Here is a 113865-nt window from a genome sequence, read left to right as displayed (position 1 = left end):
AATGCCGTTTCAGCAGCGCGGCGGTGGTCCGCACGGCTTCGGGGACAAAGCGCAGATACGCGTCGTGGTTCTTCGGGCCGATCCCGTGTTCGGCGCTGAAACTGCCCGCGTAACGGTGCACGGCGAGGTCGTAGACGAGCATGCGCAGCTCGTCGATGCGATCCCGGTCGGCGGCGATCCGTTGCGGCAGCGGAAGAATCAGGTGAATCCCGCCGTCGCCGTAGTGGCCGAGCTCGATGGGGCGGATATCGGGGTACGCCTCGGCGAGCAGGGTGTGGACCTCGGCGCGGAACCGGGTGAGGGCCGAGCGTGGGGTGGCGAGGTCGAGGCTGAGCACCGGATGCATCCGTTCGGTGATTTCCGGGATCGCGTGCCGCACCTCCCACATCCGCTGGGGCGCTCCGATCCGGGCGTCGTGCAGCAGGCCCTGTCCTGCGGCGGCCTCCAGGGCCTCGGTGAGCTGGTCCTCGGCGCGTTCGTCATCGGCGGCGATCTCGGCGAGCACCAGGAAGTGTTCGCCGCGCGGGATCCGGTTGAGCAGGTGCTCGTGCCGTTCGGTGAGCAGGGCGGCCGCCGCGGGGGAGACCACCTCGAACGCGGCGAGGGAATCGGCGCAGTGCCGCTCGACGGTGGTGAGCGCGTCCAGCAGCCCGGATTCCGGCACGGCCAGCCAAGCGGTCGCCCGGGAACGGGGCAGGGGCGCGAGTTCGAAGCTCGCCTCGGTGATCACGCCGAGGGTGCCGCCGGTGCCGATGAACACCTGCTTGAGGTCGAGGCCCTCGTTGCGTTTGCGCAGTGGCCGGGACAGGTCCAGCACGGTGCCCGCGCCATCGGGGACGGCGGCCCGCAGCCCGAGCACCCGATGGCGCACATCGCCGTACTTGATCAGGTGCGAACCCGCGGTATTGGTGCTGAGCATGCCGCCGACGGAGGGACTGGAACCGACCTCGACGGGCAGCTGGAGCCCGTGCGAGGCGAGCCGTTCGTTGATCTCGTCGAGCTGCCAGCCCGCGCTCACGGTCAGCGTCCGGCTCCCGGTGTCGAGCTCGAACCGGTCGCGCAGCCGCTCGCCGGAGAGCACCCCCTGAGTACCGGAGCCGTCCGGGAGCGCGCCGCCGACCAGGCCGGAGTTGGCGCCCTGCGGGATGAGCCGGACCCGTTCCCGGTGTGCCCAGTCGAGCAGCGCGGTCAGCTCGCCTTCCCCGGCGGGCCGGGCGACGAAGGCCGCGGTCCCGGTCAGCAGGTTCGGGGCCCGCTCGTAGCGGCTCAGTTCGGCACCCGGTTCGAGCAGCCCGGCCGGACCGAGCAGGGCGCGTGGTTCGGCGAGGTCGGTCACACTGACTCCGTCATCTTCGGGGCACCGGCGCGGTCGAGTTTGCGCGGCGAGGTCTCCGTCAGCATGCCGAGGGTGACCAGCAGCGAGATGAACGCGATCACCACGATGTAGATGGCGGGCGCGAGTTTGGAACCGGTCTGCCCGATCAGGAAGGTGGCCACGTAGGGCGCGGTGCCGCCGAAGAGCATGAACGCGAGGTTGTAGCCGATCGCGGAGGCGCTGTAGCGCACCCGGGCGGGGAACAGTTCGGCGGTGACCAGGCTGGAGACCAGGCTGGTCGGGCCCGCGACGAGCACGAAGAGCACCTGCCCGCCGAACGCGGCGAGGAAACCGCCCTGGGTGGAGAGCAGGAAAGCGGGCACGGTCAGCACCATCATGCCGATGACCGAGTAGAGCATCATCGCCTTGCGCCCGAAGCGATCGGCCATGGTGCCGAACAGCGGGGCGAGTATCACGAGCACCCCGTAGGCTGCGGCCGAGGACCACAGCGCGGTCACCCGGGGCACACCAGCGTCCTCGGAGAGGAAGTTGGGCCAGTAGGTACCGAGCACGTAGTAGGCCACGGCGTTGATCATGATCAGCCCGAACAGCGTTGCGATCGGTTTGCGCTGGGTGCGCAGCGCGTCCCGGACCGGGGCGTTGTCCACCTGCCTGCGTTCGGAAAGCGCCACGAACTCCGGGGTTTCGGTGACCTTGGTGCGCAGGTAGAGCCCGACCAGTCCGAGCGGGAGCGAGACCGCGAACAGCACCCGCCAGCCCCAGGAGGCCATGGCCTCGGTGCCCGTGGAGGTGGTCAGCAGCGCGGTGAGCGCGACCCCGGCGATCGAGGCCAGGAACGTGGTGACCGACAGCGCGCTGACATAGAAGCCGCGGCGCTCGCGCGGGGCGAACTCGACGACCATGGTGGCCGCGCCCGCGTACTCGCCGCCCGCGGAGAGTCCCTGCACCAGTCGCAGGATCAGTAACAGCACCGGGGCGAGCACACCGACCTGGGCATAACCGGGCAGCGCCCCGCACAGCGCGGTCGCCGAGGACATGGTGATCACCACGATGGACAGCGAGCGCCGCCGCCCGAACCGGTCGCCGATCCGGCCGAAGATGACCGCGCCGAGCGGGCGCACGAAGAACGCGACGCCGAACACCGCGAAGGTGGAGAGCAGCCCGGCGGTGGCGTCCTCGGAGGGGAAGAACTTCGCGGAGATGATCGGCGCGAGGTAGCCGTACACCCCGAAGTCGAACCACTCCACGAAGTTGCCGATCGCACCGGCAGCGACGGCGCGCCGGATCTCTTTCCGGGAGGCGACAGCGGTGTCGGCCACGGCGAGTCCCTTCGGTTGGCAGGATGACTGGGCACGATGAGGTCGTGGACGAAACGCTAATCCTCGAACGATAGTTGTTCATTGCCCGTTTTCGCGGTATCCATGCTGTTATGGGTAACGATCCTACGGTCCAGCAGCTGCGAGTGTTTCGCGTCGTCGCCGAGGAGCTGCACTTCGGCAGGGCGGCGGAGCGGCTGATCATGAGCCAGCCGCCGCTGACCAGGCATATCCAGGGGCTCGAGCAGGCGGTGGGGGCGAAGCTGCTGGAGCGCAGTTCGCGCAAGGTGGCCCTGACCAAGGCGGGCGCGGCCTTTCTCGCCGAGGCGACCGTGGCGCTGGCGCGGCTGGACCGGGCCGGGGAGCTCGCGCGCCGGATCGCCGAGGGGCACGCGGGCCGGATCTCGCTCGGTTACGTCGAACCGCTGGCGATCGAGCTGTTGCCGCGGGTGCTGATGCGGTTCCGCGAATCCTTCCCCGATGTCGACCTGCGGCTGCACGAACTGCACACCCACGAACAGATCGAGGCGCTGCACAGCAACGCGATCGATATCGCCGTGTTGCGCGCACCGGCCAATGTGGATCCGGACCTGGAGTTCGCCCCGCTGTTCGCGGATCCGCTCGTGGCCGCGGTGCCGCCCGGGCATCCGGCGGCGCGCGCGGAGATCGGGCTCGCCGAACTGGCCGGGGAGGACTTCATCGTCTACGCCCGCGAGATCGGCCAGGGCATGATCACCGCGACCCTTTCCGGTTGCGCGGCGGCGGGGTTCAGCCCGCACATCGCGCACCAGGCGCAGAGCACGCCGATGCTGTTGACCCTGGTCGCCGCGGGGGAGGGGGTCGCGCTGGTGTCCAGCCCCATCGCGCAGGTGCCCCGGCCGGGGGTGCACTTCGCCGCGCTCACCGGTTCGCCCGCGCGTTCCGAGCTGATGCTGGCCTGGCGCCGCGGTGAGGACTCGCCCGCGATGCGCAGGCTTTCCCAGCTGCTGCTGGAGCTCGGCCCCGAAAATACCTGATCGGGTATCGGTCTGCCTGGTTTTCGCAACGGATAACTATCGAACGCGGCCTACGGTGATCGGCGAGCCGAGAACTACAGCGAAGGGTGCGTGGCCGATGGATCGCCGGGACGTGACGTGGCGCGGATACTGGAGCGCCTTGCCGACCCCGTTCACCGAGGCCGGGGAACTGGATCTCGCGGCGTTCGAGGAGATCGTCGAGCGCTCCATCGCCGATGGGGTGCACGGGCTGCTGGTCAACGGCAGTACGGGGGAGTGGGCCGCGCAGAGCCTCGAGGAACGGGAACGGCTCACCGAGGCCGCGGTGCGCAGGTCGAACGGCCGGGTGCCCGTGGTGATCGGGGTGACCAGTTCCCGCCCGCACGAGGCGGTCCGGCTGGCCAGGCATGCCGAGCGGGCGGGCGCGGATTCGGTGATGGCCGCCCCGCCACCGGCGACCCGGCCCACACCGGAGGAACTGCGCTGGTATTACGAGACCGTGTTCGGCGCGGTCGCCCTCCCGGCCTGGGTGTACAACTTCCCGCAGGACGCGGCCACGGATATCCGGCCCGAGCGGTTCGCCGAGCTCGCCGATCTGCCGAACGTGGTGGGGGTCAAGCAGAGCACCGCGAGCCTGGACGATCTGCTGGCCACCATCCGCGCGATCGGTGACCGGCTGGTGGTGTTCGGGCATCTGCTCTCCCCGCTCGGATTGTCGCTGCTGCGCGGCGGATTCGGTGGGGACGGGCATTTCGGTTCCGGCATGCTGCTCGGTTCCCGGTATTCGGCCTTTTTCGAGCTGGCCTGGGGCGGGGAGACCGAGGAGCCGCTGCGCATCGCGGAGCGTTCCGATGCCCTGATGCACCGGCTGCGCGGGCCGGGGACCGATGGCTACAACTGGCGCTATGGCGGCATGCAGGCTTCGCTTAAAGCGGCGATGAACCTGCTCGGCCAGCCGGGCGGGTTCCCGAGGAAACCGAAGCTGCCGATCACCGACGCGCGCTCGCTCGCCGAGATCTCCGCGGCGCTCGCGGATGCGGGCCTGGAACCGGCATGAGCCCCGAGCTGGAGAGCCTGCCGCTCGCGGAGATCGAACGGCTCGCCGAACGCGTGGCCGATCCCGCGGCGTGGAACTATCTGGTATCCGGGGCGGGGACCGAGGACGCGCTGCGGGAGAACCTGGCCGCGTTCCGGCGGATCCGTTTCGCCCCAAGGGTTTGCACGGACGTATCCGATGTGGACACCGGGCTTCTGCTGCTCGGTCTGGACCTGCCGCATCCGGTGCTGATCGGCCCGACCGCCTGCCATCGGATGTTCCATCCGGACGGCGAGGAGGCCACCGCCCGTGGTGCGGGGGATGCGGGCGCGGTGTTCTGCCTGAGCGGGTACAGCACCACCGGCATGGCCGCGATCCAGCGCGCGGCGAGTGGTCCCTGGTGGCTGCAGTACAACGCCGCGCCGGACGACGGGTTCACCCGCGAACTGATCGCAGAGGCCACCGAGCGTGGCGCGGCCGGGATCGTGCTGACCGTGGACACCCCGGTCGCCGGGGCGCGGGAACGCCAGGGCTGGGACGGGGTGAGCCTGCCGGACGGGCTTTCCTTCGCGCTGACCGAATCCGCGCCGTATCCGGTGCGCCCGCCGTCCTCGCCGTACGGCATTCACCGGCCCGCCCTGGATGCCTCGTTCACCTGGGAACGCTTGGCCGGGTTGCGGGCGAGCACCCGGATTCCGTTGCTGGTCAAGGGAATCCTGCGGGCCGATGATGCGCTGCGCTGCCTCGATGCCGGTGCGGACGGGATCATCGTGTCCAACCACGGCGCGCGCAACCTCGATTCCGTGCTCAGTACCGCCGAGGCGCTGCCCAGGGTGGCCGAGGCGGTTCGGGGGCGTGCCGCGGTGCTCGTCGATGGGGGACTGCGCCGGGGTGCCGATATTGCGAAAGCGCTTGCCCTCGGCGCGGACGCGGTGTTGCTCGGCCGCCCCGCGCTGCACGGGCTGGTGCTCGCCGGGGCGCAGGGGGTCGGTCATGTCGTGCGCAGGTTGCGCTATGAACTGGCGATGACGATGGCGCTGTGTGGGGCACCCGATCTTGCCGCCCTGGACGTGGATCTCCTGGTGTGATCGGGCGGGGTGAATTCGGCCAGCCCGTGGGCCAGTCGCCTCTCCCTGTCCGACAGTGCTCAGCTCGAGGGCAGAAAGCGCGGTGCGCGCCAGGCGTGCAGGTGGCGTTCGGCGGCCCCGGCGAGGGAGAGCAGCTGCCCGTCCTGCCAGTGTCCGGCCATGAGCAGCATGCCGACCGGGAGTTCGCCGACGGTGCTGGCGGGAACCGAGACAGCGGGGTAACCGGCGACGGCTGCGGGGGTGGAGGACGGGACGATGTCGTTGTCGCCTCGCCGGCAGTCGGTTGTCCACGCGGGCGGGTTGGTAGGCGCGGCGATCGCGTCCAGCCGATGATCGCGCATGGTTTCGTCGATGGAGCGCCGGGAGAGCTCGCGCAGCTCCTCCCGATGGGCGCGGTAGCCGGGGTCCGTGGTCGGCGGCGCGGCGAGTGCCCGCTCGAACAGTTCCTGGCCCGCGAAACAGGTCTGTTCGGCCGGATGTGTTCGGTTGAACTCGATCAGGTCCGCGAGGTCGCGCGGACCGGCCTTCCTGGTCTTCAGGTAGGCGTCGATGTCCCGGTGGAATTCGCTCAACAGCGCGGGAATCTCGAGTTCGGCGATGCGGTCCTGGTAGGGTGGCCCGACCTCGACCACCGTGGCGCCCGCGGCTTCGAGTTTCCCGGCGGCGCGCCGCAGCACGGCGTCCACCTCGGGGCCGAGCTCGGGCAGCCGCCACAGGCCGATTCGCTTGCCGCGCAAGGCATTCGGGTCCAGCAGGGCGGCGTAGTCGCTCGGCTGGCCCGCCGGATAGTCTGCGGTCGCCGGATCGGCGGGATCGCGGCCCTGCAGTACCGAGAGGGTGATCGCCACATCGGCGACGTTGCGCGCCATCGGTCCCGCGGTGTCCTGCTCGGCTGAGATCGGCACCACTCCGGTGCGGCTGACCAGGCCGAGGCTCGGTTTCAGCCCGACGACGCCGTTCATCCCCGCGGGGCACACGATCGATCCGTCCGTTTCGCTGCCGATCGCGACCTGGGCGAGCGAGGCAGCGAGTCCGGCGGCCGAACCCGCGGAGGAACCGCAGGGATTCCGGTCGAGTACATAAGGATTGTTGGTCTGACCGCCGACCGCGGACCAGCCCGAGGTCGGCTTGTCGGCGCGGAAATTGGCCCATTCCGAGAGGTTCGCCTTGCCGAGCAGGATCGCGCCCGCCGCCCGCAGCTTGGCCATCAGCACCGCGTCCTTCGCGGGCGGCTGTCCGGAAAGCGCGAGTGATCCCGCCGTGGTCGGCAGGTCGCGGGTGTCCACATTGTCCTTGACGAGCACCGGGATCCCGTCCAGTGGCCCGATCTCGGCTCCCGCGCGGTGCCGTGCGTCGCTGGCCGCGGCCTGGGCCATCGCGGTGGGATCGAGGCGCAGTACGGCATGCACCTTCGGGTCCACGATTCGGATCCGCTCCAGGTAGGCCGCGGTGAGCGCGGACGAGGTCAGCGAGCCGTGCGCCATCCGCTGCTGCAGCTGCGGGATGGTCACCGTGTCCAGGTGCACGCCGAGCGGTTCGCTGTGCGCCGGGCCGATCGAGGTGAGTGAACCAGCGGCGAGCAGGGCGGCGAGTGCCAGGGCGATGCGCATGGATGTCATCCAACTGTGCGGTCGCCGAGCGGGCAAGACCCGTTCGGTGGTACCGGATCACCCGGACCGTAGCTCCCCGGCCACCTTGCGGCACTGTTCGGTGAACGCGGCCATCCGCCGGTTGGCGGGCACCCCGCCCGCGTACAGCATGCCGATCGAGACCGGTTCGGCGTCGGTGATGTGCACCGCGCGTGACCCTTCCGCGGGCCGGGTGCGCTGGTTGAGGATCGCGAATCCGCCGGTCGAGGCGACGAGCCCGCGCATGGTCTCGAAGTTCGTGGTGCGCACGATCTCCGGAATCGGTACCCCGGCGTGTTCGAGCATGCCGAGGATGAACCGCCCGGTCTCGGGCAGATCGAGCAGCACCATCGGGGTGCGCGCCAGTTCGCGCAGGCTCGCCGAATCCGATCCGGCGGCCGGGTGCCGGGTGGCGACGAGCGCGTAGGGGCGCACCGAGAGCAGATGCCGGAACCGGATGTCCTCGGGCACCTCGAGTCCGTACCCGAGCGCGATATCGCAGCGCGCGGAACGCAGGGCCGCGGCGAGCCCGGCACCGTCCGATTCGAGCACATCCACCCGCAGTTCTGGATGCCGCTCCCGCAGGCCGGTCAGCACCGGCGGAACATAGAACGGGGCAAGGGTGACGAAACAGCCGATCCGCAGTTCACCGTTCACCCCGTGCCGCAGATTCCGCCCGGCATCGGCCAGCTCCGCGGCGTCCCGTAACAGGTTCCGTGCCTTGTCCAGCAGCTGCTCGCCCGCTGAGCTCAGTGTGATCCCGCGCGCGTGATGGCGGATGAACAGCGCGGTGCCCAGCTGTTTCTCCAGGCGCTGGATGGCCGAGGAGAGCGCGGACTGGGACATGTGCAGCTCCCCGGCGGCCGCCGAGATGCTCCCGGTCTCCGCGGCGGCGACGAAGCACTGCCATTGGGCGAGGGTGAATTCGGCCCGCTGGAACACGTTCCGACCTCCTTGTATCGAACGATGCGATACACAGTAGCGAGAAACTTCGATTGTCGGCCGGTTCACCGGTTCGCCAGAATCCTGCAGGCGACGACTTCGACGGCGAGGTATCCGGTGGACACGAGTGAACTGCGAGCCGACTACATCGAGGCGATGGCCTGTACGGCCGCCGCGGTGACCGTGGTGACCACCGCGGGACTGGCGGGCCGGTTCGGGCAGACGGTCAGCGCGGCGACCTCGGTGACCGCCGATCCGCCGACCATGCTCGCCTGCCTCTACCGGCGCACCGCGATCGCGGAGGCCGTGCTGGCCAACGGTTGCTTCGCGGTGAACGTGCTCGCCCCGGAGCAGCGCGCGCTGTCCCGGATCTTCGCGGGCGGCGAACCCATCGGGCGACGGTACGTGTTCGACGATGCGTGGCGGACCCTGTGCACCGGCGCTCCGGTGCGCACGGACGGCGCGGCCGTGTTCGACTGCGCGCTGAGCGATTCGGTGCTCGTGGGGACGCATCTGGTGCTGTTCGGCCGGGTGCGGGCCGCACGGGCGGGCGAGACCGAGGGACTGACCTACCGCGACCGCGGTTACGGGCGACACCACCCGGAGATTGGAAGGCCGGCATGAAACAGTGCTATACCGAACGGCAGCGGGAGTTCGTGGAGCTCGCCGGGCGCCTCGCGGATGTGTTCGCCGAGCGCGCCGCCGAGCACGATGAGCAGAACACCTTCCCGTACGAGAACTACACCGATATGCGCAATGCCGGGCTGCTGCGGCTGACCCTGCCCACCGAACTCGGCGGATCCGGGGCGACCCAGGCGGAACTGATCCCGGTGATCGAGCGGCTGGCGATGGGCGACGGGGCGACCGCGCTCGCGGTGAACATGCATCTTTCCCCACTCGGCCAGTGGTCGTCGATCTGGCGCAGGACAAAGGATCCCCGGCTCGCGGGCTTTCTCACCCAGGCGGCCGAGGACAAACTCGTCTGGGCCGCAGTGACCAGCGAGATCGGCAGCCCGAACCTGATGACCGACGCGCGCACCACCGCGCGCCGCACCGAGGGCGGTTTCCTGGTCAGTGGGCGCAAGAACTTCGGCACCAACACCGCGGTGGCCACGCACTGTTCCACGACGGCCCGGTACGAGGAGGCCGAGGGCGGGCCGCGGCTGCTGCTGATGCGGATCGCGCTGGACGACCCGGCCGTGACCATCCACCAGACCTGGGACATGCTCGGCATGCGCGGCACGCAGAGCAACGACGTCGAGTTCACCGAGCTGTTCGTGCCGGACGAGGCGGTCGTGCACTCGCTTCCGGTCGGGCACCTGGACGCGCGGGTGCTCGAAACCGTGTTCTCCTGGGCGATGCCCGCGTTCGGCGCGGTGTACAACGGGATCGCCGCCGGTGCGCTGGACTGGGCGAAACGGCAGGCGATCCGGCGCGGGATCGCCGGAGCGCCGCTGATCGTGGACACCCTGGCACATACGGAGATCCTGATCGAGCAGTCCCGAGCGGTGCTCTACCGGCACGCCGCGGAGGTCGACTCGCGCGCGCTGCTCACCGAACTGAACGTCCAGGAGGGGATCGCGCGCTGCGCGCTGGTGAAATACGTGTGCACCAACAATGCCGTCGCGGTCATGCAGAAACTCGTGGAAGTGGTCGGCGGCGCCGCGTATGTCCGTAAGCTGCCGTTCCAGCGGATGTGGCGGGATGCGCAGGCGGGCACCTTCATGCCGTTCGCCAACCACGCCGCGCGCGAGATCATCGGTTCGACCACGGTCGGCATCGAACTGGCGCCGACGATCGGTCCCGAGGAAACGGGCCCGGACAGCAAAGCGAAGGAGACGGCACATGACTGAGGACTACCGCTCGGGCGGGCGGGATGCGATCCGCACCCTGTTCTGCATCGGGGTGCGCGATCCGTTCTTCGCGGCCGGGGAGGAGGAACGCGCCGCGGTCATCGAGGAATCCCGGAACGGGTTCGCCGATCTCGCCGGACGGTTCGGGGTCCGGGTGCTCGGCACCATGGACGATGACGAGACCATGGTCGGACCGTCCACCCGATTCCCCTGGACCGCCTACATCCTCGCCGATGTACCCGACTACGAGACGGTCACCCGGATCTGCTCGATCCTGCGCGAGCACCGGGTCGGCGAGGCCCGGCTGTGGAAGTACTTCACCATCGAGGCCCGGCTCGGCAGGGCGCTGTTCTTCGGGAACGAATAGGAGTACCCAGTGGGACAAGAGATCGCGCTGGTGACCGGGGCCGGTCAGGGCATCGGGGCCGCGGTCGCCGAACGCCTGCACGCGGACGGGTTCCGGGTGGCCCTGCTCGATATCGACCCCGCCGCCGCGAGTGAGGTCGCGGCCCGGCTCGATCCGCAGGGGCGGACCGCGATCGGGGTCGCCGCGGATGTGCGCGAACCGGAGGCCGTGCGCGCCGCGCTCGAGCAGGTGCGTGAACGGCTCGGCAGCCCCGATGTGCTCGTCAACAACGCCGGGCGGACCGTGCCGAAATCGGTGTGGGACATCGAACTCGACGAATGGGACGACGTGCTGGCCACCAATCTGCGCAGCGTGCTGCTGCTGACCAGGGAACTGGCCCCGGCCATGGCCGAGCGCGGCTGGGGCCGGGTGGTGAACCTGACCTCGCTCGCCGGGCAGCAGGGCGGGCTCGTCGCGGGGGCGCACTACGCCTCCTCCAAGGCCGGGATCATCGTGCTCACCAAGATATTCGCGCGCGAGCTCGCCGCATCCGGGGTCACCGTGAACGCGGTCGCCCCGGCCGCGGTGCACACCCCCGTCATGGCGGACATGCCGCAGAGTCAGTTGGACAAGGCGGTCGAGTCGATTCCGGTCGGCCGCTTCGGACAGGCCGGGGAGGTGGCCGGGCTCGTCGGTTATCTGTGCGGCCCCGACGCGGGCTATGTCACTGGTGCCACGATGGACATCAACGGCGGGGTGTTCATGCGCTGAGTCACTGAGCCTGGACCTGCGCGGTGACCAGCTCCCGGTACCGGCGGCCCCATTCCTGCAGCCGCGCGGCCGCGGGGCCAGCCGCTGTCCCGCCTCGGTCAGCGAGTACTCCACCCGGGGCGGGTTCTCCCGGTAGTCGGTGCGCAGCACGATGCCGTCCTCCTCGAGCTCGCGCAGCGCCCTGGCCAGTCCGCGCTGGGTGATCCCGGGCAGCCGCCTGCCCAGCTCACCGAACCGGTGTGTTCCCCGTAACAGGTACTCGACGATCACCATCTTCCATTTCCCGCGGAGAACCGACATCGCGGCCTCGATCGCGCAGTACGGGCCCAGTTCGGCGATCGGTTCGCGCGCCATGAGGATCCTTCCGGTGGTGACGGTTCTGTCACCGGTGACAAGATTGACCGTACTTGTATTCCCCGCCGCGGCCCGCGATCTTCGGGACATGTCCACCCGTCATTCCTGGCTGACGCTCGCCGTGCTGTGCGTGACCCTGTTCGTCGGTGCCGTCGACTTCACCGTGCTCAACCTCGCGCTGCCGGCCATCGAGGCGGATCTCGTGGTCACGCCGAGCACGCGCGGCTGGATCCTGGACAGTTATCCGATGACGGTGGCCGCGCTGCTGCTCACCGTCGGCGCTCTCGCCGACCGGGTGGACCGCAAACGCTTGTGGTTGAGCGGTTTGGTGCTGTTCGGGCTCTCTTCGTTGCTCGCCGTGTTCGCCGGTTCCGCCGCGCTGCTCGTGGCGGCCCGGTTCGGCCAGGGGATCGGCGAGGCCTTGCTGCTGGCCTCCACGGTGGCCATTCTGCGCGCGAGCTTTCCCGATCCGGCGAAACGCGGTACCGCGGTCGGGCTGTGGACGGCCAGTTCCAGCCTCGGCGCGGCTTGCGGGCCGGTGCTCGGCGGGGTGCTGATCGAGCAGTTCGGCTGGCGCTCGGCCTTCCTGATCAACGTGCCGATCGTGGCGCTGGCCGCGGTGTTCGGCGCGGTGCTGATCATCCGCGTGCCCCCGGCGGCGCATCGGAGCTGGGATGTGCCCGGTTCGCTGCTGTCCATCGGGGTGCTCGGGCTGCTGCTGTACACGCTCAACCACGTCACCGCGAACCGGTGGCCGCTGACCGCCGCACTGCTGCTGATCGTGCTGCTCGGAATCGCGGCTTTCCTTGTGCGGCAACGGAAAGCGCGAGTTCCGCTGGTGCGGTTGCAGGTGTTCGCCAGTGGCGCGTTCGGTGCGTCGATGTTGTTCATCGTCCTGTCCTTCGGCAGCTACCTGGCCTTTCTCCTCCTTGTCGCGCAACAGTGGCAGCGCGGCGGGATGGATCCGCAGACGGCCGGCTTCGGGCTCGTTCCCGCCGCGCTGGCCAACGCACTCGGTTCCGCGCTCGCCCCGCTTCTCGTCCGGCGCTGGGGACAGCGGACGGTGACCGGATTTGCCCTCGCGCTGCTGGTGTGCGGGCTGCTGCTGTTCGGCCTTGCCGGGGCGGCGGGCAACTATCCGGCGCTGGTGCTGCTCGGATTCGGCGCGGGCACGGTGATGTCGGTGTGCACGGACACCGTGCTCGGGCACGCCGAGCTCGCGCGGTCGGGGGAGATCGGCGCGCTGCAGGAGACCGTGTTCAACCTCGGCTCCGCGGTCTGGCTCGCCGCCGCGAGCGCGCTGCTCACCCGGCCGTTCACCGGGACGGCCTACGCCGCGGCGGTGCTTGTCGCCGTACTCGCCGGAGGCGGATTCCTGTTGTGGCGGGGATCCCGGTGGCGGGCGGTTCAGCGCAGACGCAGCTGCAGCCAGGCGACCAGCCTGGCGTCCGCGTCGTCGAGCCGCAGCCCGAACAGCTGCTCGGCGCGGCGCAGCCGATAGCGCAGGGTGGTCGGATGCACGGCGAGCCGCTCGGCGGCCGTGCCCCCGCGCGGTCCCTCGGCCAGCACGGTGCGCACGGTCTGCGCGTACTGCGTGCCGTATCTGCGGTCGTGCTCGAGCATCGCGGCCACGGCGGGTACCGGTTCGCCGAGCACCTCGCCCGGTTCGGCGGCGAGTTCCTGGAGCACGACCAGATCGGCGACCTCGGCGCGGCCGGCTACCGGGCCCAGCTCCGGGCGGTGGGTGATCGCGCGCAGCGCGCGTTCGGCGTCCCGCCGCGCCCGGGGCAGTTCGGTCCAGGCGCCCGCCTCATAACCGAGCCCGGCGCGCACCAGGGTGCCGAGGGCTGCCGAGGCACTGGCCACGGTGCGCCGGACGAGGCCGGGCAGTTCGCCGCCCGCGACCGGCTCGGCGAGTACGGCGTAGGCGCGGTCCTCCACGACCCCGCAGAGCGCGGGACGGTGGTAGACCTCGAAGTAGCCGCGCACCACCTCGGCGAGCTTGTCCGCGATGACCGGCTGGTCCTGGCCGAACGCGAGGACGACCGCCCTGTCCCGTGGACCGGCGCCGAGCTGGGCGGCGCAGCCCCCGGGGGAGAGGGTGCCGTCGAGCATATCGCCGAGCATCCTGGTCCGCCTGCGTCGTTCGGCGTCCCTGGCCTGTCGGGCGCGCACCATGTGCACCGCGGTGAGGTTCGCCGCGCGCAGCAGGGCGTCCTCGGCCGGGGTGCCGAGCTCGGTGTTCGCGTCGATCGCCCACAGTGAACCGAGCAGTTCGCCCTCGGCGCGCACGGCCACGGCCAATCGGGGCAGCAGGGCCGGTTCGGCCCCGGCGAACCGGACCACCGCCGCGGACTGAAGCAGTCGCTCGTAGGAATTCGGATTGTACGGCAGATCGGGCACCTGCCTGCCCAGGATGGCGGCGCGGCGTACCTCGTCGGTGGGCTGCTCGGCGAGGCTGGAGTAGGCGAGCACCCGTTCGTGCGGATCCTCGATGGTGACCGCGCCACCGACCGTGGCCGCGATCATGTCCGCCAGCGCGAACAGGTCGCCGCCGCCATTGGCCTCCGGGGCTGGTGACCCGGCGAGCACGGCGTGCAACTGCCCGGCCAGTTCGAGCCAGCCGAGCGGTTCGGTGAGCAGGAGCAGCCCGATGCCCTCGGCGGCGAGCCGGGCGGCGAACGCTTCCGCCTCGGCCTCGGGCGCGCGCACGATGGCCGCGCCGACCCCGGCCGCGGCCAGTTCGCCGATCGCCTCCGCACCCGGCAGCGAGCCGGGGACCAGCGCGATCCCACCGGAAGGGGTCCGTCCCGGTTCGTAGACGAACACCGGCTCGGCCACCTCGTGTCCGGTGGTTTCGGTGAGCGGGCGCAGCCGTTCCGGGCCGAGCCGGTGCACCAGCGAAGCGAGGGGCATCACGCGCACCATGCTCGCATACGAGCAATCTGATTCCCGGTCTCGCTCGTTTACGAGCATGCGCTCGCGGTATGGGGTGATGGAGAGTGTCCGGAACGGATCACACTTCGACAGATCGACTTCGACCGAGGGGACCCCAATGTCGCAGGCATCCCCGGAGACGGTCACGCGCGCGGAACCGGAGCTGGTGCCCCTTCGGCACTATGGGCGCTGGGTCTACGGCGTGGTCGCGCTCCTCGTACTCGGCTATATCGTCTGGCTGTTCACCGACAGCGCGATCGACTGGCGCACCGTCGGCTCCTTCCTGACCGTCGGCGTGATGCTCAGCGGTCTCGGCAACACGGTGCTCGTCTCGATCGTGGCGATGCTGCTCGGGATCCTGCTCGGCGTGCTGTTCGCGCTGATGCGGCTCTCGGCCAACCCGGTGACCCGGACCATCGCCTGGCTGTACGTGTGGCTGTTCCGTGGCACCCCGGTCTATCTGCAGCTGCTGATGTGGTTCAACCTGGCGATCGTGCTGCCGACGATCGGCATCCCCGGAATCGGGAGCATGCCGACGATCGAGCTGATCACGCCGTTCGTCGCCGCGGTACTCGGGCTCGGGATCAACGAGGGCGCCTACGTGGCCGAGATCGTGCGCGGCGGGATCGCCTCGGTGGACCGCGGCCAGCGCGAGGCGGCCATGGCGATCGGGATGCGCCCGATGCGGATCATGCGCCGGATCGTGCTGCCGCAGGCGATGCGCGTGGTGGTTCCGCCACTGGGCAACGACTTCGTGAACCTGCTCAAGACCTCGGCGATGGCCAGCGCGATCTCCTACACCGAACTGCTCAACCGGGCCCAGCAGATCTATTTCGTGAACAGCAAGGTGATGGAACTGCTGATCGTGGCCGCGTTCTGGTACCTGGTCGTGGTCTCGGTGTTCAGCATCGGGCAGTACTTCCTGGAACGGCGGTTCAACCGGGGCGACACGGGATCGCGGGCCACGCTGCTCGAGACCCTGTGGGCCACGATGCGCAGCAGCAGGCGCCGCAACCCGATCGGAGGCCGCAATGGCTGAGAATGTGTCCGGGCCGCTGGTTTTCGCCGACGGTGTGCACAAGCGCTTCGGGCATGTCGAGGTGCTGCGCGGGGTCTCGCTCTCGGTCGCGGCCGGTGAGGTGTGCTGCCTGATCGGCCCGTCCGGCTCTGGCAAATCGACCTTCTTGCGCTGTCTCAATCGGCTCGAGGCGATCGACGGCGGGATCCTCGAAGTGGAGGGGGAATTCGTCGGCTACCGCAAACGCGACGGCAAGCTCTACCAGTTGCGCGAACGCGATGTGGCCTCGTTCCGCGCCCGGGTCGGCATGGTGTTCCAGCACTTCAACCTGTTCGGTCACATGAGCGCGCTGGAGAACGTGATGGAGGGCCCGGTCCAGGTGCTCGGCCGCCCCAAGTCCGAGGCCGCGGAGCGCGGGCGCGAACTGCTCGCTCAGGTCGGCCTCGCGGGCAAGGAGCGGAACTATCCCTCGCAACTGTCCGGCGGACAGCAGCAGCGGGTGGCGATCGCGCGGGCCTTGGCCATGGAACCGGCCGTGCTGCTGTTCGACGAGCCGACCTCGGCCCTGGACCCGGAACTGGTCGGCGAGGTACTGGACGTGATGCGCACGCTCGCCGAGCAGCGGATGACGATGATCGTGGTGACCCATGAGATGGGGTTCGCCCGCGAGGTCGCGGACACCGTCGCCTTCATGGACGCCGGGCTCGTCGTCGAATCCGGCGCGCCCGGGGAGGTGCTCGGAAACCCGAAAACCGAGCGCTGCCGAGCGTTCCTGTCGAAGGTGCTGTGATGGGCAAACCCGTGATCCTGGTACTCGCGGCCGCGCTGCTGCTGAGCGGCTGCGCCAGCCCGCGCGATACCGCGGCCCTGCATCCGCCGTCGAACCGGGCGGTGCTCGACACCGTGCGCACCGATCCGAAGCTGCGCGACCTGTTGCCGGAGGACATCCGCGGCCGTGGCGAGCTGGTGCTCGGGCTGAACCCGATCTTCGCACCGATGGAATTCCGCCCGCCCGGTTCGGAGGAGATCCACGGATTCGATCTGGATTTCGCGCGGGCACTGGCGAAAACCTTCGGGGTGCGGCTGCGCATCTCGGTCTCCCCGTTCGACCAGCTGATCAACTCGCTGAGCACGAACCGGGTCGATGTGGTGATCTCCGGGCTCTCGGATTCCAAGACCCGGGAGAAAACCCTGGACATGGTGGACTATTTCCAGTCCGGAGCACAGGTGTTCACCACCGCGCGCAAGGCGGGCACGATCGCGGACCTGCATCAGTTGTGCGGGCACTCCATCGGGCTGAGCAAGGTCACCGACAACTACGAGACCATCAAGAACTACAGCGCAACGGAATGCGGGGCACATCCCATCGAGATCGTCGGCGTGGACTCCTCGGCGAGCGCGCGGTTGCAGCTGCAGCAGGGCCGGGTCGAGGCCTCGGTCCAGGAACCGGAAACCCTCGCCTACGTCATGGCCCAGGCACCGGGCACCTTCGTCCGGCTCGGCAAACCGCTCAACCCCGCGCCGTACGCGATGGCGATCGCGAAGCAGAAAAAGCGCCTGACCGCGGCCGTGCTCGCCGCCGCGCGGAAGCTGTTCGCCGACGGGACCTACCGGAAGCTGCTCACCACCTGGAATCTGCGGGGCTCGGCGCTGCCGCGACCTGAACTGAACCTGAAAGGAAGGCAATGAGCGACCTCAACGTCACGCATGCGAGCGCGCTTGCCCTCGTGCGCGACGAGGGCGGACCGCGGCGCGGCAGGGCGCAGGGCGAGCTGCAAATCCTCGCCGACGGCGCGGTGGCGATCCGGGGCGGGCGCATCACCGCGGTCGGCACCACCGAGCAGGTGCTGCGTGCCGCGGGTGAGGCACCGGAACTCGACGCGCGCGGACGCACCGTGCTGCCTGGGCTGGTGGAATCGCACACCCATCCGCTGTTCGGCGGGCAGCGCCACCAGGAGTACGCGGCCAAGCTCGCGGGTACCGAACCCGAAGGCCCGCAAGGAATCCCGGCCGCGGTACGGCACACCAGGCAGGCGGGCGACGAGGAGCTGCTTGCCGGCCTCGCGGACACCTATCGCGCGCTGCTGCGTGGCGGGGCGAGCACCGTGGAGGTGAAGACGGGCTACGGGCAGTCGGTGGCCGAGGAACTGCGCGCGCTCGAACTGCTGCACCGTTCCCGCGCGGACACCCCGCAGGAACTGGTGCTCACCCTGCTCGGCGCGCATGTGGTCCCGCCGGAGGCTCGGGACGCGCGGGAGTACGCCGAACTCGTGCGCACCGAACTGCTGCCCGCCGCGGTGCGCCAAGGCCATGCGCGGCTGCACGATCTGGTCTGCGAGCGCGGGGTGTTCGAGCCGGAGACCGCGGCCGGGCTGCTCGAAGCGTCCAGGCGGGCCGGGATTCCCGCCCGGGTACACGCCGATGCGAACGCGGCCTCGCGCGGCTGGTCCACCGCGGTGGCCGGGGGCGCGATCGGCGCGGACCACCTCACCTACACCCCGGACGAAGAGATCCGCGCGGTCGGCGGTACCGAGACGGTCGCGGTGCTGCTGCCCGTCGCCGAACAGCTCTATCTCGATGAGCGCAAGGCCAATGCGCGCCTGTTCATCGCGCAGGGGGTGCCGGTGGCACTGGGCACCGACTACTGCTCCGCGCTGCATCCGACATCCACGCTGCTGAGCCTGGCGCTGGGCAGCAGCTGGTTCCGGATGACCCCGGCGGAGGCGATCACCGCCACCACGCTGAACGCCGCCTACGCCTGCGCGCTCGGGCACGATCGCGGTTCGCTGGACCCCGGCAAACGTGGTGACCTGACCATCGTGGACTGCGCGCATCCCAACGAGATCTGCGTGAGCATGGGCACCGCGCGGGTCGGCGAGGTGGTCATCGGCGGGCGAAGGACGCTGGGCTCGTGATCGGGCTGCTCACCATCGGGCAGAGCCCGCGCCCGGACATCGAACCGGGTCTGGCCGCGATCCTCGGTGCGCCCACGGTGTGCGTCGGGGCGCTCGACGGCGTGGACGTGGACGCGGTCACCGGCGAATCGGGCATCGAGACCCGGCTGGCGGACGGTAGCACCGCGCTGGTGCGGCACGACGCGCTCGGCCCGCTGCTGCAGGATGCCGTGGACCGGTTGCCCGCGCGGGTCCGCCTCGCCGCCTATCTGTGCACCGGGAGCATGCCCGCGATCGGCCGGAAAGGACTGCTGTTGCTGGATACCGGCGCGCTGCTGCGCGGCACCGTCGGCGCGCTGGCGGACCGGCGCCGCCTCGGTGTGCTCAGCCTGCCCTCGGATCTGGACACGGCGCGGGAATGCTGGTCGCCGTATGCGGGCGAGGTGCGCTGTGCCGCGGCGGATCCGTACGGCGAGGGCCCGGATGTCAGGCGGGCCGGTGCGGCGCTCGCCGCCGAAGGGGCGGAGCTGTTATTGCTGGACTGCATGGGATTCACCGCGGGGGACCGGGATGCCGCCGCGCGGACCGGGCTGCCGGTCATCTGGCCGACGGGTGTGCTCGGTCATGCCATCGCCGCGCTGTCGGCTACCGAGAAGACAGTGCCGGTCATCGGAGAAGGGGAACGCGTATGAGTCCACTGTGGAGCGGACGGCTGGAAACCGGCCTGGACCCGCGGGTGTTCGAGTTCAGCGTGCTCGTGGACCAGGATCGGCGGCTGCTGCCCTACGATCTGCGGGCCTCGATCGTGCACGTGCGGATGCTCGAACGGCAGGGCCTGCTCGGGGAACCCGATGCCCGGCGGCTGCGGGAGGCGCTGGCCGAGGTGGAGTTCGCGCCGGACGGGGACGAGGACATCCACTCCATGATCGAGCGCATCCTCACCGAACACCTCGGCGAGCTCGGCAAACGGGTGCACGCGGGCCGGTCCCGCAACGACCAGACCGCCATCGCCACCCGGTTGTGGGCCCGGGACGCTGCGACCGCCGCGGCCCGGTCGGTGGCCGAACTGGCCCGGGCACTGGTGGACCGGGCCCGCGTGGACGGGGATCTACTGCTGCCCGGGTACACGCATCTGCAGCGCGCGCAGCCGGTGCCGCTCGGGCACCATCTGGCCGCGCACGCCACGGGCCTGCTGCGGGACGCGGGGCGGTTCACCTCGGCCGGGGAGGCCGCGAACGCGTCCCCGCTCGGGGCGGGCGCGCTCGCGGGGAGCAGCCTCGGCCTCGATCCCGGCTACAGTGCGGCCGAACTCGGCATGGACGCGGCGTTCGAGAACAGCATCGACGCGGTGTCCGACCGGGATTTCCTGCTGGACTTCTGCTATGCGGCCACAGTGACCATGGTGCACCTTTCCCGGATGGCCGAGGAGCTGGTGCTGTGGACCTCGCAGGAGTTCGGTTTCGCGGAACTCTCCGATGCGGTGGCCACCGGATCGAGCATGATGCCGCAGAAGAAGAACCCGGATGTCGCCGAACTGGTTCGCGGCAGGGCCGGTATCGCGATCGGGCGGCTGACCGGGTTGCTCAGCCTGATCAAGGGGATCCCGCTGGCCTACAACCGGGATCTGCAGGACACCCGGCCGCAGACCTACGAGCAGTTCGACGCCGTCACCGAGGCCACCGCGGTCATGGCGCTGGCCTATGCCACGCTCGGATTCGACGCGGAGGCCATGGGGGCGGCCGCCGACGACGGGCGCACCGTGGCCACCGATGTCGCTGAACGGATGGTCACCGAGGGCGCCAGCTTCCGCGACGCGCACCATGCCGTGGCCGCGCGGGTCGCGGCGGGGGAGCGGTTCGAGACACCGAGCGCCGAACAGGCCGTCGCCGCCCGCACCGCCCCGGGCATGCCCGGCACGTACCGTGCACAGCTCGATCGGCTCACCGAACGGATCGAGGCCATACTGGCCACGGAGTGACTCAGCGGATCGGCTCCGGGTGCCGGGGCCAGCCGCCGAGTTCCAGGTCCGCCCCGGTCAGTTCGCCGAGCGGGGCCCGCCCGGAGATCCACGCGGCCAGATCGCGCAGTTCCCCGCGCACCACGTGTTCCGGGGCACCGCTGCGCCAGCTCTGCCCGGTGTCGCTCGCCCGCAGCTCGGTGCCGACGGGGACGCGCTCGAGCAGGAAGTCCACGATGTGCGTGGCGAGCTCGGCGGGCCAGTCCGCGGGGGTGACCCCGAGGCCGGTGTCCACGAGGTGGATCCACACCTCCCGCCAGCGGGTGTACACCGTGAAGCCGAGCCCGCGATTGCGGAACCGCACCGGGAACGCGAGGTCCGCTGCGCTCGCTCGGGAATAGACTTCCTCGAACCGGGCGCATTCGGTGCGTAGCCGTTCGAGCAGTTCGGCGGCGGGTAGCAGCGCGAGTTCCTCGATGATCGCGTTCCGCTCCTGTTGACCGCCCTCGTACAGGTCGACCCGTTCACGGCGCAGCGCGTACTCGGCAAGCCGGGCGAAGGCGCGTGCGTTGTCCATGACGTGCACGATGACGTGTGCGCGGGTCCATCCCGGCAGTTCCGAGGGCTCCCGTAGCCGTGTCTCGTCCAGCCGCGCGCACTCCAGGACGAACCGGCGCTGCGCGGTGCGGACCTCGGACAGGGGCGGCTGGGTTTCCACGGGTTCCATGGAACTCCAGGATAGCCGCTCAGCGCCGGTGCCACTCCTCGGCGAGCAGTTCGTAAGAGCGCACCCGGTCGGCGTGTTCATGGGTGATCGTCGTGATGATCAGCTCGTCGGCCGCGGTGGCCTCCCGTAACAGCTCGAGCTGGTCGGCGACCTGGCCAGGGGTGCCGACGAACTGGGTGTCCACCCGGTCGGCGACCAGCGTCCTGTCCTGCTCGGTCCACCGGTGCGCGGCGGCCTCTTTCGCACTGGGATAGGGAATCGCGCCGCTGCCGTCCCGGATGCCGCGCACCCAGAGCCCGTACCCGGTGGCGAGTTCGCGCGCGGTGTCTTCGTCCTCGGCGACCACCACATCGGCGGAAACGCTGACGTGCGGGCGATCCAGCTCCGCGGACGGACGGAACGCCGCGCGGTAGCCGTGCGCCGCCTCGAGTACCGTCGCCGGGCTGACATGGTAGTTGGCGGCGAACCGCAAACCGTTGCGCCCGGCCACTTCCGCGCTCTGCCCGCCGCTGCTGCCCAGGATCCACAGCTGCACATCCGCGTCCTGCCCGGGGATCGCGTGCGCCGGAGTGCCGTCGGGGCCCCGGTAGGTCCCGGCGAGCAGGGCGAGGATGTCGTCGATCTGCTCGCCGTAGTCCTGCGCTTCGGCACCCGGCTGGCGCAGCAGGGTGCGCTGCACCGCGAACCGGGGTGAGCGCAGCAACGGCCCCGGGTCGAACCGGGGCGGGATGAGCAGCCCGTTCGGTGCGGAATCCGGTGGCCCGTCCCCGGTGGTGCCGCTGGACTGCTTTTCGGATCGGCTGGGCCCGCCGGAACGCCCCAGTCCGAGATCGAACCGGCCCGGATGCAGCGCGTCCAGCAGGCCGAATTCCTCCACCGTGGACAGTGCGGTGCGGTGGCCGAGCTGCACCGCGCCGGAACCGAGCCGGATACTGCTGGTCGCCGAGGCGGTGAGGGCGAGCACCACGGCGGGTGAGGTGCCCGCGACCCCGGGATTGAGGTGGTGCTCGGCGAACCAGTACCGCGTGTAGCCGAGACGTTCGGCGCGTCGGGCGAGGTCGATGCTGTTCCGCAACGCCTGTGCCGCGGTGGCGCCGGAGGGGATCGGCACCAGATCCAGCACCGTCAGTGGACTGTTCACGACCGCACCGCCACCGGGGCGTCGATACCGAGGTGTTCGCGCAGTGTGGTTCCCTGGTACTCGGTGCGGAACACACCGCGTTCCTGCAGCAGGGGCACCACTTTGTCGGCGAACTCGTCCAGCCCGCCGGGGGTGAGGTGCGGGACGAGGATGAAACCGTCGCTGGCATCGGCCTGCACGGAGCGGTCGATCTCGGCGGCCACCGTGCCCGGCGAGCCGATGAAGCTCTGCCGCCCGGTGACCTCGATGATCAGTTCCCGGATCGAGAATCCCTTGGCCTCGGCCAGTTCCCGCCACTGCCGGGCTGTTTCGAGCCGGTCGGTGAACCGCCGCGTGGCCGCGCTGCCCTTGCTGATCTTGGGTTCCCCCGGATCCGGATCGATCGCCGGGAGCGGGCCCTCCGGGTCGTATCCGGAGAGGTCCCGGTTCCACAGCTGTTCCAGGAAGTGGATCGCGGTGGCCCCGCTGACCTGGGCCAGCCGTACCTCGTGGGCGAGCTCGCGCGCCTCGGCGTCGGTGTCCCCGAGCGCGAAGGTGGCCGCGGGCAGGATCAGCAGCTGCTCTGGTCGGCGGCCGTAGTTGGCCAGCCGCGCCTTCACATCGGCGTAGAAGGCCTTGCCCTGCGCGAACTCGCCGTGCCGGGAGAAGATCGCGTCCGCGGTCGCCGCGGCGAATTCCCTGCCCTGTTCGGAATCACCGGCCTGGAAGATCACCGGTCGCCCCTGCGGCCCGCGGGGAACCGGGAACCGGCCGGAGATCTCGAACTGCTCATCGGTGTGCGCGAAGGCGCCCGCATCGGGGCGGCGCAGGAACCGGCCGCTTTCCTTGTCCGCCAGCACATCCCCATCCCGCCAAGAGTCGAACAGTTCCCATGTGGTGCGCAGGAACAGCTCCGCGCGGGCATACCGCTGCTCATAGGGAAGATAACCGCCGCGCCGGAAATTCTCCCCGGTGAACGCGTCCCAGGAGGTGACGACGTTCCACGCGGCCCGGCCCGCGGAGAGGTGGTCGAGCGAGGCGAACTGGCGGGCCACCTCGTAGGGCTCGTTGAACGTGGAGTTGATGGTGCCCGCGAGGCCGAGCCGTTCGGTCACCGCGGCCAGCGCGGCGAGCACGGTGAACGTGTCCGGCCTGCCGACCACGTCGAGGTCGTGGATCCGGCCATGATGCTCGCGCAGCCGCAGTCCCTCGGCGAGGAACAAAAAATCGAACTTGGCCCGTTCCGCCGTTTTCGCGAACCGGGCGAAGGAATCGAACTCGATGTGGCTGCCCGATGCGGGATCGCTCCATACGGTGGTGTTGTTCACGCCGGGGAAATGCGCGGCGAGATGGATCTGTTTCGGCATGCTCGCTCCTTGGTGGGATTCAGGCCGCGTACCGGTTCGCCGGGCGGGGCAGGCCGAGCAGCCCGCGCAGCGTGCTCGCTTCGTAGGCGGAGCGGAACGCCCCGCGCCGCTGTAGTTCCGGGACGAGATCCCGGGTGATCCGGCGCAGATCGTGCGGGATGCTCGCGGGCAGCAGCCGGAAGCCGGACAGTCCGGCGGCGCGCCAGTCGAGCAGCAGCCCGGCCAGTTCGGCCGCGGTTCCGGTGAACGTGGCCGCTTCGGTGCGCGCGGGCCCGGCGAGCGCGTCCAGCCGGGTTCGGCGTTCCCGGGCCGTTTCCGCGTCCTCGTCGAGGAACACCAGCAGATCGGCGAACACATGGGCCGGGCGGTCGGCGCCGAGCTCGGCGATCCGCTGTTCGGCGTCCGAGCGGTCGGCCGGGGTGAGGAAGGCCAGATCCGTTGCCGCGCCGAGGGATCCGGTCCGGCTCACCACGAGGGGCTGCCCCTGTGGCGGGCGCGGGGTGATCGACGGTCCCCGCACGCTGAACCATTCCCCCGCGAAGTCGATGTAGTGCAGCCGGTCCCGGTCGATGAACCGCCCGGTCGCCGCATCCCGGATCTCGGCCCCGTCTTCCCAGGAATCCCACAGCCGGCGTAGTACCTCGACGTAGTCGGCGGCCTCGGCGAACAACCGCGCGTTGTTCTCGGTTCCCGCGCGCCGCCCGAACAGCGCGGCCTCCTGCGCCCCGGCGGAGATCTGCACCTGGATCCCGGCGCGCCCGCCGCTCACGTAGTCGAGTGTGGCGATCGCTTTCGACAGGTGGAACGGTTCGGTGTGGGTCACCACCGCGGTGGGCACGATCCCGATGTTCCGGGTCAGTGGCGCCACCCGGGAGGCGATGAGCACCGCGTCCAGTCTTCCGGTCACCTCGCCGGCGCCGTCCTCGCCGAACGAGTCCTCGATCGTGACCAGATCGAGCAGCCCGCGTTCGGCTTCGGCGAGCTGCCCGGCCCAGTAATCCGGGGAGAATAGTTCCTCCGGCCGGGCGTCCGGTTCCCGCCACGCGGCGGGATGATGGCCGGCCCGATCGAGCGCGATGCCGAGATGCAGTGGTGATTCGGCCATGATGGGTTCCTTTCGGAGAGCCGCTGAAATCACGGTAACCGCGCGCGGGCCGATGCGTTTCCGCCGTCCCAGGAATCGGGAATGCCACGCACCCGGGAATATGTCAGGGTTTCCGAGCTGATCTGGGTCCGAGGTTTTCCGGCTGCGCCGGTCCCCATTCCCAGGGCGGATCGGGAATGTCCCGGCGCAGTGCCGGGGCGATCGCCTCCTGGAAGAGTTCCAATGCCTCGAGTTGCCTGGCTTCCCCGATTCCGCTCGTCTCGGCGGGCAGGTGCAGCACGGTGTGCCCGAGCTGTTCGTGGTAGCGATGCACCTTGTCGAGTATCTGTTCCGGGCTGCCGATCAGTGCCGAACTGCGGGCCGCGAAATCCTCCAGGGTCGGGAAAACCGGTGACACTCCGAGCCGCTGCTGCAACGCGAGGTGCGCGGCGAACGCGGGCCGGTAGTCGGCGATCGCGTCCTGGGAGTTGCGCCGCACATGGAATCCCGCGGTGCCCGCGCCGACCGCGGCCAGCGCCGGATCGTGTCCGTAGGCCGCGAATCGCTCCCGGTAGTGGCGCACCAGCGCGGCGTAGGGCTCGATCGGATTGGTGACGTTCGCCGAGAACAGCGGATCACCGTGGCGCGCGGCCAGATCGGCGGATTTCTCGCTCGTGGCACTGCCGTGCCAGACCCGGACAGGCAGCTGGAACGGCCGGGGCAGCACCTCGGCTTCGTGCAACGCCGGGCGGAACCGCGGGTCTGCGCTGACCCGTTCCTCGCGCCAGAATCGGCGCAGCAGCGCATAGGATTCCGCGTTGCGGTCCCACTGATCCTCGGGTGTCACCTGGAACAGTTCACGTTGTGCGGAACCGTTTCCCTTGCCGATGACCAGTTCCAGGCGGCCTCGGGACAGATTGTCCAGGGTCGCGTAGTCCTCGTAGGCGCGCACCGGATCGAGCAGGCTGAGCGTGGTCACCGTGGTGAACAACCGGATCCGGTTGGTGCGCGCGGCGATATGGCCGAGCACCACCGGGGGAGCGGAGGAGAGGAACGGCCGCTCATGTCGTTCACCGACCCCGAATCCGTCGAAACCGAGCCGCTCGGCAGCTTCGGCGCGCTCGACCACCTGCAGGAACCGGTCCGCGGTTCTGGTCTCGCCGGTGTGCGGGATCAGGGTCATGATGAGGAATCGCACCGGATCAGATTACGACGCGAAAGAGGGAAATCCCCGGTTTCCCAGTGGCCGGGCAAAGCTCGGCGGCCGAGCTTTCGCTTGTCCTAGCCTGGTTTCGTGCTGCTGACTGATTCGGAAACCGCGCGCGATGCCGACCTGCTCGCCGCGCGGCTGAGCCCGCGCAGGCGGCCTGGCCAGTGGGTCGCCGCGGCGGTGATCCTGGTGCTGTTCGCGATGTTCGTGCACACCCTGATCGCGAACCCGCGGTTCCAGTGGGATGTGGTCGCCCGGTATTTCCTGCGGATCGACATCCTCGGCGGGCTCGGGCTGACCCTGTGGCTGACCGCCGCGGTCCTGGTGTGCGGTTACCTGTTGGGGATCGTGCTGGCGGTGCTGCGACTGTCCGGCAACGTGATCCTGCGTTCGCTGAGCTTCGGTTACGTGTGGCTGGTGCGTTCGGTGCCGCCGCTGGTGCAACTGCTGTTCTGGTACGAGCTCGCCTCCCTGTATCCGCGGCTGTCCCTGGGGATCCCGTTCGGGCCGGAATTCCTGAGTTTCAACACCGCGCATCTGTTCAACGGGGTGCTCGCCGCGTTCATCGCGCTCACCATCGATGTGGCCGCGTTCTCCGCTGAGATCGTGCGCGGCGGGATCCTCTCGGTCGATGCGGGGCAGACCGAGGCGGCGAACGCGCTCGGCCTTTCCCGGGCACGGATCCTGCGGCGGATCGTGCTGCCGCAGGCGATGCCCGCGATCATCCCGGCCTCGGGGAACATGCTCATCGGGATGCTGAAGGCGACCTCGATCGTCAGTGTGATCGCCGTGCAGGATCTGCTCTATTCGGTGCAGCTGGTCTACAACCAGAACTATCTGATCATGCCGCTGCTGCTGGTGGCGACCATCTGGTACATCGTGCTCACCACGCTGCTGTCGATCGGCCAGTACTACATCGAGCGTCACTATGTGCGCGGTCGCGGCAGGCGCGCCCGTGGACTGCTGCAGCTCGCCAGGGAGAACCTGCCCCTGTTCGGCCGGTTGCGCACCGATCTCGCGAGGCTGTCATGAGCGGGCCACTGGTGCGGATTCGCAGCCTGCGCAAGGGATTCGGTGCGCGTCCGGTACTCGACGGGATCGATCTGGACGTGGTCGAGGGCGAGGTGGCGGTGCTGCTCGGCCCGTCCGGCGCGGGCAAGTCCACGCTGTTGCGCTGTGTCAACCACCTGGAGAAACCGGACGCCGGGTTCGTGGAGATCGGTGGCGAGTTGATCGGCTACCGGTACCGGCGGGGCGCGCTGCACGAGCTCGGGCCGAAGGCCATCGCGGCGCAGCGGTCCCGGATCGGCATGGTGTTCCAGCAGTTCAACCTGTTCGGACAGTTCACCGTGCTGGAGAACCTGATCGAGGCGCCGATCGCGCACGGTGGCGGGCGGGAACCGGCCGTGGCGCACGCCCGTGAACTGCTCGACCGAGTGGGGCTCGCCGGCCGGGAGAACGCCTATCCACGCGAACTGTCCGGCGGCCAGCAGCAACGGGTCGCCATCGCGCGGGCCATGGCGATGCGGCCCCGGCTGCTGCTGTTCGACGAGCCCACCTCGGCACTCGATCCGGAACTGGTCGGGGAGGTGCTCGCGGTGCTGAAGGATCTCGCCGATTCCGGGATGGCGATGATCGTGGTCACCCACGAGATGGGGTTCGCCAGGGAGGTGGCCGATACCACCGTGTTCCTGGACGCTGGCCGGATCCTGGAGGCCGGCCCGCCCGCCGAGACACTGGCCAATCCACGCCACGAACGGGCGCGCGCCTTTCTCGCCGCGGTCCGCTGAACCGGAGGACCACTGATGCCGCGAAGCCTCGGTCTGCTGGCCGTGCTCCTGCTGCTGGCCGGTTGCGCGGTCACCCCGGACAGCCGGACCGCCGCGGTCCCGGGTGAGGATGTGCTCACCGCGATCCGCACTGTTCCCGCGCTGCACGCGGAACTACCCGCCGGGCTGCGCGCCCGCGGCGCCCTGCTGCTCGGCACCCCGCCGACGCCGGGGACCTCCTCGCTGCCGCACGGCGGGCGGGTGCACGGCCGCGATGTCGGGCTCGACGTGGATCTGCGCGAGGCCGTGGCGAAGGTACTCGGTGTGCGGCTCACCGTCGCCCGTGGCACCTTCGCCACCATCGTGCCCGGGGTGCAGAACGGGAAATACGATGTGGGGCAAGGGAATTTCGCCGTGACCAGGGCGCGGGAACGCGCGGTCGACTTCGCGACCTATCTGCACGACGGCCAGTCTTTCCTGGCCAGCGCCGGGGTCCGGGCCGCGCGGATCCGGGGTCTGCCGGACCTGTGCGGGTACACCGTGGCGACCAGCCCCGGCTCCACCTTCCAGCAGATCCTGGACCGGGGTACGGGAGTCTGCGCGGCGCACGGCAAGGAACCCTATACCGCACAGTACTTTCCGGACACCGGGCCGATCTTTCTCGGTCTGGCCAACGGAAAGGTCGATGTCTACTTCGGGCCGAGCCTGAGCCTGCGTTACGACGCCGCGCACATCCCGGGTACCCGGCTCGCCGGTGAGTACAGTTCCACCCCGGTCGGTTTCGTGACCGCCAAGGGGTCCCCGCTCGCTCTCGCGCTGCGGGACGCGGTGGACCACCTGATCACCACCGGCCAGTACGGGCGGATCCTGCGCAAGTGGGGTGTCGGCGGTGGGGTGCGGGAATCCGAACTGAACCCGCCCGCCGCGCTGTGACGGATCAGCCCGACAGCCGCGCCCAGGACCGTTCGATGTGATCCCCGGGGATCCCGATACCGCGGAAAAGATGCGTGCCCATCGGCATCAGCACGCGTTCGACCGCAAGCTCCCCGTCGAGGTGACCGGCGAGCTCCAGCGAGACGCAGCCGTGCACCAGGCTCCACAACTGAGCCGCGATCTCCGTCGGCTCGTGCTCGCCGGTCTCGCCCAGTTCGAGCAGCCGCTCGGACCCGTTGACGATATGCGCGAACGCGTGCTGCGCGGCGCTGTCCTTGCCGTCCCCGCCGAGCGGGGCGTGCTCCTCGGGGCTGTGCCCGCCCGGCACGGAAAGGCCGAACATCAGATCGTAGAGCCGCGGATTCTCCCTGGCGGATTCCCGGTAGGCCAGGGCCAGCCGGAGAGCATCGGTGACCGGGTCCGGGCCGGGAACGACCTCCGCGAGCTTGCGGTCGAGCCGGTGGAACCCCTCCTCGCTCATCGCGAGGAACAATTGCCGCATGCCACCGAAATAGTGGTAGACCGCCATCGTCGAGGCGCCCACATCCCGTGCCACGGCACGAGCCTGCACCGCCCCGGCCCCGTGTTCGGCGAGCAGGCCCACTGCGGCCGCGATGATCCGGCCGCGCATGCCGCTGTCGTTCTCCCTCGCCGGACTCACCCTTGGCAATCTTCCATAACCGCGTTATATTCGTCAAGATAACATTGTTATACCCGGCTGGTGAGGTGGTGTGGCATGATCCGGAATCCGTATCTCGAAGAGGGGTTCGCCCCGGTCACCGAGGAACAGACGCTGACGGAACTCGAGGTCACCGGGACCATCCCGGAGCACCTCGACGGGCGTTACGTACGCAACGGGCCGAATCCGCTCGGTGAGCTCGACCCGGTCGCCTACAACTGGTTGATGGGCGACGGCATGGTGCACGGTGTGCGGCTGCGGGAGGGGCGCGCCCTGTGGTACCGGAATCGCTGGGTCCGTTCGCCGAAGGTCGCCGCGGCGTTGCGCGAACAACCGCCCGGGGGCCGGGACGGCCGTGCAGGGGTGCCGACACTGGGCGCGAACACGAACGTGCTCGGGCACGCGGGCCGCACGCTGGCCCTGGTCGAAGGCGGGGTCACCAACTGTGAACTGTCCGAGGAGCTGGACACTCTCGGCGGCTGCTCCTTCGACGGTTCACTCCCCGGTGGCTACACCGCCCATCCCAAACACGATCCGGTCACCGGGGAACTGCACGCGGTCTCGTATTTCTTCGGTCTGGGCAACAAGGTCCGGTATTCGGTCATCGACACGAGTGGCCGGGCGCGCCGCGTCGTGGACATCACGGTGACCGGTTCACCGATGATGCACGACTTCTCGCTCACCGACCGGTACGTCGTGCTCTACGACCTCCCGGTGACCTTCGACAGCAGGCAGGTGGTCCAGGCGACGGTGCCTTCCCTGCTGCGCTGGCCCGCGCAACTGATGCTCTCCGCACTCGTCGGCAGGGTGCCGATCCCCGATCCGATCGCGGCCATGGCAGCGCGCCGGATAGATTCCAACGGTGTTCTGCCCTACCGGTGGAATGCGCGCTATCCGGCCAGGATCGGTGTCCTGCCCCGGGACGGCGGGGATGCCGATGTGCGCTGGTTCGAGATCGATCCGTGTTACGTGTTCCATCCGATGAACGCCTATGAGGACGGCACGAACATCGTCCTCGACGTGGTTCGCCATCCGCGCCTGTTCGACACCGAACTGCGCGGTCCCGCCGAGGGGACACCGACGCTTGATCGGTGGACCGTCGATCTGGCGCGCGATTCGGTGCGCACCGAACGACTCGAGGACTGCGCGCTGGAATTTCCGCGGATCGACGAACGCCGCACGGGGCGCAGACACCGTTACGGCTACACGCCGCAGGTCGGGCGCAACCTCAGCCAGGGTGGCGCGCTGCTGAAGCACGACCTCGCGACCGGCTCCGCCACTGTGCGCGAATTCGGCAGTGGGAAAAGCGTCGGCGAATTCGTCTTCGAGCCCACCGCGCCCGATTCCGCCGAGGACGACGGTGTGCTGATGGGTTTCGTGCACGATGCCGCGGAGCGCACGAGCGAACTGCGGATTCTGGACGCCGGAACGCTGGAGACGATCGCTGGCGTGCACCTGCCGGTGCCGATCCCGTTCGGCTTCCACGGCAACTGGATTCCCGCGGCGGCCTAGCAGCGGATCGATGCTCGGTATTCGGGTGGGGTGAAATCCGGTTTTCCGTTGTGGATGCGGACTTTCCACTCTGTGTGGTGGATGAGGGTGTGGTGGTGGGCGCAGAGGAGCACCATGTTGTTTTGGGTGGTGGGTCCGCCGTTGGCGTGGTGGTGGATGTGGTGTGCTTGGGTGAGTGCGGGTGGTTTGTCGCAGTCGGGGTGTGCGCAGCCGTTGTCTCTTGCGGTGAGTCTGCGGCGGAGTTTGGGTGGTGCGGTGCGGTCGCGGCATCCCATGTCGAGCACTTCACCCTCGCTGCCGAGCACGGTAGGAATGATCCCCGCATCACAGGCGATTCTGCGTAGTTGGGTGGCGGGGATGGTGCTGCCGTCCATGGTGGTGGCGGCACCGATGCCATCACGCAACGACTGTTCGGTCATGGTCACCATGATCGTGAACGGTTCCCCGCCTGATTCGGGAAGGTTTTCCGGGTTCGCGGCGAGTTGAATCACGTCGGCAAAGGCGTTGGCGTCGCGTTCGGCTGGGGTTCGGGTGTCGGGGGTTCCGCCGTTTGCTTCGGCACTGCGGGGTTGGCCGAGCGCGTCGAGCACACTGCGGAGTTTCAACCCGGTCTCGTAGTCCAGACGGCCCCGGATTTCCCACTGGTTTGTGTGTTGCCGGAGCCAGATTTCCCGATCCGGGCGTGTTGGTTCGCGATCGGTGGGTTCCTGCCCGTCCGGGTCGAGGCGCGCCCGTAGTTCCCGGATCGGTTGGACGAGTCCGCGCGGGCCGACCTCACCGGCGATCTGGGCAAGGGCTTTCTCCGCGATCGGCCACGCGTCCCTGAGCAGCACCTCCGCCGGAAGCTCGGCGGCAAATGTACGAATCCGATCCACGTGTTCACTACCGACCTCACCACGCGAATACGCTTCGGCGGTATTCGGCAAATCCGGGGACAACAGTTCCCCACTGATCCCCAGCGCACCAAACAACACCCGCGCCCGTTCGGCCATCCTGCGTGCCTCGGCGCGACTGATCCGCAACACATCCTGCGCCAAAGTCGCCGCCGAACCACAGTACCCGAACTCGACCGGAGCACCCTCCTTATCGAGTTCGGCAAGCTGAGACAACAACTCCGCCTCAGCACGCCGCACCACAGCAGCCTGCTCAACAAACCGGTCCAACCGCTCCCGACTCGACAATATCGTCCCTATTTCCCCAGTGCTCATAATATCTATACTACCACAAGGAAGTGCGTTTTCCGAAGCGGCGTGAGCAATCACCGCAATGGACTAGCCGCAGGTTTCAGCAGTGTTGTTGACGAGTGCGATGGTATTGGCCCATTCGTGGCGGGTCGGCACGGCATGCTCCGTCAAGGCCGCTAGGCCGACCAGTGGCCTGGTCCGGTGCGGACCGAGTTCGCGATCGCGAAGCCCGCCAGGCCCTCACGCGGTAACGGGCGACCCACTTGTAGCAACGCTGATGGAACGGCCTAGCTGAGGATGGTCTGCGTCAACGTCAGACAGGACAGCGCGGCGAGCAGCCACAGCACATAGCGGCGAAAGTCGGTGGCACGGGTGCGGCGGAACCACAGGGCACCGAGGCCGACGCCGGCCAGGGAAACCGGGAAGAGCACCGCGACCTGAGTCAGCAGGGGCCACGTCACCAGTCCGCCGACGGCAGCCGAACCGGTCCCCAGCAGGTCGGTGCACAGAAAGAAGGCGATCAGCGAGGCGCGGCCGACGGCCACGTGCTGTGGTGCGGAGAAGTACATCAGGATCGCCGGTGGGCCACCCATCGCGAACGCGCCGTTGAGGGCGCCGGACACCACTCCCGTCGTCGTCGCCCCCACCGGACCGGGCAGGTCCTCGAGGTGCCACCCGCACGCCATGATGATCGCCGTCGCCAGGACGACAATCCCGATCAGTAGCCGCATCGGACGTTCGGCGACCGCGGTCAACGCCCATGTCCCGAGCGGGAGCCCGAGCACGACACCGGCGAGCAGCCAGCGCAGCGCCAGTGCGCGTCCCGCCAGATCCGGGGGAGCAGCTGCAGGCTGGCGAGAACCTCCAGCATCAGCGAGGTGGGAATCGCCGTGGCGGGCGGTAGCACCAGCGACATTCCGACAACCCACACCATGGACGCCCCGAAACCGCCGAAACGCCGGACGAGACCGCCGACGAGGATCGCCGCCACCACTTCGGCCAGCGGCAACCACGACAGTTCCCATACGGTTCCCGGCACGCGGCCCAGGGTACCGATGCGTGGTCCGGTACGGAGGCTCCGGAACCGGACCGAACACTGGTACCAGCAAGCGCCGAACATCGACAAGTTCGGTCTCCGCGCTGTTCTCACCGCCCGGGAGATACTGACACGACCGCGGTCGCACCGCTTAGCTGAGCCCATGGCAGCGGAGACCACCACCATCGTCGGTTCGGCGGCGGATGTCGCGGGCGTGGTGAACCGGCTCGGCGCGAACACCAGGCATGCCAAGATGATCGTGTTCATCGCGCTCGGCGGGGTGTTCTTGGACGCCTACGATCTGACCTCGCTCGCTTACGGGGAAACCGATGTGGCGCGGGAGTTCGGGCTCGGTCCGGCCGGACTGGGGATCGTGGTCGCCTCGATCTCCTTCGGGGTGCTGTTCGGTTCGTTCTTCGGCGGCTGGCTCGCCGACCGGATCGGCCGGTACCGGGTGTTCATGGCGGACATGTTCTTCTTCGTGCTCGCCGCGATCGGCGCCGCCTGCGCGGTGAACGCGGAGATGCTCGTGTTCTTCCGGTTCGTGATGGGGATCGGGGTGGGCATGGATCTCCCGGTCGCGATGGCGTTTCTCGCGGAGTTCTCCCGTTTGCGGGGCAGGCGCGGAAAAAGCGATCGTACGGCGGCCTGGTGTCCTGCCTGGTATGCCGCGACGAGTGCCTGCTATCTGCTCATTCTCGGGCTGTACGCGGTACTTCCGGTCGAGCAGCACGGTCTGCTGTGGCGGTTCGCGGTCGGTTTCGGCGCGCTTCCCGCGCTGCTGATCATCCTGGTCCGCAAGCGCTACATCAGCGAATCGCCTTCCTGGGCGGCGAATCAGGGCGATCTGGAGGGCGCGGCGCGGATTCTGCGGGATACCTACGGGCTCGTCGTCGAAGCCCGGCCGGATGAATCCGCGGGTACTGTGGCACCACCGCGCGGATACCGGGAGCTGTTCCGCGGGGTGTACCGCAGGCGCACCCTGCAGAATCTGGTCGTCTGCGCGGCGCAGAACTTCGGCTACAACTCAGTGGCCTTCGGGCTCCCGGTGATCATCTCGACCTTCCTCGCCCAGGGCAGCCTGACGACGATCATCGCCTCGCTGCTGCTGAACGTGGCCTTCGCGTTCACCGGCGGGCTGTTCGGCATCACGTTCTCCCGGCGGCTCGGCGCCTGGCCGATGACCCTGATCGGGTTCGCCGCGCAGCTGCTGGCTTTCGTCACGCTCGCGCTGATCGGCACCCCGACGAGCACGGTGGCCATCGTCGCGGCGCTGGCCATGCTCGGGCTGTATCTGTTCGCGCAGGGCAGCGGTCCCGGAGCGAACCTGATGACCTTCGCGGCGCTGAGTTACCCGACTTCGCTGCGCGGCACCGGTGTCGGGTTCAGCAGGGGAAGCGATGCGATCGCCACGGCGGTGACGCTGTTCCTGTTCCCGGTGCTGTCCTCGGCATTGTCCACGGGCGTGTTCTGGGTGATCGCGATCGCCCCGGTGCTCGGTGCCGCCGCGTTGCTGATCGGCCGCTGGGAGCCGGTCGGGCATGACGCCGACGCGGAATCCGCCCATCCCGATCCGGTGAGCCAGGAGGTTCGATGACCAAGCAGATTCACCTGAACGCTTTCGACATGAGCTGTTCCGGGCACCAGTCGCCCGGACTGTGGCGGCATCCCGAGGACCAATCGCATCGCTACACCGATCTCGGCTACTGGACCGATCTCGCGCGACTGCTGGAACGCGGCGGGTTCGACAGCCTGTTCATCGCCGATGTGCTCGGGGTCTACGACGTGTACCGGGGCGGCGCGGAACCGGCCATCACCGAAGGCGCCCAGGTTCCGCTCACCGATCCGCTGCCCGCGGTCGCCGCGATGGGCGCGGTGACCGAGCATCTCGGGTTCGGGGTCACCGTGTCCGCGACCTACGAGCAGCCGTATTCCTTCGCGCGCACCATGACCACTCTGGACCACCTGACCAAGGGCCGGGTCGCGTGGAACATCGTGACGTCCTATTTGGACAGTGCGGCGCGCAATCTTGGGCGGGCGGGCCAGATCGGCCACGACAGCCGCTACGAACTCGGCGAGGAGTTCATGGAGGTGGTGTACAAGCTCTGGGAGTACTCCTGGGAACCCGGCGCCGTGCTGCGGGATCCGGTGCGCGGCCTGTACACCGACCCGGCAAAAGTGCATCCCGTGGCGCACAAGGGAGAGCACTTCGAGGTGCCCGGGATCTTCCTCGCCGAACCCTCGCCGCAGCGCACCCCGGTACTGTTCCAGGCGGGTGCCTCACCGCGGGGAAGGGATTTCGCCGCCCGGCACGCCGAGGCCATCTTCATCACGGGGACCCGCCCGGAGGTGCTGGCCCCGCTGGTCGCGGACACCAGGCGGCGCGCCGAGGAGCACGGCCGTGATCCGCGTAGCCTGAAGTTCTTCGCGCTGCTGACGATCATTACCGGGGAGAACGACGAGCACGCGCAGGCGAAATACCGGGATCTGGCGCGGTATGCCAGCTATGACGGCGCGTTGAGCCTCTACGGTGGCTGGAGCGGGCTCGACCTGTCTCGCTACGACCCGGACACCCCGCTGCGCTATGTGGAGACCGAGGCGGTGCGCAGCGCGGTCGAGGCGTTCTCCAGCGCGGACCCGGACCGGGAATGGACCCCGCGGGAAATCGCGGACTGGGTGGGAATCGGCGGGATGGGGCCGGTTCTGGTCGGCGGACCGGACACGGTGGCCGATGAACTCGAGCGTTGGGTGCGGGACTCCGATGTGGACGGTTTCAATCTGGCCTACGCCATCACTCCGGGAACCTTCGCCGACATCGTCGAGTACGTGGTCCCCGAACTGCGCGACAGGGGACTGGTGCGCACCGGTTATCCCGGCAGCACGCTGCGCGAAACTCTCTACGGCGCCGGACAGCGGCAGCTGCGCGCCGACCATCCCGGTGCCGCGTACCGGTACGCAGGAGAAGGAGCCCGAGTATGACCGACTGGATCGAACGCGCCCGCGAGGTCGCCGCGACCCTGGCCCTTGACGCGGTCGAGCGTGACAAGGCCGGGGCCGAACCGCTCGCCGAGGCGGAACTGTTGCGCAAGGCCGAACTCCCGGCCCTGCTCGTGCCTGCCGCACAGGGCGGCGCCGGGCAGGACTGGGGTACCGCGCTCGCCGTGGTGCGCGAGATCGCCGCCGCGGACGGTTCGGTCGCCCAGCTGATCGGCTACCACTACGTGAACCAGTACAACCTCTGGTTCACCGCCCCGGAGGAGGTCGCCGAACGACTCGGCGGGGAAAGTGCGCGGCGGCAGTGGCTCTGGGGCGATGCGGTCAATCCGACCGATCCGGAGCTGCTGCTGACCCCGGACGGCGAGGGGTATCTGCTGGACGGCACCAAGCGGTTCGCCACCGGGGCGAGTTCCGGGGACGTCATCGTCATCGGGGCGAGCCTGACCACCACCGGGGAACCGCTGTTGGCCGCGATTCCCAGTACCGGTGCGGGAATCACCTTCGGCGGGGACTGGGACAACATCGGCCAGCGGCTGTCCGCGAGCGGGAGCGTGACCTTCGAGCGGGCACCGGTCGCGGCCGGGAACGTGCTCGGATCCCTTGCCCCGGAACGGATAACCCCGCGCGCCACCCTGCTCACCCCGGCCATTCAGGCGGTGTTCGGGCACCTGTATCTGGGGATCGCCGAGGGCGCGCTGCGGACCGCGCGGGAGTACACCCGGACCATCTCCCGGCCGTGGATCCACTCCGGACTGGATTCGGCGACCGCGGATCCGTACGTGCTGGCCACCTACGGGGAACTCGCGGCGAAACTGGCCGCGCTCGGCGCACTCGCGGACCGGGCGGCGGTCGCGCTCGTCGCGGTGGACGCGGCCGGTTCCGCGCTCACCTGGGCCGGGCGCGGGGAACTCGCCGAGCGGATCACCGCGCTCAAGATCGTGGCCACCGAAACCGCGCTCGAGGTCACCGAACGGGTCTTCGAGGTGACCGGGGCGCGGGCTACCGCGAGCAAACACGGCTTCGACCGGTTCTGGCGCAACGTGCGCACGCACACCCTGCACGATCCGATCGCCTACAAGCGGCGTGAACTCGGTGCCTACTACCTCACCGGCGCCGTCCCCGAATTCAGCCTCTACACCTGATCGGCAGGGTGCTCGATCGGATGTGAGCTCCCGGTAAAGTGGTTGAGCGTTCAATCATCAGGTACAGTCATGGGCGACATCGACCTCACGAGGGGAGAAACCATGACAAAGACCAGAGATGTAGTGCTGCTCATCGCGAGAATCGGCATCGGCGTGGTGTTCATCGCGCACGGACTGCAGAAGCTGGCCATCGACGGAATGAGCGCGACGGCGACCGGATTCGTGGAGATGGGCGTTCCGCTGCCGACCCTTTCGGCCTGGGTGGCCGCGCTGATCGAACTGCTCGGCGGGGTCTCGCTCATCCTCGGCCTGCTGCTCCCGGTGTTCGGCGTGTTGCTCGCCGCGGACATGGTCGGTGCCGGACTGATCGCGCACATCGGCTCGGGATTCTTCGCCACCGACGGCGGTTTCGAATACGTCCTGGTGCTCGCCCTCGCCTCGCTCGCGCTCGGATTCTGCGGCGGGCGTTTCACCCTCGACCGGAAACTGAATCCGCGCGCTCCGATGCTGCGGGCGGCGACCGCCGGCTGAGGGGAGGCTTCTCCCTACGGAACCGATCCGGTGGTTGTCAGTGCGGCGGTTCTGCACCAGAGTGCTGCGCAGACGTCGAGGGGGCGGAGATCAAGGAGGTTCCGTGCCATGCATCCTGGCTATCCGCGCGGCTGGGCGAAATCCACCGCACTGGCTCTCTCGCTTGTCGTTGCCGGAACACTGCTCGCCGGAACCACGGCGACGGCGGCACCCGATCCCGCGCCCGCTGCCGCGCGGACGGCGGGTGCGGTGCCGCCCTGGCTGCCGGACTACCGGACCTGGATCGGCGACGTGACGAAAGCCACCGCGCCCGCCACGGGCTACCTCGAATCGGTGCCGATCGAACCCGGCGAGAAACCCGCGATCGTGCTCGACATCGACAACACGAGCCTGGAGACGCAGTACCATTTCCGGCTGCCGGACATTCCGGCGATCGAACCGGTCCAGCGGCTGGTCGAAGCCGCGAAAGACCGCGGGTTCGGCGTTTTCTTCATCACCGGACGTCCGGAACCACTGCGCGAGGCCACCCGGAACAACCTGCGCGCGGTGGGCTATCCGGTCGACGGGCTGGTGCTGCATCCCTTGCCGAGCGCGGAATCATTGCAGATGTTCAAACAGCACGCGAGGGAAGACCTGGAACACCGCGGCTATACCATCGTGGCCAATATCGGGAATTCGGCCGGCGATCTGGCCGGTGACCACGCCGAGCGAACGGTCAAACTTCCCGATTACCACGGCTGGCTGGCGTGATCCGGGCCGCTGTGGCGTAATGCTCAGTTCTTCTTCGCGCCGGTATCCGATTCGGTGTGCCGCAGCCGGGCGTACAGGCAGGCGAACAGGAAAGCGATGCCCACGGTGATCACGATGTGGCCGAGCCCGGCGATTCCCGCGATGGCCGCCCCGGAGGCGGAACCGACCACGGTGAGGGTGCCGTGCACGGTCATCAGCGCCACGGTGATCAGCAGCCCGGCGTTGTAGAACCAGAAGAAGTACCGGAACCAGCGGCTGGCGCTCAGCGTGAAGACCTTCTCCAGGGCCAGCACGATCAGGAAAGCCAGCATGCCCAGCGCGAGCAGGTGTGTGTGCAGGGTGCTGAGCTGGGTGTCCCCGGTGAAGTCATAGGCCTTGGTGAGCTCGCGGTAGTAGATGCCGGCGAGCAGGCCGAGAACGGTGTAGGTCAGGGCGGCGAAGAACAGTTTGCGCATGGTGGTCTTTCGTTCGGAACGGTTTTACTGAGCAAGTACTCAGTAAATATGTGGCCAGCATACACAGGGATCACGGGGTGATCGAGGCGGCGAGGGTGTCCGCGATCGAGGCGGTGCTGGGCAGCGCTTCGAGCCGGGTGCCGCCGAGATGGCCCAGCAGTGCCCGCTGGTGCGCGGCGCCGAGCAGCAACAGCGCGGCCGAATCCACGTCGAGCCCGGCGCGCACCCGGCCCCTGGCGCGTTCCTCGCTCAGATAGTCGATCAGCGGGCCGAGCGCGCGCTGCGGCCCGGACTGGCGGCCGGCGAACTCGGCGTGCAGCTGCGGATCGGCCTGGACCGCGGCGAGGATGCCCGAGATCCGGACGTAGAACGCTTCCAGCGCGTCGAGCAGGGCGAGCAGATTGTCCCGCACGGAACGGCTCGCCGCGCTCTCCAGCACCTCGGTGGCCACGGACTGGTACAGCGGCAGGTGTTCGCGCACCACCGCGCCGAGCAGTCCGAGCCGGTCGCCGAAGTGGTAGAAGATGCTGGACTCGGCGACCCCGGCACGGCGCGCCACCTCGCGGGTGGACAGCTTCGCCACGCCCGTCTCGGACAGCACCGCCTCCGCGGCGGCGAGCAGCGCCTGGCGCACCCCGGTGCTCGGACGCCCTCGAGACTTTCCGGTCATGCGCCCATCATGCCCGGTGCGCCCTCACTGTTCGCACGGGTCACCGATATTCGCGATCGTGTTCGCGAACGAGGGGCGCATCAGCATCGCGTAGGCGTAGACGGCCGCGCTGAATCCGGCGATGATCACCGGCCCGCCGACCATGCCGAGCGGTCCCTTGCCGCCGGGCAGCACGGTGTCCGCCGCGGCGCCGAACTCGCCGAAGTAGCTCAGCACGGCCATCCCCGTGATCCAGATCAGGCACCAGGAACCGGCGCGGAAATCCAGCGCGGTGCGGCGGGCGAATTTCCGGTAGCAGGCGAGGAAAACGTAGCCGAGCGCGATCGCGGCGAACAGTTCTCGTTGACCTCCCAGCCGGTCCAGAACACGATCAGGTTCGCGGAGAGGAACGCGAGCCTGCTCGGGGGATCTCGCCCGCAACGGGCTGCCGATGCCCGGTGCCGCGCTGCTGCTCTCGCCGACCGTGGACATCACCGGGAAGGCGGCGTGCGCACGTGATGCCGAACAGCCCGATCCGGTGTACCCGCCCGCGAAGACCGTCAACTGGCTGCTCGAGGCCTACCTGCCCGATGGGCGCACCGATGATCCGCGGCTGTCCCCGCTGGAGGCGGACACCAGCGGCTGGCCACCTGTGCTGGTGCAGACCGGTGGCACCGAGTGCGTGGTCGCCGATGCGGAGCTGCTCGGTGCCGCCCTGTGCGGGCGGCGCTGCGAGGTGCAGATCTGGCCGGGGCAGGTGCACGGGTTCCAGATGCTCGGCGCCGACTCCCTGCCGGAGGCCAAGGCCGCGTGCGAGTACGGGGCCCGGTTCCTCGCGCAGCGCTGGTGACCCCGGTTCAGGGCCGGTAAGGGCCCTCCGCCGCGTTCACCGCGAGCAGCCCGCCGTCCACCCGGTGTTCGGAACCGGTGATGAACGAGGCACGCGGACCGGCGAGAAAGGCGATCAGCTCGGCGACCTCCTCCGGTTCGGCGACCCGCCCGAGCGGGTGTGCCGCGCCGAGTTCGCCGAGCAGTTCGCCGGTGTCCCGCCCGTCCGCGGTGAGCCCGACCGCCCAGCGCAGCATCGGGGTGTGCACCGATCCGGGGCAGACGGCGTTCACCCGAATCCCCTCGTGCGCGTGATCCACGGCCATGGCCTTGGTGAACGCGTTGATCGCGCCCTTGCTCGCGCAGTAGGCGGCCGCGTTCGTCTGGGCCACGAAGGCCTGCACCGAGGAGACGTTCACGATGGCCCCGCCGCCCCGGGCACGCAGGTGCGGGAGTACGGCGCGGCAGGCGTGGAAGATGCCCTTCACGTTCACCCCGAACACCTCGTCCCAGAGCGCGTCCGAGGTGTGTTCCGCGGTGCCATAGCGCTGGATTCCCGCGGAGTTGACCAGAATGTCGATACCGCCGAACCGTTCCGCGCACGCGGTGACCCAGTCCGCGACCGCGGCAGGGTCGGCGACGTCGAGCACGGTTCCGCTCGCCCCGGGAAGTTCGGCGGTCTCGGTCCCGCAGTAGGCGACCTGCGCGCCGCCCTCGAGCAGCCGCCGCACCGCCGCCGCCCCGATCCCCGCGGAGCCGCCGGTCACCAGCGCCACCGATCCGGCGAATTCTCCCTGTGTCATCACGACTCCTTGATCTTCTCGGCGAACTCGAGCTGGAGCTGTTTCTGGAACGTGCCGCCGCCCTCGTGCCCGGGATAGGGCCAGACGACGAGATCCTTCGGGCCCGCGTAGTGATTGTGCACCGCGAACCCGGTGTGCGGCGGGCAGACCTCGTCGCGCAGTGCCACGGAGAACAGCGCGGGAATCCGGGCGCGCACCGCGAACTGCAGACCGTCGAAGTAGTCGAGGGTGGCGAAGGCCCGGGTGGCGTGTTCGGGATGGGTGCGGCAGTAGCGGGCAAGCTCCACGTAGGGGTCGGCCTCGGTGAGCTCGACCGCGTGCCGGATGTCGCTGAGGAACGGCACATCGGCGAGCAGCGCGGCGACCCCGAAACCCCGCCGTGGTGCGAGGATCGAGGCGGCAAGTGCGATCGCGGCGCCCTGGCTGCCGCCGTGCAGCAGTATCCGTTCCGCGTCGATCTCCGGGTGGCCGTGCGCGAACTCGACCGCGCGCACCGCATCCGCGAACACCCTGCGGTAGTAGTGGTGCAGCGGATCGAGCACGCCCCTGGTGAGGAATCCGGAGACCTGGGGCGCGTGATCGCCGACCGGGTCCGGAGTGTCGGTGCCCTGGCCGCGGGTGTCCACGACCAGTTGCGCGTACCCGGCCGCGCTCCACAGCAGGCGGTCGATGGGCAGCCCGCGGCCACCGGTGTAACCGATGTACTCGATCACACACGGCATCCGACCGGGTACGTTCTCCGGGATCTGCAGCCAGGCGCGGATTTCCTGGCCACCGAATCCGCGAAACGTCACATCGAACACCCGGACGGTGCGTAGCGGTCCTGCCACCGGAACGCATTCGGGAGCGAGTGCGAATGCTGCCGTTTCGGTGAGCGTGTGATCCCAGAACGTGTCGAAGTCCCCTGGTTCCTGGCGTGCGGGCCGGTATCCGCGCAGCTCAGCCTCGTCGATGCCGAACAACATGGAAGTCATTAAATCACTTGATGTCTCCCCTTGGCCGGACAGACATCAAGTGATTAGATGAATTTATGCACCAGCACATCCCCAGGGTGGGAGATCTCGCCGCGGATCCCGTACTCGACCGGCTCGACGAGATGGTGAACCCGCCGGGGCTGACCAACTTCCTCGGCGCGGTACAGGCCGAGCACGATCTCACCGGGCTGCGCGGGGTGAACTTCCCGCCGCTCGGACACGGACCGACGAGCACCGCACTGTGTTATGTGGACGGAAGGCTGTTCCGCTCCCTCGGGATCCCGGTCGAGGTGCGCTGGCGCCCGGACCGGGTGGTGCGCACCGCGGTCTTGGGCGACCTCCGGATCACCAGCACCACGGTGTGCGTCCCGGGCACGACCGCCGTGGCCGTGCACATCGAGATGGCCAACCAGGGAATCGCCGCGCGCACGACCACGATCGGGCTGCGGATGTTCTCCACGGCGGTGCGCAACGGGGGCGGGGTGCACTCCACGTTCCCCGGTGGCACGGAGAACTCACTCGCGGTCGACCGCGAACGGTGCGCGGTGCTCGGCAGCAGCGCGGAAGCGGTCGCCGTACAGGGCCTGGACACCGAGCCGAGCCGGATCGACGAGCGCATTGCCGAGGTCGAGCTCACCGTCCAACCGGGACAGTCGCGGGCGTTCGGTTATCTGCACGTGCTCGCGGACAACGAGACGGACGCGCTCGCCGACTACGACCGGCTCAGCGCGGATGTTCCCGGGCTGCTCGAGGCGGCACGCGAGCAGTGGGACGGCGCGCTGGCCGCGGTCTTCGAGCCGGGCAACGACTGGTTCGACGGGCATCTTCCGGTGCTGGAGACCGATTCCCCGGTGCTGCGCAGGCTGTACTGGACCGGCATCCTGGGTGTGCTCTACTTCCGCAGGGACAACCCGCACAGCGTGCTCGGGCGCACCTTCGACACCCTGATGCCGCGCTACTGGCAGTCCGCGACGTTCATCTGGGACTACAGCCTCAGCTCGACCGTGCACGCGCTGCTGGAACCGAACGTGATGCGCCGTCACCTCGAGCACTGGATCACCACCGACATCCACACCCATTACGGCACCGAATGGCTCACCGGGAAACCGTTCGGCTGCTGGTATTCGGTCAACGACTACGCGATGACCCGGCTGACCCGCGACTACGTGCGCTGGAGCGGGGACACCGACTGGCTGTCCAGCACGATCGCCACCGAGCAGGGTGGTGCGCGGCGGGTGGCCGACCACATGACCGAATGGGCGCGCGCCTGGGAGGGCCTGCGCGGAACCGGTGCGCTCGCCGATTACGGCGGCACCGACAATCTGCTCGAATGCGTTTCCAGTTATGTGCACGAGGTAGCCGGGCTGAACGCGGCCAACGTGTGGGCGATGCGCGCGGCCGCCGAGGCGCGCGGGCTGCTCGGCGAACCGGAGGAGGCCGCGCAGCTGCGTGCCACCGCGGCGGAGCTGGTCGACGCGGTGAGCGAGCTCTACGTGGACGGCGGCGGCTATTGGAACACGCGTCAGCCGGACGGAAGCCTGATTCCGGTGCGGCACTGCTACGACTTCAACACCGCGGGCCAGGCGATCGGCGGTGACCTCCCGAGGCGGCGGCGCGCGGAGATGATCGCCTTCTTCGAGCGGGAACTGCGCACTCCGGAATGGATGCGCGCCCTTTCGGCCTATGACGAGGACGCGGCCTACAGCATCCGGCCCGATCATCAGTACAACGGCGCGTACACGGCTTGGCCCGCCGAGGCGGTCGCGGCACTGTGCGCGCTCGGCGGCGCGGACACCGCGATGGAATGGCTGCCCGGGCTCGCCGGGGCCTGCCGCTGGGGACCACTGGCCCAGGGGCACCTCGCCGAGGGAGACCATGCGGTGAAAGGACTTCCGCAGTACCCGTACCTGATGGACTGGGCGTGCTCCTCGGGCGGCAGCTTCGCCGGCATGGTGATCCAGTCGGTGTTCGGCGTGGACGTGGGGCTGGACGGCGAGGTCACCGCGAATCCGCGGCTGGAGCGCTTCGATGAGCACGCGCGGCTGCGCGGACTGCGCATCCAGGGCCGGGTCTACGAGGTGGACCGCGACGGGATCCGGGAGCAGCGATGACCGCGCGCAGCCTGGCCGGGTTCGCGGTCGCGAGCCTGATCGCGACACTGTGCGCCGCGGTTCCCGCACGGGCCGCGGGAACGGGCGACTGCACGCGCCCGGGCTTCGGCACGGGTACCGCGAACACCGAGCTGACCGGGCAGTTCTCCCGGTACGGCGAACAGACCTCGGACCGGAACTGGTCCGGCGGGGACAGCACCTATTCGGTCCGGCTGCCCGATGGCCGGATTGTCTGGCTGTTCTCCGACACCTTCCTCGGCCCGGTGCGCGGGGACGGTACCCGGGCTCCGGATTCCCCGTTCATCCACAACTCCTTCGTCACCCAGCGCGGGACCGAACTGTCCACTGTGTACGGAGAAGGTCCGGATGCGGTGCTGCATCCGCCGAACGCGGACCCGGACACCGACTGGTACTGGGTCGGCGCCGCGGCGGTCACCGGTGGCACCCTCGCCGTGCTGTACCTGCAGTGGCACCTGCCGAAGGGGAGTCAGGACCCCTTGGGAGACCTGGAATTCCGCGGCAACCTCTACGCCAGGTACGCGCTGGACGACCTGCACCTGATCGACACCCATCCGCTGCCTTCCGCGCAGCCCTTGGTGGAGCGGGGTTCCTGGCTGCTGACCGAGGGCGGTTACACCTACCTGTACGGGGTGCGCGATCACGGCGCGGAGAAGAACATGGAATTGGCCAGGGTGCGCGGGACCGACCTGAGCGGGAAATGGGAGTTCCGCACCGCGGACGGCTGGTCGGACAAGGAGGCCGATTCCGCCCCGCTGCTGCGTGGGGTGGCCAATGAGTACAGCGTCAGCAAGCTCGGCGACGCCTATGTGCTCGTCACCCAGGACACCACGAAGCAGTGGAACAACGAGATCGTGGCCTACACCAGTTGCGCCCCGGACGGTCCGTTCACCGGGAAGACCGTGCTGTACCGGACCCCGGAAGGCGCGCCCGGCAGTGTCTACACCGGACCGAACGGACACACCAGCGACAAGGTGTACAGCTACAACGCGCATGTGCATCCGGAGCTGAGCAGCAGTGGAGGACTCACTCTTTCGTACAACGTGAACACCCTGGACATCACGAAACCCGCGCAGGCTAACGATAATTACGCCGACACCTCGATCTACCGGCCCCGGTTCGTGGATGTGCCGGTCACCGAAGGACGGAAACCCTAGGGAGTGGCGATGACCGAGCAGGCCACGACGCACAACACGCTGTCGGCCAACCTCGCAGACTGGACCATCCAGTTGATCAGGGCCGAAGGGCTCGGCCGCGGGGACGCCCTGCCGACCGCGCGGGATCTCGCCCAACGCTTCGGCGTGTCCACCCCGACCATGCGGGAGGCGCTGCGCAGCTTGCAGGCCACCGAGATCGTGGAGATCAAGCACGGCTCGGGAATCTATGTCGGGCCCAATATCGGGCGCACCGTGCTGCCGAACCGCAACGCAGGGGTGCTCTCCCCGGAACGGTTCGACGAACTGCTCGAGGCCCGGCTGCTGGTGGAACCCCGCTTGGCCGAACTCGCCGCGGGCAACCGCACGCCAGAGCAGGTGCACCGCCTGCGGGAGTGTCTGGAGCGGGCGGCCGGTCGGATCGGTGACGACGCCGCCCTGCATACCGAGAACATGGACTTTCACCGGCTGATCGCCGAGGCCGCGGGCAATTCCGTGCTCGCCGAGGTCGTGGACTCGCTGTTGTCGGTACACGGCCCGGAACAGCGCCAGATTCTGCACATCTACAACGATCGGGAGCGCGACCACGCCGAGCACCTGGACATCCTCGCCGCCATCGAGGCGGGAAAGCCCGTGGTGGCCCGCCGGCTGATCACCAAGCACCTCGAGGTGGTGCGGGAGATCGTGGCGGCCAATGTGAGCGAGGAATCGTGAACCGCCCGCGGGTGCTGGCGGTGTTCGCCGTCGTGATCCTCGCGCTCACCGGATGCGCGGGCGGGACCCAGAAACCCGGCACACTCACCCTGTTCAACGACAAGGACGCCTGGAAACCCTATTTCCAGCAGCTCGGATCCCTTGCCGAGAAAAAGATCGGGCTCGACCTCGAACCCTCGGGGTACACCGATGAGCCGACCTATCAGGCCACGATCCGCTCCTCCTTCCAGACCGATGTGAAGCCGGACCTGTTCACCTGGACCACCGGGCCGGAACTGCGCAAGCTCGTCGAGCGCCACCAGGTCGCGGACACCACCGAGATCTGGGACAAGGCGGTCGCGAACGGGGACATCAGCCCGCAGGTCCGCCAGTACTACACGGTCGGCGGGCGGCAGTACTGCATTCCGCTCGCCAACTCCTACTGGGGCATGTTCTACAACAAGCGCCTGTTCGACCGGTACGGGCTGCACCCGCCGAAGACCTGGGACGAGCTGATCCGGATCGCGAAAACCCTGAAGTCGCACGGAATCGCGCCGTTCTACGAGACGACGAAACTGTTCAGCTTCGCCTGGTTCCAGCAGCTGCTCGCCGGTTCCGATCCGGGCCTTTATCAGCGGCTCGCCGAGGGCAAGGCGAAATACACCGATCCCGGCGTGGTCGCGGTCCTGCAACGCTTCCGGGAACTGGCCGAGCAGGGCCTGTTCTCCGATTCGGGAAGCAAGATCGAACCCGAGGCGCAGCTGAAATCCGGGAAGACCGCCATGGCCCCGGCCGGTACCTACCTGAACTCGAAGTTCCTGCTCTCCGGTCAGCGGATTGGGGTGGACTACGATTTTTTCCCGATCCCGAACGTCAATCCGAAGCTGCCCAAGATCTCGGTGCTCTACGAAACCGGGGCACTGTGCGCGCCGTCGGGATCGGACCGGCTCGCCGAAGCCGAGAAGTTCATGTCCTGGTGGCTCGGCGAGACCGCGCAGCGGCCGTGGTCGACCATCCGAGACGAGGTCTCCACCAATCCCAAGGTGACTACCGAGGCGCCGAGCCTCAACGCGGTCGCGAACGCGGCCAACAACGGTGAGTACCGCCTGCTCAACCGGTACTACGACATCACCCCGGAACCGATCCTCACTCCGGCGGTCGACGCGTTCGGGGCGGTCATGGTGCATCCCGACCAGTACCGCGCGCAGCTGGACATCGTGCAACAGGCAGCGGACGACTACTGGAAAACCGAGGCGGAGAAACACGAAACCGACTGAGCACAGTCGCGAGAAAGTGGCAATGATGCAACTTGACTATGGTCGCGCACGCCCGCGCGGGGCCCACCGTGGCTCCGCCGTGCAGCGCTCGACCCGGTGGTGGGCACCGGGTTTCGTGGCGCCTTCGGTGCTTCTGGTCGCGGTGCTGTTGTACCTGCCGTTCCTGTGGTCGGTGATCACCAGCTTCACCGACAGCGACGGTTCGCAGTCCGACTGGGTCGGGCTCGCCAACTACGGGCGGCTGTTCAGCGATCCCGCACTGCTGACCGCGATCCGCAATACGCTGTTCTGGGTGATCGGCACCGTGGTGCTCCCGGTCGGGCTCGGCCTGCTGATCGCGATGCTGACCTACAACATCAAGGGCGGCCAGTACTTCCGCCTCCCGTTCCTGCTTCCCTACGCGCTCTCCGGCACCGGAACGGCGGTGGTGTGGGGATTCGTGCTGATGAACGGCGGCGCGGCGAGCAGCTTCCTCGAGGCACTGCACGCTCCCGGCGCCGATTCGCTGTGGCTGCAGTCCAGCCCGCTGAACACGATCGTGCTCATTCTGGCCAGCACCTGGCAGATGATCGGGGTGAACGTGCTGATCTTCGTGGTCGGTCTGCAGGCGATCCCCACCGAACCGCTCGAAGCGGCCACGTTGGACGGTGCGAACGCCTGGCAGCGGTTCCGGCTGGTGATCTGGCCGCTGCTGCGCCCGCTGACCGCCGTCGCGATCGGGCTCGCGCTCGTGGCCGGGCTCAAGACCTTCGACATCGTGTGGATCGTGACCCAGGGCGGACCGGGGCGCACCTCGGAAACGCTTGCGGTGACGATGTACCGGGATTCCTTCGTCGCAGGGGACTACGGCTACGGGTCCGCGGTCGCGGTCCTGCTCACCCTGGTCACCGGGATCGCCTCGGTGCTGTATCTGCGCCAGCAGCTGAGCCCCAAGCGCGGGTTCGATGTGGACGGAGGCGGCAAATGAAGGCCGTGAAATCACTGCGCTATGTCGTGCTCGCGGTGCTCTCCGCGATCTGGCTCGCCCCGGTGTACCTGCTCATCGTGAACGCCATCCGGCCGGTCGAGGAGTACGACGGGACCGAGAACTGGACCCCGCCGCACGGTTTCGGCCTGTTCACCAACATCGCGCAGGCCTGGGAGCGCGCCGATCTCGGGCCGAGTATCGGCAGCACCGTGCTCTACAGCGTGCTCGGTCCGTTGATCGCGGTCGTGCTCGGCGCGATGGCCGGGTTCGCCATCACGGTACTGCGGCTGCGGCACGGATTCGCCTGGTTCATCGTGGTGTTCGGCGGGACCGTGCTCCCGATGCAGATGCTGCTCGTCCCGCTGTTCCTCGGCTATGCGGGCGGCGGCATCTACGACAGCCAGGTCGGGCTCGTGCTGATCTACACCACGATCAGCGTTCCGCTGGCCGCGCTGATGATGCGGAACTTCTTCTCGGGCATCTCCTATTCGCTGTTCGAGGCGGCCATCATGGACGGTGCCTCGATTCCGCGGGTGTTCGGGCAGATCTATCTGCCCATGGCGCGGCCCGCGCTGATCGCGGTGTTCATCCTGCAGTTCACCTTCACCTGGAACGACCTGCTGCTCGGGCTTTCGCTGTCCCGCAGCGACAACGTGCGCCCGGTGATGACCTCGCTTTCCTCGCTGCAGAGCGCCTACGCCGGGGCGACCGTGCCCGTGGTGCTCGCCGGCGCGCTGATCGTCTCGCTGCCGACCGTGCTGGTTTTCCTGCTCACCCAGCGATTCTTCACCAGGGGACTGACGCTGTCCCAGATCTAGCTTTCGGACGCAACTACGAGGGAGACCATGAAGATCGTCGATGTCCGTGCGACCACTGTCGCCGTTCCGCTCGAGGCACCGCTGCGGCACAGCAACGGTGCGCACTGGGGCCGGTTCATCCGCACCATCGTGGAGATCGAGGCCGACAACGGGCTCATCGGTCTCGGCGAGATGGGCGGGGGTGGGGAGAGCGCGCAACTGGCCTTCGCCGGGCTCGAACCCTATCTGCTCGGCCACGATCCGGCCCAGCTCGAGGCACTGCGGTTCATGCTCGCGAACCCGACCGCTAGCCTGTACAACAACCGCACCCAGCTGCTCGCCGCGGTCGAGTTCGCCTGCCTCGATCTGCTCGGCCAGCAACTCGGCGTCCCGGTGCACGCCCTGCTCGGCGGGGCGTTGCGCGCGGAGGTCGAGTTCGCGAGTTACCTGTTCTTCCGCTACGCCGATCCGCGCACCCGGAACGGGGAGGTGCGCACCCCGGAACAGCTCGTGGAACACGCGCGGGCACTCAAATCCGAACACGGCTTCGGCACCCACAAACTCAAGGGCGGGGTGTTCCCGCCGGGCTACGAACTCGACTGTTACCGGGCGCTCGGCGAAGAATTCCCCGGCGATCTGCTGCGCTACGACCCGAACGGCGCGCTCTCGGTCGCCGAGGCGGTGCGGTTCGGCACGGCGACCGCGGACCTGAACAACGAATACCTCGAAGACCCGAGCTGGGGCCTGCACGGGATGCGCCAGGTCCGGGAGAAACTGACCGTGCCACTGGCCACGAACACCGTCGTGGTGAACTTCGAACAGCTCGCCGCGAACGTGCGCGACCCGGCGGTGGACGTGGTGCTGCTGGACACCACCTTCTGGGGCGGGATCCGGCCGTGTGTCAAGGCGGCCGGGGTGTGCGAGACCTTCCAGCTCGGCGTCGCCGTGCACTCCTCAGGGGAGCTCGGTATCCAGCTGGCCACCATGCTGCACCTCGGCGCGGTGGTGCCCAACCTCGCCTTCGCCGCCGACGCGCACTACCACCACCTGCGCGAGGACATCATCGAGGGCGGGAAATTCCGTTACCGGAACGGGAAGATCGCGGTGCCGGACGAACCCGGACTCGGGGTGCGCCTCGATCGGGAGAAGCTCGCCGAATACGCCGAGTTCTACGAGCGCACCGGAAACTACCCGTACGACCGGGATCCGGGGCGGCCCGGCTGGTACCCCTTGCTGCCCAACGACCGCTGGGCCGATCCGGAGGACGCCACCTGCCCGGAGGTGTACTGAGCCGCGTGAGAAAGAATACGACCGGCACATAGTGGGAAAAGCAACCAAGCGTGTATGGAAGATCACCGCGGGTCAATGCGGTGCAGCGGTGTCCACAGTGGACGTCGAGCACTGAACCACGGCCGGAACTCCGCGCTGATCAGCGCAATCACCGTGGCCCGGTGCTCCGCTCTCGCCCGCACGCGGGTGGTTATTCTAGCCGCCCCGAATCGGTACCCGGCCGGTGGTGTGTTTGGTTCCTGTTTGTTCGCCGCTAGCATCCCATTTCGGAAATCAGGCGGAAAACGAGGAGGAAAACGTGGGTATGCCGCGTTTGGTGGCGATAGCGGCAGTCGCGGTGTGCGTACTCGGATCGGTGCCGCTGGCGTCGGCGGCGACACAAGAGGCACCGCGGCAGGCGAAACCGGCAGCTCCGAGCAAGCAGCACTCTGCCGGAGCGGACAAGAGTTTCGCGGTCTACGTCGGCAAGAATCTGACCGAGAACAAGCACACCTTCCTCGGTGGTTTCGGGCACGAGCCGTCGAGTCACTGGGTGGATATCGTTCCGCACCGCAAACATCCCCCGGGATCCACGATCCAGGTCGGCGCCACCGACAAGGCGGACATGCCGGGCAAGCTCACCCGCATCCCGCAGGCACCGGAGACGGCGCGCTACATAAGCTCCGACTACTCCGAATTCGTCGGCTTCCCGGCCCCGCTCACCAACGGTGGACTCAACGAATACGGGGTTGCCGCGCGGGATGTGTGGTCCGATTCGCGCACCGAACTCGTCGATCAGACCCCGAAGGATCAGACCGGGCCGAATTACAGCGATCTGTCCAGGATCGCGATGGAACGTGCGCACAGTGCCCGTGAGGCGGCACGGATCGTCGGCTCGCAGATCGACAAGTACGGCTACACCACCTATGGCGGGAATTCGCATCTGTTCGCCGATGCCAACGAGGGGTGGGTGCTCATCGAATTCTCCGGCGGAAAAGGGCTCTGGGCGGCGCAACGCCTCGGCCCGGACGATGTGCGGGTCTCCTATCCGGGTTATATCGACCATTTCCCGGCCGACTGGCAGCACGATCCGAACTTCATGGCCTCGCCGAACCTGATCTCCTACGCTCAGGAACGCGGCTGGTGGCAGCCGGGAACGGACTTCGACCCGCAGAAGGTGTACGGCACGCCGTTCCCCGGAAAGCCCGTCGCGGTCGGCAAACCGGCCGACCCCGAGGATCCCTCGCCGTACCGGAACCCGCCGTCCCTGGAGGCCGAGTTCCGCGAGCTCAAACCGGTGCGCCTGCAGGACGTCATGCGGATCGTGCGTGACCCGCGCTGGTCGGACGACCGCTCCGGATACGGCCAGGTCGCCGAACTCGACAACTCGGTGTCGAACAGGGCCGTGCCCGGCAAGGATCTCTCGAAACTGTGGCTGGCGACGACCGCCGCGGTCACCGCACCCTATATCCCCATCTACCTCGGCACCCAGTCGATTCCGCCGGAGTACCGCCAGCACCGGTACCTGACCCACGGCGCCTCGGAGGAATACCTGGACCCGCAGTTCGCCGAGCAGGAGGCCACCGAATCGGCGACCCAGACCTACAAGCGGCTGATGTACGCGACCTGCGCGCGGCCGAAGCGCTACCTGGACGAGGTCACCAAGGCCCTCGAAGGGTACGAGGCCCAGATCCTGCGCGATCAGGGCGATGTCGAACAGCAGGCGCGCGAACAGTTCTCCTCCGGGGACGCGGCAGGCGCCCGGGCCACGCTCACCGAGGCGAGTACCGGCTGGGCCGAGAACGGCCTCGAGCTCGGGGATTACCTGCTGGACAAGGAACTCGCCGGGGACAAGGCCGAGGGCGGGATCCACAAGCCGAAGGTCACCGTTCCCGAGGGGGAGACGATGAACCCGGAGAGCAGCGATATGTCCCTGCGCAGCGAGGAAACCGCGCGCGACCGGATGAACTGCGACCTCGGTGGCGGCTGGGCGGACGGCGGCACACTGGCCAGGAAGGGACACTACGGTGATCCCGCGGATGTCCCGGACTACCGGGGCTCCGAGGGGAACTGGTGGCCGTACGCGCTCACCGGCGCCGGCGGACTGCTCATCGGCGGGATCGCGGTCTGGCTGGTCAGGCGCCGGGTGAGCCGATCTTGACCGGCTCCCGGTCCGCTGCGAAGAATGAGCCGGACGACAGCGTGTGAGGAGTAGATGTGACAGACAGTGTGCGGACCGAATTCGGTGAGGGCATCGCCCTGATCACGATCGACCGTCCAGAGGCGAAGAACGCGGTGAACGCCGAGGTCGCCGAGGGGGTCGCCGCGGCGATCGACGAGTTCGAGTCGCGCACCGACCTGGTGATCGCGATCCTGACCGGTGCGGGCGGGACCTTCTGCGCCGGGATGGACCTCAAGGCGTTCACCAGGGGCGAGTCCCCGGCGGTGGAGAGCCGCGGGTTCGGCGGGCTGACCTCGAAGCCGCCGGAGAAACCGCTCATCGCGGCGGTGGAGGGCTGGGCGCTCGCGGGTGGCTGTGAGCTCGCTCTTGCCGCCGATCTCGTGGTCGCCGCGCGGGACGCCAAGTTCGGCCTTCCCGAGGTCAAGCGCGGACTGATCGCGGCGGCCGGCGGACTGCTGCGGCTGCCCAAGGCGCTGCCCTATCAGCTCGCCATGGAGGTGGCGCTGACCGGTGATCCGATCACCGCGGAGGCCGCGCACGCGCACGGGATCGTGAACCGGCTCACCGATCCGGGCGGCGCGCTGGACGGGGCCCGCGAGCTCGCCGGGCGGATCGCCCGCAACGGGCCGCTCGCGGTGCGCGCGACCAAACGGCTCGTCTCCGGCACCATCCGGTGGACCGACGAGGAGGCGTTCGCCGGCCAGGGCGAGATCATCGGCCCGGTGCTCGCCTCGGCGGACGCCATGGAAGGTGCCAAGGCGTTCGCCGAGAAGCGCGAACCGGTCTGGCGCGGGGAATAGTGCTCAGAGCACCTGGCAGCGCAGTTCCGCCCCGGTGACCCGGATGGTGCCCGTGCTGGTCTCGGTCGCGGTCCAGAAATGCTGTTCGTTCCCGGGATGCGGGGCATACCGGGGGAACGCGGAACCGGCCAGGGTGACCCGCAGACGGTGCCCGGCCCGCATCCGGTACCCGGTCTCGCCGAGGTCCACCCGTGCCCGCGCCGGCCAGGGCGCGGTGGCCTGCGCCGCCCCGTCCAGGATCCGGAAGGCGCGCCCGTCCGGGTACACATCGGTGAGCGTGACCATCAGATGGGTGCTCGGGCCGCTCGCGGAGACCTCGGCCCGCAGTTCCACCGGGCCTGCCAGGTCCAGTGGCGCGTCGAACGGTTCGGTGGTGCAGGAGCGCACATCCGCGCGCTCGTGCACCGCACTCTCCTCGGGCGGCTCCACGAGCGGGACATAGGGATCCACGAGGCTGGGCACCGGATCGGCCGGATCGTGCACCCACTCCAGCCCGGTTCCCGGCCGGTCGCTCAGCGCGCCGGAGGCGTCGGGGAACCAGGAGCGGGGCGCGCTCTCCGGTGGCGGCCAGGTCCCGGCGGTGCGCAGCCCCTCCCCGGACCGGGCCAGCCGCCAGCGCACCGGCGGATGCGGGTACTCGCCGAGGCCACGCAGGTGGTGGTCGAAGAACTCGAGCAGCGGGGCGAGGTAGCCGTCGATTCCGGGGTCCGACCACGGCTCGTCCGGTTCACGCAACGCCGTCCAGCCGTGGTCCACCGCGTCGAGCAGCAGGTACTGCGGGGCCGTGCCCGCCGAACGGGCCGCGCGCCACGTGGCCAGGTGCCCGCGCTGCAGGAAGTCGAAATGCCCGCCGAGATGCAGTGCGGGGATGTCACCGCGCACCGGGTACGCGGCCCCGGTGCGGCCGCCGTGCGTCCACTCCTCGAGCAGTGGGTTGCCGAAGCCCAGCGCCTCGGGCAGCAGCTTGGACAGCGGGCGCACCGACCAGTCCAGCGCCCCGGTGTACTCGTAGAGCTCGCGGTCACTCCAGGTCTCCAGTGCCCACACCGCGGCGAGTTCGAGCGGGAACACCCCCTGTCTGTCGAGCACCGCGTCGAGATCCGCGCTGGACACGCGCGGGGCGATCGCCCGCAGCGCCGGGTGACCGCTCGAAGCCGCCGCCCATTGGGTGAACCCGTAGTAGGAGTTGCCGAACATGCCGACCGTGCCATCGCACCAGCTCTGCCCGGTGATCCAGTCGATCGTGGCGTACCCGTCGGCGGCCTCGGCGCGGAACGGCGGCAGTTCACCCTCGGACCGGACCTTGCCGCGTACATCCTGGGCGACCACGGCATACCCGTGTTCGGTGAACCACCGGGCGAGGTCCGGGATGCGGCACTCCGGTGCCGCTTTGTCGTAGGGGATCCTGGTCAGCAGCACCGGCCAGCGCGATCCCCGCGCCGGCAGATACACGTCGGTGGCCAGTCGTACCCCGTCGCTCATCGGCACCCGGTGCTCCCGCGCCTGTGCGGGGACCGGGGCGGGAACCCTGCGTTTCGCCCTCATCGTGATCGAGCTTAGGCCGCCCGCGATGCGGGACGCGGTCAGGATCCCGCTCGTGGACGCGGTACCAGCGATCCGACCGGCGGACCGATCGATGATTTCCGGACGAGCCGTTGTGCGTCGGCCGCGGCCCGGAGCAGCTTCGCGGTCATCGCCTTCTCGTCGAACCGCTCGATGTCCCCGCCGAGCCCGAGCGCGGCGATGATGCGGCCGTCCCTGCCGAACAACGGGACCGCGAGCGCGATCGTGTCGGGCACGTACTCGTTGCGGCACTTGGCGAGTCCGCGCCTGCGCACGACGGCGAGCTCGGCTTCCAGGGCGACCGGTGCGGTGATCGTCTGCGGGGTGCAGGCCATCATCGGCGCGTGCCGGATGAACCGTTTCGCGAGCAGCGGATCGTGCGCGAGCAATGCTTTTCCCGCAGCCGTGCAGTGCATGAACGCCCGTTCCTCGGTCTGCGCGACGACCGCGAGCTGGTGCTGATCGAAGAATGTGTCGAGGTAGTGCACCAGCAAACCATGTGCGACACCGAGACTCACCAATTCCCGGGTCGCCGTATAGAGTTCGAGCAGAACCGGTTTTATCAAGCGTCGCAACAGCAAGTCATTCGAATGATTCTCCGTGAGCCGCGACCAGTCGATGGTGTAGTAATCACCCATCCGCTTGACTGTCGCACAGGCGATGAGTTCGCGCAGTAACCGGTGTGCCGTGCTCTTCGCGAGTCCGGTGGATTGCGCGATTTCCGTGAGAGTGAGCGCCCGGTGCGAGGCATCGAGCAGCTCGAGCAGACCGATCGTGCGCGCGATCGCGTTTCGTGGCGGAGGATCGGTGATTACGGGCATGATTTCACCATGTCGGCACCGTCCGGGAGAATCAGCGCTACTGAGGCGCGTCCGGGATGTAGAGAAGGATTTATTCCCGTCCCCTTCGACGGGTCCTCATAGAGCCGATCAAGCATATCCACGGTGCTTCGGATAATGTCAACAGCGCAGAAGTAGAACAATAGTTTCAATGGGTTTCGCGTTCCGTGGCACGGAACATCCCGTTCGAATTAACTCCGAGAATTCACTGGATCGGCGGTTCACGAATCCGTTCTGCCGTGTTTCCCGGAAATTTCGCGCACTCATGATAGCGAGATTTGCATAGCGACACGAGCATGCAATCGGGTGGGCCCGGACCCGTGTGCACGCTCGGTGCCGGGTTCACCCCCGGAGTGGTCCGGTGAACACGATGCGATTGCCGTCCGGATCGGTCAACGGCATGATCCGCACGGTCGTGGCGTCGAGCGGGCCCTCGTGCTCGATCCCGGCCCGGTCGAGCTGGGTGGCGCGCGCGTCCAGATCCGACTCGTCGAGCACCATCGCGGAGCGGCCCGCCCGTTCGGGTTCGGCCCACACCTGCACGCCGAGACTCTCGCCGAGATGCCATTCCAGTAGCCCGTCCATCGGGCGGGCGTCCGGGCCGCGCCCGAACAGGGTCGTGTACCACCGCTGCGCGCGGTCCAGCTCGGTCACGGTCAGATTCGCCAATATCCGGATGATCGCCATGGTCTTCGTCCTTCCGTTCGTGGATGTCGTATGGAGAGACCGGCCGGAGGCGGCGAACTCATCGCTGGTCGAGCAGATCCGTCCGCGCGGTCATCACGGCGAGGTAGCCCAGCAGGGCGGCGCGCGCCTCGGTCGCGCTCAGTGATCGGTTCCCGCTGATCAGATGCAGACCGTAGCCGTCCTCGAGGGCCACCGTGTTGCGGGCGATCTCCTCGAGCGGGCGGGCCAGGGTGAACTCGCCGAGCCCGGCGCCGAGCTCGAGCACCGAACGGTAGAGCGCGACCTCCCGGTCGAACAGGCTGGACATCAGTGCGGCATGGCCGGCGCTGCGGTCGGCGAGCGAGTGCATCTCGTAGAGCAGCCGCGCGACCGCGTCCTCGGCGCCGGCGGGCAGCCCGGACCGTACCGCGGCGCGCAACTTGGCCCCCGGTTCCTGTTCCGCGCCGATGCGCTCGACCCTGGCCCGGTAGAAGTCCGCGACCGCGCCGCTGTGCACCTCGAGCATCAGCTCGGCGATCTCCGGGTAGTAGTAGAGCACCGAACCGGGGGACAGCCCGGCGTGTGCGGCGATGTCTCGTACCCGCACTTCGGCGAGTCCCCGTTCGCGGACCGCGCGCCCGGCGGCCTCGATGATCAGCGAGCGTCGCTCGCCCTGACGTTTGGGTCGTGGCATGGCTTCATTCTTCAAATCGATGCACGGCTTCGGGAACGGCGATAGCCGTATCTCCCGACATCCATTGACACGGTACCGCTCGATACTTTGAATTGTAGTGCAAAGAATGAGCCCTCGCGAGGACAGCGGTGTTCCGCTCGAAGGGAAGTGCCAGGCGATGAACGAGGCGGAGCTGATCTTCCGCAACGGCACGGTGCGCACCGTGGACGGTGCGCCCTCCGATGCGCTCGCGGTCGGCGGCGGTCGCATCCTGGCGATCGGCGATGCGGATGTGCGCCCGCTGCTCGGCCCGCGTACCGAGGTCGTGGACCTGGGCAGTGGTGCGCTGCTTCCCGGGTTCCAGGACGCGCACGCGCATCCGGTGCTCGGCGGGCTGCACCGGATGGAGTGCGACCTGAGCGCCTGGCACTCCCGGCGGGACTATCTGCGCGAGATCCACGCCTACGCGGCCAGCCATCCGGAACTGGAGTGGATCACCGGGAGCGGCTGGTACGGCGATGTGTTCGAGGGCGGTTTCCCGGACCGGGAAACGCTGGACCGGGTGGTCGGTTCCCGGCCCGCGGTGCTGCGCAGCCACGACGCGCACGGGGTCTGGGCGAATTCGGCCGCCCTGCACCGGGCCGGGATCACCGCGGCGAGCCCGGATCCCGAAGGCGGCCGGATCCTGCGCGATACCGAGGGCGAACCGACCGGGATGCTCGTGGAGTCCGCGGCCGAACTGGTCACCCGGCTGCTGCCGGAGCCGGGGGAGCAGACCCTGCGCAAGGCGATCCGGAACGCGCAGCGATACCTGCACGGGTTGGGGATCACCGCCTGGCAGGACGCGGCGGTGGGCAGCGCGCTCGGGCTGCCGGACATCGGGCCCGCCTACGCCGCGCTCGCCGCGAACGGGGAACTGACCGCGAAGGTGACCGGGGCGCTGTGGTGGGACCGGGAACGCGGCCTCGAGCAGGTCCCCGAACTCGTGGAACGGCGCAGGCGGCTGGCCGGGCCGGGGTTCACCCCGAGCGCGGTCAAGATCATGCAGGACGGGGTGTGCGAGAACCTGACCGCCGCGGTGCTCGAGGACTACCACGGCGTTCCCGGTGAGCGGGGAATGAGCTTCCTCGATCCGGAGCGGCTCGCCGCGCTGGTGGACGCGCTGACCGGGGCCGGCTTCGATCTGCATTTCCACGCGGTCGGCGACCGGGCCGTGCGCGAATGCTTGGACGCGGTGCAGAAAGCCGGGCGGGACGGGGATTTCCGGCACCAGATCGCGCACATCGACCTGATCGCCGAGCGCGAGGTGGCCCGGATGCGTGAGCTCGGGGTGCTCGCGAACCTGCAGCCGCTGTGGGCGCGCCAGGATCCGGTGCTGGTGGAGACCAAGCTGCCCTATCTCACCGAAAGCCAGCGCGCCCGGCATTTCGCGTTCGGTGCGCTGGAGCGGGCCGGGGTCGGGCTGGCGATGGGCAGCGACTGGCCGGTCTCGGATCCCGCCCCGCTGTGGGGAATCCACGTCGCGGTCAACCGGACGGCACCGCCCGGTGACCCGCACGCCGCCGATCCGCGCTCGCGCACCGCTCCGCTGCTGGCGGGGGAGGCGATCCCGGCGGAACGGGCCGTCTCCGCCTATACGGCCGGATCCGCGCGGGCGAACCGGCTCGGCGACCGGACCGGGCGGCTCGCCCCCGGGCTCGCCGCCGACCTCGTGGTGCTGGACGCGGACCCGGTGACCGTGGCGCCGGAGGAGATCGGCGCGATCGGGGTCGGGATGACCTTCGCCGACGGCCGGCTCGTGCACGAGCGCGGCTGAATACTTTGAACGAGAACGCAAAGAACAAGGAGTGCTCGTGACCGGACAGACCCTGCAACACTGGACCGCGCTCGCCGCCCGGATCCGGTTTCCCGAGGCCGCGTTCATCGGCGGCGAACCGGTCAGCGCACCGGTTACCTTCGCCTCGGTGAACCCGGCGACCGGGAAGGTGCTCGCCGAGGTCAGCGCCTGCGGTACCGCGGAGGCGGACCGCGCGGTCGCGGCGGCGCGCGCCGCCTTCACCGATGGCCGCTGGTCGAAGCGCCCTGGCGAGCGCAAACAAGCCCTGCTGCGGCTGGCCGAGCTCATCGAACGGGACGCAGGAGAACTGGCCCTGCTCGACTCGCTGGACATGGGCAAACCGGTGCGCGAGGCGGCCGCGGTGGACATTCCCGGCTCGGCGGCGATCCTGCGCTGGTATGCCGAGGCCATCGACAAGTGCTACGGGCAGGCCGTGCCGACCGAGCCGGGCAATCACGCCTGGGTCGAGGCACTGCCCCTCGGGGTGGTCGCGGCCGTGGTGCCATGGAACTACCCGCTGGAGATGGCCATCTGGAAACTCGGACCGGCACTCGCCGCGGGCAACACCGTGGTGCTCAAACCCGCGGAGCAGTCCCCGTTCTCCGCGCTGCGCCTCGCCGAACTCGCCGTGGAGGCCGGAGTGCCGGACGGAGTGCTGAACGTGCTGCCCGGGCTCGGGGAACAGGCGGGAAGGGCGCTCGGCGTGCATCCGGATGTGGACTGTGTGACCTTCACCGGTTCCACCGAGGTCGGCAAGCTGTTCCTGGGTTATGCCGCGGAATCCAACGCCAAGCAGGTGTGGCTGGAGATGGGCGGCAAGAGCCCGAACCTGGTGTTCGCCGACGCGGATCTGGAGGCGGCCGCGGCCAAGGCCTGCTTCGGCGCCTTTTACAACGCGGGCCAGGTGTGCTCGGCGAACACTCGGCTGCTGGTGCAGCGCTCGGCGCAGGAGGAACTGCTGGACCGGCTGAGCGCGCACCTGGACGAGTACCGCCCCGGTGATCCGCTCGACCCGGCCTGCGGGATCGGCGCGCTGGTCTCGGCCGAACACGCCGAACGGGTACGCGGCTACGTCGAGCTCGGCAAGCGGGAAGCGCGCCTGGTCGCCGGCGGGAACGCGCGGGACAACTTCGTGGCGCCGACCGTGTTCGCCGGGGCACACAACGACATGCGGATCGCCCGCGAGGAGATATTCGGTCCGGTGCTCACCGTGATCCCGTTCGACACTGAGGAGGAAGCGCTCGCCATCGCCGCGGACAGCCGGTACGCGCTCGCCGCCTCGGTGTGGACCACCGATCTCGCCCGCGCGCACCGGGTGGCCGACGCCCTGCGGGTGGGCACCGTCTCGGTCAACACCGTGGATGTGCTCACCGTGCAGACCCCGTTCGGCGGATTCGGCGAGTCCGGATTCGGCAGGGACCTCTCGCTGCACGCGCTGGCCAAATTCACCGGGCAGCGCACGACCTGGATCAGTTACTGAAGAACACCTCAGGAAAGGCAGAAGAACATGACGACCGATCTCGCCGCGCGCGACCGCGCGAACATCATCCATCCGTATCTCCCCGCGAGCAGCACCGAGCGGGTCGTGATGACCGAGGGCCGCGGTTCCCGGTTGTGGGACACCGAGCACCGCGAGTACATCGATGCGACCGGTGGGCTCTGGCTCGCCCAGATCGGGCACGGCCGCGCCGAACTCGCCGACGCGGCCCGGGCGCAGATGGCCAAGCTCGAATACTTCACCAGTTTCTGGGAGTTCTCCAACGAACCCGCGATCGAACTCGCCGAACGCCTCGTGTCGATCAGCCCGGCGCACCTGGAGCGGGTGTACTTCACCTCCGGTGGTTCGGAGGGCAACGAGGCCGCGATCAAGATGGCCCGCTACTACCACCACCGGCGCGGGGACACGAACCGGACCTGGATTCTCGGCCGGGACCGCGGGTACCACGGCGGTGGCATCGGCGGCAGCTCGGTGAACGGATTCTCGCTGTACCACGAGGGTTTCGGGCCGATGATGCCGGATGTCAAGCACCTGACCCCGCCGTGGCCGTACCGCACCGAACTGTTCGACGGGCAGGACTGCACCGATTTCTGTGTCGCCGAACTGGAACGCACCATCGCCGAATTGGGTGCGGAGAACATCGCCGCGATGCTCGCCGAGCCCATCATGGGAGTCGGCGGGATGATCGTGCCACCGGCCGACTACTGGCCGAGGATCGCGGAAGTGTTGCACCGTAACGGGATTCTGCTGATCTTCGACGAGGTGGTCACCGCGTACGGCAGGCTCGGCAGCTGGTTCGCCGCCGAACACTTCGGGGTGCGCCCGGACATCGTGGTCACCGCGAAGGGCATCACCAGCGGCTACCTTCCCCTCGGCGCGGTGCTCACCAGCGGGGAGGTCGGCGAGGTACTCGGCCGTGAGCACGGATTCCCGGTCGGCTACACGTACAACGGGCACCCCACCGCCTGCGCGGTCGCGCTGGCCAACCTGAACATCATCGAGCGCGAGGGATTGCTCGAGCGGGCCACCAAGATCGGTGACTTCCTCGCCGCCGAACTGCGCGGCGAGCTCGGCGAGCTGGCCCGGGTCGGTGAGGTGCGCAACCAGGGCATGATGCTGGCCGTGGAACTGGTCACCGACCGGGAGAGCAGGCAGTCGCTGCCCGGAATCCAGCAGATCGCCGACACCATCCGCGCGGACAACGGGGTGATCGTGCGCGACGCGGCGACCGCGCTCGTGCTCTCCCCGGCACTGACCCTGTCCGAGGACGAGGCCGGTGCCGTGGCACGGGCGATCGGCGAGGTGCTCGCGCGCACCGAGGCCGATGGCACCGTGCGCCCGCGCGGCACCGATCCCAGCGGCACCGATTCGACCGGGGCCCGCTGATGTCCGGCCCGCCCTCGAGCAGCGGTGAACTCGGCGCTGGCGAGTTCGTCAATACCGAGTCGCAGAACATCCGGCGTAACCTCCGCCGGTTCGACACGATCTGTTTCGCGATCGCCGCGATCATCTCGATCGACACCATCGGCCAGATCGCCACATCCGGTGCGGAAGCGTTCACCTGGACCGCCGTGCTCGTCGTGACGCTGCTGTTCCCCTACGGGCTGATCATGGCCGAACTCGGCAGCGCGTTCCCGCACGAGGGCGGGCCGTATGTCTGGCTGCGCAAGGCATTCGGCAAACTCACCGCCGGTGTCGGCACGATGTTCTACTGGATCACCAATCCGGTGTGGCTCGGCGGTTCCATCACCTTTCTCGCCGCGGCCACCTGGGAGAGCTTCCTGGTGCCCGGCAAGGCGGGCGGGGTCGGCGACTATCTGTTCAAGATCGTGTTCATCTGGGTCGCCATCCTCGGCGCGGTGGTGAGCCTGCGGTACGGCAAATGGTTCGTCACTTTCGGCGCCATCTGCAAGGTGGGCCTGGTCGCCGTGTTCGCGGTGACCGTGCTCGTCTACGCCGCGCGGAACGGGGTGCACGGGTACGCCGCGGGCGCCTTCGCCCCGACCGCCTCGGGTTTCCTCGGCGTGGCCCCGGTGCTGATGTTCGCCCTCGTCGGGTTCGAAGCGCCGAACGGGGCGGCCGAGGAGATGCACAATCCACGCCGCGATGTGCCGCGGATGGTCGCCGTCTCCGGGATCACCTCGGCACTGTGCTATCTGGTGCCGATCTTCGGGATCGTCGCGGTGCTGCCCTCGGACAAGATCAACGGTCTCGACGGGTTCATGGGCGCGATCGGCGAGGTCTTCTCCGTCTACGGCTCCGCCGCGCCCGCGATGACCGCGATCGCCGCCGCGGTGTTCGTGCTCGTGCTGCTCAACCAGGGCGTTTCCTGGATGATGGCCTCGGACCGGGTGCAGGCGGTCGCCGGGATGGACGGCGCCTTCCCGCGGTGGTTCGGCGCCTTCCACCCGAAGCTCAACACGCCGCTGCGGGTCAATCTGCTCTCCGGCGTGGTCGCCACCGCGTTCATGCTCGTGGCCACCCAGCTGCAGAGCGGTTCGGGATCGGCCGTGTTCGGCGTCGTGCTCAACGTCGCGGTGAGTACCCTGCTGATGTCCTATCTGGTCATCTTCCCGACCGTGCTCGTGTTGCGCCGCAAGGCTTCCGGGACCGAGCGGCCGTTCAAGGTCCCGTTCGGGCGCCTCGGTCTCGGCGTGTGCTTCGGGATCAGCTACCTGTGGGTGCTGCTCGGGGTGTGGCAGACCGTCGCACCGGGCGTGCTGGAAAGCGCCTTCGGGGTGCCGTACGATTTCCGGGGAACCTGGGGCATTTCCCGCGCCGAATTCGAACTGTTCACCTTCGGCACGCTGCTGGTCATCGCCCTGCTCGCGCTCGGCGGATACGCCATCGCCCGGCGCAACCGGGCATCGTCCGCGGAACCGGTGGCACGGCAGTATTCCTGAGGGCGGACCTGCCCTCAGGCCGCTCGCAGGCAGAACGGATGTCCGGCCGGGCTGGCGTAGACGCGGCTGCCGTCGCGGGTGTCCGGGCCGAGCTCACCGACGGGGCGCAGCCGGGTGGCACCGGCCGCGATCGCCGTACGGTCGGCGCTTGCGAGGTCGTCGACGGTGAAGTCGAGGTGCAGCTGCTGGGAGAGACCGTCCGGCCAGTCCGGGGCGGTGTGTCCCGGAGCCGACTGGATCACGACCACCGGGAAACCGGGGGCCTGAATGAAGTGATGGCTCGGTGTGCGGGCGACCGAGCCGCCGAGCAGGTGGTGCCAGAAGGCGCTCTCGGGCTCCAGCTCGGCGGCCTCGATGATCACGGAACTCAGTGTGATGCTCACGGGAATCTCCTGTTCTCGGGCCGGATGCCGGTCATACGGCCGGGATGATGCCGCCGTCAACGCGGAACTGTGCTCCGGTGAGCCACTTCGCGCGTCCGGAAGCGAGGAAGGCGATCAGTTCGGCGACGTCCTCGGGATCCCCTGGCCGACCCATCGGAACCTTCAGCTCATCCACGATCTGCTGGGTGATGGCCTCGGGTGGCACGCCCTGTTGCCCGGCCAGGTGCCGGAGGTGGTCGGCGGCGCCTTCGGTCACGACGAAGCCAGGCAGGACGCACACCACGCGCACCCCGTGCTCGCCCACCTCGGTGGCGAGCTCACGGCTGTAGGTGTTCAGCGCCGCCTTGGCCGCGGCGTACGAAGCCTCCGTGCGCTGCGGGAGCCTGCTGGCGATCGAGGAGACGTGCACGACGACACCACGACCCCGTTCGACCATTCCCGGCACCAAGGCCCGGTCCAGGCGCACGGCGCTGAACAGGTTCATCTCCAAGTCCGCCCGCCAGGACTCCTCCGAACGGCTCAGCGTCGGTGCCGGTGCGCTCGCCGCGCCCGCGTTGTTCACCAGGACATCCACGCCACCGACGAGGTCAATGACCGATCGGCCGAGCTCCGTCACGCCGTCCTGGGTGGCGAGGTCCGCAGGAATGAACAGGGCACCGGTGTCCGGCTCCGGCCTGCTGCGAGAGGCGGACAGCACGGTCGCGCCGGCAGCGGCGAACCGGCGGGCGGTCGCGGCGCCCAGCCCCCGGCTGCCGCCGGTGACCAGCACACGAAGTCCGTCCAGTCCTTCCTCCGTGATCGTCATGAGGTCTCCTCACCTAAAATGAATCCGACTCCGGATACGATACACAACCTGAGTCGGACTCACCTTATGGAGGTTCCGTTGTCCTCAGCACGTCCGCTGCGCGCCGATGCGCGCCGCAACCGCGAGGCACTGCTGGCGGCGGCGCGGGAAGCGTTCCTCAGCGGCGACACCGACTCGCATGTGGAGGAGATCGCCCGCAGCGCGGGGGTTGCCGTCGGGACGCTCTACCGTCACTTCGAGACACGCGAAGCCCTCATCGAAGAGGTCTATCGCAAGGAAGTCGACGAACTGTGCGCCGCACCCGCCGAACTCCTGGAGCGGCATGCCCCGGAGGAGGCTCTGCGGCGCTTTTTGCTGCTGCTCGTGGAACACGCCGCCGTCGGCAAAGGAATGTCGGTCGCGCTGGAGAGCATCATGGCCACGGCCTCGCCGGTCTTCGAGACCGCTCGCACGCAGATGGCGAATGCCCTGACGCAACTGCTCGATGCCGGTGTCGCGGCCGGTGTCGTCCGGGACGGCATCACCGGTCCTACGCTGCTGCGTGCCCTGGGCGGTATCTGCGGAATGCGCGCCACCGAAGGCTGGCAGGGCGAGGCCCGGCAGATCACCGCCCTGCTCTTCGACGGCCTGCGCTACGGTACGGCAAGCTAAGGGCATGCAGGAGACTCCAGAAGACCTGGACTGGTTGCAGTGCTTGCTGGACGACTCGTACGCCGCGGCTGGCCCGCACCTCCGGTCGATCGTCGGCCAGGAACGCCGCCTCGATGCCGCGGGCGTGGTCGCCGAGCTGGGGGCCATGCGGGTGATGGTGCTGGCCACCACCACGGCCAGGGGCGAACCCCGGGCCGGTCCGGTCGACGGCTTGTTCCATCGGGGCCGGTTCCACTTCGGGTCGGGCGCCGATTCCGTGCGGTTCCGGCACATCCGCGCCCGTCCCGCCGTCTCCGCCTCGGTCATCGAGGGGGAACGCCTGCAGATCACCGTGCACGGCAGGGCCCGGGTGCTCTCCCCGGCGGCGGATCCGGAACTGGCGGCGTTCCTCATCGGTGTGTACGGCCGCGAGGCCTGGGACACCTGGATGAGCGCGCTTCCGTGGGCGCGGATCGACCCCGAGCGGATGCTCACCTTCGTCAACGAGGCCGCGCGGGAAACATAGAACCCGAATACCGCATCGCGCGTTTCAGGACGATTTCGTGCCCCGTTTTCGTTCCTGGCCGAAATGGTAACCCGTTCCGGAATTGCCGAATCCAGTCGGCTTTCCCGGTCACTGCACACCTTGATGACCTGGTCCGACAGCTCGGATTTCCCGTCCATGGACACGTCGATCACCGATTTGTCAAATTTGCCACTGGGCCGGTTCGTGAATACCCTTGCCAAAGAAATCGGGAACGGGGTGAGCATGAATTTTCCTGGCGAGCTGCAGGCCACCTTCGTGCCGGACGAGGGCGGGTTCGCGTTCTGGGGCTCGGCCGAGCCGATCGAGGCGGTGCGCGCGCTCGGGCTGCCGGAGGGACGCGCGGCGGAGTGCGCGCTGGCCGTACCGGACGGGGACCGGGTGGGTCCGGCCCGGGTGCCGAGCCGGGTGGTGGAACTAGACGCGGCCCTGCCCGCGCTGCGGGCGCTGCCGGAAGACACGGGCCTCGCCGATTCGCTGCGGGCCTGGCGCCGGGCCGCGCGGCTACTGGAGGTCGACGCGGGTGACCCGGAATTCGCCGCGCTCGCGGCCGCGATGCCCGTCGCGGCGCATGCGGTGCTCGATGCCGAACAGGACGCGATCCGTTCCCCGGACGCGCTGCTCGCGCTGTTCCGTTCCGGCGCGGGGCTCGGGCGGGCACTGGAACGGGCCGGGATCCATGCGGAGCTGCGTCCCTATCAGCGCGCCGGTCTCGCCTGGCTGGGCGGTCTTTCCGATGGTGGCGTGCTCGCCGACGAGATGGGGCTCGGCAAGACGTTGCAGACGATCTGCCTGCTCGCCACCCGCGGGGACGGACCGCATCTGGTGGTGTGCCCGACCTCGCTGCTCGGCAACTGGCGGCGCGAACTGGAGAAGTTCAGCCCGCGCACCCCGGTCGTGGTGCATCACGGCCCGGGGCGCGGGCTTTCCGGCGAGCTCGAACCGTCCACCGTGGTGGTGACCGGTTACCCGGTGCTGCGTACCGATACGGCCGCGCTCACCGGGATCGGCTGGGGCGTGCTCGTGCTCGATGAGGCGCAGCAGATCAAGAATCCCGCCGCGCAGGCCACCCGCGCCGCGGCCCGGATCACCGCGCGGACCCGGATCGCGCTGACCGGAACCCCGGTGGAGAACCATCTCGAGGAGCTGTGGTCCATCGTGACGGTCACCAATCCCGGACTGCTCGGCAGTCGCGCCCGGTTCCGGGAGCGGTTCGCCAACCCGATCCGGCAGCGTGGTTCGGCGAGCGCGACACACCGGCTGCGCGGGCTGCTCGGCCCGCATCTGTTGCGCCGCACCAAATCCGAGGTGGCCACCGATCTGCCGGAGAAGCTGTACGCCACGGTCGCCTGCACCCTGACCGGGGAACAGGCCCGCGCCTACACCAGGGCGGTGGACCGTGCCTTCGGCGATGGGTTCGGTTCCGGTATCGAACGCCGTGGCCGAGTGCTCGCCCTGCTCACCACCCTCAAACAGATCTGCAACCATCCCGTGCAGGCCGGTGCCGAGGACGGAGAGCTGACCGGGCGTTCCGGGAAACTGGACCGGGCCACGGAAATGCTCGCCGAGATCACCGACGACGGGGAGCATGCCCTGGTGTTCACCCAGTACCGGGAAATGGGCGAGCTGCTGGCGCGCCATCTCGCCGGGCAGCTCGGCCTGGACACGGTGCCGTTCCTGCACGGCGGTCTGCCGATCGCGCAGCGGGACCGCATGGTCGAACGGTTCCAGCACGATCCGGACGCCCCGCCCGTGCTGCTGCTTTCCCTGCGGGCGGCCGGTTTCGGGCTCAACCTCAGCCGCGCCAACCACGTGCTGCACTATGACCGCTGGTGGAATCCCGCCGTGGAGGAACAGGCCAGCGATCGCGCACACCGCATCGGCCAGCGGCGCACGCTCACCGTGCACACCCTGGTCACCGCGGGCACCGTCGAGGACTACATCGCGCGTATGCACGAGAGCAAACGGGCCCTGGCCGGGGTGGTCTCCGGGGAGTCCGAGGTGTCCGCGCTCGCCGAACTCGGTGACGAGGAACTGCACCGGGTGCTCCGCCTCGACCCGGCCGGGGTGCGGTGATGGCGGGCGAATTCGGTGTGACCCCATGGGGACGCGCCTGGCTGCGCACCGTGGAATCGGCCCGTCTCACCGCGCCGGAACCCGCGCTGCCCAGGGCGCGGCGCATGGCCCGCAACGAGGAGGTGACGGGTCCGCGGGTCACACCGGGTCTGGTCGAGGCGGAGGTGCGCGGGTACCCGGTCCGGATCGAGGTGCCCCCGTTCGAGGACCGTGAGACGGTCGCGCGCCTGCGTGCCGAGCATCCCGCCGGCGCACCGGGCGAACTCGCGGACGAGCTGCACGAGTGCCTTGCCGAACAGGGCATCGGGCTCGCCGAGCTCGGTGAACAGCACTGTGGCTGCGCAGGCCGCAAACCCCGCTGCGTGCACCTGCTCGCCACGCTGTACGCGCTGACCAGGCGAATCGATGAGGAACCCCGGCTTGCCCTCACGGTGCGCGGGGTGGCACCGGCCCAGGAGAACCGCGGCTGGATCGCCCTCGCCGAGGTGCCTGCCGCCGGTTTCTACCTCGGAGACACCCTAGACTGAACAGGGTGCGCACCCGACCGACGCTGAGCTGGACCGGCGAGACCGGAGGCTGCCCGGTCACCGGGGAACTCGACGCGGTCGAGGAGGCGCTGCGTGCGGGCGGCGTACTCGCGCTGAGCGGGGCGGGGATCTCCACCGAATCGGGGATCCCGGACTACCGGGGCGAGACCGGCAGCCTGCGCAGGCACACCCCGATGACCTACGAGGAGTTCCTGCACAGCGCGTCCGGGCGCCGCCGCTACTGGGCGCGCAGTCACCTCGGCTGGCGCACGATCGCCCGCGCCCGGCCGAACGCGGGGCATCACGCGGTCGCCGGGCTGCGGGCCGCCGGGCTGCTCGGCGGGGTCATCACGCAGAACGTGGACGGGCTGCACACCAGCGCGGGCACCCCGGATGTGGTGGAACTGCACGGGAATCTCGACCGGGTGATCTGCCTGGGCTGTTCCCGGTACAGCGGAAGGGAAGCCCTGGACGGGCGGCTGCGCGCGGCGAACCCGGACTTCACCGCGACCACGAGCGAGGTGAACCCGGACGGGGATGTGGAACTGGCCGAGGAACTCGTCCGCGAATTCACCCTCGTGGACTGCGAATCCTGTGGCGGGGTGCTCAAACCGGATGTCGTGTTCTTCGGGGAGAGCGTGCCGCGCCCGCGGGTGGCGCACTGCTTCCGGCTCGTCGACCGGGCGAGCGCGGTGCTGGTGCTCGGTTCCTCGCTCGCGGTCATGTCCGGGCTGCGGTTCGTGCGGCACGCCGCCAAATCCGGCAAGCCCGTGCTGATCGTGAACAACGGCGTGACTCGGGGCGACGGACACGCCCTGCTGCGTGTGCAGCGCCCGCTCGGCACGGTGCTCACCGAACTCGGCGCCCGGCTCGCCCGTCCGTGAACGCAGCGTTGTGATGTAATCCCGTGCCGTGTCGGGAGAAATGTCCGGAGAGGTGCCGGGAGAGGTCAAGCACCGCTGGTTGATCATCGCGTGGGCGAGCATCGCGTTCGCCGTCGCGGTCTACGTGCTCGCCGTGCTCACCCCCGTGGGACAGGCCCTGGAGAACGCCGCGCTGCGCGGCGCGGACCAGGCCGCCGCGGCCGAGAGCGGGCAGGCGGACACCGCGCTGGGCAGGATCACCGTGTACTCGCTGGCCGCGGCCGTCCTCGTGGTCGCCGCGGTCGGGCTGCTGCGCAGGCGGCTCGATCTGACCGTCGTCGCGGTCGGGGTGATCGGGCTCGGCCAGGTGGTGACCCAGGCGCTCAAACGGTTCGTGCTGCCGCGCCCCGAACTGATCCCGGTCTCCGATGCCTATCAGGGCAACAGTCTGCCGAGCGGGCACACCACCATCGGGATGACCGTGCTGTTCGCCGCGCTGATCGTGCTGCCGCACCGGTGGCGCGGGGTGGCCATGTTCTTCGTGCTGAGCTGGGCGGTCGGGATCGGGGCCTACACGATCACCGCGAAATGGCATCGGCTCTCCGACACCCTCGCCGCCGACGCGCTCGCCCTGGCCATCGCCTGCTTCGCCTCGATGTGGCTGGCCCGCCGCGGCCTGGTCAGTGCCTACGAGGGACCGCGGAAAGTCCCGCGGGTGCTGATCGCGGTCTTCTTCGTGGGTGTCGCCGCGGCCTCGCTGGCGCTGGGCCTGCTCCTGTGGCTGCTGCCGATCGGGAACGAAGGATTCGCCGAGACCGTGCGCACCAACACCTGGACGGTGTATCTGGGGGCGGGTTCGCTGGCCTCGGCGGGTTCGATCCTGGCCGCCCTGGTCTTCCTGGCCAGCTGGCGCAGGCTGGCGACCGAGCGGCCGGATCCTCACAGTTCCTCGGCACCGACCAGCGCGGCCTCCTCGGGCACCGTGCGCTGATCCTTGCCCCTGCCGAGCAGCAACAGCCCGGCGATCACACAGCAGACCGCGGCGACCAGGAATGGTGCGTGCGGAAAACCGGTCCACTCCGCGATGTGGCTGACCAGGATCGCGGCCGCGGCGCCACCGAGCCAGCGGCAGAAGTTGTAACCGCCGCTCGCGACCGGGCGTGGTGCCGGGCTCACGCTCATCGCGGTCCCGGTGAACAGGGTGTTCAGCAGCCCGGACACCAGACCGGAGACGATCACCAGCACCACGACCACTGGTTTGCTCGGCACGATCAGTACCGCCATCAGCACCGCGTAGGCCAGCACCGAGAGCGCGGTCGCGTGCCGTTCACCGAGTTTGCCCGCGAGCTTCGGCGCCAGGAACACCCCGGCCACCGCGACCGCGAGACCCCAGCCGAAGAACACCAGCCCGACGTTGATGGCGGAGAATCCGAGCACGAACGGGGTCCAGGCGAGCACCGTGAAGAACGCGAAGGTGTACAGCGCCGAACCGATCGAGGTGCGCAGCAGGCCGCCGTGGCGCAGCGCGCGCAGCGGATCGGAGATCCGGATGCGTTCGGTCTGCAGGTGATTGTCCTTGGCCAGGAACACCACGCACAGCACCAGGCCGACCGCCATCAGGACCGCCGTGCCCAGGAACGGTCCACGCCAGGAGATCGAGCCGAGCAGTGCGCCGAGCAGTGGCCCGATCGCGAGCCCGACCCCGAGCGCCGCCTCGTAGAGCAGGATCGCACCCTTCTGCCCACCGCTCGCCGCGCCGACGATCACCGAGAGCGCGGTGGCGATGAAGAAGGCGTTGCCCAGCCCCCACAACCCGCGCAGCGCGATCAGCTGGCCGATGTCACCGGCCATCGCGCACACCGCGGTGGCGATCACGATCAGCGCGAGCCCGGTGACCACGGTGCGCTTGGCGCCGAACCGGGCGCTGCACGCCCCGGTCACCAGCATCGCGACCACCTGCACCCCCAGATATGAGGCGAACAGCAGGGTGACCTGGGAGGGGCTCGCGTTCAGCCCCTTGGCGATGGAGAGCAGGATCGGGTCGACGAGGCCGATCCCCATGAACGCGATCACCGCGGCGAATGCGGTGATCCAGACCTGTTTCGGTTGTCCTTTCAATGCGTCGAGCAGGCGCGGATGCGCTTCGGTGCTCATCGGCTATCAGTTTTCCTTCCCGAATCGACAGGTGCTTCCTGGTCGAGCAAGCGCTCGAATGCGGGGATCGCGGCCGCGATCGCGATCCGGTCCGATGCGCTGAGCCCGGTGAGCCGTTCGCGGATGAACTCCACCCGGGCCACCACGACCTCGTCGTAGAACCGCCGCCCGGTCTCGGTGAGCTCGACCTTGGTGGCCCTGCGGTCCGCCGGATCCGGGACCCGGCGCACGATTCCCATCCGTTCTAGGCGACCGATCACGTTCGTCATCGAGGGCAGCTGAACCCCCTCGGCCTCGGCGAGCGCGCTCATCCGCGCCGGTCCGCCCTCGACCAGGGCGCGCACGACCGAACCCTGGGTCAGGGTCAGCTGATGCTGCGGGGTCTGGCGCCGGGCGACGTAGTACAGCCGGAACACCAGCGGCCGCAGCGCCGCCGCGAGCTCGGTGATCGGATCATTCACTTAGCCAGTCTAACATTTTTTATTAGTGTAGCTAAGTAATTTAGGTCTCAGGCGTGGCAGACTCATACGCGGCGCAGGCGGAAGGAGAACGGGCATGGGCAGTACGGATGCGCGGGTCGCGGTGATCGGGCTCGGGGCGATGGGCTCGAACGCGTTGTGGCGGCTCGCCGAACGGGGCGTGGAGGCGATCGGGATCGAGCAGTTCGCCGCCGGGCACGACCGCGGCTCCTCGCACGGGGACACGCGGCTGTTCCGCACGGTGTGCCTGGAGCATCCGGGCCTGGTTCCGCTCGCGCGGCGGGCCGCCGAGCTGTGGCGCGAACTCGAGGAACGCACCGGGACCCATCTGCTCGAGCTCACCGGGGGTCTGACCATCGGGGCACCGGACTCGCCGCTGGTCACCGCGACCAGGGAAGCGGCGGAGGCGAACGGGGAACGGTTGACCGATGTCGACCTCGCCACGGAGTTCCCCCAGCACCGGCCGAACACGGCGGGGCACATCGCGCTGCGCGACGAGAACGCCGGAGTGGTGCGACCGGAACGCGGGGTGACGGCGGCCTGCCGTGCTGCGGAGCAGGCCGGTGCGCAGACCGTGTTCGGCAGGCGGGTGCGCGAGGTGACCCCGGACGAGGACGGCGTGCTGGTGCGCACTCCGGAGCAGGACTACCGGGTCGAGCAGGTGGTGCTGACCACCGGAGCCTGGTTGCGCGCCTTCGCGCCCGGGATCCCGCTCGAACCGTTCCGCACCCCGCAGACCTGGTTCGCCCCGCGCGCGGATCCCGAAGGCTTCGCGGTGGATCGGTTCCCGACCTTCATCCGCCAGTTGGACGACGGGCTCCGGATGTGGGGGCACGGCGGGATGGACGGCGGTGACCCGAAATGCGGGCCCGCGGACAACCCGGCGAATCCGCGCACCGATCCGGACGCGCTGGACCGGCGAGTGCGGGAACGGGACTGGGAGCTGATCGGCTCGCTGGTGCGGCGCGGGATCGAGGGCCTGGCCCCGGAACCGAGCAGGGTGACCATCTGCATGTACACCAAGACCCCGGACGAGCAGTTCGTGCTCGGGCGCATCGGGGACCGCGTGGTGCTCGGCGGCGGTGGCAGCGGGCACGCCTTCAAACACGCCACCGCGCTCGGCGAGGCGCTCGCGGACACGGTGACCGGGGAGCCCTCGTGCACCGATCTGTCCTTTGTGGATCCCAAGCGGTTCGGCTGAGGAGGGCGATCATGACTTTCGTACCCGAGGACGGATTCCCACTGTGCTCGATCCCGAGGGCGTACGCCACCGACCGCCCGGATCAGGTGGCCGTGCGCTGCGGGGACGAGGAACTGACCTGGTCGCAGTTGCATCGGGCGAGCAACCGGGTGGCGCACGGACTGCGCGAGCACGGGGTGGAACCGGGGCGGATCGTCTCGCTGCTGCTGCCGAACTCCTGCGCGGCGATCGTGGCGCTGTTCGCCTGCTACAAGGTGGGTGCCATCCCGCAACCGCTCTCGGCGCGGCTGGCCGAGCAGGAGCGCCGGGAGATCCTGGAGCTCGCCGATCCGGGCGCGGTCCTCGAGGGCACCGTCGCGGTCGACGGGCTCTCCGGGTATTCCGATGCGGATCTGCCCGAGGTCATCGCCCCGTCCTGGAAGGCGCCGACCTCGGGCGGTTCCACCGGACGGCCGAAGATCATCCTCGCCGGTCGCGAGGCGGTCTACCGCGGGCTCGACGCGCTGGTGTGGGGCATCGAGCCCGGGGAGCGGTTGCTGCTGCCCGCCCCGCTGCAGCACAACGCGCCGCTGTGCGTGGCGAGCTACGCCCTGTTCGGCGGCGGCACGGTGACCATGCTCGAACGGTTCGATCCGGAGGCCACCCTCGCCGCGGTGGCCCCGAACGCGATCAGCTGGCTGTACCTGGTGCCGACCATGATGCGCCGGATCGAGGCACTTTCCCGGTCCGTGCGCCACGGGTACGACCTGTCCTCGCTGCGCATGGTGTGGCATGTCGCGGCTCCGTGCCCACCGGCCACCAAACGAGCCTGGATCGACTGGCTCGGCCCGGAACGGATCTGGGAGCTCTACGCGGGCACCGAGGCGCAGGCGGGTTGCACGATCAGCGGAACCGAGTGGCTCGAGCATCCCGGTTCGGTCGGCGCCCAGACCTGGGGTGAACTGGCCCTGTTCGATCAGGACGGGGCACGGGTCACGACGCCGCGCACCCCGGGCGAGGTGTACACCAGAGTCACCCCCGGTGAGCCCGCCTCCTACCGTTACATCGGTGCCGAGGCCAAGGAACTGCAGGGCTGGGCCTCACTCGGGGACATCGGCGAATTCGACGAGGACGGGTACCTCTATCTGCACGACCGGCTCACCGACATGATCCTGGTGGGCGGGGTGAACGTGTATCCGGCCGAGGTGGAGAACGCCATCCTCGAACATCCCGGCGCCCTTTCCTGTGCGGTGATCGGCCTCCCGGACGGCGACCTCGGCAGCCGGGTGCACGCCATCGTCGAAGCGGCGGGGGTGACCGAGTCCGAACTCGCCGCGCACCTGGAACCACGGCTCTCCGCGCACAAACGGCCACGGACCTTCGAGCTGGTCACCGAGCCACTGCGGGACGACACCGGGAAGGTGCGCCGCACCGCCCTGCGCGCCGCGCGGATGTGAGCGGGCTACAGCGCCGTCTGGTATCCCTCCCGTAGTGGCCCGCCTGCCCGGTCGAGCACCTCGTTCGCGAGCGCGCGCAGTGTCACCGGATCGCCGAGTGCGGCGCTGAGCTCCTCTGCAAGGCGGGGATCGTGCTCGCGCAGCTCACGCAGCAGCCATTTCCCGGTTCCTTGCCAGTGCCGCGCCTCGAGAAGGGCCAGTTGCGCGGTCTTGGTGAGCAGCCGGGCCGAGATGAACGCGGTCTCGGCCGGGTCGGTGCTGCCGGTGAGATCGTCGAGCAGATCGGTCAGTTCGAAGCGGTGCGCCGCGAGTTCGGCCCCGGTCGCCGCGGCGGGACCTGCGGCGAGCCTGCCGCGCATCTCCTCCTGCAGGCGCGAACCCAGGTCCCGGCGGTCGGCGAGGATCACTCCCTCGGCGATCAACCGGGGAAGCCCGGGCCAGCGGCGGGCGAGGTGGTCCGCGCAGGCGGCGGACAGGGTCCGCTCGTCGTGTTCGAGCACTTCCACCGGCCAGCTCTGCCAGTGCAGCGCGTGGTGGGTCGCCCGCTCGCGGGGCGCGGTGACCACCAGCATGTCCAGATCGGAGGTCGCCGTCCTGCGCGGGGTGAGGACGCTGCCGCCCACGATCACCAGATGCGCCGCGCCGAAGCGGTGGCGCGCCAGATCACGCGCCGCCCTGACCGGATCCTGTTCCTCGTGCACCGGACCAGGATCGCACCCGCTCAGTCGGCGTAGTGGTGTTCGGGGACATCGGTGACGAACATGTGCCCGGGGGCGTGGGTGATCGCGAACGGCGGCCGGGAGGCCATGATCGCGGACTGCGGGGTGACTCCGCAGGCCCAGAACACCGGTACCTCGCCGGGCCGGATCTCCACGGGGTCGCCGAAGTCCGGGGCGGAGAGGTCCGCGATCCCGAGCGCTTCGGGGGCGCCGATGTGTACCGGGGCCCCGTGCACCGAGCGGTACCGGCCGCTGATGCGCACCGCGTCCGCGACCCGCCCGGCCGGGAGGGGCCGCATCGAGACCACCAGCGGTCCCGCGAGCCTGCCCGCCGCGCGGCAGCGCCGATCGGTGCGGTACATCGGCACGTTCGTGCCCGCACGCAAGTGCCGGATCTCGATCCCCTCGGCGAGCAGCGGGGCCTCGAAGGTGAAACTGCAGCCGATGAGGAAGGCGACGAGATCGGCCGACCAGTACTCGCGGATATCGTCCGGTTCGGCGATCAGTTCACCGGACCGCCACACCCGGTAGGCGGGCAGGTCGGTGCGCAGATCGGCGTCCTCGGCGAGCACGGTGTGCGGGCTCCCGGCATCGGTGACATCGAGAACCGGGCAGGGTTTCGGATTGCGCTGGGCGAAAAGCAGCACATCGTAGGCATACCCGGCGGGCACCACCACCAGGTTCGCCTGCGCGTACCCGGGTGCGAACCCGGCGCTCGGGCAGCGCAGCCCGGCGCGGAACCGGGCGCGCACCGCGGCCGATTCGATCTCCACGCCGGGCAAGGATAGCTGGATAGGATGCCCGGGGACAGGGATGTCACAGGCACGCTGATGACGAGGCTGATGACGAGGAGGTCACCGGTGACGGTACGGACGGTTCGCGAGGTGCGCGCGTACACGGTCCGCGGCGGCGGCGCGGACTACCACGACCAGCAGGGCGGGCACTGGATCGACGACCGGATCGCCACGCCGATGTCGAAGTACCCGGCCTATCGGGAGAGCCGCCGGTCCTTCGGGCTCAACGTGCTCGGCACCCTGGTCGTCGAGGTCGAGGCGGACGACGGGACCGTCGGATTCGGCGTGACCACCGCGGGGGAGCCGGGCGCGTTCATCGTGGAGCGCCACCTCGCCCGCTTCCTGGAGGGCGCGCCCGCGCACGAACTCGAACGCATCTGGGACCAGATGTACTCGGCGAGCCTGTTCTACGGCCGCAAAGGCCTGGTGCTCAACGCGATCAGCGCGGTCGACCTTGCGCTCTGGGACCTGCTCGGCAAACTGCGCGGGGAACCCGTGTACGCGATGCTCGGCGGGGCCGTGCGGGATCGCCAACCCTTCTACGCGACCGGCGCGCGCCCGGATCTCGCGGAGGGCATGGGGTTTCTCGGCGGGAAGATGCCGGTGCACAACGCGCCCGCCGACGGGGCGGCCGGGCTCGCCGAGACCGTGGAACAGTTCCGCGCCATGCGCGATGTGGTGGACGCGGAGTTCTGGCTGATGGCCGACTGCTGGATGGCCCTCGACGTGGACTACGCGACCCGGCTCGCCGGTGCGCTGCACGAGGTGGGGCTGCGCTGGCTGGAGGAACCGCTCATCCCCGACGACTATTGGGGTCATGCCGAGCTGCGTACCCGGATGCCCAAGGGAATGCTGCTCACCACCGGGGAACACGAGGCCACCCGCTGGGGTTTCCGGATGCTGCTGGAGATGCGCTGCTGCGACATCATCCAGCCGGATGTCGGCTGGTGCGGTGGGCTCACCGAACTGCTGAAGATCTCCGCGCTCGCCGAGAGCGCCGGGGTGCTCGTGGTGCCGCACGGTTCGAGCGTGTACTCGTACCACTTCGCGATCACCAGGCAGCACAGCCCGTTCTCCGAGTTCTTGATGATGCATCCGCAGGCGAGCGAGGTGGTGCCGATGTTCCATCCGCTGCTGCTCGGCGAACCGGTGCCGGAGAACGGAACCCTTTCCCTGGACGAGACCCCCGGATTCGGAGTAGAGCTGAATCCGGAATGCGCGTTGGAGCGGCCGTACACCCACGGCCCAGACACCCACGGATAGCGCAGCGCAGGAGGAGCAGTCGTGCGAACCGAGAACGAGGAACTGACCTACGCCCAGTATCTGCGGCTGGACCTGCTGCTGTCCGCGCAGCGCCCGCGCACCGATCCGGAACTGCATGATGAGCTGCTGTTCATCGTGCAGCACCACACATCCGAGCTGTGGTTCAAGCTGATCATCCACGAACTGCGCTGGGCGTGCGCGAAGCTGCGGTGCGATGATCTGCGTGCCGCGCTCAAGGCGATCGCGCGGGTCAAACACGTGCAGCGCCAGCTGTTCGAGCAGTGGGCCGTGCTGGAAACCCTGACCCCGGACGAATTCATCGCGTTCCGTCACGTACTCAAGCAGTCCTCGGGGTTCCAGTCGGCCCAGTACCGGGTGGTGGAGTTCATGCTGGGCAACAAGAACGCCGAACTGCTCGCCACGTTCGCCAAGACTGCGGGCGGGGAGGACCCGGATGGGCAGGCGATGCTGCGCACCGCGCTGGAGGAACCGAGCCTCTACGACGAGTTCCTGCGCTACCTGGCCCGGGCCGGCCACCCGGTTCCCGCCGAGGTGCTGGAGCGGGATGTGCGCGCCCCGCACACCGAGAACGCCGAGATCACCGCGCTGTTCGCCGGGATCTACCGCGGCCCGCATGAACACTGGCAGCTGTGGGAGACCTGCGAGGAACTGGTGGATCTGGAGGAGTCCTTCCAGCTGTGGCGGTTCCGGCACATGAAGGCGGTGGAACGGATCATCGGAAGCAACCAGGGCACCGGCGGTTCCTCGGGGGTGGAGTTCCTGCGCGCCGCGCTCGATTCCCGGTTCTTCCCGGAAATCCTGGCTGTGCGAACGGAGCTGGCGCACTCGTGATGACCCGGGAACAGGCGCTCGAGGCCGATCGCGCGGACGAACTGGGCCGGTTCCGGGAACGTTTCCTCCCGGTCGAGGACGATCGGGTGATCGCCTATCTGGACGGGAACTCGCTCGGCAGGCCACCGCGTGAAGTCTGGGAACGGTTGCGGGAACTGGTGTTCACCCAGTGGGGTACGCGGATGATCCGGTCCTGGAGCGATGGCTGGCTGGAACTGCCGCAGGTTCTCGGCGACCTGATCGCGGAATCCTGCCTCGGCGCCAGGAACGGGCAGACGATCCTCGCCGACTCCACGAGCGTGTGCCTGTACAAGGTGCTGCGCGGGGCGCTCGCGCTGCGGCCCGGGCGCACCGAGATCGTCACCGACGCCGACAACTTCCCGACCGATCGCTATCTGGTGGACGCGGTCGCCGCCGAACTCGGCCTGACCGTGCGCTGTGTCGAGCCCGAGCGGAACGGCGGAGTGACCGTGGAGCTGCTGCGCGAGGTGGTGAGCGAGCGGACCGCGCTGGTCACCCTCTCGCACGTCGCCTACCGTTCCGCCTATATCGCGGACATGGCCGGGATCAACGAATTCGTGCACGCGGCGGGTGCGTTCACCGTGTGGGACCTGTGCCACAGCGTCGGCGCGATCCCGGTCCGGCTCGAGGAGAGCGGCACCGATTTCGCCGTCGGATGCACCTACAAGTTCCTCAATTCCGGGCCGGGCGCGCCCGGCTTCCTCTACGCCCGCGCCGGGCTGCTCCAGGAGTTCACCCAGCCGATCACCGGATGGTTCGGCGCCGCGGATGTGTTCGCGATGGCGCGGGATTACCGTCCGGCGCCCGGGATCCGCCGAGCGCTGTCCGGGACCCCCGCGGTGCTCGCGCTCGCCGGGGTCGCCGCAGGGGCCGGGCTCACCGCGGAAGCGGGCATCGAAGCGATCAGGGCGAAATCGCTGGCGCTGACCGGGATGATCCTGGACGCTCAGCGGGAATGGTTGCGGCCCTTGGGTTTCCGGCTCGTCACCCCGGAGACGGACGCACTGCGCGGCGGGCACGTGACCCTGGAGCACGAGCGCGGGTCCGAGCTCGCGCAACGGTTCATCGAGCACGGGGTGATCGTGGATTTCCGGCATCCTGACGGAATCCGGCTCGGCCCCGCGCCGCTTTCCACCGGATTCGCCGAACTGTGGGACGGGCTGGCCCGGATCGGAGAGTTGACGTGACCAGGTTTCTCGAACTGGAGGGTTGCTTCAATTTCCGCGATCTCGGCGGCTATCGCACATCCGGCGGCGGCATCCTGGCCCAAGGGGTGCTCTACCGCTCCGATGGCCTGCACCGGCTCACCGCGCACGGGCGGGACGGGTTCGCCGCGCTCGGCATCCGGACGGTGCTCGATCTGCGGGCCGAGGACGAGACGCTGCGCAGGCCGTGGACCCCGCCGGAAAACTGGCGCGGGCGCCACCGCGTGCTGCCGCTGCGCCCGGAACCGCCGGTGTGGTCCGCGACCGAGCTCGAGCGCGCCGATCCGGCCTTCGCCGCCGAGCACTACCTCGACACCACGCGCACCGGGGCGGCCGCGCTGTGCGAGGCGTTCACCGAGCTCGCCGAACCGGAGCGGTTGCCCGCGGTGTTTCACTGCGCGGCGGGCAAGGACCGCACCGGCGTACTGGCCGCGCTGCTGCTCGCCGTTCTCGGCGTCTCCGCGGAGGTGATCGCGGCGGACTACGCGCTCAGCGAGCAGGCCACCGCCCGCTGGGTGGCCTCGCTCGCCGCGGGGAACGAGGACGACACCCCGCCCGCGTTCGCCGCGCTGCCGCCCGCCATGCTGCACGCGAAACACGAGACCATGCTCGTCTTCCTGCGCGGTATCACCGAACTCCACGGTTCGGTCACCGGATTCCTCACCGGTCTCGGTGTCCGCGAGGAAAACCTGGAACGGCTCAGGTCGGCACTGGTTCGCTGAGCCAGTTCGCGCCGAGCCGGGCCAGCTGCGCCCGCGGTTGCCCGAACAGCACCGCGGATCCGTGCGCCCGCTTGAAATAGTGGTGCGCCTCGTGCTCCGCGGTGATCGCGATCCCGCCGTGCAGCTGGATCATCTCCGCGGCGATCGCGGAGAACGCCTCGCTGCTCTGGATCCGTGCGATCGCCGCCCGCTCCGGACCGGGTTCCGCCGCGGCGGCGTAGCAGGCCGAGCGGGCCGCTTCGAGTTGCACGTGCGCGTCCGCGAGCCGGTGTTTGATCGCCTGGAAACTCCCGATCGGGCGGCCGAACTGCACCCGCTGCCCGCAATAGGCGACGGTCTGTTCGAGGCAGTGCGCCGCGGCCCCGAGCGATTCGGCGGCCAGCGCGAGGCAGGCCCGATCCCGCAGCGGTCCGAGCTCGGCGCCCAGTTCGCCGCCGATCCGGGTGGCGGGCACCCGGTCCACGGTCACCCTCGCCAGCGGCCGCCCGGGATCGAGCGTGGGCACCGCGCGCACATCCGCGCCCGCGCTGAGCTCGAACAGCCCGGTCCCGTCCCCGGTATCGGCGAGCGCGAGCAGGATGTGCGCCTCCGCGCCGTCCAGCACATAGTGCGCGGTTCCGGAAAGGCGCCCGTCCTCGACGCGTAGTGCGGGTGCCGCCCAGTCGCCCTCCACGCCGGTCCAGGCGAGCGCTGCCGTGGCCTCCCCGGAGGCGATGTCCGGCAGTAGACGGGCGCAGGCCGCCTCATCCCGGCTGGCGAGCAGGGCCTGACCGGCGAGCACCACCGAACCGAGCATCGGGCCGGGCGCGAGCACCCTGCCCAGCTCCTCGAGCACCACCTGGGTTTCGGCGATTCCCGCGCCGAAACCGCCGTATTCCTCGGGAATCTCCAGCGCGGCGACCCCGATCTCGGCGCACAGCCGCGGCCACGGATCCGGGTGACCGGCCGCGAGCAGGGCACGCACGCTCTCGGCGAGGGCACGCTGCTCGGTGGTCGGTTCGACCGCGTTGCTCGTCGAGATCATGGCGCCTCCCGTGTTCCGCTCAGCACCCGGTCCCGGTGGAAGGCATTCCCTCCCCAGGCCGCGCACAGCGCGCGGATCTTGGTCAGCCACAGGGAAAGCTCGTGCTCGCTGGTGTAGCCGATCGCGCCGTGCACCTGTAGTGCCGCCCGCCCCGCCCGGTCCGCTGCCCGCGCGCAGGCGCGTTTCGCGGCGGAGACCTCCCAGGACGACAGCGTGATCGCGGCGCCGTGCACCAGCGGGCGGGCCAGTTCGAGCCCGATGTGCGCCTCGGCCAGCTGATGTTTCACCGCCTGGAAGCTCCCGATCGGGCGGCCGAACTGGCTGCGTGCCTTGGCGTACTCGACCGCCATGCGCAGCGCACCCGTGCCGAGACCGAGCAACTGGGCGGCGCAGGCGAGCGCCCCGAGCTCGAAGGCGTGTGCCCCGGCCGCGCGCACCGCGGGCCCCTCCGCCCGCACACCTGCCTCGGGATCCACCTCGAACAGCCGCCGGGTCGGATCCACCGAGCCGAGGCTCGCGGCCGGGGTGCCGAAGCACAGTCGTTCGCCCTCCAGCACCGCGAGCACCGCGGCGAGGTCGGCGTCCAGGGCGTACGGGGTCAGCGGCAGCGAACGCACACTGGCCAGCACGGCCCCGGAAGCCAGCTCCGGCAACCACTTCGCGCAGTCGTCCACATCGGAGAGCCCGGTGAACAGTGTGGGTACGAAGGCGATGCTCTCCACGAGCGGCCCGGGCACCGCGTGTTCGCCGAGCACCCGGAACGCGGTGACCAGATCCATCGCCTCCGCGCCGAGGCCGCCGTGCTCCTCCGGGACGGCGAGCCCGGTGACCCCGAGTTCGGCCAGCCCGGACAGAATCGTGCGCCCCGGGGCGTGGTCCCCGGCCGCCCAGGCACGGGCGGCGTCCGGGACACGGGCCGCGTCGAGCAGGGCGGTGATGCTCTCGGCGAACTGTTCGCGTTCGGTTTCCAGTGTCAGTTTCATCGGTCACCCCGTGGCAGGCCGAGAATGCGTTCGGCGATCAGATCACGCTGGATTTCGTTGGTGCCCGCGTAGATCGGCCCGGCGAGGGAGAACAGGTACCCGTCCAGCCAGGGATCGCGGCACTCGGCGAACGGGCCGCGCAGTTCCAGTGCCGTCTCGTGCATCGCGATGTCCAGCTCGGACCAGAACACCTTGTTCACGCTCGATTCCGCGCCGAGCGAGCCACCGTCGGCGAGCCTGCTCGCGGTCTCGAAGGTGGAGAGCTGATAGGCGCGGGCCCCGATCACCGCATCGGCGACCGCGTCCGCGGCATCCGCCGGTTCGCCGCCCTCGCCCCAGAATTCGCGCAGCCGCCGCGCGGTCGCCAGGTAGCGGCCGGGGCTGCGCAGCGAGAGTCCGCGCTCGTTGCTGGCGGTGCTCATCGCGACCCGCCAGCCACCGCCGGGTTCGCCGAGCACATCCGCATCGGGCACGAACACCCGGTCGAAGAAGATCTCCGCGAAACCCGGTTCCCCGTCCAGCTGGGGGATCGGGCGTACCGTGACCCCCTCGGCGCGCAGGTCGAAGAGGAAATAGGTGAGACCGCGATGGCGCACCGCGTCCGGATCGGTACGGAACAGACCGAAGCCCCGGTCGGCGAACGCGGCCCGGGAACTCCAGGTCTTCTGCCCGGACAGCAGCCAGCCGCCCTCGGTCCGTTCGGCGCTGGCGCGCAGCGCGGCCAGGTCACTTCCCGCCTCCGGCTCGGACCAGGCCTGTGCCCAGATCTGGTCCCCGTTCGCCATGCCCGGCAGGATGCGCGCGCACTGCTCCTCGGTGCCGTGCGTGAACAGGGTCGGGGCGAGCAGGAAGATCCCGTTCTGGCTCACCCTGCCCGGGGCGCCTGCCGCGTAGTACTCCTCCTCGAAGATCAGCCAGTGCAGCAGCCCCGCGTCCCGGCCCCCGTACTCGCGCGGCCAGGAGACCACCGAGAGCCGCTGCTCGGCGAGCTGGTGTTCCCAGGCCCGGTGCTGCTCGAAACCCTCCACGGTGTCCATCGAGGACAGTGTGGGTGCGTTGTCCCGCAACCAATCGGCGACCTCGGTACGGAACGCGCGGGCTTCCTCGTCGAATTCCAGATCCACGCTAGGCCCCGCCTTCCCGCATGGAGCGGGCATCCTGGCCGCCGAGCGAGTCCGTGGATGTCTCCGCGTTGTGCGCGTGCGCGAGATGGTGCAGCCCGAAGGCCGCGTCCATCCCGGAGCGCATGCCCATCAGATCCTCGGCCTGGTTGACCGCTTTCTTGGCCAGCGCGAGACCGAACCTGGGCATCGTGGCGATCTGTTCGGCCGTCTCGAACACCCGCTCCTCGAGTTCGGCGCGCGGCACCACCTTGGACAGCATGCCGAGCTCATAGGCGCGGTTCGCGTCGAAGCGCTGCCCGGTGAACAGTGCCTCCTTCGCGCCCCTCGGCCCGAGCACCCAGGGGTGGGCGAAGTACTCGACCCCGGGAATTCCCATGCGCAGCACCGGATCGGCGAAGAAGGCATCCTCGCTCGCGATGATCAGATCGCACACCCAGGCCAGCATCAGCCCGCCCGCGATGCAGGCGCCCTGCACCATCGCGATGGTCGGCTTCGGCAGTTCCCGCCAGCGGCGGCACATACCCAGGTAGACCTCCATCTCCCGCGCGAAGCGATTGTCCCCGCCGCTCGCTCCGACGTGATCCCACCACTGCACCGCGCGCCGTTCGAAGCTCTGGTCCACATCCCGGCCGGGGGTGCCGATATCGTGGCCCGCCGAGAAATGCTTGCCGGAACCGGCGAGCACGATCACTCCGACCTCGTCGTCGTTCACCGCGCGGGTGAACGCGTCGTCGAGCGCGTAGGTCATCGCGGAATTCTGGGCATTGCGGTATTCGGGACGGTTCATCGTCACCACCGCGATGCGCCCGCGCCGCTCGTAGCTGACCACCTCTTCAGCCATGTTGTTATTTCTCCTCTGTGTTTTGCGGACTCGTCCCTGTGGGCCACCCACACCCGGGCAGCGCACCCGGTCGGCTCCATGACCGCGGGAAACGATCAGGATCGGTCATTACGCCTCCTTCCGCAGAACCCGTTTGAGTACCTTGCCCGCGGCGTTGCGCGGCAGCGTCGCGGTGAACTCGACCGCGCGGGGGACTTTGTAGTTCGCCAGCCGGGTGCGGCAGAACTCGATCACTTCCGGTTCGGTGAGCACGCTGCCCTCCTCGGTGACCAGATAGGCCTTGCCGACCTGACCGAGCCGTTCGTCGGGCACCCCGATCACCGCCACATCGCGCACTCCGGAAAGGCCATGCAGCTCGTGCTCGATCTCGGCGGGGTAGACGTTGAATCCGCCGCAGATGTACATGTCCTTGAGCCGGTCGGTGATCCGCACGTTCCCGTTCTCGTCGAGCACCCCGACATCCCCGGTGTGCAGCCAGCCGTCCGCATCGATCGCATTCGCCGTGGCGATCGGATCGTCCAGGTAGCCGAGCATCACATTGGGGCCGCGCAAGCAGATCTCTCCGTTCGCGGCGATACGCAGTTCGAAGTCCGCGGTGACCCGGCCCGCGCTGTGCGCCACGGTCTCGATGTCGTCCTCGGGGGAGCACAGGGTCGCCACGACCGCCTCGGTGAGCCCGTATCCGGTAAGCACATCGCGGAACCCGAGCTCGGTACGCATCCGCTCGATCAGCGGCACCGGCACGGTCGCGGCCCCGGTCACGGCCAGCCGCAGGGTGTTCCCGCTCGGCCGGCGCGGACGGTCCAGCAGCGACTGGTACACCGTCGGCGCTCCAGGCAGCACGGTGATCCCCTCGGACTCCACCAGGTCCAGGGTGCGCCCGGGCTCGAAGACCGCCTGGGGCACAAGGCAGGCGCCGTACAGCAGGCAGGCGAGGATGCCCGCCTTGTAGCCGAAGCTGTGGAAGAAGGGGTTGATCGCCAGGTAGCGATCGCCCTCGCGCAGCCCGGTGCGCGCACCCCAGGCCTGCGCGACCCCGATCGCCTGCCGGTGCGCGCTCATCGCCCCCTTGCTGCGCCCGGAAGTCCCGGAAGTGAACAGGATGTCGGAAAGATCATCGCCCGTGACGGGGATATCCACCGGCCGCGCGGGAAGCTCCCGCCATTCGCGCACACCCGGTTCGGTGGCGTCCTGCCTGTCACCAGCCTCGGTTTCCACCGGAATGCGCAGCACCGTCTCGGGCAGCTGGACATCGGCCTCGGCCGCGCTGGAGCGCAGCGCGGCCAGCCGGTCGGTGTCCAGGAACGTGCCCGCGATCACCAGCGCCCGCGCCTGGCTGCGGCGCACCACATCGAGCATCTCCGGTCCGGTGAACCGGGTGTTGACCGGGACGAGCACCCCGCCCGCGTACTGCGCGCCGAGCGCGGCGACCACCCAGTGCCAGGTGTTCGGGGCGCACAGCGCGATCCGGTCACCTGCCCGGATACCCTGCTCGGCGAAGAATCCGGCGAGCATGCGCACCTGCTCGTGCAGTTCGGTGAACGACAGCCGGGTCTCCCCGTCGACGATCGCCTCACCCGCGCCGAACCGCTCGGCAGCCGAGGCGACCGCTTGCGGTGTCGTCTGGATCGGCACGTTCCACTCCTTACCTAGCAAGTGCTTGGTAGGCTACGCTAGCTTTCGTCCGTTGGCCAGATGTCCGCCGCGATGGAGGTTCCGGTGACCGCAGACCCCGATCTCGCCGGGTTCCGGCAGCAGGTCCGTGCCTGGCTCGAGGAGAACCTGCGCGGCCGGTTCGCCGAGCTGCGCGGCCTCGGTGGGCCGGGAAGCGAACACGAGGCGTTCGAACTCCGCCTGGAATGGGAACGACATCTCGCCGCGGCGGGCTGGACCTGTCTCGGCTGGCCCGCCGAACATGGTGGGCGCGGGGCGAGCCTCGCTGAGCAGGTGGTCTTCCACGAGGAGTACGCCGCCGCGAATGCCCCCGCCGGGGTGAACCACTTCGGGGAGCAGCTGCTCGGCCCGACCCTGATCGCCTACGGCACCCCCGAACAGCAGCAGCGGTTCCTGCCGAAGATCCGGGCGATCGAGGAGCTGTGGTGCCAGGGTTATTCGGAACCGGGCGCCGGATCCGATCTCGCCTCGGTGCGCACCACCGCGCGCCTCGAGGATGGCGAGTGGGTGATCGACGGGCAGAAGATCTGGACCTCGCTGGCGCATCTGTCCGACTGGTGTTTCGTGCTCGCCCGCACCGAACCGGGTTCGAAACGGCACGCCGGCCTGAGTTATCTGCTCGTGCCGATGAACCAGGAAGGCGTGACCGTCCGCCCGATCGAACAGCTCACCGGGACCAGCGAGTTCAACGAGGTGTACTTCGACGGCGCGCGCACATCCGCGGATCTCGTCGTCGGTGAACCAGGCCAGGGCTGGCGGGTCGCGATGGGCACGCTCACCTTCGAACGCGGCGTTTCCACCCTCGGCCAGCAGGTGCGGTTCCGCAGGGAATGGGAAGGTGTGCGCGCACAGGCGGCGGCGAGCGGGATGCTGACGGATCCCGGGTTCGCCGAGGAACTCAGCCGCTCCCGGCTCGAGCTGGAGGTGATGCGCGAACACGCGCTGCGCACCCTCGGCATGTCCGAGAAGGACGGGGGAGCGGGGCAGGCCTCGGTCGCGAAACTGTTGTGGGCCAACTGGCATCGCCGCCTCGGTGAACTCGCCATGCGCGCGGAGGGCGCCGCGGGACTGACCGCCGACGGCGGCCTGGACCAGTGGCAGCGGCTGTACCTGTTCAGCAGGGCGGACACCATCTACGGCGGCTCCAACGAGATACAGCGCAACATCATCGCCGAGCGGGTGCTCGGCCTACCGAAAGAGGCGCGATGACGGACATGCTCACCGGCAAAGTGGTCGTGATCACCGCGGCCGCGGGGACCGGGATCGGCTCGGCGGCGGCACGGCGCTGTCTCGAAGAGGGCGCGCGCGTGGTACTCAGCGACCGGCACGAGCGCCGGCTCGGCGAGACCCGCGATGAGCTCGCCGCCGACTATCCCGGTTCGGTGTTCGCCACCCCGTGCGATGTGTCCTCGACCGAATCGGTGGAGGATCTGATGTCCTTCGCGGCCGGGCAGTGCGGGCGCATCGACGTGCTGATCAACAACGCCGGGCTCGGGGACACCTGCTCGGTACTCGAGATGACCGACGAATCCTGGGCCAAGGTGCTGGATGTGACGCTGAACGGCACCTTCCGCGCCACCCGCGCCGCGCTGCGCAGAATGGTCGAGCAGGGCAGCGGGGCGGTGGTGAACAATGCCTCGGTGATCGGCTGGCGCGCGCAGCCCGGCCAAGCGCATTACGCGGCGGCCAAAGCGGGGGTGATGGCACTGACCCGGTGCGCGGCCATGGATGTCGCCGAACACGGCATCCGGGTGAACGCGGTCGCGCCGAGCCTGGTCATGCATCCCTTCCTGGAGAAGGTGACCACCGGCGAGCTGCTCGAAGAACTGACCGCGAAGGAGGCGTTCGGGCGTTCGGCCCGTCCCGAGGAGGTAGCGAACGTGATGGTGTTCCTGGCGAGCGAATATGCTTCCTATCTGACCGGCGAGGTCATTTCGGCGAGCAGCCAGCATCCGTGAACGGGCAGGGGAGAAACGATGAGCGAGGCAGCGTCACATGAATAAGGGAAAACAGCGTAAGGATTCGGGCTCCTCGGTGCGCAGGGCGGAATTGCTCAGCCTCGCCGCGAGACTGTTCGCCGAACGCGGTTTCCGTTCGACGACGGTGCGCGATATCGCGGACGAGGCGGGTATTCTCTCGGGTAGCCTATATCACCATTTCGACTCCAAGGAATCGATGGTCGACGAGATACTCACCGATTTCCTGGACGAGCTTTTCGGTAACTATTCCGAGATCATGCGCACCCACACCGATCCACGCGAGGCGCTGGAGGCGTTCGTGCTCGTCTCGTTCGAAGCGATCGAACGGCGGCCATCGGATGTGGCGATCTACCAGAACGAATCCGCGCACCTCGCCCAGTTCGAACGGTTTTCCTATCTCACGAAACGCAATGCCGAATTCCGCGGGTACTGGACCGATATGCTCAACAAGGGGGCCGCGGACGGGGTCTTCCGCGATGACCTCGACATCGAGCTCACCTACCGGTTCATCAGGGACACGGTGTGGCTCGCGGTGCGCTGGTACCGCCCGGACGGGGCACTGACCGCGGGCGCGATCGCCAAGGAATACCTGGCCATTCTGATCGACGGAATCGGGGTCGGGGACCGGAAACCCCTCACCAAGGAGGCGTAATGACCGAGGCTTACATCATCGACGCGGTCCGCACCCCGGTCGGGCGCAAGGGCGGGGCACTCTCCGGAGTGCACTCCGCCGACCTCGGGGCGCACGTGCTCGCTGCCCTGCTGGCGCGCACCGATGTCGACCCGGCGACCGTGGACGACGTGATCTTCGGCTGCGTGGACACGCTCGGCCCGCAGGCCGGGAACATCGCGCGGACCGCGTGGCTCGCCGCGGGATTCCCCGAATACGTGCCCGGAGTCACCGTGGACCGGCAGTGCGGCTCTTCGCAGCAGGCGGTGCAGTTCGCCGCGCAGGCCGTGCTTTCCGGAACCGCCGACGCGGTGATCGCGGGCGGAGTGCAGAACATGAGCGCGATCCCCATCGCCTCGGCCATGACCGTCGGCGAACAGTTCGGCTTCCCGACCCCGTTCGAAGGTTCCACCGGCTGGGAGAAGCGCTACGGCGACGTCGAGGTCTCCCAGTTCAACGCGGCCGAACTGATCGCCGAATACTGGGAGATCTCCCGCGAATCCATGGAACTGTTCGCTTTGGACAGTCATACCAAGGCCCTGGACGCCATGCGGGACGGGCGTTTCGAGGCCGAAATCGCGCCCTACGGCGAACTGCGCGCCGACGAAGGACCGCGCGCGGACACCAGCCTGGAGAAGATGTCCGGGCTCAAACCATTGCGCGAAGGCGGGCGGATGACCGCCGCGCTGGCCAGCCAGATCTCCGACGGAGCGAGCGCCGCGCTCGTGTGCTCGCCCCGCTACGTCGAACAGCACGAGCTCCGGCCCAAGGCACGGGTGCACCACGTCTCGGCACGCGGCGCCGACCCCGTCTACATGCTCACCGGCCCGATCCCGGCCACCAAACACGCACTCGAGCGCACCGGTCTTTCCGTCGCCGACATCGACGTGTTCGAGGTGAACGAAGCCTTCGCCAGCGTCGTGCTCGCCTGGCTCACCGAAACCGGCGCCGACCCCGCACGGGTCAACCGCAACGGCGGGGCGATCGCGCTCGGCCACCCCATCGGCGCCAGCGGCACCAAACTGCTCGCCACCATGCTGCACGAACTCGAACGCGTACAGGGCCGGTACGGGCTGCAGGTGATGTGTGAAGGTGGCGGACAAGCCAACGTCACCATCATCGAACGGCTTTGATCGGAGTTGCGAGCTGTTTAGGCCGTTGAAAAGACAGCGCCGCTTGGGAAAGTGAGGTTGGTCCGTTCGGGCGATTCTGGCGAAGTCGTCCGAACGGGACCCGTTTCGCTGGTAGTCATAGACCCCATGAACACTGGGGATATCGGCACTGCGTTGTCGAATAGTGAAATGCTCGCCGGGCTCGGCGAACGGTTCACCGAGCTGCGGCGTGCCGAGGCCGAAGTCCTGGATCTTGTTGCGCGCCTTGCCAAACACGGTGCGCCGGTCGAATTCGGCTACGGCGTTCCACGGCGTCGATGGTGGAGGACCTGCTGCGGATCAGCCGCGCGGAAGCACGCAGGATGGCCGACCGTGCGCGAGTGTTGTTCGGTGCGCTCGGAATCACACCCTGATCCACCACACCGAATGGGAAGTCCGCATCCCCCACGGAAAACCGGAATTCACCCCACTCGAATACCGGCGATCCGGGTCCGGCCTCAGAACAAGTCGACGACCTCGTGCCCCGCGAGGAAACAGAAACAGCACGCCTGCCGCGGCGAGCACCGCATTGGACAGCCAGCCACTACGAAACTTCTCCGGCACCAGCCGGGAATTCAGCAGCCACAGCAAGGTGATCGCCAGGAACGGCATGAACAGCGCGCCGAACACGCCGTAGGCGATCACGATCGCGAACGGCTTGTCGAACAGCAGCAGCACGATCGGCGGAAAGGTCAGCCACAACAGGTAACCGCGGAACGGGATACTGCGCCGGATTTGTTCCACATCGGTGCTCGCCGTGGCTTCTCCGCTCCGGCGTCCGAGCCCGCGCCCACGCACGAAATCCGCGAACATCAGGCTGACCCCGTTCCACACCCCCAGCACCGAGGAGAAGGAGACCGCGAAGAAGCCGAGGAGGAAGACCGTGGCGATCACCGGCCCATAGCGCTGCGCGAGCACCGTGTCCAGCTGGAGCAGACCCTTGTCCCCACTGGACAGCGCGATGTTCGCGGAGTACAGCAGCTCCACTCCGACCACGAGCATGGCGATCACGAAGATGCCCGTGGTGAGGTAGGCGACCGTGTTGTCGACGCGCATCACGCGCAGCCAGCGCACGTCCCGCCAGCCCTTCGCGTTCACCCAGTACCCGCAGGTGGCCATGGTGATCGTGCCACCGACCCCGCCGATCAGGCCGAGGGTGTACACGACCGAACCACTCGGCAACGTCGGCAGCAGACCGGAGAGCAGGCCGGGAATGTGGGGCAGGGTGAGCATGGCGAGTCCGACGACGGTGACCACCGTGACCCCGGTGAGCACCGCGATGATCTTCTCGAACACGCCGTAGCGGCCGAACCAGACCACCACCAGACCGAGAATCCCGGCCCCGATCGCCCACCAGATGAGCTCCCCGCCGAACAACGCGGCCAGCGGCAGGGCGACCGCCGACATCGCCGTCGCGCCGTAGACGAATCCCCAGACGACGATGTACGGCCCGAAATACCAGCTCGTCCAACGGCCGAGAGACCGCCAGCCCGAGTACATGGTCTCCCCGGTGGCCAGATGCCAACGCCCGACCGCCTCGGCGAGCCCGATCTTCACCAGGCAGCCGATGACCGCCGCCCACAGCAGCGTGTAGCCGAACCGGCTGCCCGCGATCAGGGTCGCGACGAGATATCCCGCGCCGACCCCGGTCGCGGCGACCACGATGCCCGGTCCGATCAGCCGCCACCGGGGCTGTTCGGCTGCACCGGCCGTCTGTTCCGAGGGCTCCGACAGCTCTGTCATGCGGAATCCATGTCATTCCGGAATTCCCGAAACAAGCGATGTGATCGTTTTGTGATAAATAGGCACTGAGCGACTTTTGGTGTATTCGGTTTCGCGTGAGCCTTGACGCCCATCGCCGTGCCGCCGAGGATGAAGCATGCGAACGGTACGGACCGTGATCGTGTTCGACGCTGCCGAGCTCCACACCGAAAGCACGTTCTGGGCCGCTGTTCTCGGTGGCTATGTTCTCCAGGACGAAACCTGGCACAGTGTCATCGACGCCGATGGGGAGTGGCGGATCGGTGTACAGCTGGTTCCGGACCATGTTCCGCCCCGCTGGCCGGACGGTGAGCCCCAGCAGATCCATCTCGACCTGCACGTCGAGGATCCGCGCGCCGCACACGAGGAAGTGATCGCACGGGGAGCCACTCTGCTGCGGTCCGCACCCGATCCGGAAAGTGCGCAGGGACACCAGGTCTACGCCGACCCTGCCGGGCATCCGTTCTGCATCGGCTGGGGCCATCCGAGCAGGGAACAACTCACCGCCTTCCTGGACGGGCGGCAGCGAACGAAGTGACCGATCAGCGCTGTGGGTACCGTTTCAGCTTTGACACCGTCGCAGTGCCGCGCTCGCCTGCTCGACGATGCCCTCGATGAGCTCCGCGCAGCTGGGCAGGTCACCGAGCATGCCGACGACCTGGCCGGCGGCGAACACACCGGTATCGGTGTGTCCCTCGACGAGTCCGGAACGCAGCAGCATCGGGGTGTTCGCGGCCATCAGCACCTGGGCCGCGGTCATGTCCCCACCGCGGCGCATGGCGAGCCCTTCGCGCAGCAGCTGGTTCCACCCGAGGCCGGTGAGTTTACGGAACCGGATGGCGTTGCGGGCGGCGAGCAGGAAGCCGCGCAGTCGCCCGGACCGTTCGAGTGCGGTGACGAATTCGGTGGCGAGCACCCGGTGCGGCATACCGTCGACCCGCCTGGTCACGACGGTGTCGCCGAGGCCGCGCGCGAGGTAGAGCTGTTTGACGGACTCGGGCACGGTGCTCTCGGCGGTGAGCAGGAACCGGGTGCCCATGGCGATCCCGGCGGCCCCGTAGGCGAGCGCCGCGGCGAGCCCGCGCCCGTCGAAGAATCCACCCGCGGCGATCACCGGGATGTCCACCGCGTCGAGCACGGAGGGCAGCAGCAGGGTGGTGGCCACGCCTCCGGTGTGCCCGCCGCCTTCGCCGCCCTGTACGACGACCGCGTGCGCGCCCCAGTCGGCGACCTTCTTGGCGTGCCGGGCCGCGCCGATCGAGGGGATCACCACGACCCCGGCATCGGAGAGGCGCTGGATCATCTCCTTGCGCGGGGCCAGCGCGAAGGAGGCGACCTTCACGCCCTGTTCGATCAGCAGATCGACCCGGCGATCGGCGTCCACGGCGTCCGCGCGCAGGTTCACCCCGAACGGTTTGCTCGTCCGGGATGTGACCTCGGCGATCGCCTTGGCGAGCTCCTCGTAGTTCATGGTGGCCGAGGCGAGGATGCCGAGCCCGCCCGCCTCCGAGCTGGCCGAGACCAGTCGTGGCCCGGCGACCCAGCCCATCCCGGTCTGCACCACCGGATGCTCGATGCCGATCAGCTCGGTGAGGGCGGTCTTCATGCGCGGACCTCGCGGTCGCGGAGGTTCTTCGGGTCCAGCCGGGTGCGGATGAGCTCCAGCGCCTCCTGGCCCGGTTCCGGTGTGGTGTGGAATTCCCCGATGTGCAAGGGGAATCCGGTCGCCTCGGTGATCTCCTCGAGTTCGACGCCGGGGTGCGCGGAGACCAGCCGCATCCGGTGTTGTGGCCCGTCGAAGTCGAACACGCCGAGGTTGCTCACCACGCGGTACACGTCGTGGAACCGGCCCGCGCTGCCGGTGGCACGGTCGTAGCCGACTCCGGCGACCACGTCGACCGCCTCGACGAAACTGCGCGGGCTGTGCTTGGGCACCCAATAGCTGGTGCGGTGGTTGACGGTGTTTCCCGGTGACCCGCGGACCCCGAGCAGCTGGCGATCCGGCCTGCTGTGCTCGCCGATCGCGGAGATGTTCTGGTTGCCGTACTGGTCCACCTGGTTCGCGCCCATGACCACGTGCCTGCGCCCGTGCGCGAGCAGTTCGAACACCCTGCGGAACGGCAGCCAGCCCTCGCGCGCGGGTTCGGACTGTTCACCGAGCACCGGGACCTCGGCGAGCAGCCCGGCCTCGCCGTCGGTGAGCAGCAGGTCTGGTTCGAAGGTCAGCTTGGCCAGCCGCGCCCCGATCAGCGCCACCGTGCTCATCGGGCTGACCAGGATCTCCCCGTCGCCACGGAACAGTTCGGCGCAGGCGCCGACACAGATCTCGGCCCTGCTCACCGTGGTCTTCGCCGCGGTCATGAGAGCGCCTCTTTGTCGAGCATCGTAGTGAGCGCCAGCGAATGAGGAGCGCAGGGAAAGGGCGATCGGGGTAGCACGGTCATGACACCTCCTGCACGACGGCCTGGTAATCCTGTTCGCTTCCCGAGACCAGCCGGGAGAGCAGCCCGTTCTGCGGGGCATCGGCATAGGCGCGCTGGAATTTCTCGTCCCGCCCGTAGTCCGGGGCGCAGCTGGTGAAATGCGCGCCACGCGGGATCTCCACGACCCCGTCGACCATGGTCCGGTTGCACAGCAAGGTCTGCGGCGCTCCTTCGGCGAGTTCCGCGGTGGACACCAGCCGCTCGCAGGAGACGAAGCGCTTCTTCGCGGCGAGACAGAACAGGTCGTCGAAGTAGGGATCCGGGCCCAGGTAGCGGGCGTTGCCGTGCTTGTCCGCCCGATTCAGGTGCACCAGTGCGACATCCAGTTCGAGGGCGGGTACCGCGAGCAGTTCCTCGCCGTCACCGTAGGGGGAGCGCACGGTGCGCAGCGCGGGATCGTTGCGCGGCACATCGGAACCGAGCCCGGCGCGGATCGGCAGGAACGGCAGGCGCTGCGCGGCGGCCTGTAATCCCGCGTAGAACATGCCCTCGTCCCATTCGCGTACCGCGAGCCCCTCCTGTTCACGCGCCTTGCGGAACAGCGGGTCATAGGGGATGGAATCGAGCGTGACGAACCCGAAGACCAGTTCGCGCACCTTGCCCGCGGCGCAGAGCAGGCCCACATCCGGTCCGCCGTAGGAGACCACCCGCAGATTCTTGACCGGCGACCGCAGGATGGCGCGCACCAGGGCCATCGGTTTGCGCCGCGAGCCCCAGCCGCCGATGCCGAGGGTCATCCCGTCGCGCAGTTCGGCGGCCACCTCCTCGGCCGTGCATTGCTTGTCCCGCACTGCTTTTCAGCCTCCGTTCCGGTCCACAAAGGACTGTCGTGCCTCGTCGGAGACACCGGTCAGGTTCAGTTCGAAGGTGAACCCCTGTTCGAAGCGGTAGTCCCGGTGCACCCGCGCGTGGTCGATGCCGTTGAGCGCTTCTTTGGCCATCCGGATCGTGCGGTTGTCCTTCTCCGCGATCTCCCCGGCGAGCGCGAGCGCCTTCTCGTCCAGTTCGGCGCGCTCGCACATCTCGAACACCGAGCCATAGCGGTGCAGGGTGTCCGCGCCGACCGTGCGCCCGGTGTAGAACAGCCCGCGCATCAGGTGCTGGGGCACCAGCCGGGACAGGTGGGTCGCCGCACCGAGCGCGCCCCGGTCCACCTCGGGAAGGCCGAAGCTCGCATCGTCCGCGGCCACGATCACATCCGCGTTGCCGACCAGGCCGATCCCGCCGCCGAGGCAGAACCCGCCGACCGCGGCGACCACCGGAACCGGGCAGTCGTAGACCGCCCCGAAGGCGGCGGCGCAGCCGCGGTTCGCCCCGATCAGCGCGGCGTAGCCGGAGTCACGCTGGATCTCCTTGATGTCCACGCCCGCGCAGAAGCCTCTGCCCTCCGCGCGCAGCACGACGGCGTGGGTCCGCTCGTCCTTGCCCGCCTCGGTCAGTGCCTCGGCCAGTTCGAACCAGCCCCCGGCGGGGAGCGCGTTGACCGGCGGGAATTCGATACTCACGACCGTGACGGCCGCTTCGGTTCGTTCGCTCGTGATGCCCATTCGACCTCATCGGTTCTCAACCTAGCGATTGCTTGGTAACTTAGCAGGCGTTCCGGTCTCGCGACAGCCCCGAGGAGGGTTCGTTGACTCTGAACCTCGATCTCACCGGTTCGGTCGTCCTGGTCACCGGCGGCGTCCGCGGTGTCGGCCGCGGCATCACCCGCGCCTTCCGTGCCGCCGGGGCGACCGTGGTGACCTGCGCACGCCGTGCCCCGGAAGAGCAGCCGCCCGATGTGGAGTTCCACAGCTGCGATGTGCGCGATCCGGAACAGGCGAAGGGACTCATCGACACCGTGCGCGAGCGGCACGGGCGACTCGATGTGCTGGTCAACAACGCGGGCGGGGCACCCTATGCGCTCGCCGCGGAGGCCTCGCCGAAGTTCCACGGCAAGATCGTGGAGTTGAACCTGCTCGCCCCGCTGCAGCTGGCGCAGTACGCCGCGGCAGTGATGCGTGAGCAGGACGGCGGCGGCTCGATCCTGATGATCGCCAGCGTCAGCGGCACCCGTCCCTCCCCTGGTACCGCGGCCTACGGGGCGGCCAAGGCCGGAGTGGACAGCCTCGCGGGCAGCCTCGCCGTGGAATGGGCGCCGAAGGTGCGGGTGAACGCGATCGATGTGGGCCTGGTGCGCACCGAGCAGTCCCGGCTGCACTACGGCGGGGAGGACGGGATCGCCGCGGTCGGGCGCACCGTTCCGCTCGGCAGGCTCGCCGATCCCGATGAGGTCGGCAACTGCGCGGTGTTCCTCGCCTCTCCACTGGCCTCCTATGTGACCGGGGCCAGGCTACTCGTGCACGGCGGCGGCGAGGTGCCCGCTTTCCTCGCCGCGAGCACGGTCAACCAGAAAGAGAGTGAATAGATGAGTGAATTGTGTTCCGGGCGCACCGTGATCGTCACCGGGGCCGGGCGCGGTATCGGCAGGGCACACGCGCTCGCCTTCGCCGCCGCCGGGGCGCGCGTGGTGGTCAACGACATCGGGGTCGCCCTGGACGGCAGCGCGAGCTCGGAAGGGCCCGCGCAGCAGGTCGTCGAGGAGATCACCGCCGCGGGCGGAACCGCGATCGCCGACACCGGTGACGTGGCGAGCTGGGAGGGCGCACAGTCCATCGTGGACACCGCGATCCGGGAATTCGGCGGGCTCGACGTACTGGTCAACAACGCCGGATTCCTCCGGGACCGGATGCTGGTCAACACATCCGAGCAGGAATGGGACGCCGTCATCCGGGTGCACCTCAAAGGGCACTTCGCGATGCTGCGGCACGCGGGGGCGCACTGGCGGGAGCGCGCGAAAGCGGGGGAACAGCTCGCCGCGCGGGTGATCAACACCAGTTCCGGGGCCGGGCTGCTCGGCAGCGTCGGACAGGGCAACTACTCCGCGGCCAAGGCCGGGATCGCCGGGCTGACCTTGGTGGCCGCCGCCGAGCTGGGCCGCTACGGCGTGACGGTGAACGCGATCGCGCCCGCGGCCCGCACCAGGATGACCGAGCAGGCCTTCGCCGAGCAGATGGCCGAGCGCGCCGGATTCGACGCCATGGCACCGGAAAACGTCTCACCGCTGGTCGTCTGGCTCGGCAGCACCGAATCCGAGGGGGTCACCGGCCGGGTATTCGAAGTGGAGGGTGGCACGATCGCGCTTGCCCAGGCATGGCGGCACGGTCCCAAGGCAGAGAAGGACGCGCGCTGGGCACCGGAGGAACTCGGACCGGTGGTGACGGGCCTGCTCGCCGAGGCACCCGAACCGGAACCGGTCTACGGGGCCTGAACGCTGTCCGGCCCGGGATCGATGCGGAGTTCGTCCGCCCCTTGCTCGAACGTGCGCGGCGCCGGCGCGGGGTCAGCGGGAAACAGATCGAGAGCTGGCTTTCCTGGTACCAGGCGATCGCGAGCGGCGTCCGGGACACGGTGACCGATGTGGTGCCGCGGCTGACCGGCCACCTCGGTCGGCGCGATCGACTGGCGGCCGGTGCCGGACACCGCCTGATGAACCGAATCGGCCAGGATCAGCCCGCCGGTTGCTGCTTCCCGCCCGCCGCGGGCGTTCCGGTCTCGGCGAGCCCGGCCAGCGACGGTGGGAGCGGTTCCTGATGCAGGACGCCGAGGCGCTGGGTGGCGCGGGTGAGGGCGACGTAGAGTTCGGCCGCGCCGCGCGGGCCCTCGGCGAGGATGCGCATCGGTTCCACGACGAGAACCGCGTCGAATTCCAGGCCCTTGGTCTCCGCCGGTGTCACCGTGCCCGGCACATCCGGTGGTCCGATCACCACGCTGGTTCCCGGGCGGCCGGATTCCTCGCGGGTGAATTCCGCGATGGCGGGGGACAGTTCCGTCTCGCCGACCTGCCGGGACCAGGGCCGCACCCCGGATGCGCGGACCGACTCGGGTGGCTGGATCCCGGGGGCGAACTCCGCGAGCAGTCCGGCGGCGACGGTCATGATCTCCGCGGGAGTCCGGTAATTGACCGAAAGCGGGCGATGGACCCAGCGGCCGGGCACGTAGGGATCGAGCATCGAGCCCCATGAGCTCGCTCCGGCCGCCGAGCGGCGTTGCGCGAGATCGCCGACCACGGTGAAGGACCGGCTCGGGCACCGCCGCATCAGCACCCGCCAGTCCATTTCGGACAGTTCCTGGGCCTCGTCGACCACCACGTGCCGGTAGGTCCAGTTCCGGTCCGCGGCCGCGCGTTCGGCGAGCTCGCGGGTATCGGTCTCCACGAAGCGGTCGGCGAGATCATCGGCCTGGATCAGGTTCTCCGCGGCCAGCCCGATGTCCTCGTCCATTTCCTCGCTGTCCAGCTTGAGGATGTCGAGCACCCCGGCGGCGTATTCGGCCTCGGCCTGCCGTTCCCGCGCCGCGGCCCGGTCGGCCTCCCGTGCGGCCGTCCTGTCCGTGCCGAGCAGGTCGACCAGTTCGTCGAGCAGTGGTATGTCCGAGACCGTCCATGCCTCGCCATCGGCCCGCCACAGCGCCCGGTCGGCCCCCGCGGCACGCAGCCGCTCCGGGCTGGAGAACAGTCCGGCCAGCAGTGTTTCCGGGGTCAGTATCGGCCAGAGCTGATCGATCGCGGCGTGGAACTCCTCCTGCTCGGCGAGTTCGCCGAGCAGATCCGCCCGCATGTTTTCCCAGGCTTCACCGTCGGAACGGGTCAGCCAGTCGCGGCCGATCCTGGCGATGGCCCGCTCGGTGAGCACATACGTGACGATCTCGGTGAACACCTCCCGGGCCTCGTTGTGCGGCAGCCCGCTCGCGCGAGCCTCCTGCCTGGCCCACTCCGCGGTCTCGGCATCGATCCGCACCGTGACATCGGAGAGCCCGATCGATATCGGGTGCTCCGGCAGGCATTGCCGGTCGGCGATCGCCGCCGCGAGCACCTCCGTGATCGCCAGGGAACCCTTCATCCGGGCGGTTTCCGGGACGTCCTCCGCGGTCACCCGCAGGCCGGGGACGAGACCGCCGGGAGTCGTGAACACCACCTCGGACTCGCCGAGCGCGGGCAGCACCCGGCCGATGTGCTCCAGGAAGGCCGGGGTGGGCCCGACCACGAGCACACCATGGCGTTCGATCCGCTCCCGGTGGGTATAGAGCAGATACGCGACGCGGTGCAGCGCCACCACGGTCTTCCCGGTTCCCGGGCCGCCCTCGATCACCAGCACCCCGGGGTGATCGAGGCGGATGATCGCGTCCTGTTCGGCCTGGATCGTCGCCACGATGTCGCGCATCCCGCTTCCGCGCGGCGCATTGATCGCGGCGAGCAGTGCCGCGTCCCCATGCTCCTGCCCGTCGGGACGGCCGAGCGTTTCGTCGGTGAACTCGACCACGCGCCGCCCATGGGTGTGGAACTGGCGGCGCCTGCGCATGTTCTCCGGATTCGCGGCGGTGGCGGTGTAGAAGGCCCGCGCCGCGGGTGCCCGCCAGTCCAGCAGTCTCGGTTCGTAGGAGTTCTCCTCGTCGAACAGGCCGATCCGGCCGATGTAGGAACGCTCGCCCGATACATTGTCCAACCGGCCGAAACACAGCCCGCTGTCCGCCACGTTCAGCCGCTTCGCCTCCGTGGCCAGCGCGCGCAACTCCACGTCCCGTTCCATGGGTGTCTCACCGTTTCCACGCAAGGTGTTGTCGTATTTCCCCCGTACCCGTGCGCGCTCCGCGTCGAGCCGGGTGTAGAGCTCGGCGACATAGCTTCGTTCGGACCGCAGTTCGTCTTCGTACCCTCGAGTTGACACAGGCCCCTCATACCGTCTACACTGGAATTAGAATCGGCGGGTAGTCCAAGTTTTTGGATGACACGCCGACTTTTTATTGTCCGCCACGTGTCAAGTTCGGCAGCGACTCAAGTTCGGCAACGGCAAAGCTGCCCGGCGCGCTCGGCACCGGGCAGCGTACGGTTCCGGTACCGCTAGCCCATCATTCCGGCGAACCGTTCGTCCACCGCGGCCTCGGCGAGCCCGAAATCGCCGAGCGTGTACCGGTGTGCTGGTTTCGCCTTGCCGCTCACCGATTCGGCGTGGGTGCGCCGCATGGCCGCGCTGGCTTCCTCGGTGAGCTCGATCCCGAAATGCCGGTACACGGATTCCGCTGTACCGACCGGATCGGCGATGAAATCGGCGTAGTCCACGTCGTAGAACCGGCTCTGGTCATAACGCGCGCACGCGGCCCGGCAGCGTTCGAGTCCGGTGGCCCACAGCTCGAGCTGGTCACGGCCGACGGTTTCCGGATCGAAGGCCTCGGACCATTCGGAGCTCGCCTGCACCGCGAGGCTGCACGCCGAGGCGATCGCGGTGCGCGGATCCCGGTGTGTCTGCACGATCAGCGCGTCCGGGTACACCGCGAGCAGTGCGTCGATCGCGAACAGGTGGCTCGGATTCTTGAGCACCCACCGTTTTCCGGGGTCGTTGCCGCCGATCAGTTCCAGATTGCGCCGGTGCCTGCGATAGGCCGGGGTCCAGTCCTGTTCACGCAGCCAGGCCGAGTAGCCGGGAATGTGTGCCAGGCATTCGTAGGAGACCGACATGATCGACTGGCGCAGCAGCCGCCAGCATTCCTCGACCGCGTCCGCGGAAATGTAGTGCACGCCCATGAATTCGGGATGCTCGATGTGGTGCCGGGAGTACCCTTCCTGGATCCCGGCGAACACCGGGTCGTTCTCCCATTCGGCGCGCGGTGGGCGGGGCTGCGGGACCTCGGTCAGCCACAGTTCCAGCCCCTGGTGCGCGGGATCCACGGTGAGCAGCCGGTGCAGCGCGGTCGTCCCGCTGCGCGGCAGGCCGGTGACGAAGATCGGGCGGTGCACCGGCTGGGTGGCCGCGCCGCGGGCCAGCGCCGCCTCGCTCAGTGCCCGCGCGACGAGTCCCCCGCGCAGTTCGGCGCGTTTCACCCGCCTGCCGAACGGGGTCAGCCGCGCCTGGCTGTGATAGGAGTCGAGCAGGACCTCGAGCGCCTCGTGGTGCTCGGTGCCGCCGAAGTCCTCGAGCCCGGTGATCTTGGTGGCCGAGGCGTGCAGGTCCTCGACGGTGCCGACGTTCTCCCGTTCCGCCATGAAGGCTCCTCCTGTGTTGTGTTTCCGCAGCGGCGGAGCCGCGTGTTATCCGCCGGTGGCTTGCGTCGCTACCCGCACCGTCGCGCAAGCCTGACACGGCGGTTCCTAGTGATGCATCTCGCCGCAGTTGACATCCAGGCACTGTCCGGTGATCGCGTTCGCCAGCTCCGAGGCGAGGAACACGGCGGCGTTCGCGACCGCATCGGGTTCGGGCAGCCTGCGCAGATCGGCGAGTTCGGCGTACTCCTTGTAGATGTCCTCGGCGCTGAGCCCGCGCTGTTCGCCGAGATAGCCGAAGTACCATTTCGCGCGCTCGTCCCAGATCCGGCCGGGCGCCACGCTGTTGACCCGCACCCCGCGCGGGCCCAGTTCGGTGGCCAGTGTCTGGGAGAGTGACATGAGCGCGGATTTGGTGAGCCGGTAGCCGCCGAGCTTGTCCTCCTGGCGGCGCACGATCATCGAGTTGATCATCACGATGTTGCCGCCCGATTCGACGAGCGCGGGAACGCACAGCCGGGTCAGCCGCAGGGTCGCGAACAGGGTGACGTCGATCGCCGCGCGCAGTCCTTCGATGTCCACCTCATCGAAGGCGCCCATCGGCGGGAACCCGAAGGCGCTGTTGATCAGGCAGTCCAGTCTACCGAACTCGGAGAGCGCGGCCTCGGCGAGATGTTCGGTGGCGGACTGGTCGGCGATATCGGTGGGCACCGAGAGCGCCCGCCGCCCGGTGGCGCGCACCTGCTCGGCCACGCTGTCCAATGTGGACTCGGTACGCGCGGCGAGCACCACGTCCGCGCCGTTCTCCGCGCACCGCACCGCGAGCGAGCGGCCGAGTCCCGGGCCGACACCGGATACCAGGACGACCTTGTCCCGCAACATCATCCGAACCTCCTCCGGGCGATCGCCGCCCTGCGTGCTTCGAGCGTCCGCGCGCGCTGCTCACTCGTGATCCGCGCATGCTGGTAGTAGGGCAGCCGTTCGGGGAGTTCGGCGAGGTCGACGAGCTCGGTGCGCGGGCCGTCGGCCTCGGTGAGCTCGCGATCCAGGCGCTGCCAGCGGATCTGCAGATAGCCGCGCTCATGCCCGGTGCAGGCCAGCCAGTTCGCCACCCCGGGATCGCGCTCGCTGACCACGAAGCGGAGCATCCCGTCGGGATCGGCGCGCGCCTGCTCGGCGGTGAGGCTGGTCTGCGCGTTCAGGTAGTCGGTGGAGATGTACCAGAGGGAGCCGAGCTGGAAACCCTGGTACGGTGCCCCGGATTTGGGCACCTCGACGATCAGCGCCTTGTCCGCCGCCAGCTCGTAGTGCCCGACCGAGGAGAACTGGGTGGCCAGCCCACCGGGGGTGCGGCGCGGTGCGGTCATCTCGTTGGCCGCGCGGTCGTAGTAGAACCACTCCGGGAACTTCAGGAAGGTGCGCAGCTGGGTGACCAGGATCTTGCCCGCGGCGGCATAGCGTTTGGCCATCGAACGTTCGGAAAGCGCAGGGGGACCGGAGGTCCCGTTCGCTGCCCGGATGTCGAGCCGGCCGCGGACCTGGTTGTCCCAGTCGCTGTACACCTCGCGGATGATCAGGATCGCCGCGTTCTCCCCGAGCGGGAAACTGTTCGGCACACCCGGTTTCACTTTCGGTCCGAAGTGGACCTCGAAGCTGCCGTCCTCGGCGATCTCGAGTTGCCGGTCGTCGAACGCGGTGAGGCTGCCCGGAACTTTCGCCGGGGTGTAGTCCCCGCCGAGTACCTGGAAACTCAGATCCGCCGTGCTGCCACGTTTTCCGGTGACCACATAGTCGGTGTCCGGGCGGATGGTCGCACCGAAATAGAGCGTGTCCGGATTGTCGAGCCCGTACTTGGTGTCCGCGTCCGGCGCGGTGAGAAAGCGTGGCCGGTCCGGGTCGGTCGCCCAGGCCGTCTGCAGTGCCCGCTGGATGCTTCCCGCGAGATAGTCGTATCCTTCGAGCAGATCCTGTTCGGTGCGGATGTGCGGGGCTTCGGTGATGATCCGCTCCGCCTCCGCGACGGCCTCGGTGAACGGTTCCGCGACCACCGTATCTACCTCCCGCGTTCGATTACTGTTCCGGTTTCGCCCATTTGCTGGCGAGCAGCTGGAAATTCTCGTCGAGCGTGCGCATGCTTTCGAAGATCCGGGTGTACGCGGTGCGGCTGATCCACCAGCGCCCGTCCGCGTCCCGCCGATAGGTGTCCTCGTAGTAGGCGCCGCCCTCGATGAGCACCTTGTGTTCCGGGGCGAGCACGGTGTCCCGCAGCGACCAGGTCCCCCGTGCGGAATCGCCGTCCACAGTGATCTCGTGGTGCCCGCATATGTGCATGGTGATGATCTCGTTGTCCAGGCTCTCCCGCAGGAACTCGAGCACCGAGGCCCGGCCGTGCCGCTCGACCGGTTCCCCCAGCGCACTGGTGCCGTACTCGGCGACCGCGTCCTCGGTGAGCACCGATTCCAGCTCGGTCCACAACTTCAGATCGACACAGCGCAGATAGCGGTGCTTGACCGCCCGGACGGATTCGATGGCTTGGATCTGTTCCACGGCGGCGTCCATGGGCACGAGTCTGTCACGGTCATTGACCCGTGACAAGAACATGTTCTAGTTTTTGGGGATAGAGGAGGTGTGGATGGCGACCACATACGAGCTCTCGCATTTGGATGTGCTCGAATGCGAAGCGGTGCACATTCTGCGCGAGGTCGAGGCCACCCTCGAACGCCCGGCGCTGTTGTTCTCCGGTGGCAAGGACTCGGCGGTCATGCTGCACGTCGCGGTCAAGGCGTTCTGGCCCGCGCCTGTCCCATTCCCGCTGTTGCACGTGGACACCGGGCACAACTTCGACGAGGTCCTGGAATTCCGCGACCGCACGGTGGAACGTACCGGGACCCGGCTGCTCGTGGCCGGTGTGCAGGACGATATCGACGCGGGGCGGGTTGTCGAGGACGAGCGGTCCGGGCGCAACCGGCTGCAGACCACCACGTTGTTGCGGGCGATCGGGGAGCACCGGCTCGGCGCGGTGTTCGGCGGGGCACGCAGGGACGAGGAGAAGGCGCGCGCCAAGGAGCGGGTGTACAGCTTCCGGGACGAGTTCGGGCAGTGGGATCCGCGCGCGCAGCGGCCCGAGCTGTGGAACCTCTACAACGGAAGGCACCGGGATGGCGAGCACATCCGGGTGTTTCCGCTGTCCAACTGGACCGAGCTGAACATCTGGCAGTACATCGAGCGCGAGGGGATCGAACTGCCCTCGCTCTACTACGCGCACCAGCGCAGCGTGTTCGCTCACGACGGGATGCTGCTGGCGCACACCAGGCACAGCACGCCGCGCGCGGGTGAGGAGCCGTTCACCGCGACCGTGCGGTTCCGCACTGTCGGCGACGCGACCTGCACCGGTTGCGTGGCCTCGCGGGCGGCGACCCCGGCCGAGGTCATCGCGGAGACCGTGGCGAGCAGGGAAAGTGAGCGCGGGGCGACCCGGGCCGATGACCGGATCTCCGACACCGGAATGGAAGACCGCAAGAAAGCCGGGTACTTCTGATGACAGCTGTGCTGGCCCGATCGCTCCTTTCTTGCGCTGCGACGTCGACTCGGCTTCTCACTCGTTCCGGGTCTCGGTCGATCGGCGCTTTCGCGGATTCGCTCGTTGGCGCTCGCTACGATGCTCGGAAAGGACCGCTCTCATGACTGAGCTGCTGCGACTGGCCACGGCGGGCAGCGTGGACGACGGGAAATCCACGCTGATCGGGCGGCTGCTCTACGACACCAAGACGATCCTGACCGATCAGCTCGCCGCGGTGGAACGCACCAGCAAGGAGCGCGGGGAACAGGGGCCGGACCTCGCCCTGCTCACCGACGGGCTGCGCGCCGAACGCGAGCAGGGCATCACGATCGACGTGGCCTACCGGTATTTCGCCACGCCGAACCGGAAGTTCATCATCGCCGACACCCCGGGGCACGTGCAGCATACGCGCAACATGGTCACCGGGGCCTCCACCGCGCAGGTCGCGGTGATCCTGGTGGACGCGCGCGCCGGGGTGCTCGAACAGTCCCGGCGGCACGCCTTCCTCGCCAGCCTGCTCGGCATCCGCCACCTGGTGGTGTGCGTGAACAAGATGGACCTGGTGGACTTCTCCCAGGCCCGGTTCGCCGAGATCCGGGACACCTTCCGCGGGTTCGCCGCCAAGCTCGACGTGCAGGACATCGCGTTCGTCCCGATCTCCGCGCTGCACGGGGACAATGTGGTCAGCCCGAGCCCGAGCATGCCGTGGTTCGAGGGCACTCCGCTGCTCGGTCATCTCGAACAGGTGCACGTCGCCTCCGACCGCAACCTCATCGATGTGCGGTTCCCGGTACAGCGGGTGATCCGCTGGCAGGCGACCGGATTCCGTGGCTATGCCGGAACCGTGGCCGGCGGGGTGCTCAAACCCGGTGACGAGGTCGTGGTGCAGCCATCCGGGGCGAGCTCGCGGATCACCGAGATCCTGGCCCCCGGCGGAACCCCGGTCTCCGAGGCGTTCCCGCCTGCCGCGGTGACCGTGCGACTGGCCGACGAGCTCGACATCAGCCGGGGCGACATGCTGTGCCGCCCGGGAAACCGCGCGAGCGTGGGCCAGGACATCGACGCGATGGTGTGCTGGCTGACCGAGGACGCCGAACTCCGCGCCGGGGCCAGCTACGAGATCCGGCACACAACGGCCACCACGCGGGCGCGGATCGACCGGGTGGACTACCGGCTGGATGTGAACTCGCTGCACCGCGAGCAGGACGTGGATTCCTTGCGGCTCAACGAGATCGGCCGCATCCGGCTGCGCACCGCCAGCCCGCTGCTTTTCGACGGGTACCGGCGCAACCGGGACACGGGAAGCTTCATCCTGGTCGACGAGTCCACGAACAACACCGTCGGGGCCGGGCTGATCGGCGGCGCGGCCGAGACCGGGCCGGAGGTGGTCTGGCAGCGCACCGCGGTGGAGCGCGCCGAACGCGGGGCGCGCGGTGCCACGGTCTGGCTCACCGGCCTCTCCGCGTCCGGGAAGTCCGCGATCGCGGTGGAACTGGAGCGTCGCCTGGTCGCCCAGGGCCGGATGGCCTACCTGCTCGACGGGGACAATGTGCGGCACGGGCTCAATGCCGATCTCGGTTTCGCCGCTGCCGACCGGGACGAGAACGTGCGCCGGGTCGGCGAGGTCGCCGCGCTGTTCGCGGACGCGGGCGTGATCGCGATCGCCTCGCTGATCAGCCCGTACGCGCAGGCCCGCGAACAGGCGAGGCAGGCGCATCTGCGGGCCGGACTGCGGTTCGTCGAGGTGTTCGTGGACACCCCGCTCGAGGTGTGCGAGGCGCGGGATCCCAAGGGCATGTACCGGCGCGCGCGGGCCGGGGAGATCAGCGGGTTCACCGGTATCGACGACCCCTATGAGCCGCCGGAGTTCCCGGATCTGGTGCTGCGCCCCGCGGACGGTGACCCGTCCGCGATGGCCGAGGCGATCGCGGCGCTGATCGGTGGTTGAGGCGATGCTGGACTACCCGTTCAACGCCAGCGAAGGCCTCGCGATCGCCGAACGCTATCGCGAGGTGCAGGCCGAACCGGGACTGGTGCGGGTGCGGATGCCCTACGGTGAACCCGGCTGGCTGGTGACCCGCTATGCCGAGGCGCGCGCCGTGCTCGGGGATCCGCGCTTCTCCCGGGCCGAGGCGCTGCGCAGGGATCCGCCGAGCACCCAGCCGGCGCGGGCGAACAAGGGCCTGCTGACCATGGACGCGCCGGGGCACACCAGGCTGCGCAGGCTCGCCGCCAAGGCGTTCACCCCGAAGCGCGTGGAGCAGCTGCGGCCGTGGCTGCGGGACTACGTCGGAGAACTGCTCGATGCGATGATCCAGGCGGGCCCGCCCGCGGAACTCGTCGGGGCGCTGGCCCTCCCACTGCCGGTGGGGGTGATCTGTGAACTGCTCGGTGTGCCGGTGCAGGATCGGGAACGGTTCCGGCGCTGGAGCGATGACGCGCTGTCCACCAGCGGCCTGACCACCGAGCAGTGGCTGGCCAGCCGCGCCGAGCTGGAGGACTACCTTGCCGGGCTGATCGCCGCGCACCGCGAGCGACCGCGCGATGACCTGATGAGCGCGTTCATCGAGGCGCGCGAGGACGAGGACCGGCTCACCGAGGACGAGATGATCGGGCTGTGCGCCGGGATCCTCATCGCCGGGCACGAGACCACGGCCACCCAGATCCCGAACTTCGTCTCGGTGCTGCTCGGCGAGCGCGAGCAGTGGGAGCAGCTGTGCGCCGATCCGGAACTGATCCCCGCGGCCGTCGAGGAACTGATGCGCTTCGTTCCCCTTGGCACCAGCGGGAATTCGGCCCGCTACGCCACCGAGGACGTAGTGGTGGGGGAGACGAGGGTGCGCGCGGGAGAACCGGTCGTAGTCGCGGTCTCCGCGGCGAACCGGGACCGCGGCTGGTTCTCCGATGCCGACCGGCTCGACCTGGACCGTGCCGAAGGCGGGCACCTCGGGTTCGGGCACGGCGCGCATTTCTGTCTCGGCGCCGCGCTGGCCAGAGCGGAGCTGCAGGTTGCCCTGCACGGTCTGACGACCCGGCTTCCCGGGCTGCGGCTGGCCGGAGAGATCACCTGGAAATCGGGGCTCATCGTGCGTGGGCCGAGTGCACTAGCCGTGGAGTGGTAGGGACATATGCGATTCGGAATCACCCAGTTCACCAGTGATCGCGGCCCGGCGCCCGCGGTCGTGGCCCACGCTGCCGAGGAGGCGGGCTTCGACATCTTCTCGGTGCCTGAGCACACGCACATCCCGGTGCGCAGGGAGGCCGCGCATCCGGGCACCGGAACCTCGGAGCTGCCCGACGACCGGTATCTGCGCACCCTGGACCCGTGGGTGGCGCTCGGCACGGCGGCCGCGGTGACCACCAAGATCCGGCTCGGCACCGCGGTGGCGCTGCCGGTCGAGCACGACCCGATCACCCTGGCCAAGTCCATCGCCACCCTCGACCATCTCAGCGGTGGCCGGGTGGTGCTCGGCGCGGGATTCGGCTGGAACACCGATGAGCTCGGCGACCACCACGTTCCCCCGGGCAAACGGCGCACCGTGCTGCGCGAGTACCTGGAGGCGATGCGGGCGCTGTGGACCCAGGAGGAGGCCGGTTACGCGGGCGAGTACGTGAGCTTCGGACCGAGCTGGGCCTGGCCGAAACCGGTGCAGGACACGGTTCCCGTGCTGATCGGGGCCGGTGGCACGGATCGCACCTTCACCTGGATCGCGCGGCACGCGGACGGCTGGATGACCACCCCGTTCGAGTCCGAGCTCGAGGACAAGATCGCCGCGCTGTCCCGGGTCTGGCGCAGCGAAGGCCGTTCCGGGGTGCCGGAGATCACTGTGCTTGCCGGGAAACCGGACGGGTTGGAGCGGTTGGCTGAGCTCGGGGTCACCGAGGTGGCGTTCGGGATCCCGGATCGCAGCGAGGCGGAGGTGCTCAGTTACCTGGAGCGGTTGGCCGGGAAGCTCACCACGCTCCGTTGAAGGTCACTGTCGCTGATTTCTCCGTTGCCGCGTTGTCTCGGATCTGGCGCGGCGAGGGTCGTTCCGGTGTGTCGGACGTAGCGGGGTCGAGGTGCCCTGTCATCTGGAGCGACTGGCGGGGAAGCTCACCAGCTACCGCTGATTTCTCCGTCACCGAGCAGTAGTTGCACGGTCAGCTCGAGGCGGGTGGTCACATCCCGGGCGGAGGCGCGCCTGGTCACCCAGGACACCAGGTTGGACAGCCAGACATCGGAGACGATCCGGATCACCACGCGGTCCCGCTCGGTCAGTTCCTCGTCCCCGCGCACCGCGTGGCTGAACATCGACTCGAGCGCCTGGCCGACCTCGTCGATCTCCGCGGCCGCCGAGGTGTCCGCGAACATGAATGCCCGGGTGACCGCCTCGGTGAGCAGCGGATCGCGCTGCAGTGATTTGGTGACCCTGCCGAGCAGGTAGAGCAGTCGTTCCGCGGCGGTTTCCCCGGGAATGGTGCGGCGGGAGAACCTGGCCTGGGCGCTGGCGAATTCCCGGCCGAGGCTGGACACGAGCAGATGGATCTTGGAAGGGAAGTAGCGGTAGAGGGTGCCGAGCGCCACACCGGCGTCATCGGCGACCGCGCGCATCTGCACCGCGTCGTACCCGCCCTTGGAGGCCAGGCCGATCGTCGCGTCCAGGATGCGTTCCCTGCGCTGTTGCTGCGCGGTGGTCCGCGTCGTCCGTGCCGTCTTCACCGGCTGCGCCAGCTGTTGTTCGGACATTCTCCATCTCCCTCGGTCACTCCCTCAGGTCATCATATTGGAACAAGTTCCCATTTGTCGCCTCGGGCTGCCTTCGATATACGTGCAGATTTGTATGTAATCTTCCCTCCAAGACTGAAACATGTTCTACTTATGGGCGTGCAGTCCGGCGTTACGATCCCGATCACTGAGGAACACCATGCGCTCGCCGAGGCGATCACGTCCTTCGCCTCGGCCGCGAAGGTGCGCGAAACCGTACGGGAACAGGCCGATGGCGGTAGCCAGGCCTGGCGCAAGCACTGGCCGGGGCTCGCCGAGCTCGGTGTGCTCGGCATCGCGGTGGACCCCGCGCGCGGCGGGGGCGGTGGCGAACTGCTCGACCTCGCGGTGGCCGCGGAAGCCTGCGCAGCCGAACTCGTACCCGGACCGCTGCTGCCGAGCCTGCTGGCCTCCGTGCTGCTGGGCGATCACCCGCAGGCAAGCGAGCTGGCTGCCGGACGCGCGCGGTTCGCCGTAGCGGACGGGTTCCACCTGGAGAACGGGCGGATTTCCGGTACCGCGACCGTGCTCGGCGCCGAGGAAGGCGGCATGCTGCTCGCCGGAACCGGCGCGGATTGGTTCCTCGTGGACGGCGCGCGGGCACGGATCACCGCACGCGAAGCGCTCGACCCGTCCGTCCCGGTCGCCCGGGTGAGCCTGGATGCCGTGGAAGGCGAACGGCTCACCCCGGGCGGGGACGCCGAACTGCGCGGGGACGCCGAACTGATCACCGCGGTGCTCGTGGCCGCCGAGTGCGCGGGCATCACCGGCTGGTGCCTGCGCACCGCCGCGGAGTACGCGAAGACCCGCGAACAGTTCGGCAAACCCATCGGGAGCTTCCAGGCGGTCAAACTGCTGTGCGCGGATCTGTTGTGCGCCAAAGAAACCACCGGGGCACTCGCCTGGGATGCCGCGCTGAGCGGGGAAGCATTGCCCGCGGCCGCGGCCTGCGCCGCCGGACTGGAGCACGCGGTCGCCGCGGCGAAGGGATGTATCCAGGTGCTCGGCGGGATCGGCTACACCTGGGAACACGACGCGCACCTGTACCTGCGCCGCGCGCTCGCCCTGCGGCAGTGGTTCTCCCGCACGGGCAATCAGCGGGTGGCCCGGCTCGCCCTGGAGGGGCGCCGGCGTTCCGCGCGGGACCGGGGCGCGGCGGATCCGGAAACCAGGGCACGCATCGCGGAGATCGCCGGACTGGCCGAACCGGAACAGCGACGCGCGCTCGCCGAGGCGGGCCTGATCATGCCGCACTATCCGCGGCCCTACGGACTCGAGGCGGACGCCACGACCCAGCTGGCGATCGACGCCGAACTGGACGCCGCCGGGATCGCCCGGCCGAACCTGGTCGTGGGCGCCTGGGCGCTGCCGACCATCCTCGGTTTCGGCACGGCGGAACAGTGTGAACGGTTCATCGCGCCGACTCTGCGCGGCGATCTCGTGTGGTGCCAGCTGTTCAGCGAGCCGGAGGCGGGATCCGATCTGGCCGGCCTGCGCACCGGCGCGAAACGGGTGGACGGCGGCTGGGAACTGTCCGGGCAGAAGGTGTGGACCTCGATGGCGGCGACCGCGGACTGGGCGATCTGCCTGGCCCGCACCGATCCGGAAGCCCCGAAGCACAAGGGGATCACCTACTTCCTCGTGGACATGCGCACCTCCGGGATCACCGTGCGGCCGTTGCGCGAGATCACCGGGGATGCGTTGTTCAACGAGGTGTTCCTGGACGGCGTCTTCGTCCCGGACGACTGCGTGGTCGGCGCGGTGAACGGGGGCTGGAAACTGGCGCGGGCGACCCTGGCCAATGAACGGGTCGCGCTGTCCGCCAATGCCTCTTTCGACGCCGATCTGGAACGTGTGCTGAGCATGGCCGGTGCGGATCCGGACGGGGCCCAGCCGGATGGGGAAGTGCTTGCCCGGATCGGTGAACTGGTGTGCAGCGGGCTCGCGGTACGGGCACTGGACGCGCGCGGGGCGGCACTGCGGCTCGCCGGTCGCCAGCCGGGCGCCGAATCGGCGGTGGCCAAACTGGTCGGGGTCGAGCACCGGCAGCGGACCGCGGACGCCGCGCTGTCGCTGTGCGGGCCCGAGGGCGCGCTCACCGACGGTCAGGCCCGGGAACTGTCCACGGAATTGTTGCGCAGCAGGGCGTTGAGCATTGCGGGTGGCAGTACCCAGGTTCTCGGGGTGCACGTGGTCGAGCGCCTGCTCGGCCTGCCACGCGGCTGAACGGTATCCGAGCTAAGAGTGGGAGGTTGCGGCTTGCGTTTCGAACTCGATGCCGATCAGCGCGCGCTGGTCGAGCTCGCCGAGGAAGTGCTGCGCCGGGAAGAGGGCAATCCGGCGCACATCTGGAAGGCGCTGGTCGATGCGGGCGTGCTCGGTGCGGTGCTACCGGAGCAGCACGGTGGCTCGGGCCTCGGCGTGTTCGAGGCCGGGCTGCTCGCGCAGGCCATCGCCCGCGCGGGAGCGGATGTGCCCGTTTTCGGCTCGCTGTTCCTCGCCGCGTTACCGCTCGCCGCGCAGGCCGGTGCAGCGCAGCCGGAAGAACTGGATCCGTTGCCGCGCAGCGTGATCGAGGACGGCGCGATCCTCACCGCGGCCATCGGGGAACCCTCGACGCCGTTCCCGGTGCAGCCGCGCACCGTGACCCGCGCCGAAGGCGACCGGTTGCGGGTGCGTGGCACCAAGATCAACGTGCCCGAGCTGGACCAGGCCGCCCGGCTGCTGATCACCGTGACCCACGAGGGCGCGCCCGCGGTGGTGCTCGTGGACGCGAACGGCGAGGGGGTGCGCCCCGGGCCGCGTGGTTCGCTGCACCTCGAGGACGCCCCGGTGGTCCGGGTGCTCGGCGGCGCGGAACTGCTGCGTTCGGTGCACGAGCACGCCCTGGCCGGAGCGGCCGCGCTCGCCGACGGGGCTCTGGCCGGGGCGCTCGACCTGACCGTGACACACATCGGGACCCGGGAGCAGTTCGGCCGCCCGATCGCCACCTTCCAGGCCGCTGCGGCCCAGGTCGCCGATGTCTATATCGCCGCGCGCGCCATGCACCTGATCGCCTTCTCGGCCTGCTGGCGGCTGGGCAACGGACTCGCCGCGGCGACCGATCTGGCCGCCGCGGGCTACTGGCTGGCCGCGCGCACCGTCGAGGCCGTGCACACCTGCCACCATCTGCACGGCGGTATCGGCGTGGACATGGACTACCCGCTGCACCGCTACTACGGGAAACTCACCACGCTGACCGGATTCCTCGGCGGGGGATCGGCGGCGACCGAGGCGATCGGCGGGCTGGCCGGGGCGGAACCGGTCGTCGAACGCCGGGAACCCGGACCCGGGGTGGAACTGGAACTCTCGCCGAAGCAACAGGAACTGCGCGCCGAACTGCGTGCCTATCTCGCCACGCTGATCACCCCGGAGCAGCGCGAGCAGCTGCGCGTGCAGCGGCACGGCGATGCGCACCGCGAGGTCGTGCGCCGCCTCGGTGCCGACGGGTGGCTCGGGGTCGGCTGGCCGCCCGAGTACGGCGGCCGCGGGGTCGACCCGATCGAACAGGCGATCTTCGTCAACGAGGCCGCACGCGCCGATGTGCAACTGCCCTCGGTGACCCTGCAGACGGTCGCGCCGACCCTGCTCGCGAACGGAACCGAGGAACAGCGCGAGTTCTTCCTGCCGAAGATCCTCGCCGGGCAACTGCATTTCGCCATCGGGTACAGCGAACCCGAGGCGGGGACCGACCTGGCCTCGCTGCGCACCACCGCGGTGCGGGACGGGGACGAGTACGTGATCAACGGGCAGAAGATGTTCACCACCGGGGTGCACGAGGCGGACTACATCTGGCTGGCCGTGCGCACCGACCGGGAAGCCCCGAAACACAAGGGGATCTCGGTGCTGATCGTGGACACCCGCGATCCCGGGTTCAGCCACACTCCGATCATCACCTGCGACGGCGCGCACCACGTGAACGCCTGCTACTTCAACGATGTGCGGGTTCCGGTGAACCGCCTGGTCGGCGAGGAGAACAAGGGCTGGCGGCTGATCACCACACAGCTCAACCACGAGCGCGTGATGCTCGGCCCGCACGGGTATGTCGGTGCGCAGTACGACCGGGTGCGGGACTGGGCGCTCGCGCGCGGGCTGCTCGGGGAACCCGATGTGCGCGCCGGTCTCGGTGAGGTGCTCGCCGTGCTGCGCATCAACGAACTGCTCAACTGGCAGGTGGCCGCCTCGCATGACGGTTCGGTCGGGGATGCCTGTGCCACCAAGGTGTTCGGCTCGACCGAGATGCAGCGGGTCGGCCGGCTGCTCAACCAGATCCTGGCCCGGCACGGTGATCCGGGTGACCCGGAGACCGCCGAGCTCGCCGCCTGGCTGGACATGATGGCGCGGCGCAATCTGGTGCTGACCTTCGGCGGCGGGGTGAACGAGGTGCAGCGGGAACTGATCGCCCAGTTCGGGCTCGGGCTGCCGCGGGTGCCGCGATGAGTGAGCAAGGGAGGAATCGAGCCATCGATACCGAAGAGTGGATCCGCCGCCGGGCCGAGGAGATCGCGGCCGCCGGGCGCAGCGCCCCGCGGCAGGCGCGCGATCCGGTGAACACCGCGATGATCAACAACTGGACCGAGGCTTTCAGCGATGCGGATCCGCGCTACGCGCCG

General features: G+C 69.0%; 108 protein-coding genes and 2 pseudogenes (2 of these 110 only partly in view). 64 read left to right on the top strand and 46 right to left on the bottom strand.

Annotated elements, in window-relative coordinates:
• A protein-coding gene (locus A37U_RS0105230) for an FAD-binding oxidoreductase (RefSeq protein ID WP_020495564.1) crosses the window boundary here: on the bottom strand, positions 1 to 1336 show its 5' portion. The gene continues 35 nt to the left of window position 1, outside the view; 1336 of the gene's 1371 nt are visible here — the first part of the coding sequence; it begins with the start codon at positions 1334 to 1336; its stop codon lies beyond the left edge, outside the window.
• A complete protein-coding gene (locus tag A37U_RS0105225; protein WP_020495563.1) occupies positions 1333 to 2655 on the bottom strand; it encodes an MFS transporter in 1323 nt (440 codons plus the stop codon). Before A37U_RS0105225 ends, A37U_RS0105230 begins: the two co-directional genes overlap by 4 nt.
• A gap of 110 nt (positions 2656 to 2765) precedes the next feature.
• On the opposite strand from A37U_RS0105225, the gene A37U_RS0105220 reads away from it, so the two are divergent.
• The 3 genes from A37U_RS0105220 (at position 2766) to A37U_RS0105210 (ending at position 5771) form a co-directional block, all read left to right on the top strand.
• Positions 2766 to 3668: a LysR family transcriptional regulator gene (locus A37U_RS0105220; RefSeq protein WP_040586472.1), complete on the top strand. Its 903-nt coding sequence runs from the start codon at positions 2766 to 2768 to the stop codon at positions 3666 to 3668.
• 97 nt (positions 3669 to 3765) lie between these two features.
• Positions 3766 to 4704 (top strand): dihydrodipicolinate synthase family protein, encoded by a 939-nt coding sequence (locus tag A37U_RS0105215; protein ID WP_020495561.1) that lies wholly within the window; start codon positions 3766 to 3768, stop codon positions 4702 to 4704.
• On the top strand, positions 4701 to 5771 hold the full coding sequence (locus tag A37U_RS0105210; protein ID WP_020495560.1) for an alpha-hydroxy acid oxidase: 1071 nt from the start codon (positions 4701 to 4703) through the stop codon (positions 5769 to 5771). The genes A37U_RS0105215 and A37U_RS0105210 overlap by 4 nt, the downstream gene beginning before the upstream one ends.
• 59 nt (positions 5772 to 5830) lie before the next feature.
• On the opposite strand, the gene A37U_RS0105205 is transcribed toward A37U_RS0105210, so the two are convergent.
• Together A37U_RS0105205 and A37U_RS52525 are read right to left on the bottom strand one after the other, a co-directional pair.
• Positions 5831 to 7381 (bottom strand): amidase, encoded by a 1551-nt coding sequence (locus A37U_RS0105205; protein ID WP_020495559.1) that lies wholly within the window; start codon positions 7379 to 7381, stop codon positions 5831 to 5833.
• A 57-nt stretch (positions 7382 to 7438) separates the two neighbouring features.
• Positions 7439 to 8341: a LysR family transcriptional regulator gene (locus A37U_RS52525; RefSeq protein WP_020495558.1), complete on the bottom strand. Its 903-nt coding sequence runs from the start codon at positions 8339 to 8341 to the stop codon at positions 7439 to 7441.
• Positions 8342 to 8458: 117 nt separating this feature from the next.
• Between A37U_RS52525 and A37U_RS52520 the strand changes: the two genes are divergently transcribed.
• From A37U_RS52520 to A37U_RS0105180, 4 genes are read left to right on the top strand one after another with little or no spacing between them, the layout of a single operon-like run.
• Positions 8459 to 8965: a flavin reductase family protein gene (locus tag A37U_RS52520; RefSeq protein WP_020495557.1), complete on the top strand. Its 507-nt coding sequence runs from the start codon at positions 8459 to 8461 to the stop codon at positions 8963 to 8965.
• On the top strand, positions 8962 to 10194 hold the full coding sequence (locus tag A37U_RS0105190; RefSeq protein WP_020495556.1) for an acyl-CoA dehydrogenase family protein: 1233 nt from the start codon (positions 8962 to 8964) through the stop codon (positions 10192 to 10194). Before A37U_RS52520 ends, A37U_RS0105190 begins: the two co-directional genes overlap by 4 nt.
• The gene (locus A37U_RS0105185) at positions 10187 to 10561 is read left to right on the top strand and encodes a hypothetical protein (protein WP_020495555.1); all 375 of its coding nucleotides are present in this window, start codon (positions 10187 to 10189) and stop codon (positions 10559 to 10561) included. Before A37U_RS0105190 ends, A37U_RS0105185 begins: the two co-directional genes overlap by 8 nt.
• Before the next feature lie 9 nt (positions 10562 to 10570).
• The gene (locus tag A37U_RS0105180) at positions 10571 to 11311 is read left to right on the top strand and encodes an SDR family NAD(P)-dependent oxidoreductase (protein ID WP_020495554.1); all 741 of its coding nucleotides are present in this window, start codon (positions 10571 to 10573) and stop codon (positions 11309 to 11311) included.
• Positions 11312 to 11443: 132 nt separating this feature from the next.
• Here A37U_RS0105180 and A37U_RS53385 read toward each other — a convergent pair.
• Positions 11444 to 11584 (bottom strand): annotated as a pseudogene (locus tag A37U_RS53385) (winged helix-turn-helix transcriptional regulator); the annotation flags it as partial.
• A gap of 124 nt (positions 11585 to 11708) precedes the next feature.
• On the opposite strand from A37U_RS53385, the gene A37U_RS42290 reads away from it, so the two are divergent.
• Positions 11709 to 13166 carry an MFS transporter gene (locus tag A37U_RS42290; protein WP_157182610.1) on the top strand — a complete coding sequence of 486 codons (1458 nt, stop codon included), beginning with the start codon at positions 11709 to 11711 and terminating at the stop codon, positions 13164 to 13166.
• Here A37U_RS42290 and A37U_RS42285 read toward each other — a convergent pair.
• The gene (locus tag A37U_RS42285) at positions 13073 to 14581 is read right to left on the bottom strand and encodes a PucR family transcriptional regulator (protein ID WP_157182609.1); all 1509 of its coding nucleotides are present in this window, start codon (positions 14579 to 14581) and stop codon (positions 13073 to 13075) included. The two genes, A37U_RS42290 and A37U_RS42285, sit on opposite strands and share 94 nt — an antisense overlap.
• A 139-nt stretch (positions 14582 to 14720) precedes the next feature.
• Between A37U_RS42285 and A37U_RS0105165 the strand changes: the two genes are divergently transcribed.
• From A37U_RS0105165 to argH, 6 genes are read left to right on the top strand one after another with little or no spacing between them, the layout of a single operon-like run.
• Complete coding sequence (locus A37U_RS0105165; protein WP_020495552.1) at positions 14721 to 15641, top strand: amino acid ABC transporter permease; 921 nt, start codon at positions 14721 to 14723, stop codon at positions 15639 to 15641.
• Positions 15634 to 16410 (top strand): amino acid ABC transporter ATP-binding protein, encoded by a 777-nt coding sequence (locus A37U_RS0105160; protein ID WP_020495551.1) that lies wholly within the window; start codon positions 15634 to 15636, stop codon positions 16408 to 16410. Before A37U_RS0105165 ends, A37U_RS0105160 begins: the two co-directional genes overlap by 8 nt.
• Complete coding sequence (locus A37U_RS42280) at positions 16410 to 17309, top strand: ABC transporter substrate-binding protein (protein ID WP_020495550.1); 900 nt, start codon at positions 16410 to 16412, stop codon at positions 17307 to 17309. The genes A37U_RS0105160 and A37U_RS42280 overlap by 1 nt, the downstream gene beginning before the upstream one ends.
• On the top strand, positions 17306 to 18535 hold the full coding sequence (locus A37U_RS0105150; RefSeq protein WP_020495549.1) for an amidohydrolase family protein: 1230 nt from the start codon (positions 17306 to 17308) through the stop codon (positions 18533 to 18535). The genes A37U_RS42280 and A37U_RS0105150 overlap by 4 nt, the downstream gene beginning before the upstream one ends.
• Positions 18532 to 19206 carry an AroM family protein gene (locus tag A37U_RS0105145; RefSeq protein WP_020495548.1) on the top strand — a complete coding sequence of 225 codons (675 nt, stop codon included), beginning with the start codon at positions 18532 to 18534 and terminating at the stop codon, positions 19204 to 19206. Before A37U_RS0105150 ends, A37U_RS0105145 begins: the two co-directional genes overlap by 4 nt.
• Entirely contained in the window at positions 19203 to 20492 is a 1290-nt protein-coding gene (gene argH, locus A37U_RS0105140) for an argininosuccinate lyase (RefSeq protein ID WP_020495547.1), read from the top strand. Before A37U_RS0105145 ends, argH begins: the two co-directional genes overlap by 4 nt.
• A gap of 1 nt (position 20493) precedes the next feature.
• Here the strand turns inward: argH and A37U_RS0105135 are convergent, their stop codons facing one another.
• The 5 genes from A37U_RS0105135 to A37U_RS42275 all read right to left on the bottom strand — a co-directional run bounded on the left by A37U_RS0105135 (position 20494) and on the right by A37U_RS42275 (position 25967).
• Positions 20494 to 21198 carry a maleylpyruvate isomerase family mycothiol-dependent enzyme gene (locus tag A37U_RS0105135; RefSeq protein WP_020495546.1) on the bottom strand — a complete coding sequence of 235 codons (705 nt, stop codon included), beginning with the start codon at positions 21196 to 21198 and terminating at the stop codon, positions 20494 to 20496.
• 19 nt (positions 21199 to 21217) lie between these two features.
• Complete coding sequence (locus A37U_RS0105130; RefSeq protein WP_020495545.1) at positions 21218 to 22339, bottom strand: LLM class flavin-dependent oxidoreductase; 1122 nt, start codon at positions 22337 to 22339, stop codon at positions 21218 to 21220.
• Positions 22336 to 23685 (bottom strand): NtaA/DmoA family FMN-dependent monooxygenase, encoded by a 1350-nt coding sequence (locus A37U_RS0105125; RefSeq protein WP_020495544.1) that lies wholly within the window; start codon positions 23683 to 23685, stop codon positions 22336 to 22338. Before A37U_RS0105125 ends, A37U_RS0105130 begins: the two co-directional genes overlap by 4 nt.
• Positions 23686 to 23704: 19 nt before the next feature.
• Positions 23705 to 24790 carry an LLM class flavin-dependent oxidoreductase gene (locus A37U_RS0105120; RefSeq protein WP_020495543.1) on the bottom strand — a complete coding sequence of 362 codons (1086 nt, stop codon included), beginning with the start codon at positions 24788 to 24790 and terminating at the stop codon, positions 23705 to 23707.
• 103 nt (positions 24791 to 24893) lie between these two features.
• Positions 24894 to 25967: an LLM class flavin-dependent oxidoreductase gene (locus A37U_RS42275; RefSeq protein WP_020495542.1), complete on the bottom strand. Its 1074-nt coding sequence runs from the start codon at positions 25965 to 25967 to the stop codon at positions 24894 to 24896.
• 96 nt (positions 25968 to 26063) lie between these two features.
• Here A37U_RS42275 and A37U_RS0105110 point away from each other — a divergent pair, with 96 nt between their 5' ends.
• The 3 genes from A37U_RS0105110 to A37U_RS0105100 are packed head-to-tail and all read left to right on the top strand — an operon-like array spanning position 26064 to position 28681.
• Complete coding sequence (locus A37U_RS0105110; RefSeq protein WP_020495541.1) at positions 26064 to 27011, top strand: amino acid ABC transporter permease; 948 nt, start codon at positions 26064 to 26066, stop codon at positions 27009 to 27011.
• The gene (locus A37U_RS0105105) at positions 27008 to 27769 is read left to right on the top strand and encodes an amino acid ABC transporter ATP-binding protein (protein WP_020495540.1); all 762 of its coding nucleotides are present in this window, start codon (positions 27008 to 27010) and stop codon (positions 27767 to 27769) included. The genes A37U_RS0105110 and A37U_RS0105105 overlap by 4 nt, the downstream gene beginning before the upstream one ends.
• A 15-nt stretch (positions 27770 to 27784) precedes the next feature.
• Entirely contained in the window at positions 27785 to 28681 is an 897-nt protein-coding gene (locus A37U_RS0105100; RefSeq protein WP_020495539.1) for a transporter substrate-binding domain-containing protein, read from the top strand.
• A 4-nt stretch (positions 28682 to 28685) separates the two neighbouring features.
• On the opposite strand, the gene A37U_RS42270 is transcribed toward A37U_RS0105100, so the two are convergent.
• Entirely contained in the window at positions 28686 to 29342 is a 657-nt protein-coding gene (locus A37U_RS42270) for a TetR/AcrR family transcriptional regulator (protein ID WP_063712741.1), read from the bottom strand.
• A 75-nt stretch (positions 29343 to 29417) separates the two neighbouring features.
• Between A37U_RS42270 and A37U_RS0105090 the strand changes: the two genes are divergently transcribed.
• Entirely contained in the window at positions 29418 to 30872 is a 1455-nt protein-coding gene (locus A37U_RS0105090; RefSeq protein WP_020495537.1) for a carotenoid oxygenase family protein, read from the top strand.
• Here A37U_RS0105090 and A37U_RS42265 read toward each other — a convergent pair.
• From A37U_RS42265 to A37U_RS51295, 3 genes are all read right to left on the bottom strand, one after another.
• Complete coding sequence (locus tag A37U_RS42265; RefSeq protein ID WP_240437482.1) at positions 30869 to 32005, bottom strand: HNH endonuclease signature motif containing protein; 1137 nt, start codon at positions 32003 to 32005, stop codon at positions 30869 to 30871. The genes A37U_RS0105090 and A37U_RS42265 overlap by 4 nt on opposite strands.
• Before the next feature lie 338 nt (positions 32006 to 32343).
• The gene (locus A37U_RS42260; protein ID WP_240437481.1) at positions 32344 to 32811 is read right to left on the bottom strand and encodes a sulfite exporter TauE/SafE family protein; all 468 of its coding nucleotides are present in this window, start codon (positions 32809 to 32811) and stop codon (positions 32344 to 32346) included.
• Positions 32808 to 33095 (bottom strand): TSUP family transporter, encoded by a 288-nt coding sequence (locus A37U_RS51295; protein ID WP_157182608.1) that lies wholly within the window; start codon positions 33093 to 33095, stop codon positions 32808 to 32810. The genes A37U_RS42260 and A37U_RS51295 overlap by 4 nt, the downstream gene beginning before the upstream one ends.
• A 160-nt stretch (positions 33096 to 33255) precedes the next feature.
• On the opposite strand from A37U_RS51295, the gene A37U_RS0105075 reads away from it, so the two are divergent.
• From A37U_RS0105075 to A37U_RS0105055, 5 genes are all read left to right on the top strand, one after another.
• Positions 33256 to 34689, top strand: a complete 1434-nt coding sequence (locus tag A37U_RS0105075; RefSeq protein WP_020495535.1) for an MFS transporter — start codon at positions 33256 to 33258, stop codon at positions 34687 to 34689.
• A complete protein-coding gene (locus A37U_RS0105070) occupies positions 34686 to 36071 on the top strand; it encodes an LLM class flavin-dependent oxidoreductase (RefSeq protein WP_020495534.1) in 1386 nt (461 codons plus the stop codon). Before A37U_RS0105075 ends, A37U_RS0105070 begins: the two co-directional genes overlap by 4 nt.
• Positions 36068 to 37231: an acyl-CoA dehydrogenase family protein gene (locus A37U_RS0105065; protein WP_020495533.1), complete on the top strand. Its 1164-nt coding sequence runs from the start codon at positions 36068 to 36070 to the stop codon at positions 37229 to 37231. Before A37U_RS0105070 ends, A37U_RS0105065 begins: the two co-directional genes overlap by 4 nt.
• Before the next feature lie 102 nt (positions 37232 to 37333).
• Positions 37334 to 37762 carry a DoxX family protein gene (locus A37U_RS42255; RefSeq protein ID WP_040586719.1) on the top strand — a complete coding sequence of 143 codons (429 nt, stop codon included), beginning with the start codon at positions 37334 to 37336 and terminating at the stop codon, positions 37760 to 37762.
• A gap of 108 nt (positions 37763 to 37870) precedes the next feature.
• Positions 37871 to 38512: an HAD family acid phosphatase gene (locus tag A37U_RS0105055; RefSeq protein ID WP_020495531.1), complete on the top strand. Its 642-nt coding sequence runs from the start codon at positions 37871 to 37873 to the stop codon at positions 38510 to 38512.
• A 23-nt stretch (positions 38513 to 38535) separates the two neighbouring features.
• Here the strand turns inward: A37U_RS0105055 and A37U_RS0105050 are convergent, their stop codons facing one another.
• The 3 genes from A37U_RS0105050 to A37U_RS0105040 all read right to left on the bottom strand — a co-directional run bounded on the left by A37U_RS0105050 (position 38536) and on the right by A37U_RS0105040 (position 40057).
• Complete coding sequence (locus tag A37U_RS0105050; protein ID WP_020495530.1) at positions 38536 to 38967, bottom strand: DUF2871 domain-containing protein; 432 nt, start codon at positions 38965 to 38967, stop codon at positions 38536 to 38538.
• Positions 38968 to 39037: 70 nt separating this feature from the next.
• Positions 39038 to 39637, bottom strand: coding sequence for a TetR/AcrR family transcriptional regulator (locus tag A37U_RS0105045; protein WP_240437480.1), 600 nt, complete (start codon positions 39635 to 39637; stop codon positions 39038 to 39040).
• A 24-nt stretch (positions 39638 to 39661) separates the two neighbouring features.
• On the bottom strand, positions 39662 to 40057 hold the full coding sequence (locus A37U_RS0105040; RefSeq protein WP_026196889.1) for a hypothetical protein: 396 nt from the start codon (positions 40055 to 40057) through the stop codon (positions 39662 to 39664).
• Positions 40058 to 40067: 10 nt separating this feature from the next.
• Here A37U_RS0105040 and A37U_RS42250 point away from each other — a divergent pair, with 10 nt between their 5' ends.
• Positions 40068 to 40466: an alpha/beta hydrolase gene (locus A37U_RS42250; RefSeq protein ID WP_020495528.1), complete on the top strand. Its 399-nt coding sequence runs from the start codon at positions 40068 to 40070 to the stop codon at positions 40464 to 40466.
• Between the two features lie 7 nt (positions 40467 to 40473).
• On the opposite strand, the gene A37U_RS0105030 is transcribed toward A37U_RS42250, so the two are convergent.
• Together A37U_RS0105030 and A37U_RS0105025 are read right to left on the bottom strand one after the other, a co-directional pair.
• Entirely contained in the window at positions 40474 to 41247 is a 774-nt protein-coding gene (locus A37U_RS0105030; protein ID WP_020495527.1) for an SDR family NAD(P)-dependent oxidoreductase, read from the bottom strand.
• On the bottom strand, positions 41247 to 42221 hold the full coding sequence (locus tag A37U_RS0105025; RefSeq protein ID WP_205622852.1) for an acetylxylan esterase: 975 nt from the start codon (positions 42219 to 42221) through the stop codon (positions 41247 to 41249). Before A37U_RS0105025 ends, A37U_RS0105030 begins: the two co-directional genes overlap by 1 nt.
• 56 nt (positions 42222 to 42277) lie before the next feature.
• On the opposite strand from A37U_RS0105025, the gene A37U_RS0105020 reads away from it, so the two are divergent.
• The 9 genes from A37U_RS0105020 (at position 42278) to A37U_RS0104980 (ending at position 53489) form a co-directional block, all read left to right on the top strand.
• The gene (locus A37U_RS0105020; protein WP_020495525.1) at positions 42278 to 44332 is read left to right on the top strand and encodes a glucosidase family protein; all 2055 of its coding nucleotides are present in this window, start codon (positions 42278 to 42280) and stop codon (positions 44330 to 44332) included.
• Complete coding sequence (locus A37U_RS42245) at positions 44329 to 45507, top strand: DUF4185 domain-containing protein (protein ID WP_020495524.1); 1179 nt, start codon at positions 44329 to 44331, stop codon at positions 45505 to 45507. The genes A37U_RS0105020 and A37U_RS42245 overlap by 4 nt, the downstream gene beginning before the upstream one ends.
• Positions 45508 to 45516: 9 nt before the next feature.
• Positions 45517 to 46218 (top strand): FadR/GntR family transcriptional regulator, encoded by a 702-nt coding sequence (locus A37U_RS0105010; RefSeq protein ID WP_026196887.1) that lies wholly within the window; start codon positions 45517 to 45519, stop codon positions 46216 to 46218.
• Positions 46215 to 47474, top strand: coding sequence for an ABC transporter substrate-binding protein (locus A37U_RS0105005; RefSeq protein WP_020495522.1), 1260 nt, complete (start codon positions 46215 to 46217; stop codon positions 47472 to 47474). The genes A37U_RS0105010 and A37U_RS0105005 overlap by 4 nt, the downstream gene beginning before the upstream one ends.
• A gap of 79 nt (positions 47475 to 47553) precedes the next feature.
• Positions 47554 to 48441, top strand: coding sequence for a carbohydrate ABC transporter permease (locus A37U_RS0105000; protein ID WP_205622851.1), 888 nt, complete (start codon positions 47554 to 47556; stop codon positions 48439 to 48441).
• On the top strand, positions 48438 to 49259 hold the full coding sequence (locus A37U_RS0104995; protein WP_020495520.1) for a carbohydrate ABC transporter permease: 822 nt from the start codon (positions 48438 to 48440) through the stop codon (positions 49257 to 49259). The genes A37U_RS0105000 and A37U_RS0104995 overlap by 4 nt, the downstream gene beginning before the upstream one ends.
• A 27-nt stretch (positions 49260 to 49286) precedes the next feature.
• On the top strand, positions 49287 to 50528 hold the full coding sequence (locus A37U_RS0104990; protein WP_020495519.1) for an enolase C-terminal domain-like protein: 1242 nt from the start codon (positions 49287 to 49289) through the stop codon (positions 50526 to 50528).
• A 304-nt stretch (positions 50529 to 50832) separates the two neighbouring features.
• A complete protein-coding gene (locus A37U_RS0104985; RefSeq protein WP_020495518.1) occupies positions 50833 to 52668 on the top strand; it encodes a C69 family dipeptidase in 1836 nt (611 codons plus the stop codon).
• 56 nt (positions 52669 to 52724) lie between these two features.
• The gene (locus A37U_RS0104980; RefSeq protein ID WP_026196886.1) at positions 52725 to 53489 is read left to right on the top strand and encodes a crotonase/enoyl-CoA hydratase family protein; all 765 of its coding nucleotides are present in this window, start codon (positions 52725 to 52727) and stop codon (positions 53487 to 53489) included.
• A gap of 3 nt (positions 53490 to 53492) precedes the next feature.
• Here A37U_RS0104980 and A37U_RS42240 read toward each other — a convergent pair whose 3' ends face one another.
• The 4 genes from A37U_RS42240 to A37U_RS0104960 form a co-directional block, all read right to left on the bottom strand.
• Positions 53493 to 55034 carry a CocE/NonD family hydrolase gene (locus tag A37U_RS42240; RefSeq protein WP_020495516.1) on the bottom strand — a complete coding sequence of 514 codons (1542 nt, stop codon included), beginning with the start codon at positions 55032 to 55034 and terminating at the stop codon, positions 53493 to 53495.
• Positions 55035 to 55072: 38 nt separating this feature from the next.
• Positions 55073 to 55873 (bottom strand): IclR family transcriptional regulator, encoded by an 801-nt coding sequence (locus tag A37U_RS0104970; protein WP_020495515.1) that lies wholly within the window; start codon positions 55871 to 55873, stop codon positions 55073 to 55075.
• Positions 55874 to 56233: 360 nt separating this feature from the next.
• Complete coding sequence (locus A37U_RS0104965) at positions 56234 to 56578, bottom strand: VOC family protein (protein ID WP_020495514.1); 345 nt, start codon at positions 56576 to 56578, stop codon at positions 56234 to 56236.
• Between the two features lie 58 nt (positions 56579 to 56636).
• Positions 56637 to 57251, bottom strand: a complete 615-nt coding sequence (locus tag A37U_RS0104960) for a TetR/AcrR family transcriptional regulator (protein ID WP_020495513.1) — start codon at positions 57249 to 57251, stop codon at positions 56637 to 56639.
• Positions 57252 to 57357: 106 nt separating this feature from the next.
• Between A37U_RS0104960 and A37U_RS0104955 the strand changes: the two genes are divergently transcribed.
• Genes A37U_RS0104955 through A37U_RS0104940 form a run of 4 tightly spaced genes read left to right on the top strand, consistent with a single transcriptional unit; the run spans position 57358 to position 63468 of the window.
• Entirely contained in the window at positions 57358 to 59046 is a 1689-nt protein-coding gene (locus A37U_RS0104955; RefSeq protein WP_020495512.1) for an amidohydrolase, read from the top strand.
• Between the two features lie 37 nt (positions 59047 to 59083).
• Complete coding sequence (locus A37U_RS0104950) at positions 59084 to 60547, top strand: aldehyde dehydrogenase family protein (RefSeq protein ID WP_026196884.1); 1464 nt, start codon at positions 59084 to 59086, stop codon at positions 60545 to 60547.
• 27 nt (positions 60548 to 60574) lie between these two features.
• Complete coding sequence (locus A37U_RS0104945) at positions 60575 to 61951, top strand: aminotransferase family protein (RefSeq protein ID WP_020495510.1); 1377 nt, start codon at positions 60575 to 60577, stop codon at positions 61949 to 61951.
• A complete protein-coding gene (locus A37U_RS0104940) occupies positions 61951 to 63468 on the top strand; it encodes an APC family permease (RefSeq protein WP_020495509.1) in 1518 nt (505 codons plus the stop codon). Before A37U_RS0104945 ends, A37U_RS0104940 begins: the two co-directional genes overlap by 1 nt.
• Before the next feature lie 14 nt (positions 63469 to 63482).
• Here A37U_RS0104940 and A37U_RS0104935 read toward each other — a convergent pair whose 3' ends face one another.
• Positions 63483 to 63851, bottom strand: a complete 369-nt coding sequence (locus A37U_RS0104935; protein WP_020495508.1) for a VOC family protein — start codon at positions 63849 to 63851, stop codon at positions 63483 to 63485.
• 31 nt (positions 63852 to 63882) lie between these two features.
• Positions 63883 to 64656: an oxidoreductase gene (locus A37U_RS0104930; protein WP_020495507.1), complete on the bottom strand. Its 774-nt coding sequence runs from the start codon at positions 64654 to 64656 to the stop codon at positions 63883 to 63885.
• Positions 64657 to 64734: 78 nt separating this feature from the next.
• On the opposite strand from A37U_RS0104930, the gene A37U_RS0104925 reads away from it, so the two are divergent.
• The 6 genes from A37U_RS0104925 to A37U_RS0104900 all read left to right on the top strand — a co-directional run bounded on the left by A37U_RS0104925 (position 64735) and on the right by A37U_RS0104900 (position 70287).
• Positions 64735 to 65307 (top strand): TetR/AcrR family transcriptional regulator, encoded by a 573-nt coding sequence (locus tag A37U_RS0104925; RefSeq protein ID WP_026196883.1) that lies wholly within the window; start codon positions 64735 to 64737, stop codon positions 65305 to 65307.
• 4 nt (positions 65308 to 65311) lie between these two features.
• Positions 65312 to 65812 (top strand): pyridoxamine 5'-phosphate oxidase family protein, encoded by a 501-nt coding sequence (locus A37U_RS0104920; protein WP_020495505.1) that lies wholly within the window; start codon positions 65312 to 65314, stop codon positions 65810 to 65812.
• Positions 65813 to 66055: 243 nt separating this feature from the next.
• Positions 66056 to 67906 (top strand): DEAD/DEAH box helicase, encoded by a 1851-nt coding sequence (locus tag A37U_RS0104915; protein WP_157182607.1) that lies wholly within the window; start codon positions 66056 to 66058, stop codon positions 67904 to 67906.
• Complete coding sequence (locus tag A37U_RS0104910; protein ID WP_020495503.1) at positions 67906 to 68433, top strand: SWIM zinc finger family protein; 528 nt, start codon at positions 67906 to 67908, stop codon at positions 68431 to 68433. The genes A37U_RS0104915 and A37U_RS0104910 overlap by 1 nt, the downstream gene beginning before the upstream one ends.
• 5 nt (positions 68434 to 68438) lie before the next feature.
• Complete coding sequence (locus A37U_RS0104905; RefSeq protein WP_020495502.1) at positions 68439 to 69317, top strand: NAD-dependent protein deacetylase; 879 nt, start codon at positions 68439 to 68441, stop codon at positions 69315 to 69317.
• A 40-nt stretch (positions 69318 to 69357) separates the two neighbouring features.
• Positions 69358 to 70287 (top strand): phosphatase PAP2 family protein, encoded by a 930-nt coding sequence (locus A37U_RS0104900; RefSeq protein ID WP_020495501.1) that lies wholly within the window; start codon positions 69358 to 69360, stop codon positions 70285 to 70287.
• Here the strand turns inward: A37U_RS0104900 and A37U_RS0104895 are convergent.
• Together A37U_RS0104895 and A37U_RS0104890 are read right to left on the bottom strand one after the other, a co-directional pair.
• Positions 70236 to 71450, bottom strand: coding sequence for an MFS transporter (locus tag A37U_RS0104895; RefSeq protein ID WP_020495500.1), 1215 nt, complete (start codon positions 71448 to 71450; stop codon positions 70236 to 70238). The genes A37U_RS0104900 and A37U_RS0104895 overlap by 52 nt on opposite strands.
• Positions 71447 to 71911: a MarR family winged helix-turn-helix transcriptional regulator gene (locus A37U_RS0104890; protein WP_020495499.1), complete on the bottom strand. Its 465-nt coding sequence runs from the start codon at positions 71909 to 71911 to the stop codon at positions 71447 to 71449. The genes A37U_RS0104895 and A37U_RS0104890 overlap by 4 nt, the downstream gene beginning before the upstream one ends.
• 94 nt (positions 71912 to 72005) lie before the next feature.
• On the opposite strand from A37U_RS0104890, the gene solA reads away from it, so the two are divergent.
• Both solA and A37U_RS0104880 read left to right on the top strand, forming a co-directional pair.
• Positions 72006 to 73130 (top strand): N-methyl-L-tryptophan oxidase, encoded by a 1125-nt coding sequence (gene solA / locus A37U_RS0104885; RefSeq protein ID WP_020495498.1) that lies wholly within the window; start codon positions 72006 to 72008, stop codon positions 73128 to 73130.
• 11 nt (positions 73131 to 73141) lie between these two features.
• Entirely contained in the window at positions 73142 to 74566 is a 1425-nt protein-coding gene (locus A37U_RS0104880; RefSeq protein ID WP_020495497.1) for an AMP-binding protein, read from the top strand.
• A gap of 5 nt (positions 74567 to 74571) precedes the next feature.
• Here the strand turns inward: A37U_RS0104880 and A37U_RS0104875 are convergent, their stop codons facing one another.
• Entirely contained in the window at positions 74572 to 75267 is a 696-nt protein-coding gene (locus A37U_RS0104875) for a nucleotidyltransferase domain-containing protein (RefSeq protein ID WP_020495496.1), read from the bottom strand.
• A gap of 20 nt (positions 75268 to 75287) precedes the next feature.
• Positions 75288 to 76052 carry a putative hydro-lyase gene (locus A37U_RS0104870; protein WP_205622874.1) on the bottom strand — a complete coding sequence of 255 codons (765 nt, stop codon included), beginning with the start codon at positions 76050 to 76052 and terminating at the stop codon, positions 75288 to 75290.
• 93 nt (positions 76053 to 76145) lie between these two features.
• Between A37U_RS0104870 and rhmD the strand changes: the two genes are divergently transcribed.
• Genes rhmD through A37U_RS0104850 form a run of 4 tightly spaced genes read left to right on the top strand, consistent with a single transcriptional unit; the run spans position 76146 to position 80142 of the window.
• Positions 76146 to 77342 (top strand): L-rhamnonate dehydratase, encoded by a 1197-nt coding sequence (gene rhmD, locus A37U_RS0104865; protein ID WP_020495494.1) that lies wholly within the window; start codon positions 76146 to 76148, stop codon positions 77340 to 77342.
• A gap of 21 nt (positions 77343 to 77363) precedes the next feature.
• Positions 77364 to 78194, top strand: a complete 831-nt coding sequence (locus A37U_RS54775; protein ID WP_020495493.1) for a tryptophan 2,3-dioxygenase — start codon at positions 77364 to 77366, stop codon at positions 78192 to 78194.
• Positions 78194 to 79402, top strand: coding sequence for a kynureninase (locus A37U_RS0104855; RefSeq protein WP_020495492.1), 1209 nt, complete (start codon positions 78194 to 78196; stop codon positions 79400 to 79402). Before A37U_RS54775 ends, A37U_RS0104855 begins: the two co-directional genes overlap by 1 nt.
• Positions 79399 to 80142, top strand: coding sequence for a tyrosine-protein phosphatase (locus tag A37U_RS0104850; RefSeq protein WP_020495491.1), 744 nt, complete (start codon positions 79399 to 79401; stop codon positions 80140 to 80142). The genes A37U_RS0104855 and A37U_RS0104850 overlap by 4 nt, the downstream gene beginning before the upstream one ends.
• Here the strand turns inward: A37U_RS0104850 and A37U_RS0104845 are convergent.
• The 5 genes from A37U_RS0104845 to A37U_RS0104825 form a co-directional block, all read right to left on the bottom strand.
• Positions 80120 to 81166 carry an acyl-CoA dehydrogenase family protein gene (locus A37U_RS0104845; RefSeq protein ID WP_020495490.1) on the bottom strand — a complete coding sequence of 349 codons (1047 nt, stop codon included), beginning with the start codon at positions 81164 to 81166 and terminating at the stop codon, positions 80120 to 80122. The genes A37U_RS0104850 and A37U_RS0104845 overlap by 23 nt on opposite strands.
• The gene (locus A37U_RS0104840; protein ID WP_020495489.1) at positions 81163 to 82149 is read right to left on the bottom strand and encodes an acyl-CoA dehydrogenase family protein; all 987 of its coding nucleotides are present in this window, start codon (positions 82147 to 82149) and stop codon (positions 81163 to 81165) included. The genes A37U_RS0104845 and A37U_RS0104840 overlap by 4 nt, the downstream gene beginning before the upstream one ends.
• Positions 82146 to 83273 carry an acyl-CoA dehydrogenase family protein gene (locus A37U_RS0104835; RefSeq protein WP_020495488.1) on the bottom strand — a complete coding sequence of 376 codons (1128 nt, stop codon included), beginning with the start codon at positions 83271 to 83273 and terminating at the stop codon, positions 82146 to 82148. The genes A37U_RS0104840 and A37U_RS0104835 overlap by 4 nt, the downstream gene beginning before the upstream one ends.
• A 1-nt stretch (position 83274) precedes the next feature.
• Entirely contained in the window at positions 83275 to 84114 is an 840-nt protein-coding gene (locus A37U_RS0104830) for an enoyl-CoA hydratase (protein WP_020495487.1), read from the bottom strand.
• Between the two features lie 108 nt (positions 84115 to 84222).
• Positions 84223 to 85749: a FadD3 family acyl-CoA ligase gene (locus A37U_RS0104825; RefSeq protein WP_020495486.1), complete on the bottom strand. Its 1527-nt coding sequence runs from the start codon at positions 85747 to 85749 to the stop codon at positions 84223 to 84225.
• A 60-nt stretch (positions 85750 to 85809) separates the two neighbouring features.
• On the opposite strand from A37U_RS0104825, the gene A37U_RS0104820 reads away from it, so the two are divergent.
• The 4 genes from A37U_RS0104820 to A37U_RS0104805 are packed head-to-tail and all read left to right on the top strand — an operon-like array spanning position 85810 to position 89570.
• On the top strand, positions 85810 to 86997 hold the full coding sequence (locus tag A37U_RS0104820; protein WP_020495485.1) for an acyl-CoA dehydrogenase family protein: 1188 nt from the start codon (positions 85810 to 85812) through the stop codon (positions 86995 to 86997).
• Entirely contained in the window at positions 86994 to 87746 is a 753-nt protein-coding gene (locus A37U_RS0104815; RefSeq protein WP_020495484.1) for an SDR family oxidoreductase, read from the top strand. The genes A37U_RS0104820 and A37U_RS0104815 overlap by 4 nt, the downstream gene beginning before the upstream one ends.
• A gap of 37 nt (positions 87747 to 87783) precedes the next feature.
• Positions 87784 to 88419 (top strand): TetR/AcrR family transcriptional regulator, encoded by a 636-nt coding sequence (locus tag A37U_RS0104810; protein WP_020495483.1) that lies wholly within the window; start codon positions 87784 to 87786, stop codon positions 88417 to 88419.
• On the top strand, positions 88419 to 89570 hold the full coding sequence (locus A37U_RS0104805; protein ID WP_020495482.1) for an acetyl-CoA C-acetyltransferase: 1152 nt from the start codon (positions 88419 to 88421) through the stop codon (positions 89568 to 89570). The genes A37U_RS0104810 and A37U_RS0104805 overlap by 1 nt, the downstream gene beginning before the upstream one ends.
• 381 nt (positions 89571 to 89951) lie before the next feature.
• Here A37U_RS0104805 and A37U_RS0104795 read toward each other — a convergent pair whose 3' ends face one another.
• On the bottom strand, positions 89952 to 91331 hold the full coding sequence (locus tag A37U_RS0104795) for an Nramp family divalent metal transporter (RefSeq protein WP_020495480.1): 1380 nt from the start codon (positions 91329 to 91331) through the stop codon (positions 89952 to 89954).
• A 136-nt stretch (positions 91332 to 91467) separates the two neighbouring features.
• Between A37U_RS0104795 and A37U_RS0104790 the strand changes: the two genes are divergently transcribed.
• Positions 91468 to 91887 carry a VOC family protein gene (locus tag A37U_RS0104790; RefSeq protein WP_020495479.1) on the top strand — a complete coding sequence of 140 codons (420 nt, stop codon included), beginning with the start codon at positions 91468 to 91470 and terminating at the stop codon, positions 91885 to 91887.
• A 24-nt stretch (positions 91888 to 91911) separates the two neighbouring features.
• Here A37U_RS0104790 and A37U_RS0104785 read toward each other — a convergent pair whose 3' ends face one another.
• The 4 genes from A37U_RS0104785 to A37U_RS0104770 form a co-directional block, all read right to left on the bottom strand.
• Positions 91912 to 92955 carry an NAD(P)H-dependent flavin oxidoreductase gene (locus tag A37U_RS0104785; RefSeq protein ID WP_020495478.1) on the bottom strand — a complete coding sequence of 348 codons (1044 nt, stop codon included), beginning with the start codon at positions 92953 to 92955 and terminating at the stop codon, positions 91912 to 91914.
• Positions 92952 to 93710 carry a CoA-transferase subunit beta gene (locus A37U_RS0104780; RefSeq protein ID WP_020495477.1) on the bottom strand — a complete coding sequence of 253 codons (759 nt, stop codon included), beginning with the start codon at positions 93708 to 93710 and terminating at the stop codon, positions 92952 to 92954. The genes A37U_RS0104785 and A37U_RS0104780 overlap by 4 nt, the downstream gene beginning before the upstream one ends.
• Before the next feature lie 79 nt (positions 93711 to 93789).
• Complete coding sequence (locus A37U_RS0104775; protein ID WP_020495476.1) at positions 93790 to 94623, bottom strand: CoA transferase subunit A; 834 nt, start codon at positions 94621 to 94623, stop codon at positions 93790 to 93792.
• Between the two features lie 6 nt (positions 94624 to 94629).
• Positions 94630 to 95379, bottom strand: a complete 750-nt coding sequence (locus A37U_RS0104770; protein WP_020495475.1) for an enoyl-CoA hydratase family protein — start codon at positions 95377 to 95379, stop codon at positions 94630 to 94632.
• A gap of 83 nt (positions 95380 to 95462) precedes the next feature.
• Between A37U_RS0104770 and A37U_RS0104765 the strand changes: the two genes are divergently transcribed.
• Together A37U_RS0104765 and A37U_RS0104760 are read left to right on the top strand one after the other, a co-directional pair.
• Positions 95463 to 96239, top strand: a complete 777-nt coding sequence (locus tag A37U_RS0104765) for an SDR family oxidoreductase (RefSeq protein ID WP_020495474.1) — start codon at positions 95463 to 95465, stop codon at positions 96237 to 96239.
• Complete coding sequence (locus A37U_RS0104760) at positions 96240 to 97142, top strand: SDR family oxidoreductase (protein ID WP_020495473.1); 903 nt, start codon at positions 96240 to 96242, stop codon at positions 97140 to 97142.
• A gap of 238 nt (positions 97143 to 97380) precedes the next feature.
• On the opposite strand, the gene helR is transcribed toward A37U_RS0104760, so the two are convergent.
• From helR to A37U_RS0104730, 5 genes are all read right to left on the bottom strand, one after another.
• Positions 97381 to 99597 carry an RNA polymerase recycling motor ATPase HelR gene (gene helR, locus A37U_RS0104750; RefSeq protein WP_020495471.1) on the bottom strand — a complete coding sequence of 739 codons (2217 nt, stop codon included), beginning with the start codon at positions 99595 to 99597 and terminating at the stop codon, positions 97381 to 97383.
• A gap of 173 nt (positions 99598 to 99770) precedes the next feature.
• Positions 99771 to 100910, bottom strand: a complete 1140-nt coding sequence (locus A37U_RS0104745) for a sulfotransferase family protein (RefSeq protein ID WP_020495470.1) — start codon at positions 100908 to 100910, stop codon at positions 99771 to 99773.
• A gap of 105 nt (positions 100911 to 101015) precedes the next feature.
• Positions 101016 to 101792: an SDR family oxidoreductase gene (locus tag A37U_RS0104740; RefSeq protein WP_020495469.1), complete on the bottom strand. Its 777-nt coding sequence runs from the start codon at positions 101790 to 101792 to the stop codon at positions 101016 to 101018.
• On the bottom strand, positions 101789 to 102955 hold the full coding sequence (locus tag A37U_RS0104735) for a hypothetical protein (protein ID WP_020495468.1): 1167 nt from the start codon (positions 102953 to 102955) through the stop codon (positions 101789 to 101791). Before A37U_RS0104735 ends, A37U_RS0104740 begins: the two co-directional genes overlap by 4 nt.
• 22 nt (positions 102956 to 102977) lie before the next feature.
• Positions 102978 to 103466, bottom strand: a complete 489-nt coding sequence (locus A37U_RS0104730) for a nuclear transport factor 2 family protein (protein ID WP_020495467.1) — start codon at positions 103464 to 103466, stop codon at positions 102978 to 102980.
• A 73-nt stretch (positions 103467 to 103539) separates the two neighbouring features.
• Here A37U_RS0104730 and cysD point away from each other — a divergent pair, with 73 nt between their 5' ends.
• From cysD to A37U_RS0104710, 4 genes are all read left to right on the top strand, one after another.
• Entirely contained in the window at positions 103540 to 104445 is a 906-nt protein-coding gene (cysD, locus tag A37U_RS0104725) for a sulfate adenylyltransferase subunit CysD (protein WP_020495466.1), read from the top strand.
• A gap of 142 nt (positions 104446 to 104587) precedes the next feature.
• Complete coding sequence (gene cysC, locus A37U_RS0104720) at positions 104588 to 106414, top strand: adenylyl-sulfate kinase (RefSeq protein WP_020495465.1); 1827 nt, start codon at positions 104588 to 104590, stop codon at positions 106412 to 106414.
• A 4-nt stretch (positions 106415 to 106418) separates the two neighbouring features.
• On the top strand, positions 106419 to 107588 hold the full coding sequence (locus tag A37U_RS0104715) for a cytochrome P450 (protein WP_020495464.1): 1170 nt from the start codon (positions 106419 to 106421) through the stop codon (positions 107586 to 107588).
• Positions 107589 to 107594: 6 nt separating this feature from the next.
• Complete coding sequence (locus tag A37U_RS0104710) at positions 107595 to 108437, top strand: LLM class F420-dependent oxidoreductase (protein ID WP_020495463.1); 843 nt, start codon at positions 107595 to 107597, stop codon at positions 108435 to 108437.
• A gap of 125 nt (positions 108438 to 108562) precedes the next feature.
• Here the strand turns inward: A37U_RS0104710 and kstR are convergent, their stop codons facing one another.
• Positions 108563 to 109195 (bottom strand): cholesterol catabolism transcriptional regulator KstR, encoded by a 633-nt coding sequence (gene kstR, locus A37U_RS0104705; RefSeq protein ID WP_020495462.1) that lies wholly within the window; start codon positions 109193 to 109195, stop codon positions 108563 to 108565.
• Positions 109196 to 109333: 138 nt separating this feature from the next.
• On the opposite strand from kstR, the gene A37U_RS0104700 reads away from it, so the two are divergent.
• From A37U_RS0104700 to A37U_RS0104690, 4 genes and pseudogenes are all read left to right on the top strand, one after another.
• On the top strand, positions 109334 to 111439 hold the full coding sequence (locus A37U_RS0104700) for an acyl-CoA dehydrogenase family protein (protein WP_240437479.1): 2106 nt from the start codon (positions 109334 to 109336) through the stop codon (positions 111437 to 111439).
• A gap of 18 nt (positions 111440 to 111457) precedes the next feature.
• Positions 111458 to 112441: pseudogene (locus tag A37U_RS53380) on the top strand (acyl-CoA dehydrogenase family protein); the annotation flags it as partial.
• A 105-nt stretch (positions 112442 to 112546) separates the two neighbouring features.
• Positions 112547 to 113692 carry an acyl-CoA dehydrogenase family protein gene (locus A37U_RS53375; protein ID WP_240437497.1) on the top strand — a complete coding sequence of 382 codons (1146 nt, stop codon included), beginning with the start codon at positions 112547 to 112549 and terminating at the stop codon, positions 113690 to 113692.
• Positions 113689 to 113865, top strand: the 5' end (the start) of a protein-coding gene (locus A37U_RS0104690) for a bifunctional MaoC family dehydratase N-terminal/OB-fold nucleic acid binding domain-containing protein (RefSeq protein ID WP_020495459.1). The gene runs 792 nt beyond the window's last position; only the first 177 of its 969 coding nucleotides appear in the window; it begins with the start codon at positions 113689 to 113691; the stop codon falls past the right edge of the window. Before A37U_RS53375 ends, A37U_RS0104690 begins: the two co-directional genes overlap by 4 nt.

It is taken from the genome of Sciscionella marina DSM 45152 (genome assembly GCF_000379465.1).
In the GTDB taxonomy this organism is placed as follows: domain Bacteria; phylum Actinomycetota; class Actinomycetes; order Mycobacteriales; family Pseudonocardiaceae; genus Sciscionella; species Sciscionella marina.
The sequence above is the reverse complement of the archived record's forward strand: the minus strand, read 5'-3'. Positions and strand labels throughout refer to the sequence as shown.

Bases quoted from the DNA above. Each gene is read 5' to 3' on its own strand.
- A37U_RS0105165 (WP_020495552.1), top strand. From the start codon at position 14,721: ATGTCGCAGGCATCCCCGGAGACGGTCACGCGCGCGGAACCGGAGCTG.
- A37U_RS0105205 (WP_020495559.1), bottom strand. From the start codon at position 7,381: ATGCGCATCGCCCTGGCACTCGCCGCCCTGCTCGCCGCTGGTTCACTC.
- A37U_RS42240 (WP_020495516.1), bottom strand. From the start codon at position 55,034: ATGAGGGCGAAACGCAGGGTTCCCGCCCCGGTCCCCGCACAGGCGCGG.
- A37U_RS0104940 (WP_020495509.1), top strand. From the start codon at position 61,951: ATGTCCGGCCCGCCCTCGAGCAGCGGTGAACTCGGCGCTGGCGAGTTC.
- A37U_RS0104895 (WP_020495500.1), bottom strand. From the start codon at position 71,450: ATGAGCACCGAAGCGCATCCGCGCCTGCTCGACGCATTGAAAGGACAA.
- A37U_RS0105120 (WP_020495543.1), bottom strand. From the start codon at position 24,790: ATGGCCGAATCACCACTGCATCTCGGCATCGCGCTCGATCGGGCCGGC.
- A37U_RS0105065 (WP_020495533.1), top strand. From the start codon at position 36,068: ATGACCGACTGGATCGAACGCGCCCGCGAGGTCGCCGCGACCCTGGCC.
- A37U_RS0105220 (WP_040586472.1), top strand. From the start codon at position 2,766: ATGGGTAACGATCCTACGGTCCAGCAGCTGCGAGTGTTTCGCGTCGTC.
- A37U_RS0105090 (WP_020495537.1), top strand. From the start codon at position 29,418: ATGATCCGGAATCCGTATCTCGAAGAGGGGTTCGCCCCGGTCACCGAG.
- A37U_RS0104955 (WP_020495512.1), top strand. From the start codon at position 57,358: ATGAGCCCTCGCGAGGACAGCGGTGTTCCGCTCGAAGGGAAGTGCCAG.
- A37U_RS0104990 (WP_020495519.1), top strand. From the start codon at position 49,287: ATGAAGATCGTCGATGTCCGTGCGACCACTGTCGCCGTTCCGCTCGAG.
- A37U_RS0105030 (WP_020495527.1), bottom strand. From the start codon at position 41,247: ATGACACAGGGAGAATTCGCCGGATCGGTGGCGCTGGTGACCGGCGGC.
- A37U_RS0104805 (WP_020495482.1), top strand. From the start codon at position 88,419: ATGACCGAGGCTTACATCATCGACGCGGTCCGCACCCCGGTCGGGCGC.
- A37U_RS0104855 (WP_020495492.1), top strand. From the start codon at position 78,194: ATGACCCGGGAACAGGCGCTCGAGGCCGATCGCGCGGACGAACTGGGC.
- A37U_RS0104745 (WP_020495470.1), bottom strand. From the start codon at position 100,910: ATGGCGGAACGGGAGAACGTCGGCACCGTCGAGGACCTGCACGCCTCG.
- A37U_RS0104760 (WP_020495473.1), top strand. From the start codon at position 96,240: ATGAGTGAATTGTGTTCCGGGCGCACCGTGATCGTCACCGGGGCCGGG.
- A37U_RS0104965 (WP_020495514.1), bottom strand. From the start codon at position 56,578: ATGGCGATCATCCGGATATTGGCGAATCTGACCGTGACCGAGCTGGAC.
- A37U_RS0105020 (WP_020495525.1), top strand. From the start codon at position 42,278: ATGCACCAGCACATCCCCAGGGTGGGAGATCTCGCCGCGGATCCCGTA.
- kstR (WP_020495462.1), bottom strand. From the start codon at position 109,195: ATGTCCGAACAACAGCTGGCGCAGCCGGTGAAGACGGCACGGACGACG.
- A37U_RS0104820 (WP_020495485.1), top strand. From the start codon at position 85,810: ATGTCCGCCGCGATGGAGGTTCCGGTGACCGCAGACCCCGATCTCGCC.
- A37U_RS0105185 (WP_020495555.1), top strand. From the start codon at position 10,187: ATGACTGAGGACTACCGCTCGGGCGGGCGGGATGCGATCCGCACCCTG.
- A37U_RS0104945 (WP_020495510.1), top strand. From the start codon at position 60,575: ATGACGACCGATCTCGCCGCGCGCGACCGCGCGAACATCATCCATCCG.
- A37U_RS0104810 (WP_020495483.1), top strand. From the start codon at position 87,784: ATGAATAAGGGAAAACAGCGTAAGGATTCGGGCTCCTCGGTGCGCAGG.
- A37U_RS0104715 (WP_020495464.1), top strand. From the start codon at position 106,419: ATGCTGGACTACCCGTTCAACGCCAGCGAAGGCCTCGCGATCGCCGAA.
- A37U_RS0105070 (WP_020495534.1), top strand. From the start codon at position 34,686: ATGACCAAGCAGATTCACCTGAACGCTTTCGACATGAGCTGTTCCGGG.
- A37U_RS0105150 (WP_020495549.1), top strand. From the start codon at position 17,306: ATGAGCGACCTCAACGTCACGCATGCGAGCGCGCTTGCCCTCGTGCGC.
- A37U_RS0104785 (WP_020495478.1), bottom strand. From the start codon at position 92,955: ATGAAGACCGCCCTCACCGAGCTGATCGGCATCGAGCATCCGGTGGTG.
- cysC (WP_020495465.1), top strand. From the start codon at position 104,588: ATGACTGAGCTGCTGCGACTGGCCACGGCGGGCAGCGTGGACGACGGG.
- A37U_RS0105210 (WP_020495560.1), top strand. From the start codon at position 4,701: ATGAGCCCCGAGCTGGAGAGCCTGCCGCTCGCGGAGATCGAACGGCTC.
- A37U_RS0104790 (WP_020495479.1), top strand. From the start codon at position 91,468: ATGCGAACGGTACGGACCGTGATCGTGTTCGACGCTGCCGAGCTCCAC.
- A37U_RS0104770 (WP_020495475.1), bottom strand. From the start codon at position 95,379: ATGGGCATCACGAGCGAACGAACCGAAGCGGCCGTCACGGTCGTGAGT.
- A37U_RS0104740 (WP_020495469.1), bottom strand. From the start codon at position 101,792: ATGATGTTGCGGGACAAGGTCGTCCTGGTATCCGGTGTCGGCCCGGGA.
- A37U_RS42285 (WP_157182609.1), bottom strand. From the start codon at position 14,581: ATGCCCCTCGCTTCGCTGGTGCACCGGCTCGGCCCGGAACGGCTGCGC.
- A37U_RS0105190 (WP_020495556.1), top strand. From the start codon at position 8,962: ATGAAACAGTGCTATACCGAACGGCAGCGGGAGTTCGTGGAGCTCGCC.
- A37U_RS0105050 (WP_020495530.1), bottom strand. From the start codon at position 38,967: ATGCGCAAACTGTTCTTCGCCGCCCTGACCTACACCGTTCTCGGCCTG.
- A37U_RS0104910 (WP_020495503.1), top strand. From the start codon at position 67,906: ATGGCGGGCGAATTCGGTGTGACCCCATGGGGACGCGCCTGGCTGCGC.
- A37U_RS0104845 (WP_020495490.1), bottom strand. From the start codon at position 81,166: ATGATCTCGACGAGCAACGCGGTCGAACCGACCACCGAGCAGCGTGCC.
- A37U_RS0104840 (WP_020495489.1), bottom strand. From the start codon at position 82,149: ATGAAACTGACACTGGAAACCGAACGCGAACAGTTCGCCGAGAGCATC.
- A37U_RS0105125 (WP_020495544.1), bottom strand. From the start codon at position 23,685: ATGCCGAAACAGATCCATCTCGCCGCGCATTTCCCCGGCGTGAACAAC.
- A37U_RS42250 (WP_020495528.1), top strand. From the start codon at position 40,068: ATGCCCGGTGCCGCGCTGCTGCTCTCGCCGACCGTGGACATCACCGGG.
- A37U_RS0104995 (WP_020495520.1), top strand. From the start codon at position 48,438: ATGAAGGCCGTGAAATCACTGCGCTATGTCGTGCTCGCGGTGCTCTCC.
- A37U_RS0104830 (WP_020495487.1), bottom strand. From the start codon at position 84,114: ATGGCTGAAGAGGTGGTCAGCTACGAGCGGCGCGGGCGCATCGCGGTG.
- A37U_RS0104960 (WP_020495513.1), bottom strand. From the start codon at position 57,251: ATGCCACGACCCAAACGTCAGGGCGAGCGACGCTCGCTGATCATCGAG.
- solA (WP_020495498.1), top strand. From the start codon at position 72,006: ATGGGCAGTACGGATGCGCGGGTCGCGGTGATCGGGCTCGGGGCGATG.
- A37U_RS0104710 (WP_020495463.1), top strand. From the start codon at position 107,595: ATGCGATTCGGAATCACCCAGTTCACCAGTGATCGCGGCCCGGCGCCC.
- A37U_RS42255 (WP_040586719.1), top strand. From the start codon at position 37,334: ATGACAAAGACCAGAGATGTAGTGCTGCTCATCGCGAGAATCGGCATC.
- A37U_RS0105105 (WP_020495540.1), top strand. From the start codon at position 27,008: ATGAGCGGGCCACTGGTGCGGATTCGCAGCCTGCGCAAGGGATTCGGT.
- A37U_RS0104880 (WP_020495497.1), top strand. From the start codon at position 73,142: ATGACTTTCGTACCCGAGGACGGATTCCCACTGTGCTCGATCCCGAGG.
- A37U_RS0105025 (WP_205622852.1), bottom strand. From the start codon at position 42,221: ATGACTTCCATGTTGTTCGGCATCGACGAGGCTGAGCTGCGCGGATAC.
- A37U_RS0105010 (WP_026196887.1), top strand. From the start codon at position 45,517: ATGACCGAGCAGGCCACGACGCACAACACGCTGTCGGCCAACCTCGCA.
- A37U_RS0104985 (WP_020495518.1), top strand. From the start codon at position 50,833: ATGCCGCGTTTGGTGGCGATAGCGGCAGTCGCGGTGTGCGTACTCGGA.
- A37U_RS0104730 (WP_020495467.1), bottom strand. From the start codon at position 103,466: ATGGACGCCGCCGTGGAACAGATCCAAGCCATCGAATCCGTCCGGGCG.
- A37U_RS0105100 (WP_020495539.1), top strand. From the start codon at position 27,785: ATGCCGCGAAGCCTCGGTCTGCTGGCCGTGCTCCTGCTGCTGGCCGGT.
- A37U_RS0104920 (WP_020495505.1), top strand. From the start codon at position 65,312: ATGCAGGAGACTCCAGAAGACCTGGACTGGTTGCAGTGCTTGCTGGAC.
- A37U_RS0105045 (WP_240437480.1), bottom strand. From the start codon at position 39,637: ATGACCGGAAAGTCTCGAGGGCGTCCGAGCACCGGGGTGCGCCAGGCG.
- A37U_RS0104815 (WP_020495484.1), top strand. From the start codon at position 86,994: ATGACGGACATGCTCACCGGCAAAGTGGTCGTGATCACCGCGGCCGCG.
- A37U_RS0104915 (WP_157182607.1), top strand. From the start codon at position 66,056: ATGAATTTTCCTGGCGAGCTGCAGGCCACCTTCGTGCCGGACGAGGGC.
- A37U_RS0105135 (WP_020495546.1), bottom strand. From the start codon at position 21,198: ATGGAACCCGTGGAAACCCAGCCGCCCCTGTCCGAGGTCCGCACCGCG.
- A37U_RS0105215 (WP_020495561.1), top strand. From the start codon at position 3,766: ATGGATCGCCGGGACGTGACGTGGCGCGGATACTGGAGCGCCTTGCCG.
- A37U_RS0105055 (WP_020495531.1), top strand. From the start codon at position 37,871: ATGCATCCTGGCTATCCGCGCGGCTGGGCGAAATCCACCGCACTGGCT.
- A37U_RS42280 (WP_020495550.1), top strand. From the start codon at position 16,410: ATGGGCAAACCCGTGATCCTGGTACTCGCGGCCGCGCTGCTGCTGAGC.
- cysD (WP_020495466.1), top strand. From the start codon at position 103,540: ATGGCGACCACATACGAGCTCTCGCATTTGGATGTGCTCGAATGCGAA.
- A37U_RS0104780 (WP_020495477.1), bottom strand. From the start codon at position 93,710: ATGACCGCGGCGAAGACCACGGTGAGCAGGGCCGAGATCTGTGTCGGC.
- A37U_RS0105075 (WP_020495535.1), top strand. From the start codon at position 33,256: ATGGCAGCGGAGACCACCACCATCGTCGGTTCGGCGGCGGATGTCGCG.
- A37U_RS42245 (WP_020495524.1), top strand. From the start codon at position 44,329: ATGACCGCGCGCAGCCTGGCCGGGTTCGCGGTCGCGAGCCTGATCGCG.
- A37U_RS0104795 (WP_020495480.1), bottom strand. From the start codon at position 91,331: ATGACAGAGCTGTCGGAGCCCTCGGAACAGACGGCCGGTGCAGCCGAA.
- A37U_RS0104970 (WP_020495515.1), bottom strand. From the start codon at position 55,873: ATGCCCGTAATCACCGATCCTCCGCCACGAAACGCGATCGCGCGCACG.
- A37U_RS0104900 (WP_020495501.1), top strand. From the start codon at position 69,358: ATGTCCGGAGAGGTGCCGGGAGAGGTCAAGCACCGCTGGTTGATCATC.
- A37U_RS0105160 (WP_020495551.1), top strand. From the start codon at position 15,634: ATGGCTGAGAATGTGTCCGGGCCGCTGGTTTTCGCCGACGGTGTGCAC.
- argH (WP_020495547.1), top strand. From the start codon at position 19,203: ATGAGTCCACTGTGGAGCGGACGGCTGGAAACCGGCCTGGACCCGCGG.
- A37U_RS0104930 (WP_020495507.1), bottom strand. From the start codon at position 64,656: ATGACGATCACGGAGGAAGGACTGGACGGACTTCGTGTGCTGGTCACC.